Here is a 114,569-nt window from a genome sequence, read left to right as displayed (position 1 = left end):
CTCCTGTGCACCGGTGATCTGTCCCAGGATGGCAGCGTCGCGTCCTATGAAGCCTTCCGCCAACTGACCGCGGTGCTGGGTGCGCCCAGCCGCTGGCTGCCGGGCAATCACGATGAGGCCCGGGTCATGGCCCAGGTCGCGCAGGGTAGCGATCTGGTGCGGGCGGTCACCGATCTCGGGGCCTGGCGTATCGTCATGCTCAACTCGAACGTGCCTGATGCCACCCATGGCTGGCTTGGCGACGATCAACTGGCCATCCTGGACCAGGCCTTGGCGGGCGCGGGTGAGCGTCACTGTCTGGTTTGCCTGCACCATCAGCCGGTGGATGTCGGCTGCGCCTGGATTGCACCGATCGGTTTACGTAATGCCGATGAGCTATGGGAGCGTCTGCGCAGTTATCCACAGATGAAGGCAGTGCTCTGGGGGCATATCCATCAGCCGTGGGATGAACTGCGTGAAGGCATTCGTCTGCTGGCAACGCCCTCGACCTGCATTCAGTTCGCGCCGTGCAGCGAAGACTTCCAGGTCAGTGAGGAGCAGCCGGGATACCGTTGGTTGCGCTTGCATGCCGATGGGCGAGTCGAGAGCGGGGTCGAGCGGGCCCGGGATTTTGCGGTGAAGCTGGACTTCAACAGTCCGGGGTACTGAGGCCTTTGGCGTCTAATGGGGCGGTAAAGTCGCTTCACCCAGGGATTGACGGTGATCCGGGGTTTAACTGCGAACCTGACGCCCCCGCTTATGGCTTGAAGAATTTGTTGCGAAAAGCCCGAAGCTGCGCCAAAACCCAGCGAACAGGCTACACTGCGCGTCCCTGCGCCCGCACGGACGGGCGCGCCGCAACACACCGGGGGCAGCATGTCGGGTTCCATCCTTTATATCCATGGCTTCAACAGCTCGCCGCTGTCGAGGAAGGCGCTCCAGCTCGACGCCGTGCTGCAGCAGTTGGGCCTGGCCGATCAGCTGCGTGTGCCCGCCCTGCACCACCACCCTCGTCAGGCCATCGCCCAACTCGAAGGGGCCATCGCCGAGCTGGGCCAACCGTTGCTGGTGGGCAGTTCGCTCGGCGGCTACTATGCCACCTACCTGGCCGAGCGCCATGGCCTGAAGGCCCTGCTCATCAACCCGGCGGTGGGGCCGCACCGGCTGTTCGATGGGTACCTCGGTCCCCAGCGCAACTTGTACACCGACGAGACCTGGGAGCTGACCCTGGATCACGTGCAAGCCCTGGCCGAGCTGGAGGTGCCGCCACCGCAGGACCCCAACCGCTACCAGGTGTGGTTGCAGACTGCCGACGAAACCCTGGATTATCGCCATGCCGAGCGCTACTACCGGGCCTGTGCGCTGCGCATCCAGGCCGGTGGCGACCACGGTTTTCAAGGTTTCGCCGAGCGCCTGCCGGCATTGCTGGCCTTCGCCGACATTGCGCGTGGGCAGTATGCGGCGCTCGATTTTTCTGTATTTTGATCTTTTTGCATTCACCAGACTGACGACGAGAACCCATGGCCAATCCCAGCGCTAGCGCCTATAACGCAGACGCCATCGAAGTCCTCTCGGGCCTTGACCCGGTCCGCAAGCGGCCGGGCATGTACACCGATACCAGCCGGCCCAATCACCTGGCCCAGGAAGTCATCGACAACAGTGTCGACGAAGCCCTCGCCGGCCACGCCCGTTCGGTACAGGTGATCCTCCATGCCGACCACTCGCTGGAAGTGTGCGACGACGGTCGCGGCATGCCAGTGGACATCCACCCCGAGGAGGGGGTGTCCGGGGTCGAGCTGATCCTCACCAAGCTGCACGCCGGCGGCAAATTCTCCAACAAGAACTACCAGTTCTCCGGCGGCCTGCACGGCGTGGGCATTTCGGTGGTCAATGCCTTGTCCAGCCAGGTCCGCGTGCGCGTCAAGCGCGATGGCACCGAGTACCAGATGACCTTCGCCGATGGCTACAAGGCCAGCGAGCTGGAGGTGGTCGGGACCGTCGGCAAGCGCAACACCGGCACCAGTGTCTACTTCAGCCCCGATCCGAAGTACTTCGATTCGCCGAAGTTTTCCATCAGTCGCCTCAAGCATGTGCTCAAGGCCAAGGCCGTGCTTTGCCCGGGGCTGTTGGTCAGCTTCGAGGACAAGGCCAGCGGCGAGAAGATCGAATGGCATTACGAGGACGGCCTGCGCTCGTACCTGGTCGATTCGGTCAGCGAGTTCGTGCGCCTGCCCGATGAGCCGTTCTGCGGCAGTCTCGCGGGCAACAAGGAGGCTGTCGACTGGGCCTTGCTGTGGCTGCCTGAGGGCGGCGACAGCGTCCAGGAAAGCTACGTCAACTTGATCCCTACCGCCCAGGGTGGCACCCACGTCAATGGCCTGCGCCAGGGCCTGCTGGATGCGATGCGCGAGTTCTGCGAATTCCGCAACCTGCTGCCCCGTGGCGTCAAGCTGGCGCCTGAGGACGTCTGGGAACGCATCACCTTCGTCTTGTCCATGAAGATGCAGGAGCCGCAGTTCTCCGGCCAGACCAAGGAGCGCCTGTCGTCTCGCGAGGCAGCGGCGTTCGTTTCCGGAGTGGTCAAGGATGCGTTCAGCCTGTGGCTCAATGCCCACCCCGAGCTGGGCATGCAGTTGGCGGAGCTGGCCATCAGCAACGCCGGACGCCGTTTGAAGGCAAGCAAGAAGGTCGAGCGCAAGCGCATCACCCAGGGGCCGGCGCTGCCTGGCAAGCTGGCCGACTGCGCAGGCCAGGACCCGATGCGCGCCGAGCTGTTCCTGGTCGAGGGTGACTCGGCCGGTGGTTCAGCCAAGCAGGCGCGCGACAAGGAGTTCCAGGCGATCCTGCCGCTGCGCGGCAAGATCCTCAACACCTGGGAAGTCGACGGTGGCGAAGTCCTGGCCAGCCAGGAGGTACACAACATCGCCGTGGCCATCGGTGTCGATCCGGGCGCTGCAGACTTGTCGCAGTTACGCTACGGCAAGATCTGCATCCTCGCCGACGCCGACTCCGACGGCCTGCACATCGCCACGCTGCTGTGCGCCCTGTTCGTCCAGCACTTCCGCCCGCTGGTGGAGGCCGGTCACGTGTATGTGGCCATGCCGCCGCTGTATCGCATCGACCTGGGCAAGGAGATCTACTACGCCCTCGACGAGGCGGAGCGCGACGGTATCCTGGACCGTCTGGTGGCCGAGAAGAAGCGTGGCAAGCCGCAGGTCACCCGATTCAAGGGCCTGGGCGAAATGAATCCGCCACAGTTGCGCGAAACCACCATGGACCCGAACACCCGGCGTCTGGTCCAGCTGACCCTGGACGATGTGCAGGGCACTACCGAGATCATGGACATGCTGTTGGCCAAGAAGCGCGCCGGCGATCGCAAGAGCTGGCTGGAGACCAAGGGCAACCTCGCCGAGGTACTGGTTTGACCCGCCTGCTTGCAGCGGTTTGCCTGCTGTTGGTCGCCTTGCCGAGCCTGGCGGCCAACTGGCCGGAGCTCAAGATGAGCGAGGAACATCCGGTAGACGGCATGCGCGGCGGCAACCTGTCGGGCCTGGCCTGGTGCCGGGGTGCGTTGTGGACGGTGTCCGATCGGGACGACGACCGCATCTATCGCCTCGATCAGCAAGGCCAAGCCTGGCGTGCCCAGCCACTGACCTTCACCCCTCCGCCGGTGCCGGAGAGCGGCCTGCCCTGGGGGTTGAAGTCGCGCAATTGGGCGGCATCGTATATCCGTGGTGGCGAGCTGGACTTCGAAGGCATCACTTGCGATCAGGCGGGCAACTTCTATCTGATCAGCGAGGCCCATGCGGCGGTGCTGCAGTTGCCTGTCGATGGCGAGCCGCACTGGTTGAAGATCGACCCGGCCATGGTTCGCCAGGCACGTGCCAGTGGCATGCTGCTGCACTTCAATGCGCTGTTCGAAGGGCTGGCGATCCACCCGTCGGGGGAGCGTTTGTGGCTGGCGGCCGAGCGTGAGCGACGCGGGTTGCTGCTGGTCGAGCGTCAGCAGTCGGTCTGGAAATGCGGGCGCAGCTGCGTGCTGCTCAGCGAGGCGGGTGTCGAGATGCAACCCGCGCAGATGCCCAACCCTCAAGCCATGACGCGGGACTTCTCCGACCTGGCCTGGTACGAGGGCAAGCTGTACACCCTCGAACGCAACGCGTATCGCATCTGCCGCCGCGACAGCGACAGCGGGCAGGTCGAGCGCTGTTGGTCGTTTGCCGCCGATGCCCTGGTGGAGTCGCGCCGTTACGACCAGCCATATGGCCTGGCCGAGGCCTTGGTGATCGATGCCAAAGGCGCCTGGGTCGGTGTGGACAACAACAACGGCGACCGTGCCGATGGCGAGGCTCGCCCGATCGTCTGGCGGTTCGCGGCCCCCGAGGGCGGCTGGAACGCCAAGCCATAGGCTTGCCGGCTGATTTGAATTTACCCGGCGCGGCGTCATCTTGTCGCCGCGCCAGAACCTGAAATGACGAGGCCCGCATGAGCGACTCACTGGAACTCAGTCTCGAAGGCGTCGAACGCCGCTCCTTGGCTGACTTCACCGAACAGGCCTACCTCAACTACTCCATGTACGTGATCATGGACCGTGCCTTGCCGCATATCGGCGATGGCCTGAAGCCGGTGCAACGACGCATCGTCTACGCCATGAGCGAGTTGGGGCTCGATGCCGACGCCAAGCACAAGAAGTCGGCGCGCACCGTCGGTGACGTGCTCGGCAAGTTCCACCCCCATGGCGACTCGGCTTGCTACGAGGCCATGGTGTTGATGGCCCAGCCATTCAGCTACCGCTATACCCTGGTCGACGGCCAGGGCAACTGGGGTGCGCCGGACGACCCGAAGTCGTTCGCCGCCATGCGTTACACCGAGGCGCGCCTGTCGCGCTATTCCGAGGTATTGCTCAGCGAACTGGGTCAAGGCACTGTCGACTGGGTGCCGAACTTCGACGGCACCCTCCAGGAACCTGCCGTGCTGCCGGCGCGTCTGCCGAACATCCTGCTCAATGGCACCACCGGCATCGCCGTGGGCATGGCCACCGACGTGCCGCCGCACAACCTGCGTGAAGTCGCCAGCGCCTGCGTGCGCCTGCTCGACGAGCCCAAGGCCACCATCGAGCAACTGTGCGAGCACATCCAGGGGCCGGACTATCCGACCGAAGCCGAGATCGTCACTCCGCGTGCCGAGATCCTCAAAATCTATGAAAGCGGCCGTGGCTCGATCCGCATGCGCGCCGTGTACCGGGTAGAAGATGGCGACATCGTGGTGACGGCCCTGCCGCACCAGGTCTCCGGTGCCAAGGTGCTGGAACAGATCGCCGCGCAGATGCAGGCCAAGAAGCTGCCGATGGTCGCGGACCTGCGCGATGAGTCCGATCACGAGAACCCCTGCCGCATCGTCATCATTCCGCGCTCGAACCGCGTGGATGCCGACGAACTGATGCAACACCTGTTCGCCACCACTGAGCTCGAGAGCAGCTACCGGGTCAACGTGAACATCATCGGTCTGGACGGCCGGCCGCAACTGAAGAACCTGCGGGCTTTGCTGCTCGAATGGCTGGAGTACCGCATCGGTACCGTCCGCCGCCGCTTGCAACACCGCCTGGAGAAGGTCGAGAAACGCCTGCACCTGTTGGAGGGCTTGCTCACGGCGTTCCTCAACCTGGATGAAGTCATCCATATCATCCGCACGGAAGACCAGCCCAAGCAGGCCCTGATCGCCCGCTTCGACCTCACCGAGGTCCAGGCCGACTACATCCTTGAGACCCGCCTGCGTCAGTTGGCGCGCCTCGAAGAGATGAAAATCCGCGGCGAGCAGGACGAGCTGCTCAAGGAACAGGCCAAACTGCTGGCCCTGCTGGGCAGCGATGCCAAGCTGCGCAAGCTGGTGCGCAGCGAGCTGATCAAGGATGCCGAGACCTACGGAGACGACCGCCGCTCACCGATCGTCGAACGTGCCGAGGCCAAGGCGCTCTCGGAAAACGAGCTGATGCCGACCGAGCCTGTCACCGTCGTGCTCTCCGAGAAGGGCTGGGTACGCTGTGCCAAGGGGCATGACATCGATGCCACAGGCCTGTCCTACAAGGCCGGGGATGGTTTCAAGGGGGCTGCTGCTGGTCGCTCTAATCAGTACGCCGTGTTTATCGATTCCACCGGTCGCAGCTATTCGCTGGCAGCCCACAGCCTGCCATCGGCCCGCGGGCAAGGCGAACCACTGACCGGTCGCCTGACGCCGCCACCGGGAGCCAGCTTCGACTGCGTGCTGCTGCCCGATGACGATGCGCTGTATGTCGTAGCCTCCGATGCCGGCTACGGCTTCGTGGTCAAGGGTGAAGACCTGCAGGCCAAGAACAAGGCCGGCAAAGGCCTGCTCAGCCTGCCCAACGGCGCCAAGGTGATGACGCCGCGGCCCGTGGCGGACCGTGAGCAGGATTGGCTGGCGGCGGTGACCACCGAAGGCCGTTTGCTGATCTTCAAGGTCAGCGACCTACCGCAGTTGGGTAAAGGCAAGGGCAACAAGATCATCGGTGTGCCCGGTGATCGGGTCGCCAGCCGTGAAGAATTTGTCACTGACCTTGCGGTAGTGGGCGAGGGCGCGACCCTTGTATTGCAAGCGGGCAAGCGTACGCTATCTCTCAAGCCTGACGATCTTGAGCATTACAAAGGCGAGCGGGGACGGCGTGGCAGCAAGCTCCCACGTGGCTTCCAGCGCGTGGATGGCATGGCGGTTGAACGTCCCGAGTGAACCGGCTGTCTGTCTGGAACGGCAATTTCAGCGTCATTTCAGGCAGAAATGCTGGAGTCGGGCGGTTATTTCGCGGATGATAGTGCCCTTGCGGTGCCGGCGTGGCCGTGCGCCCGTAAGAATCTACATGAGTATCACTGCGGTTTGCCCCTGGGCGACCGCTTGGATGGGATGAATGAAATTTCTGCGCCTTCCATTTGCGCTGTTGATGACAGGTCTGCTGGGACTGAGCGGATGCAGCATGCATCAGCCGGTGGCCTTGTATCAGCTGGACAGCGGTGATCCAGGCCAGCCCTCGCAGAGTGCCGGCCTGGCGGTTGTGCTCGGCCCGGTATCGGTCGCCGATTACCTGCAACGCGAAACTTTCCTGCAGCGTCAGCCTGATGGCAGCCTGACTTCGGCGACTGACGGTCGTTGGGCGGGCAGCCTCTCTTCGGATATCGATCAGTTGCTGGTTCGTCAACTGGCCTGGCGTCTGGACAGCCAGCGCGTGGTCCTGGCACCGGCAACCGCCGGTTTCAACCCGGACGTGCAAGTGCTGTTGTCGATTACCCGCCTGGATTCGGGCAAGAACCAACCGGCCATCCTCGACGCCCAGTGGCGTCTGCTCGATCGCCGCGGCAAGGTACGGGATAACCGTATCGTCCACTTGGAGCAGCCGCACGAAGGCTCCGAGTCGTCCCAGGTTCAGGCTCAGGGGCAATTGTTGCAGAAGCTGGCCGAGCAGCTCAGTGTGGCGGTCAAGCCGCTGGCCAACCAGCCGGCGATTGCCGAAGAGTCCACACCTCAACGTAAGTCAGCGCCGGTCCAGGTCAAGAAAGGGCCTGAGAAGCCAAAGATTCCGATGGCTTCGCCCATTCGCACCGATATGGAGGTCTACCGGTTCTAAACCGATGGACACAAAAAAGCCCGCAGCGATGCGGGCTTTTTTATTGCTTTCGTGAAGTGGTGCTGTAGGAACGGTTGCGAATTTGAGGGCCGCTGTACGGCCCATCGCAGGCTTCGCCAGCTTGTAGGGGGCGCTGGCCCAGCCCCGATCGTTCCCGAACTCAGGCCCGGCGTTCGTGCATACGCGCCAACTGGCGCTCGAGCATCGAAGGGTAGGGTTCCATCAGTCGCTCAACGCAGCAAGCGCCTTCGGGGCTGGCTATCGGGCGGATGCGAGCACGTTGGCGAATCAGCGCATCGTCGCTGATCTTGCGCTCCACCAGCAGCAGGTTACGGCTGTGTTGCGAGAGCGCCAGGGCATCCTGAGCTTTTTCGGTCATCAGCAGGTCGATCTGCTCCAGCCCCTGCAGGTCGTCCGCCAGGACCAGGCCCAATTGCAGTTGCAGGGTGATGCCGCTGTCGGCTACCTCGATCTGCAAGGCGTGGCCCAGTGCCCGCAGCAGCTCGCCGCAGCAGATGGCATTGGTCAGATAGTCCTCGCCACAGTCGCGGCTGTGGAACAGCAACAGCGTGCTGCCGTCGTTGAGGGTATGGGTTTGGCCGTCATACAGCGACGCGGCCTGCTCCAGGCAGTCACGATAACGCTCCAGCAGCTCGGTCAGGCGTGTACGGGGCAGGCGGCGCAGTTGCTCCTGGGAGCCCAGTTGCACGGCGAGCACGGCGCTGTACTGCGGTTCGTCGGACACCGCCGCGACTGGCTTGGCGTGGCTGTCCTCGGCATCGATCAGGCCGGCGAAGGCTTCGTCGTCCTCATCGTCTTCGGTCGCGACCTTGGATTTTGCCGTGGCCTTTGGCGCGACGGCGACTTCTTCCAGGTCCTCGAAGTCTTCTTCGACTTCCTCAGGCTCTGGCGGTGGCGGCGGTGCCAGGCGGGTGTGCAGCTGGCGCGCCAGGTCGCCGATCTCGTCCTGGCGATCGGTTGCAGGGGTATAGGGGTGCGGGTCGCGCAACCACACGCGCAACTGCAGGAGCGGCGTGGTGATGTGGCGACCCAGGCGCAGGCTCAGGGCCAACGCCAAGGCCAGCAGGATGGCGCCGAGAATGCCCATGCTCTGCATGCTGATGGTCATCGGCTGCTGGAACTGGCTCATGTCCAGGCTGATGCGCAGCTGCCCGGCGGTCACGTCCTGGAAGGTGATCTTGGTCTGGTAGAGGCCTTCGGCCTCGCCCAGCAGGCCGTTTTTCGGCCTCTGGCCGGCTTCGGCCAGCATGCGGTTGTCCACGCTGTAGATGGCCGCATGGGCCACCAGCGGGTTCTTCACCAGATTGCCCAGCAACACGTTGAGACTGAGGATGTCGTTGGACACCAGCAGCTCGGTCGCCGAGTTGGCGGTCTGGATGGTCAGGCTCTGGCCAAGGGCGTCGGCCTGTTCATGCATGGCCTGCCGGAACTGCAGACCCATGACGCAGGCATAGATCACCAACGCCAGGGCCACCAGGAAAATATTGTGGCTGGCGATGCGCAGAGCCAGCGGAACGCGACGCTGGCGTAGGGCTCGGAAGATCATCAGGAAGAAGTTATCAGGTTTGACTGGCGTGGGCCGGTTCACAGAGCGCGGCTCTTTATGGCGAAAAAGGTGTTGCGCAGTATAGCGAGCCGTGTTTTGTCGGCAAAGTATCGGTAGCGCCCGATGGTCACGGAAAATCGGTAGAATGCGCATTTTTCATCGAAGTCGGAGCCCGGTCTTGCGCGAAATCGTCCTGATCAACATCACTGGTGAAGACCGTCCTGGTCTCACTGCGGCCATCACCGGCGTCCTGGTCCAGGGCGGTGTGAACATTCTCGACATCGGCCTGGCGGTGATGCATGGCACCCTGTCCTTCGGCATTCTGGTCGATATTCCGGACAACGAAGTGGCCACCAACCTGCTGCAGAGCGTGCAGGCCAAAGCCCATGCGTTGAACCTGCAGGCCCGCTACACGCCTATTTCCGAAGCCGATTATCAACATTGGGCCGACAGCCAGGGCGAGGCGCGCCATATCGTGACGTTGCTCAGCCGCAAGGTCACCCCCGAGCAATTGCAGCGGGTCAGTGCGGTGATTAGCCAGTACGGCCTGACCATCGAACGCATCGAGCGCCTGTCCGCGCGCGTTTCGCTGGACGCCTCGTGCGACAAGAGCAAGGCCAGCCTGGAAATTTCCGTGCGCGGCGAGCCAAGTGATGCCCAGGCCCTGCGCGCTGACTTCTTCGCCCTGGCCGAGGAATTGAGCGTCGACATCGCCTTCCAGAAGGACGATCTGTTCCGCCGCAACCGGCGCCTGGCCGTGTTCGACATGGACTCGACACTGATCGAGGCCGAGGTGATCGATGAGCTGGCCAAGGCTGCCGGGGTGGGCGAACAAGTGTCGGCGATCACCGAGCGCGCCATGCGCGGTGAGTTGGATTTCCGAGCGAGCTTCAAGGAGCGCATGGCTTTGCTCAAGGGCCTGGACGTTGGCGTGCTGGACCAGATCGGCGCCTCCCTGCGCCTGACGGAGGGCGCCGAGCACCTGTTCGCCGAGCTCAAGCGTCTGGGTTACAAGACTGCGATCCTGTCTGGCGGTTTCTCCTACTTCGCCAAGCAGGTGCAGGCGCGCCTGGGCATCGACTATGTCTTTGCCAACGAACTGGAAGTGGTCGACGGCAAGGTCACTGGCGTAGCGGTTGAGCCGATCGTCGATGCGCAGCGCAAGGCCGACCTGTTGCAGCAGCTGGCGAGCGAAGAGGGCTTGCAGCTGGAGCAGACCATTGCCGTGGGTGATGGTGCCAACGATCTGCCGATGCTGTCGCTGGCCGGCCTGGGTGTGGCTTTCCGTGCCAAGCCGCTGGTGCGTCAGTCGGCCAAACAGGCGATCTCCACCTTGGGGCTCGATGGCGTGCTGTACCTGCTGGGGCTGCGCGATCGCGACGCGCGTAGCTAAGGCTAGCGGCTGCTTTTGTAGCGCCATAAAAAAGGCCCCGCATGTGCGGGGCCTTTTTTATGGCAATGACTCAGGCTTGGGCCGGCAGAGCCAGCAACTCGCCCATGCGCACGGCAGAGCCGGCACCCAGGCTTTCAGCCCACTTCACTTGCTCTGGGCCAAACAGCACGATAGCGGTCGAGCCCAGTTTGAAACGGCCCAGCTCGGCCCCTTTTTCCAGGTGGATGGGTGCGCGGCTGTTTTCATCGTAACGGAAGGTCTTGAGCTCGCGCTTGGGCGGCGTGACCAGGCCTGCCCAGACCGTCTCGATCGAGGCCACGATCATCGCACCGACCAGCACCACGGCCATCGGGCCGCGCTCGGTGTCGAACAGGCAAACGACCCGCTCGTTACGGGCGAACAGCTCAGGCACGTTCTCTGCGGTGGTCTGGTTGACCGAGAACAGGCGGCCTGGCACGTAGACCATCTCACGCAGGGTGCCGGCCAGCGGCATGTGCACGCGGTGGTAGTCCTTGGGCGACAGGTAGATGGTGGCGAACTCACCCCCCATGAAGGGCGCGGCCAGGGCAGGATCGCCCCCGAGCAGCTCCAGTGCGCTGAAGCTGTGCCCCTTGGCCTGGAAAATACGGCCATGTTCGATCGGTCCGAGCTGGCTGACGGCACCGTCGGCCGGGCAGAGGATAGCGCCTGAGGTTTCGTCCAGCGGGCGGGCGCCCGGCTTCAGGGCGCGAGTGAAGAAGGCGTTGAAATGCTCATAGGCGGTCAGGTCTTCGACCAGTGCCTCGGACATGTTCACCTGGTAGCGCTTGGCGAACCAGGCGGTGAAAGCGTTCTTGAACCAGCGGGCACGGCATTCTGCGATGCAGCCGGCCAGCCGCGAGAGCAGGTGATGCGGCAGTAGGTACTGGCTGATGATGAACAAACGGGATTTCATTGGGTTTCCTTGGAATTTCAAACTTCTACAGGCGTGTCCGGATGGTTGCCCCATTCGCCCCAGGAGCCAGCGTAGGCCTTGACCCTTGGATAGCCGAGGGCCTTGGCCACCAGATAGGTGAAGCCGGAACGATGGTGGGTCTGGCAGTGAGTGATCACTTCCTTGTCTGGGGTGATGCCGAGCTGTTGCAGGATGTCGGCCATGTCCGGGCGAATGCGCAGGTGGTCGTTCAGGTCCATGCCGGCGGTCCACTCGAAGTTGACCGCGCCGGGAATGTGCCCGCCTTTGGCGGCCAGCACTTTTTCCCCCCGGTACTCGCCGGGGCTGCGAGCATCCCAGATGGCGAGGTCGGCCGCGCCCAGGCGGCTTTGCAGGTATTCGCGGGTGGCAGTGGGCTCTGGGTGCAGTTGCAGGCTGACCGGGCCTCCAGTGCTGGGAGGGACTTCAATGCTGAGTTTGTCCGCAGGCCAGGCCTGGATGCCACCATTGAGGTAGTGGTAGCGGCTGTGCCCGATGACGTCGAGCAGCCAGATGAAGCGCCCGGCCCAGCCGCCACCTTCATCGTCGTACACCACATAGACAGCATCGTCGCGGTGGTCGAGTTCGCCGAACAGCTTTTCCAGATCGGCCCGCGCCGGCAGCAACCCTGGTGCCGGAGGTTGGCCCAATTGGGTGCGCTTGGGGTCGATGAACCGGGCGCCGGGGATGTGCCCGCTGCCATAGCGGTTGGCGCTGGTCAGGTCGACCAGGATCAGCTGTGGCGACGTCAGGCGTGGCAATAGGTCGGCCGGTTCGATCACCAGGGGCAAGCCGGAAAAGTCAGTCATCCACGATCTCCAGGGTGGAATAGAGGAGGCGATTGTAGCCTAAGGCTCAGACGTTGCGGTTGGCAAAGGCCGACAGTGCGCGCTCGGTGCATTGGGCGGTCTTGCCGAAGGCCTGCACGCAGACATCGACCATGGGTCTGCCGCCCTGGTCGGCGATCATCAGCATCACCACCTGTCCATTGACTGCCAGTGAGCGCAGCAACAGATGTTCACTGGGCAGCAGCGCGCGCAAGGGGGCTGGCAGCAGCGCCGAGAACTGGGTGTGGTTCTCTGGCGTCAGGCGCAGTTGCGCCGCCTGCCCCATCAACCGTTGCAACAGTTTGCTCTGGGCCAGTGGCAGCACGAGCGAGGCCGCTTCCTGGGGCAGGCCGGCGGTCTGTTGCACGCGCAGGCATTCATTGGTTTTGTCGAGCGCCAGCAGCATGATCCGCTGCATCCCACAGGCCAGCAGGGCTTCGCGGGCCTGAGTGCTGAGATGGAGGCTGGTGGTGAACGGGCTGGGTTGGGTCAGCAACTCGGCGCACACCGTGCGCCAATGCTCGAGGTCCTGGCTGGTGGGCGGCTCGGGCGTGAGCATGTCCGGATGCGGACGGCGCTGATGCCAGGGCCAGAGCAGGGCTTCGGCCGGATGGAACAAGGCGTGTCGGGCATGATGCCGGGCGCTGGCCGCCGCTTGCTGGTGAATTTGCTGCTGGACATCATCGAGCGAGGTCTGCAGGTACAACGCCGTCAGCAATTGCCAGCGCAGCAGGTGGGGATTGTCCCAGCCCACCTGCGCCGCCAAGGCCAGGCCGTTGGCCAGCAGCACGGTGTTGGCGGGTTGGTTGAACCAGCGGCGTAGCCCAGGCTCTTCGTCCAGCCGCTGCTGTTGGGTGAGGGCATCCTGCTCGCGTGCGATGCTCAGGACCTGGGCCAATTGTTCGCGCTCATCGAGCAGCAGGCGATAGCCCTGGGTCACCCAGCCGGGCAGACGCCATTGCTCGGCCATGGCTTGGCACAGGGTCACAATGCGCACGCCGAACAGCTCGTGCTCCACCTCGGCTGCATCCTCGCCTTTGTGGATGACCCGCAGTTCCCAGGCATCGAGCAGCTTGGGATAGGCCAAGGCCAGGGGCCAGAGCGGTGACAGGAACAACAGGCTGCCCCAGTGGATTTCCTGCCACAACCGGGCCAGGCGGCTGGCGAACAGGCCGCTGGCCTGTTGGGCGGCGTGCTGGCTGATCAGCAGGAACTGACGCAGCACGGGCGGAATGTCTTCGCCAGGTACGGCTGGCAGACGTGCCAGCAGGCTCGCGCTGCGGGCCAGGCCCAGGCGGTTGAGAGCGACTTCCAGGCTTTCGGCGGGTTCTGCCTGGCTGGCGTTGGCCGGATGGTTCGCCTCGCGCATCACCGAAAGCACCAGAGCAGGGCTGTCCTGCATCAGTTCGGCGATGTCGCGCAGGGAGCGACGGCTATCGTTGATGGCGGCCAGCACCCGGTCGTGACTCTCCTTGGGGACTGGCAGGCGGATGCCATCGAGCAGTTTTACCCAGGCATCGAGCGTAGGTGGAATCTGGCTTGGTACCTTAGCGTCCATTGGCATTTTGACATCAGTCCGAACTGGCTTTTCGCATTTTGTGCCTATAGTCTGGCGCAGTTCTGTCGATAAGTAGAAGAAGAGTTTTAAAGCTCCCGCCCCTGACCCTGTCCACCACAGCAAGTGCTTTGAACCTATGGCTAAAATTATCGGCATCATCGTCGTATTCGCGAGCGTGCTCGGCGGCTACGTGCTTTCCCACGGCAAGATCGCGGCGCTGATCCAGCCGTTCGAAGTGCTGATCATCGGCGGTGCGGCCTTCGGTGCGTTCCTTCAGGCCAACCCTGGTCACATGACCATGCATGTGATCAAGAAGTCGCTGAAGATGTTCGGCACCCGTTTCACCCATACCTTCTATCTGGAGGTGCTGGGCCTGGTCTACGAGATCCTCAACAAGAGCCGCCGCGAAGGCATGATGGCCATCGAAGGCGATATCGAAGACCCGGCAGCCAGCCCCATCTTCGCCAAATACCCTGCTGTGCTGGGCGACGAGCGCATGACCGCGTTCATCTGCGATTACCTGCGCATCATGTCCACCGGCAACATGGCGCCCCATGAACTCGAAGGCCTGTTCGACATGGAACTGCTGAACATGAAGGAAGAGCTCGAGCATCCTTCCCATGCAGTAACAGGCATTGCCGATGGTATGCCTGGCTTCGGTATCGTGGCTGCGGTTCTGGGTATCGTCGTGACCATGGCGTCGCTGGGTGATGGCGACCAGAAATCCATCGGTCTGCACGTGGGCGCGGCACTGGTGGGTACGTTCTTCGGTATTCTCGCGGCCTACGGCTTCTTTGGCCCGTTGGCCAACGCGCTGCGTCATGACGCGAAGGAAGAGCTGAACGTCTACGAGGCCATCAAGGCGTCGCTGGTGGCCTCGGCCTCTGGCATGCCGCCATCGCTGGCGGTGGAGTTCGGGCGCAAGGTGCTTTACCCGGCGCATCGTCCAAGCTTCGCCGAGCTGGAACAAGCGGTTCGCGGTCGCTAAGTCATGGAGAACAATCAGCCCATCATCGTCAAGCGCGTCAAGCGCTTTGGCGACGGTCACCACGGCGGCGCCTGGAAGATCGCCTTCGCCGACTTCGCCACCGCGATGATGGCGTTCTTTCTGGTGCTCTGGCTGCTGTCCACGGCCACGCCTGAGCAGAAGATCGCCATCGCCGGCTATTTCAAGGACCCAATAGGCTTCTCCGAGAGCGGCACGCCCTACGTCATTGACCTGGGCGGTTCGCCACAACTGGCGCCGGAGAAAACCATCAATCCGGAAGAAAAATCCGAGCCGACCCCAGACACCAGCATCCAACTGGACAAGGACAAGGTCGAGACCTTGGCCGAGCAGGTCGAGCAGGAGCGCCTGCAGTTGCTGTTGCAAGAGCTGCAGAACAAGGTCGAGGAAAACCCGCAACTGCAGAAGTTCAAGGACCAGATCCTGTTCGAGATCACCCAGGACGGCCTGCGCATCCAGATCATGGATGCCGAGAACCGGCCGATGTTCGACCTGGGCAGCGCCCGTCTGCAGCCGTACTTCGAGGACATCCTGCTGGCCATGGCTGACACCATCAAGGCCGTGCCGAACAAGATCAGCATCAGTGGCCACACCGATGCCAAGCCCTATGCCGGCACCGGCGAGTTCGGTAACTGGGAGCTGTCGGCCAACCGTGCCAACGCGGCCCGACGTGCGCTGGTGGCCGGAGGCTATCCGGATGAGCAGGTCGCACGCGTGGTGGGTTACGCCTCCTCGTCGCTGTTTGACCGCAAGGACCCGTTCAACCCGGTCAACCGCCGCATCGACATCATCGTCCTGACCAAGAAGGCTCAGCGCAGCATCGAAGGCGAGCAGAGCGCGCCGGATGCCCCGGCGCCTACCGAGCAAACGCCCCCTGTCAACGGCACACCTGGCGCCAGCGCGCCAGCCACGCCGGGCCAGGGCGATACGGCCCAGGCGCCGATGCAGCCGCGTGAACTGCGTCAGAAGCTGAACATCTTTGAAGATGGCGTTTTGAAAATGGACAACACCCAGGAGTGAGGCCTGGGCTGGGCTAGTCGACACAAGGCCGCTCCTGCAATCACTGCAGGAGCGGCCTTTTTGTCATCGAGGGGTGGCTCAGTAGGTGTCTTGCGGCAGGCTGGCGATGATCGAGCGGTAGCTGTTCATCCGCTGTGGCTTGATACGCCCGTCATCCAAGGCCTGGAGCAAGGCACAGCCAGGCTCTCGGTCGTGCTTGCAGTCGCGGAAGCGGCAATGACCGAGCAGCTCGCGGAACTCGATGAAGCCGGCCTCGACATCGTCACGGCTGACATGCCCCAGGCCGAACTCGCGGATACCCGGCGAGTCGATCAGGTCACCCCCGTTGGGGAAGTGGTACAGGCGGGCCGTGGTGGTAGTGTGCGTGCCCTGCCCGGACCATTCGGACAGATCGCCCACACGGGTCCTGACCTCTGGCAGCAGGCTGTTGACCAGCGATGACTTGCCGACCCCGGACTGGCCGACGAACACACTGATGTGCTTGTCCAGCGTCTGTTGCAGGCGCTGCATACCCTCGCCCTGATGAGCCGACACTTCCAGCAGGGGATAACCCAGGTCGCGGTAGACGGCCAGCAGAGCCTCGATGGTCGGGCCGTTCTGCTCGTCGATCAGGTCCGCCTTGTTCAGCAGCAAGAGAGGACGGATACCGGCATGTTCGGCAGCGACCAGATAACGGTCGATCAGGTTGGCCTGGGGCTCGGGGGCAGGCGCGAAGACGATCACGATCAGATCGACATTCGCCGCCACGGGCTTGAGCTGACCATGGTTGTTCGGTCGACACAGTTCGGCGGTGCGGGGCATCTGCGCGACGATGACGCCGTTGCCTTGGTTGCCCGCGCGCCATACCACCCGGTCGCCGGTGACCAGTGCCGGCAGGTTGGCCCGCAGGTGGCAGCGAAACACCTGGCCCATCGCCTCGCCATCCTGCGCCTCGACCTCCACCTGCACGCCGAAGTGAGCGATCACCAGCCCCAACTGTTCAGGGCCCAGATCACCCCCTTCCAATTCCTGCAAGGCATGTTGCTCACGTTTGGCGGCGCGAGCGGCGCGCTCGCCCTGGATTTTTTCGATACGCCAGTTCTGGCGACGGTTGAGCTGGCGTTTGGCCATGAATGATCCGTGTTGGCGGGGCAGAAAGAAAAACGGCTGGCAGTTTAGCATGGACCATCCCGTCCCTTGTGTTGGCGTTTGCGCCACGAAAGCCGCGTCGTGGGCTAAAATGACGGCCTATTCGAGGAGCCCCTTCATGCAAAACGCACAGAACCTGATCTGGATCGATCTTGAAATGACCGGTCTGGATCCGGACAACGATGTCATCATCGAGATGGCGACCATTGTCACCGACAGTGAACTCAACACCTTGGCTGAAGGTCCGGTGATCGCCATTCATCACAGCGACGAAGTGCTGGCACGTATGGACGACTGGAACACTCGTACCCATGGTGCTTCCGGCCTGACCCAGCGTGTGCGCGAGAGCCGTATCGACATGGCCGAGGCCGAGGCGCAGACCCTGGCCTTCCTCGAGCAGTGGGTGCCCAAAGGCAAATCGCCGATCTGCGGCAACAGCATCTGCCAGGACCGCCGCTTCCTTTATCGCCATATGCCCAAGCTCGAAGGGTTCTTCCACTACCGCAACCTGGACGTCTCCACCCTCAAGGAACTGGCCGCACGCTGGGCCCCGCAGGTGCGTGACAGCTTCAAGAAGGGTGGGACCCATCTCGCGTTGGACGACATTCGCGAGTCAATCGCCGAGTTGCGTCACTACCGCGAACACTTCATCAAACTCTAAAATTTCAAGCCTCGAGCCAAGCAAAACGCCACAGCGGCTGAAGGGACAGCCCGCGGTGGCGTTTTGCTTGGCGCTTACCGCTTACTTTCGGACATGCACCATGTTGTTGATGCTCTACCTTGTCGCCATCACCGCTGAAGCCATGACTGGCGCGCTTTCCGCGGGGCGCCGCGGCATGGACTGGTTTGGCGTGGTGCTGATCGCTTGCGTCACTGCGCTGGGTGGTGGATCGGTGCGAGATGTACTGCTTGGGCACTACCCGCTGACCTGGGTGAAGCACCCGGAGTACCTGGTGCTGACCAGTTTCGCAGCCCTGTTGACCATCTTCATCGCGCCGCTGATGCGCCATCTGCGTTCGCTGTTTCTGGTGCTCGATGCCCTTGGGTTGGTGGCTTTCACGTTGATCGGTTGCATGACCGCCCTGGAAATGGGGCAGGGCATGCTGGTGGCGTCGATCAGCGGGGTGATCACCGGCGTGTTCGGTGGCATCCTGCGGGACATTTTCTGCAACGACATTCCCTTGGTGTTCCGCCGGGAGCTGTATGCCAGTGTCTCCTTTGCCGCCGCCTGGTTCTACTTGGGTTGTGTGCATTTCAACGTGCCGGCAGAGCAGGCCATGCTGCTGACCTTGTTCGGTGGTTTCCTGGTGCGCTTGCTGGCGATCCGCTTCCACTGGGAAATGCCCAAGTTCCACTACAACGACCAGCAATGATCGCCCTGCTGCGCGTCTGAGAGGTGCGTCGTTACTGGCCTTCGTGTTGTGCCAGCGCCCACTCTACATGCTCGCGTACCAGCGCCGAGGGGTGTTCGCGCCGCGCCCGCAAGGCTTCGAGTACCGGGACGGTGGTCGGCGCATTCCCCAACCCCACCGCCAGGTTGCGCAACCAACGTTCGTAGCCTGCGCGGCGCAGGGGGGAGCCTTCGGTATTGCTCAGGAAGGTCGCTTCATCCCAAAGGAACAGGGCGGCCAGTTCGGCGTTGTCCAGGCCATGACGGGGCTTGAAGTCGTTTTCCTGGGTCGGGCGGGCGAAGCGGTTCCAGGGGCAGACGATCTGGCAGTCGTCACAGCCAAACACCCGATTGCCGATCAGCGAGCGCAATTCGACCGGGATCGCCTGCTTGAGCTCGATGGTCAGGTAGGAAATGCAGCGCCGGGCATCGAGCACATATGGTCCGACGAAGGCACCGGTAGGGCAGATGTCCAGGCAGGCCTGGCAGCGTCCGCAGTGCTCGCTGGCCTGGGCCGGGTCCACCGGGAGCGGCAGGTCGACGAACAGCTCGGCAAGGAAGAAGTAGCTGCCGGCCTTGCGGTTGAGCAGCAAGGTGTTCTTGCCGATCCAGCCCAGGCCAGCCTGCTCGGCGATGGCCTTTTCCAACACCGGGGCGCTGTCGACGAAGGCGCGAAAACCAAAGGGGCCTATGGCCTGCTGAATGCGCTCAGCCAGATGTTGCACGCGTTTGCGCACCAGCTTGTGGTAGTCACGGCCCAGGGCATAGCGAGAAATGTAGGCTTTCTCTGGGTGCGCCAGCATCTGTGCCATGCGCGTATCGCCGGGCAGGTAGTCCATGCGCAGCGATACCACGCGCAGGGTGCCTGGCACCAGTTCGTCGGGGTGTGAGCGTTTACTGCCATGGGCGGCCATGTAGTCCATCTCGCCCTGGTAGCCGGCGTCCAGCCAGCGCTGCAGGTGTTGTTCATGCTCGCCAAGCGCCACGCCGGCGATGCCGACGTGGGCGAAACCGAGTTCGCGGCCCCAATCCTTGATCGATTGGGCCAGCGTATTGAGGTCAGGAAGGCAAGCGGACATGGATGGACAAGGCAATACAGGCAGAGGTGCGTATAATTCTGCCAGACATCGGAGCCTTTGACCCCATGCCTCAGACCAAACACCTCGGTAATGCCCCGCAACTGCTAAGCAGCCTGACCACTGCGCACCTGCCATCGCGCCCCGCCGACGCCCACAAGGGCGACTTCGGTCATGTGCTGGTGGTTGGAGGTGACCTGGGCACCGGCGGAGCGGTGATGCTCAGTGCCGAGGCGGCCCTGCGCTGCGGTGCGGGCCTTGTGAGCGTGGCTACGCGCCCGGAGCATGTGGCTGCGGGTCTCACGCGCCTGCCCGAAACCATGTGGCTTGGGGTGAGTTCCGCCAATCAGCTGATGGGCGTGCTCGAGCGCGCATCGGTGCTGGTGGTCGGCCCTGGCCTGGGGCAGGCCGCCTGGGGGCGCAGCCTGTTGTCGGCGGCGGCCAACGCGCCTGTGCCGCAGGTATGGGATGCCGATGCCCTGAATCAGCTGGCACACAGGCCCCTGGCTTTGCACAGCGGCAGCATCCTCACTCCGCATCCGGGGGAGGCGGCGCGCATGCTGGGTATTTCCACCGAGGCGGTGCAAGCCGACCGGCCGGGGGCTGCCCGCAAACTGGCGCGCAAGCATGCCAGTGTCTGCGTGCTCAAGGGCGCCGGTACCCTGGTGGCAGGCCCCAGCGGGCAACTGGCGTTGTGTGAGCGTGGCCATCCGGCCATGGCTGGCGCGGGGCTGGGCGATGTGCTGAGCGGTGTGCTGGCCGCGTTGCTGGCCCAAGGCCTGGACGCATGGTCGGCCGCTTGCCTGGGCGTGTGGTTGCATGCCTGTGCGGGGGAGCGCCTGGGTGTGAAAGGAAGAGGCCTGGCGGCCAGTGATCTGGTTCCGGTCATTCGTGAGTTGTTGGAGGAGCATTCAGCGTGTCTGGCATAACCCTGTTTCTGGCCGATGAACCGGCCACTGTCGCATTTGGCGCGCGCCTGGCCGAAGTGACGGGCGGTCATGGCGTGATCTTTCTCGAAGGCGACCTGGGTGCCGGCAAGACCACGCTTTCGCGCGGGCTGATCCGCGGCCTGGGTCATACCGGGGCAGTCAAGAGTCCGACCTTCACCGTGGTCGAGCCTTACGAGATTGGTAATGTGCGCGCTTTCCATTTCGACCTGTACCGCCTGGTCGATCCGGAAGAGTTGGAGTTCATGGGGATCCGCGATTATTTCGAAGGGGACCCGCTGTGCTTGTTCGAATGGCCACAAAAGGGTGCGGGCGTTTTGCCAAAGCCCGACCTGACCATTACCATAAGCCCGCAAGCGGGTGGACGCTCGCTTCTCCTTTCACCGCAGGGGGCTCGCGGTGAGGCCTGGTGCGCCGCCCTGGCCACAGAATTCAAACAGTAAATGGGGTTAGGTATGCGCATACGCGCACTGGTCGCCGTCGTTGGGCTGCTGCTGACAGCGGTGACCGTCGACGCTCTGGCCGTCACACAAGTCAAGAGCATGCGTCTGTGGCGCGCACCGGACAACACGCGGCTGGTCTTCGATCTATCCGGCCCTGTGCAGCACAGCGTCTTCACCCTGACCGCGCCGGACCGCCTGGTCATCGACATCAACGGCGCCACCCTGGGCGGCTCGCTGAATGTCGCCACCTCCAATACCCCCATCAACAGTGTGCGTTCCGCCCAGCGAACGCCCACTGACCTGCGCGTGGTCGTCGACCTGAAAAAGGCCGTCACGCCCAAGAGCTTCACCCTGGCGCCCAACGCCCAGTATGGCAACCGTCTGGTGGTCGACCTGTACGACCAGGAAGCCGACGCCGTTGCTGCCAGCACGCCGACTCCGCCGCCTGCACAGACAACCACGAGCGCTCCCGCCGTGCCGGTGACGCCCGCGCAGCCGGCCATCAAGTTGCCGCCGGTGCCCAGTGGCAAGCGCGACGTCGTCGTCGCCATCGACGCCGGCCATGGCGGTGAGGACCCAGGGGCCTCGGGCTCGCGTGGCCAGCACGAAAAAGACATCGTCCTGCAGATCGCTCGCGAGTTGCAGCGCCAGATCAACACCGAGCGAGGCTATCGCGCCGAACTGACCCGCACGGGCGATTATTTCATCCCGTTGCGCAAGCGCACCGAGATCGCGCGCAAGAAGGGCGCCGACCTGTTCATTTCCATCCATGCCGACGCCGCGCCGTCCAAGGCCGCTTTCGGTGCCTCGGTGTTCGCGTTGTCCGACCGCGGCGCGACCTCCGAGACCGCGCGCTGGCTGGCTGACACGGAAAACCGCTCCGACTTGATCGGTGGCGCCGGTAACGTCAGCCTCGACGACAAGGACCGCATGCTCGCAGGCGTGCTGCTGGACCTGTCGATGACCGCCACGCTTAGCTCCAGTCTCGACGTGGGGCAGAAGGTGTTGGGCAACATGGGGCGCATCACTCCACTGCACAAACGGCGCGTGGAGCAGGCCGGGTTCATGGTGCTGAAGTCCCCGGACATTCCGTCGATCCTGGTGGAAACCGGGTTCATCTCCAATGCCAATGAGGCCGCCAAGCTGGCGACCAAGAGCCACCAGCAGGCCCTGGCCCGCTCGATCCACACCGGTGTGCGCCAGTACTTCCAGCAAAGCCCGCCACCGGGGACATATATCGCCTGGCTGCGCGACAGCGGCAAGATCGCCCAGGGGCCGCGCGAGCATACCGTGCGCCCCGGGGAGACCCTGGCCATGATCGCCGTGCGCTATCAGGTCAGCGTGGCCAGCCTGCGGACGACCAACAGCCTCAAGAGCGATGAGCTGAAGGTCGGCCAGCATCTCGACATTCCTGGCACTACCCTGGCCTCCCAACAATGAATGGTGGTTCTCGCATCCAGTTGCTCAGCCCTCGGCTGGCCAACCAGATCGCCGCCGGCGAGGTGGTCGAACGCCCGGCCTCGGTGGCCAAGGAGCTGCTGGAAAACAGCCTGGACTCCGGAGCCCGGCGTATCGACGTGGAGGTCGAGCAGGGTGGGGTAAAGCTGCTGCGCGTGCGGGACGACGGCGGCGGCATCGCGCCTGACGACCTGCCACTGGCCTTGGCCCGCCATGCCACCAGCAAGATTCGCGAGCTGGAAGATCTCGAAGGTGTGCTCAGTCTGGGCTTTCGTGGCGAGGCGCTGGCCTCGATCAGCTCGGTGGCGCGTCTGACCCTCACCTCGCGCACCGCCAGTGCTGGCGAAGCCTGGCAGGTGGAGACCGAGGGGCGCGACATGACCCCGCGCGTGCAACCCGCCGCGCACCCGGTCGGTACTTCGGTCGAAGTGCGTGACCTGTTCTTCAATACCCCGGCCCGGCGCAAATTCCTCAAGTCGGAAAAAACCGAGTTCGATCATCTGCAGGAGGTCATCCGTCGCCTGGCGTTGGCCCGCTTCGATGTGGGCTTCCACTTGCGCCACAACGGCAAGAGCATCCTCAGTCTGCACGAGGCGCCCGATGAATTGACTCGGGCGCGGCGGGTGGGGACGATCTGCGGCCCGGGCTTTCTCGAGCAGGCCCTGCCGATCGATGTCGAGCGCAACGGCCTGCGATTGTGGGGCTGGGTGGGCCTGCCGACCTTTTCGCGAAGCCAGGCGGACCTGCAGTACTTCTTCGTCAATGGCCGCGCCGTGCGCGACAAGCTGGTGGCTCATGCGGTTCGCCAGGCCTACCGCGATGTGCTGTTCAATGGCCGGCATCCGACATTCGTGTTGTTCCTCGAGCTCGAGCCGAACGGGGTCGACGTCAACGTGCACCCCACCAAGCACGAAGTGCGTTTTCGTGAAGGGCGCATGGTCCATGATTTTCTGTACGGCACCTTGCACCGGGCCCTGGCCGACGTGCGCCCGGAAGATCACCTGGCCGCACCGGCCGCGGCGACCGAGATCGTCCGCCCCAGCGGTTTGCAGGCTGGGGAGTTCGGCCCTCAGGCCGAGATGCGCCTGGCCTCGCCAGTACTAGAGCAGCCCCAGGCCGAGCCTCGCCAACCTTTCTCCGGTGGCAGTGGTTCGGGCTATCAGTACCAATACACCCCGCGTCCTTCACAGCCTGTGCCGGTTGCCGAGGCGCAAGCGGTCTATCGTGAGTTTTTCGCCCCGCTGGAGGGCGGTGCCCCGGCCCCGGTGGCGCTGCCGCAAAGCCAGGGCGACGTCCCGCCGCTGGGCTTTGCCCTTGCCCAGCTCAAAGGCATCTATATCCTGGCCGAAAATGCCGTCGGCCTGGTCCTGGTGGACATGCACGCCGCCCACGAACGCATCATGTACGAGCGCCTCAAGGTAGCCATGGCCAGTGAAGGGCTGAGCGGCCAGCCGCTGCTGGTGCCTGAGTCGTTGGCCCTGAGCCAGCGCGAGGCTGATTGTGCTGAGGAGCACGCCCAATGGTTCCAGCGCCTGGGCTTCGAACTGCAGCGCCTGGGTCCTGAGACCCTGGCGATCCGACAGATTCCCGCCCTGCTCAAGCAGGCTGAGGCCAACCGGCTGGTTCAGGATGTGCTTGCGGATCTGATGGAATACGGCACCAGCGATCGTATTCAGGCACACCTCAACGAGCTGCTTGGCACCATGGCCTGCCACGGCGCGGTGCGTGCCAACCGTCGCCTGGCCATCCCCGAGATGAACGCACTGTTGCGAGACATGGAAAACACCGAGCGCAGCGGCCAGTGCAACCACGGTCGGCCGACCTGGACCCAGCTTGGGCTGGATGATCTGGACAAACTTTTCCTACGCGGTCGATGACATGAGTGGCAAGCCCCCAGCGATATTTCTCATGGGTCCGACGGCGGCCGGCAAGACCGACCTCGCCATCGAGCTGACCAAGGTGCTGCCCTGCGAGTTGATCAGTGTCGATTCGGCGCTGGTCTACCGCGGCATGGACATTGGTACGGCCAAACCGTCCAAGGACGTGCTGGCCGAGCACCCCCATCGACTGATCGACATTCTGGATCCGGCCGAGAGCTATTCGGCGGCGCAGTTCTGTGCCGACGCGTTGGCGGCAATGGCCGAGATCACCGCGCGTGGCAAGATCCCCCTGCTGGTGGGGGGCACGATGCTGTATTACAAGGCACTGGTCGACGGCTTGGCGGACATGCCTGCCGCAGACGCCGCCGTACGCGCCGAGCTCGAAGCCCAGGCCCGAGACCTGGGCCTGGCCGAGTTGCACCGGCAACTGGCCGAGGTGGATCCGGAGTCGGCTGCGCGCATCCACCCCAATGACCCGCAGCGCCTGATCCGCGCCCTGGAGGTCTACCGGGTGAGCGGCGAAAGCATGACGGCGCACCGGCAACGTCAATACGCGGAAAGTCGCGGCTCAGACGCAGGCGCGAGCGGGCATTTGCCCTATACTGTCGCCAGTTTGGCGATCGCTCCTACAGATCGTCACATTTTGCATCAGCGAATTGCGCTACGATTTTCGCAAATGCTGGAACAGGGGTTCGTCGACGAGGTCCGAGCACTGCGCGCCAGAAGTGACTTGCACGCGGGGCTGCCGTCTATACGGGCAGTGGGGTATCGGCAGGTCTGGGACTACCTGGACGGCAAGCTGACAGCCGACGAAATGCGCGAACGCGGTATCATTGCCACTCGCCAATTGGCCAAGCGGCAATTCACCTGGTTACGTGGCTGGTCCGACGTTGAGTGGCTCGATAGCCTGGCCTGCGACAATCTGTCCCGCACCTTGAAATACCTGGGGTCCATCTCCATATTGAGCTGAGTCCCTGCAATTGCCGTCTATTCTTGCGATTAGAGTGGCTTGAATTACCGATTTTTATTTTTTTTTTACTATTGATCCTTACAGGAGTGCGGCATATGTCAAAAGGGCATTCGCTACAAGACCCTTACTTGAACACCTTGAGAAAAGAAAAGGTCCCGGTTTCCATCTACCTGGTAAACGGGATCAAGCTGCAGGGCTCGATCGAATCCTTCGACCAGTTCGTGGTACTGCTGAAGAACACTGTCAGCCAGATGGTCTACAAGCACGCCATTTCGACCGTGGTTCCTGCCCGTCCGGTTCGCCTGCCAAGCCCGTCCGATTCCGAACACGGCGACAGCGAGCCAGGCAACGCCTGATAGGAGCCTGCATTGTTCTTTGAGCGCCACGGTGGTGGTGAGCGAGCGTTGCTCGTTCACTTGGAAGGTCAGAACCCTGAGGCGCGCGAAGACCCGCAGGAGTTTCAGGAGCTGGCGCTGTCGGCCGGAGCGGAGATCGTTTCGCTGGCCACGGTGGCCCGGCACCAGCCGACAGCCAAGTACCTGATTGGCAGTGGCAAGGTCGAGGAACTGCGCGACCTGGTCCATGCCGAACAGGTCGATCTGGTGATATTCAATCACACCCTCACGCCCAGTCAGGAGCGCAACCTCGAACGCGTTTTCGAGTGCCGTGTGCTCGACCGGACCGGGTTGATTCTCGATATTTTCGCCCAGCGGGCGCGTACCCATGAAGGCAAGCTGCAGGTCGAACTGGCCCAGCTCGAGCATATGAGCACGCGTCTGGTCCGTGGCTGGACCCACCTGGAGCGGCAGAAGGGCGGTATCGGCCTGCGCGGCCCGGGCGAGACCCAGCTGGAAACCGACCGCCGCCTGTTGCGGGTCCGCCTGCGGCAGATCAAGGCGCGTCTGGAGAAGGTGCGAAGCCAGCGCGAACAGGCCAGGCGCGGCCGCAAGCGTGCGGACATCCCATCCGTTTCGCTGGTGGGCTATACCAACGCCGGCAAGTCCACGCTGTTCAATGCCTTGACCACCTCCGACGTCTACGCCGCCGACCAGTTGTTCGCGACCCTCGATCCGACCTTGCGCCGACTTGAGCTCGCCGACCTGGGGCCGATCGTGCTGGCCGATACCGTGGGCTTCATCCGACACCTGCCGCACAAGCTCGTCGAGGCATTTCGGGCTACGCTCGAAGAATCGAGCAACTCCGACCTGCTGCTGCACGTCATCGACGCCCATGAGCCTGAGCGCATGGAGCAGATCGAGCAGGTGCTGGCCGTGCTGGGTGAGATCGGAGCCGAAGGCTTGCCGATCCTCGAGGTCTATAACAAACTCGACCTGCTCGAAGATGTCGAGCCGCAGATCCAGCGTGATGCCGACGGCAAACCGCAGCGGGTCTGGGTATCGGCACGTGATGGACGTGGCCTGGAATTAGTTGGCCAGGCGATTGCCGAGTTGCTGGGGGATGATCTGTATGTCGGAACCCTGCGTCTGGAACAGCGACTTGCCCGCTTGCGCGCGCAATTCTTCGCTCTGGGCGCGGTGCAAGGCGAAGAGCACGATGAAGAAGGTCGCAGCCTGCTGAGCGTGCGACTGCCCCGGGTGGAGCTCAATCGCCTGGTCAGTCGCGAAGGCATGGAGCCTGAACTTTTCATCGAGCAACACACTTTGCAATAAATGCCCGTCGAGGTCGCCGGGCGACCGTGACAGGCATTCTGTAGCATTGGACGGCGCGCCGTGGGCGCGTCTTTGCTTTATCAGATGGAGAGCGCTATGGCTTGGAACGAGCCGGGTGGCAACTCGAACAATCAGGATCCCTGGGGCGGCCGTCGTGGCGGCGGCGGTGGTGGTGGCGACAAGAAAGGTCCACCGGATCTGGACGAGGCCTTCCGCAAGCTGCAGGACAGCCTCAACGGCATGTTCGGCAGCGGCAAGAAACGCGGTGGCGGTGGTGACCGCAACGTTGGCAAAGGTGGCGGTCTCGGCCTGCTGGGCATAGGCCTGGCCGTGCTGGCGGCCATCTGGCTGTACAGCGCCGTGTACGTCGTGGACGAACAGGAACAGGCTGTGGTGCTGCGCTTCGGCAAGTACTACGAGACTGTCGGCCCGGGCCTGAATATCTATTTCCCGCCCATCGACCGCAAGTATCTTGAGAACGTGACCCGCGAGCGGGCTTACACCAAGCAGGGCCAGATGCTCACCGAGGACGAGAACATCGTCGAGGTGCCGCTGACCGTGCAGTACAAGATCACCAACCTGCAGGACTTCGTGCTCAACGTCGACCAGCCGGAGGTCAGCCTGCAGCACGCGACCGACAGTGCCTTACGCCATGTGGTGGGCTCCACCTCGATGGACCAGGTGCTGACCGAGGGTCGTGAGCAGATGGCTGTCGATATCCGTGAACGCCTGCAGCGCTTCCTCGACAACTACCGCACCGGTATCACCGTCACCCAGGTCAACGTACAGAGCGCGGCAGCCCCGCGTGAAGTGCAGGAAGCCTTCGACGACGTGATCCGTGCCCGCGAGGACGAACAGCGTGCGCGCAACCAGGCCGAGTCCTATGCCAACGGCGTAGTGCCGGAAGCCCGTGGTCAGGCCCAGCGCATCATCGAGGATGCCAATGGCTACCGCGATGAAGTGATCGCCCGCGCCAAAGGTGAGGCCGACCGCTTCACCAAGCTGGTTGCCGAGTACCGCAAGGCGCCGGACGTTACCCGTCAGCGTCTGTACCTGGAGACCATGCAGGAGGTCTACAGCAATTCGAGCAAGGTCCTGGTGACCAGCAAGGATGGGCAGAACAACCTGCTCTACCTGCCACTGGACAAGATGGTCGAAGGCAGCCGCCATTCGGCCGCACCGGTCAGCAATGTACCGGCGTCGGTCAACGATGCGGCCGCGCGCGCGGCGCAGGAAATGCAACAGCAGCAACAGTCGCTGCGTTCTAGGGAGAGCCGCTGATGAGCAATAAATCGCTGATCGCCCTGATCGCCGCCGTGGTGCTGGCCATCGTGGCCTGGAACAGCTTCTACATCGTGTCCCAGACCGAGCGTGCGGTATTGCTGCAATTCGGCCGCGTGGTCCAGGCGGATGTCCAGCCAGGCCTGCATGTGAAGGTTCCCTACGTCAACCAGGTGCGCAAGTTCGACGCTCGTCTGATGACCCTGGACGCACCGACCCAGCGCTTCCTGACCCTCGAGAAGAAAGCGGTGATGGTCGATGCCTACGCCAAATGGCGGGTCAAGGATGCCGAGCGCTTCTATACCGCGACCTCTGGTCTCAAGCAGATCGCCGACGAGCGTCTGTCCCGTCGTCTGGAAAGCGGCCTGCGTGACCAATTCGGTAAACGTACCCTGCACGAAGTGGTCTCCGGTGAGCGTGACGCGTTGATGGCGGACATCACCGCTTCGCTGAACCGCATGGCCAGCAAGGAGCTGGGTATCGAGGTCGTCGATGTGCGCGTCAAGGCCATCGACCTGCCGAAGGAAGTCAACCGCAGCGTGTTCGACCGCATGAGCACCGAGCGTGAGCGTGAGGCTCGCGAGCACCGCGCCAAGGGTAACGAACTGGCCGAAGGTATCCGCGCCGATGCCGACCGTCAGCGCCGTGTACTGCTGGCCGAGGCCTATCGCGAAGCGGAAGAGACCCGCGGTGACGGCGACGCCCAGGCGGCCGCCATCTATGCCAAGGCCTACAACCAGGACGCGGATTTCTATGCGTTCTACCGTAGCCTGCAGGCTTACCGCGAGAGCTTCTCCAGCAAGAGCGACGTACTGGTCCTGGATCCGAAGAACGAGTTCTTCCGCTTCCTGGACAAGAGCAAGCCTTGAACCTCTCCTGAAGGGCGCACCCCGCCCGGCAGCTAAAATGCCAAGCGGGGTGCATCCTGAAGGAAAAGGGGTGTATGATGAGTCAGCCGGGAAATTCCCGGCTTTTTTGCGTCTGCAAGGTTGATCGGCAACGCGCCGGTTGACGGTTTGGTCAGCTCGCAAGGCTATTCGAGGGTATTGGGTACGGTGGTAGCGCTGGGATCAGTGCTGCCCGCTGCTGTGCGCCAATGCCTGCTTCACTGACGGCTCGCCCGCTCGCGAGCCGCCCGGACCAGAGGGGAAATGGCGTAATGGCAACGGTAGACCGCTGGCTGCTGCCAGATGGCATCGAGGAAGTACTGCCGCCTGAGGCTGCGCGCATCGAGATTGCGCGTCGCCAGGTGTTGGACCTGTTCCAGAGTTGGGGTTACGAGCTGGTCGTCACCCCGCATATCGAGTACCTGGAATCGCTGCTCACCGGTGCCGGTCAGGACCTGGATCAGCGTACCTTCAAGGTGGTCGACCCGCAGTCCGGTCGCCTGATGGGCTTCCGCGCCGACTTCACCCCGCAGGTGGCGCGTATCGACGCCCACACCCTGCGTCGCGAAGGGCCGAGCCGTCTGTGTTATGCCGGTAGCGTTCTGCATGCCCAACCCCGCGCCCTGTCTACCTCGCGCAGCCCGATTCAACTCGGCGCCGAATTGTACGGCGATGCCAGCCCCACCAGCGATGTCGAGGTCATCAGCCTGATGCTCGCCACGCTGCAACTGACCGATGTCGCCGATGTGCACATGGACCTTGGCCATGTAGGCATCTACCGCGGCCTGGCCCGTGCCGCCGGCTTGTCCGGCGCTGTCGAGCAGCAGTTGTTCGACGCCCTGCAACGCAAGGCCGTCGATGAAGTGCAGGCGCTGACCGCCGACCTGCCGAAGGATCTGGGCAACATGCTGCGTGCCCTGACCGAACTGTGCGGTAGCCGCGAAGTGCTGGCCGAGGCTCGCGTTCGGCTTGGACGTGCGCCGGCCAGCGTACTGGCGGCACTGGATGACCTGCTGGCGATCGCCGATCGCCTGGCAGCGCGTTATCCGGACTTGCCGCTGTACTTCGACCTGGGCGAGCTGCGCGGTTATCACTATCACACCGGCGTGGTGTTCGCGGTGTTCGTTCCAGGTGTCGGTCAGTCGATCGCCCAGGGCGGGCGCTACGACGACATCGGTGCCGACTTTGGCCGGGCACGCCCGGCCACCGGTTTCTCCACGGATTTGAAGACCCTGGTCACACTGGGGCGAGCGGAGGTCGTATTGCCTTCTGGCGGGATCTGGATGCCCGACAGTGGCGACACGACCCTCTGGCAGATGGTCTGCCAGTTGCGCAACGAGGGCCAGCGTGTGGTCCAGGCCCTGCCTGGCCAGCCGTTGAGTGCTGCTCTCGAGGCGGATTGTGATCGGCAATTGATTCAGCAAGACGGGCGCTGGCAGGTACTGCCGCTGACCCATTGAGTTTCTTCGTCGGCCGTAGGCCGGCAACCAAGTTTGCGTGAATGAGGACAAGTGTTATGGGTAAGAATGTCGTCGTCCTGGGCACCCAGTGGGGTGATGAGGGCAAAGGCAAGATCGTCGATCTGCTGACCGAACATGCTGCCGCCGTAGTGCGCTACCAAGGTGGCCACAACGCGGGTCACACCCTGGTGATCAACGGTGAGAAGACCGTTCTGCACCTGATTCCTTCCGGCATCCTGCGTGAGGGCGTGCAGTGCCTGATCGGCAACGGCGTGGTCGTTGCTCCGGATGCCTTGATGCGTGAAATCACCAAGCTGGAAGAGAAAGGTGTTCCGGTGCGCGAGCGCCTGCGCATCAGCCCGGCTGCTCCGCTGATCCTGTCCTACCACGTGGCCCTCGACCAGGCCCGTGAAAAGGCTCGCGGCGAAGCCAAGATCGGCACCACTGGCCGTGGTATCGGCCCAGCCTACGAAGACAAGGTCGCTCGTCGCGGTCTGCGCGTTGGCGACCTGTTCCACCGTGAGCGTTTTGCCGCCAAGCTCGGTGAGCTGCTGGATTACCACAACTTCCAGCTGGTGAATTACTACAAAGAGCCGGCCATCGACTTCCAGCAGACCCTGGACGAGTGCATGGCCTACGCCGAGCAGCTCAAGCCGATGATGCTCGACGTCACCGCCGAACTGCACAACCTGCGCCGCGCCGGCAAGGACATCATGTTCGAAGGTGCTCAGGGCTCGCTGCTGGACATCGACCACGGTACCTACCCGTACGTCACCAGCTCCAACACCACCGCTGGCGGCATCTCCACCGGTTCCGGCGTTGGCCCGATGTACCTGGACTACATCCTTGGCATCACCAAGGCCTACACCACCCGTGTAGGTTCCGGCCCGTTCCCGACCGAGCTGTTCGACGAAACTGGCGCCACCCTGGCCAAGCGCGGCCATGAGTTCGGTTCCACTACCGGTCGTGCTCGTCGTTGCGGCTGGTTCGATGCTGTGATCCTGCGTCGCGCCATCGACGTCAACAGCATCTCGGGCATCTGCCTGACCAAGCTGGATGTACTGGACGGCCTGGAAACCATCAACATCTGTGTTGGCTACAAGAACGAGAACGGTGCGGTCATCGACGCGCCTTCCGACGCCGACAGCTACATCGGCCTGGAGCCGGTGTACGAAGAGATGCCAGGCTGGAGCGAGTCGACCGTGGGCGTGAAAACCCTGGAAGAACTGCCGGCCAACGCTCGCGCCTACATCAAGCGTATCGAGGAGCTGATCGGCGCGCCGATCGACATCATCTCGACTGGCCCGGACCGCAACGAGACCATCGTGCTGCGTCATCCGTTCGCCTGATCAGCCGCTTCGGTAGTTGATTGAACGCCGCGCCCCCGCAAGGAGGTGCGGCGTTTTCATTTGGGCGCTATGCAGAAATGCCTTGCCCGGCGCCGGACATTGGCGTTTATCCCTGCTGCGCTGGGCACAACCCTTGCTGTATGAAACTCCTGTCGGTGCCATCAAAGTAATGGCGCCAGAAAACACGGGAGTTACAACGTGTCTGCCATTCTTTCACTGTTACGAAGCCGCCTCTTGCGGCCAGTGTTTGTTGCACTTGGTATCGCTCTTCTGGTGCAGGTGCTGGTTGCCGTTGCACTGACGCGGAGCACGGTCACGGCCCTGGAAGCCGATTTGGGCGCACGCCTGGGCAGCGACAGCCAGAAACTGGCCGGCGAACTGGAGCTGGCGGGGCAGGATGTCCGCGCCGGGCTCGACAGCCTCTCGGCCAGTACCCGCCAGCGCTTGAGCGCCGGTCTTTCCGAGCGGCTGCAGGGCGAGCAGCAGCAACTGCGTGCCACGCTGGAGAAGAACCTCAAGGATTCGGCCAACGACATGGCCGAGCTGCTGGCCTCGGTTGCGCCGCGTGCTATCTGGGACAACGACGTGCCCACGCTCTCGGACTTCGCCCGTCGCGCCCAGCGCAATCCCAACGTGTTGTTCGTCATCTACGACGACGCCCAAGGCCAGCATCTGACCCGCTATCTGAACAGGCAAAACCCAATCAACCAGACGCTGATCGAGCGTGGGCAGGGCGAGCGCGCCTTGGACAAAGTGCTCGATGCTGCGCGCAAAGACCCTTCGGTGTATTACGTCGAAGCCTCCATCAACCCCAATGGCGCCGAGATCGGCAAGGTGCTGATGGGCGTGTCCACCGCTGGTGTGGAACAGGAGCTCAAGGCGCTGGATCAACGCTTTGCCGCCTTGATCGCCAGCGGCGAGCAACTGGTGGGCGATAGCCTCGTGGCAGCCGCCGCCGATAGCGGCAAGGCCCTGCGGGCGCGCCTTGAGACGGCACAGAACAGCGCCACCGCCATGCAGGCCAACACCGCACAAACGGTGCGGGATGCCGCTGCCGAGCTGCGCTGGCGGATCGGCCTAGGCCTGGTGTTGGTGGGGTTGGGTGTGCTGCTGGTCGTCGCCGTGGTGCTGGGGCGGCGTGTGGTCAACAAGCTGCGCCTGTTGATTGGGGCGCTGAATGACCTGGCGGCGGGAGAGGGCGATCTGACCAAGCGAGTGACCCTCGACAGTCGTGACGAGATCGGCGATATGGCCTCTGCGGTCAATCGTTTCGTCGACAAGCTGCAGCCCATCGTCCGTGAGGCTGGCGAAGTGGCTCAGCGTACGGGGGTGGAGATCGACACCATGGCTCAGCGCAACGCGGGCGCCGACGCAGCCGCTGCGCTGCAACGTGACGAAGTTGCCGCCAGCCTGCGTGACCTTTCGAGCATGGCGGATGAGGCCCAGGCCGAAAGTCAGGCCATGCAAGCGGCCTTGCAGCAGGTGGTGGATATTCGCCAGGCCACTGACGAGAACAGTCGCGCCTCCACCCAGCTGGCGCGTTTGATCGAAAACCTGGCCGGGGAGGTGGAAACGGGCTCTCAGGTGATCGAGCGGTTGGCCAAGCAGAGCGAGCAGATCGAAGTGGTGTTGACGGTGATTCACGGCATCGCCGAGCAAACCAACTTGCTGGCGCTCAACGCCGCCATCGAGGCTGCCCGAGCCGGTGAGACAGGACGCGGCTTTGCCGTGGTCGCCGATGAGGTGCGTGCCCTGGCAAGCAAGACCCAGAGCTCCACGGGTGATATCCAGGCGCATATCGCCGCTTTGCAGGCTGGCGCCAAAGAGGCGGTGACCACCATCAGCCAGGCCGGTCGCCAGGCCAGTGAGGGCTTGCTGGTGCTGCGTGACAACGAGCGCCGCCAGCAGTCGGTGCAGGCGGCGGTGGAGCAGGTGCATTCGGCTATTGGCCTGGCGACCCGGGCGGCTGAGCAACAGGCTCACGGAGCGCAGGCTGTGCGCGGACGGGTGGAGAACATTCATGCCCAGGCCGAGCGATCGGCGCAGGTGGTGATGCAGACCACGGCCAGTAGCAAGGTGCTGGATGACCTGGCGGCGCAGCTGCGGGCGAGCTTGGGTCAGTTCAAGGCTTGACCGCATCGCGATGCAAAACCCGCTCCCAGGGCTATGGCGCCGCCCTATAGGAGCGGGCTTTTCCCATGATCAAGGGCGAAGCCCTTGCGCCAGTGTTCACAGATAAGCCGTCTCCGCCCGACCGGCCTCTGACGCTATGCTGTGGGTGGTACATGACAGGAAGTATTTTCACGTCCGCCCAGATAATAATTCTCTATCTCCCCGCGACCCTCAAGTAGAGCGCGAAATATCTATTTACGTGGTTAAGCCGTTTCTAATCCCAAAGCTGTAGGAAAGTTCCCGAGTTGGCTTTGTTCAGTCGTCTACCATTGCAGCTCTATAAATCGAGAGCTAGGCTCTGTATGTAACTTCTAGCGAATCGTTGCCTCCTAACATTTTGTTTTGTCAGCCTGACATCAACGGAAAGGAACGCTTGATGGTAAAACGTATGGAGTTTCGGTCGAGGCTCGCGGTTTAGAGCTCTATCTTTTGTCGCAATTCCTGGCTGGGGATAGTTCCGCTTGAGCGAACAATCTATTTGCGGACGGGACCTAGGAACTGCGCCCTCTCGAAATCTAGTGCAAGTTTCTGTTCTAGGGCTTTCAGCCTTAGTGCATCGCTAACGCCTGCCTATCGCAGGAAGAGACTGAGGTTAATATGCACGAGACGCTCATAAAATTGGCAAGTTCAGATGTTGGTAAGGATGAAATATCTATATTGAATGGGGCTGTTGTAATTCCTAAGCGTTATCTGCGGGACCGAGTATGTCTCGAAGCGGGGAGCATTCTCATCGTTTCTGGAACCCTTATCGAGGGAATTGGTACCGCACACTCTGATATAGACTGCATTGTGTTATGTGAAGAAAGACCTAAAGCCGAAGATGTTAAGTCCAGCGAGCATGCGCTCGTGACGGACATAAACTATCACTTTCTAACAAAAAATGAGGAGGTCCATAATACCACTGATTTTTATGGTGAGAGTGGACTTCATATCGATACTGACTATATTACTTTTTCCGAAGTCGAGGATATTATCTCGAAGGTTGAGGTCGCGTTCGAAGAAGTTCAGTCCGATCAGCGATTTTTGTATTCCCCCGTTTTGCTTGAGCGAGAAAACAACGTTATCCACCGTTCTTTAACGGGGTTCGCATTAGCGGAAGAGAAAAAATTCGAGAGTCTTAAAGGGCGGATACCTCGTGACAAGTATATATATATTGCTCACCGTGAAAAGCTGCCGGTTTTCTACGCATTTCAAGACGTTCAAGGATGCTGGCAATCGGGGAATTTGTGGATGGGGTGCGAAATCACTCGTGACATGATGCTGAAAACCACAATGAGCTTTACATATTTAACAGGTGTTACTAACAAACACCCTAAATGGGTTTATTCAAATGTATTTCGAGTTAAGGGCTATGATGAGATTAAAAGTAGTTTCTTTGATCTCTCTCGACGCGGCGCCGCCACGGAAAACGCGTGCAGGAAATACATTGAGGATGCCTTGGTTTACATGGATAAGGTGTTTTTTGCCATTGAGGGGCTGCTGGCGCAAAACCCAGTGTACCCCTCTTCTGAAAAGTCACTGGCTGCGTTGAATCATGAATTTAATAGCAGAAAACATACGGAACACAAAATTTCCACGTGTGAATATTATTTCAGGAAAAAATTCTTTGCCGCGGAGGATACGCCCTCGCTAAATAGTCTCTTGAAAGATTGGGATTAAAACAAATGGGCGCTGACATGATTGATGGTCGTTGCAAAATGGCAATTAACGTCGGAAGTTCTTCGGTCAAGACGTCAACGTTCTACGGTCGAGGGCGGGTCGATGTAAATATAAATTTTATAGGTCTGGAGCGCCAAGTGGTAAAGGTCAAATATAATCGCCTCAGTGGTTGTGTTGATCGGCTCTATCAAGTATCAATCGGTGATAACCTCGGAAAGGCTGCGTCCGTGATTCTGAACGAAGCAGTTAGGGTGCTGGGAGAGTTAAAATGGCCCATGCCAGAGGTAATTGGTCACCGAGTGAAGTTTGCTGGGTTTGGTAAGAGGGTCGAAAGATTTACCGAAAAAAATGAAATCAGGATGATATTCAATGACTATTTAAGTTCGCGCCACAATAGGCTTTGCTTGGAAGTGTTTCGTGAGGCGAAGCAGGCGTTCCCAGACACAGAGCAACTAATGGTGCGCGATCAGATTAACGACGATCTGTCACTTCACGATGAAAGTAAAATCCCTTTCGATCATCACACGATACGGCGCTATGGGCTTTACACGCATGGCTACCATGGCCTTGCAGTGAAAGCTTGCTTAGCGCAGATGTGTAAAGACTTTGATACTTATGATTTTAGCGGTGTTATATGCCAGGTGGGATCGGGGGTTAGCTTTACTGCTATTTCAAATGGAAAGGTAGTTTTTAACACAATGCAATATGCAGCATGTGATGGGCCAGTTATGCATAACCGTTCAGGCACACAACCTATAGGTATCGCATTACGTTTCTTGAAATATGGATTGAAATCAACCGCTTTACCCAATATGTATAGCCGATTAAGCGGTATTTATGGCTTGGCTGATCTTTCGGCAAACAGTTCGATCACTGTTGAAGATATTCTAAGCCAACCCCAATATACTCAGGCCAAAAACGCTTATCTTAAGGCGAACGGCGTTGAACTTTTTAGAGCGATCTCAGCACTCGAAAGTGCCAACAAGTTTATTTTCTCCGGGGGGTTGGCTACAAAACACCGCTGGCTTGGGCCGGAATTGCTACTTAGTGCTAAAGCAATCACCCCAGAAATAAAAGATTCTTTTGTCGCGGATTTGAATACGCCGGGGGTTCGCTATGCTACGGCAGGAAATACTACCCTCTATCTGATTGATGTTGATGAACAAGCCTGTATCTTGGAAGCGTGCGACGATTTCTCTTCAGTCGCCGATGACTTTGAGATTACAAGCGGTGCTTGCGAGGTTCCAGGGACATCCATCGGAATTGTAGAAGAAGGTAGAAATGGATGGAAACGCGGTAGTATTTGCCTGTGCTTGAGTGATACCGAGCTTCCATTTGATTGTTTGACATTGCCGGAAGGTTTTATCTTTTATGGTAAGTCACGAGGTGATTTTTTTCTGAGAGCAGCGCTTGCTAGAAATAGTGGAGTTCCAGCAGTTTTCATAGAGCGTTCATCGCAAGACCCTTGCACACTCTTGGGTAAAAATATCTACATGGATACGCCCACCCAAAAGGTGGTAATACTATGAACAGCCATTTCGACAACTATATTGCAGAGCTAAATCTGATATTGCCACTTAAAGGCATATTGACCAGCAATGAATGGGTAACCATAACAAAAAACAGAGAAATTGCTTCCGACGCCGAGCTAGGCGTACTTATATCAGAGATCGCCCAATCATTGAGGCGGGGGCTATTTATTGAGGCGAAAGCACGAGCCTTGTTTGGGGTTCTCTACATAACGGAGAGGATTATAGATACCTGTGAGCAAATCAAGATAAGAGACACTACAAACCCGATGGAGATCGATCTGGCAATAGCGCTTAAACTGCCTGGTGAGTGCTCGAACGGCTTAGCCTTTTTGAAACGTAATAACGCTGTCCATCGGCAAGATTTGAGCGGAAATGTCGCTGCGTTACTTTCTGCAATGAATGGCACTTTCGTAAAGTATCCATCTAACCTATCTGGTAGGGGAGATCATGTCTGTGTTTTCCCACTGCTTGTTCTCTCCGAAGCCTACTGTCGCCTCATTGACTTGGCATTCAAAGATTTTTAAGCATTATTGTTGAGACAGGATGTCACATGAGTAATGTAGAAAATATTTTACAAAGTGCGCCAGTTGATAATAGATTGACGTATCTAAATGCGCATAAAATTGCTGGTTTATGTTATGCTCGAATACTGGCTTCGCATAATGCAACAAGCGCTGAGGCTTTAGGGGAGTGCGTTGTTTTTTGTTTTTCGCATCTTTCCTCTACTGTCAATTTGAGTATCTGTAACCACTGGATGGCCATTTTTGAAAATATCTATTTTATACCAAAGAAGTCCTCTTTAAATACTGCATTGCTTCGTCATGTCGCGAATCCGACACGTATATTAAGGGCTAGGGATAGGTCGGATTTCAAGAATACAATAGACGAAATTAAAATTATTTTATCTCAATCAGATCTTCCTGTTATTTTGTTTGATATAGGTGGTTATTTTGCACCATATATAGATGGCTTGTCAGTGTTGTTGGGTGACCGCCTTCGGCTAGTTCTTGAGGATACTGCCAATGGACATATGAAGTATAAAAACACAAATTACTATTTGACGTCCATGGGGTTCAAGTCTGTAGCATACGACTCCTATAAAATGGCGGAAAATGTCATGGTCGCCAACATCATGTTAGGGCATTTGAGTTCATTTATATCTGACTGGTCTGTATACCGATCTATATTAGTTGTCGGGTATGGACGCATCGGACGTTCGCTTTGCTTTGGGTTGCGCTCTAAAGGCGTTAAGAACATTGTCGTGGTTGATACCGATAAAGCCCGATTGTTTATGGCAGCGACAGAAGGGTTTAAGGCATTTACACGCTCGCAACTAGGCGCGACTGTTGATGTGTTTGATTGTTGTTTCTCTATGTCCGGTCAACATGGAGTTACTCCGATGGTTCTCACGGCGCTAAAGGATAATTCATATATATCAGTGGTTACATCATATGATGATGAGTTTGAGTTTTCAATCAAAGAGCTGTTTGAGTCTGAAGCTTGCGAGATAGTGAGGTGGAATAATAAAACAATAAATGTCATTAATAATGGGCGGCCGATCAATTTGTCTAGGTTCGCTGCATTTGACGTTAGGAATTTGTCTTTGCATTTTCTATTTGGACGAATATTTTCCAATATCTTGGGTTCGCTCGGGTTCGATCGAGTATCAGACTGGGAGGAAGAGGTCTATACAGACATACTTTCAGAGATGCAATCATCATGACGGTCGCCAGACTGGCCGGGCCTCTTATAATATCAAGATTGGGAGACATGACGTCCTCATTTTTGTTTTTGTCATTCGTGGGGCAGTTCTTACCTCAATCGTTAAGTCAAGCTTCTTTTGCATGGGCGTTTGTTTCATTCACTACCGTAGTTGGAGTCGGTTTATTCTCAACACTTATGATAGATGCTGCGAGGCTTAAAGGAAATGCCAAAGATCAAGCTAGTATTTTGCTTGCAACGGGGTTAAGGGTGGCTTTGGCAGTAGCCTTTTCTATCTTCGGAGGCGTTCTAGTTTTTTTAATGATGTGGCATGGGTTGGCAGGATTGTTAAAGCCTATAAATTTTGGGCTATTGATAATGTCGCTATCGCTTCCCGCAATCTATTGCCAAATTGTCGCATTTAGCTATTTAAATGCAATCGGTCATCCGGAATATGAGGTCAAATTTGTATGGCTGTCAAATTCCATATTCATGTTGGCCGGATTGGGTTACGTATATGCTGATAGTTCTATATCGTTCGGTTTTTTTGTTTTTGTATATGTTTTAATGCGCTCCGTATTGGTTTTTTTACTGTTGGTATATGTTTCGGGAGCTGCAGAAAAAGGAAGCGAAAAAACAATTTTATCTTGTTTTCGAGAAGCTAAGATCATTCCCTTCATGATTAAGGGAGTACCCCTGGCTTTGTGTTTTGCTGGTGAGAGCTTCTTGTATTTTGCATTGTCATTAATCTCAAGCGGTCTAGGAAGTCATGAACTGTCAGCCTATCAAGCCTCTTTACATTTTTTGAGTTTGATTTATATGATATCAATTGGTGTAGGGAATGCTGTTGCTATACTCGTTGCGGGAGTTGCGCCCGGTACAAATAGTTTACCGGTAAAAGAAAAGTTGATGGAAGGACTTAAGTTTGGTGGGCTCTTGATGATCCCATGCGTAATAGTCTGTTTTTTTCTGTCTGGATATGTGGCTAGACTCTATACGTCAGATCTGGCGGTGGCGAAATTAATTGGTGATAATATAAAAATTTCAGTGCCGTTTCTGGTTTTCGAGTTTGTGTACGTTGTGCTTAGGATGACGTTACGAAGTCTTGGTGACTCTTGGTCCCCTACCATTGCCACAATTGTCTGTCTTAATGGGGTAGGACTGTGTCTAACGTGGTTTCTCCTTCGCTTCTATGAGGAGAGTGTGAGATCAATTTTTATTGCTCTAAATTTTTGTGTTTTTATTTTGATGTTATATCTAGTTTATAGGTTCTTAAAGGTGTATCGAGAGCGCGCGAGGGCAGGGGTTTAAATGGCTCTCGATCGCTTCCGAAGTTTGTTGGTCGTCATCAAGTCGTTATAAGATAGTTGGGTGGAAGCATAGATAAACCGTCATTTGTTTAGATTGTCTTGTCGGGTATGATTGCTCATCGCTTGGAAAGTGTCTTGAGCAATAGAAGTTAGCTGTGATGGTGAAGCCCAGGCCGCATGGCAGCCTGGGTAGGCTTTTAAGCCTTGTTCAAATACATCCGCGTCGTCAGAAGATACACCGGCAACCCCGAAACCACGATCAACAGCGCCGCGTAAGGTGCCGCCGCCGCGAACTCGACGTTGGCGGTATGCGCCCAGACTTCGGTCGCCAGAGTGGTCATGCCGGTCGGGCTGAGCAGCAAGGTGGCGGTCAGCTCCTTCATGGCATCGAGGAACACTAGGGCGAAGGCGGCTGCCAAGGCTGGGAAGATGATCGGCAGGGTCACCCGGCAGAAGGCGCCAAAGCTGCTGGCGCCCAGGGTGCGGGCCGCTTCTTCCAGCGTGGGCGAGGCCTTGTTCAGGGCCGTGCGCACAGGTGCCTGGGCCAGAGGCAGGAACAGCAATGCGTAGGCCAGCAGCAGCAAGGCGGATGTCTGGTAAAGCGCCGGCACATAGTGCAGGGCGAAGAACACCAGCGTCAGTGCAATCACGAGGCCTGGCAGGGCATGCAGCAGGTAGGGCAGGCGCTCGGCCCAGATCGCCAGGCGGCCCTTGTAGCGCACCACCAGGAAGCTGATGGGCAGCGCCAGCAGCACGCAAAAGCCAGCGCCGCCCAGAGAGACCGACAACGACGTCAGCAGCGCTTTGCCAATTTCCGTGACCGGGAACGCTGCCGATGAGCCCACGCTCAACCAATAGCCGAGCATGGCCAAGGGAATGCCGCTGCCCAGTACAGCCAGTGCCAGGCAGAAAAGCTGCCCCAATGGCATCCAGCCCCGCAGGCGAACTGGTTGGCCGCGACGTGCCACGCCTTGGCCGATTCGCACATGGCGCGCTTTGCCGCGCACGCGCAACTCCAGCCAGAGCATCGCCAGGCACAGTGCCAGCAGCACCGCCGAGAGCATGGCCGCGTTGGCGTTGCTGAACTCCAGTTCGAATTGCTGGTAGATCGCTGTCGTGAAGGTCTGCAGGCCGAGGATGGAGAGGGCGCCGAACTCCACCAGCATGTGCAGGGCGATCAGCAGCGCACCGCCGATCATCGAAGGCCACAGCAGGGGGAGGGTGACCTTGAAGAACACGCCCCAGCGGCTGCAGCCCAAGGTGCGCGCCGACTCTTCCAAAGAAGTGTCAAGGTTGCGCAGGGTCGCGGCCACAGGTAGGAAGACCAGCGGATACTTGGACAGTGCCATGACCAGGATCGCCCCGCCTAGGCCTTCGAAGTCCGAGCTCAGTGAGACCCAAGTGAAGCTGCTGACGAACGACGGCACGGCGAACGGCAGACATAGCACCACACCCCACAGGCGACGACCGGGCAGGTCGCTGCGCTCCAGTAGCCAGGCCAATGCCAGTCCGACGATCAGGCAGGCCACTGTGACGCCCACCATCAACATCAAGGTGTTGCGCAGCAGCCCCCAGACGAAGGGTCGCCAGAGCAGGCGAAAGGCTTCATGCCAGCCAGCTTGCCATGCCTTGAGGGCGACATAGAGCAATGGCAGCAAGCTCATCGCCACCAGGAACAGGACAGGCAGCACCACCCAGATCGAGGGGCGCTTGCGGCGTGGCACGAAGCGCGCCAGGGCCGGCTGGGGCATGGCGGCGGTCATCAGAGCAGGCCGACCTCGCGTTCAAGTTCCAAGGCTTCCTCGGCATTGCCAAGGTCGGCCGGCGAGATCTTCGGTGGGCGCAGCTCTTCGAACGGCTTCAGGCCCTGGTCGGAGACCATGCCTTTATGCAGTGGATATTCGGCGGTGGTCTGGGTGATGACACGCTGGCCTTCTTCGCTGGCCATCCAGTTGAGCAGGGCCTGGGCTTCTTTCGGGTGCTTGCTGGCCTTGACTGCGCCAGCGCCGGAGATGGTCACCAGGTTGCCGGCGTCGCCGTCGGCCAGGTAGTAGAGCTTGGAGTCCAGCTGGCCGCGCTCGCGCTTGAGGGCGTACCAGTAGTAGTTGTTCACCAGTACGGTATCGACTTCGCCGCGCTCGACCGCTTTGAGGGCAACCATGTTGTTGGTATAGGCCTTGCCGAAGGCCTTGAGGCCGGTGAGCCATTCCTCGGTCGCTTCGCGGCCATGCAGCTTGAGGATGGCCACGGCTTGTTCCTGGAAGGCGCCGCTGGTGGGCACGTAGCCAACACGGCCATCCCATTCGGGGTTGGCAAAGTCCATCACGCTTTGCGGCAGATCCTTCTCGTCGATTTTCTTGGGGTTGAACACCACGATGCGGGTCCGCGCGGTCACGCCCATCCAGGTGCCGTTGGCGCCGACGTACTCCTTGGGCAGCATGTCCAGGGTTGCGTCATCGATTTTTGCCAATAGGCCCAATTCGCCCAGGTTGTTCAGGGGCGGGGATTCTTCGGTATAGATGACATCGGCGGGCGAGCGATCGCCTTCCTCGATGATCTGGCTGGCCAACTGATTGCTGCTGCCCTTGCGAATATTGATATGGATGCCGGTCTTGGCCTCATAGGCCTTGGCGATGGCTTCGCCGATTTCCTTGTGCTGGCCGTTGTACAGGGTCAGGGTGACCGGTTCGTCAGCCAGGGCGGCCGGTGCGCCGATCACCAGGCCGAAGAGGGCGGCGGCCAGGCTGCGCATCAGCAGTTGCGGGCGGATCGTCATGCGGGTACTTCCTCGCTTACGGCTACATATTTGGAAACAATGGTAAACGAAATCGTTTCTCAAGTGGCCGTGTGGCGAGAAATTCATGAATAGACAAAGGGCTAAACGGTGCGTCCGTTCCCGGTGGGGGTAATGAAGATGCACGGTGCTTGGCACCGACTTTGTGTTCGCGGATGAACCAGCACCGGCAGAGGGTGGGGGTTAAATCGCAGGCAAGAAAAAACCCACTAGCAAGCTAGTGGGTTTTTATATGGTGCCCAGGAGAAGACTCGAACTTCCACGACCGTTAAGTCACTGATACCTGAAACCAGCGCGTCTACCAATTCCGCCACCTGGGCAAAGCTTTTACATCTACAGCATGAAATCGTGTTGCTGAGTGACAGACAATTTGTTATCTATCGCTCGAAATACTTGGTGCCCAGGAGAAGACTCGAACTTCCACGGCCGTTAAGCCACTGATACCTGAAACCAGCGCGTCTACCAATTCCGCCACCTGGGCACACATTTCGTCGAGGCCACATGATGCTTTACATCGCGTTTCATCTCAACTACAACGTCGGCTGTCCGTCGTTGTGGTGCGCACTATACGGACGCTCCTGAGGGCTGTAAAGCCCCGGATCAAAAAAAATTTCAAAAAATTCAACTTGTTGATTCCGCAGGCCTATTGCCTCCACCTCGACGCTCCGCTGGGGCTGTCCAAGGCAGACATTTCCGGTTTCAATACGCCTATGCCAGAATTCCTATCTATATACCCCAAGGTGAACCCCTTCTGATGGCCGATTGGCAATCCCTCGATCCCGAGGCCGCTCGCGAAGCGGAAAAATACGATAATCCCATCCCAAGCCGTGAGCTGATCCTGCAGCGTCTCGCCGACCGTGGCGAGCCGGCCGCCCGCGAAGAGCTGGCCGCCGAGTTCGGCCTGCACGAAGAAGACCAGATCGAAGCCCTGCGCCGCCGTCTGCGTGCCATGGAGCGTGATGGTCAGCTTATCTATACCCGGCGCGGCACCTATGCCCCGGTAGACAAGCTGGACCTGATCTGCGGTCGTGTCTCCGGCCACCGCGATGGTTTCGGCTTCCTGATCCCTGATGACGGCAGTGAAGACCTCTTCCTGAGCCCCGCGCAGATGCGCCTGGTGTTCGACGGCGACCGTGGCCTGGCCCGGGTTTCCGGTGTCGATCGCCGTGGACGCCGTGAAGGCGTGCTGGTCGAAATCATTTCCCGCGCCCATGAAAGCGTGGTCGGCCGCTACTTCGAGGAAGGCGACATCGGCTACGTCACGCCGGACAACCCGAAGATCCAGCAGGAAGTGCTGGTGACCGCGGGGCGTAACGGTGGCGCCAAGATCGGCCAGTTCGTCGAGATCAAGATCACCCATTGGCCTACCCCGCGCTTCCAGCCCCAGGGCGATGTGGTCGAGGTGATCGGCAACTACATGGCGCCAGGCATGGAGATCGATGTCGCGCTGCGCAGCTACGACATTCCTCACGTCTGGCCTAAGGACGTGATCAAGGAAGCGCACAAGTTCCGCTCCGAAGTCGAGGAGAAGGACAAGGAAAAGCGCATCGACCTGCGCCACCTGCCGTTCGTCACCATCGACGGTGAGGACGCACGCGACTTCGACGATGCCGTCTATTGCGAACCTCTGGGCAAGCTGCGTCTGTTCTCGGGCGGCTGGCGCCTGTACGTGGCGATCGCCGACGTCTCCAGCTATGTACGTCTGGGCTCGGCCCTGGATGTCGAGGCCCAGCAGCGCGGCAACTCGGTATACTTCCCCGAGCGCGTGATTCCGATGCTGCCTGAGGAACTGTCCAACGGCCTGTGTTCGCTGAACCCGCATGTCGATCGCCTGGCCATGGTCTGCGAAATGACCATCAACAAAGCCGGCCAGATGGTCGACTACCAGTTCTACGAAGCGGTGATCCACTCCCATGCCCGCCTGACCTACAACAAGGTCAGCAGCATGCTCGAGCATGCCCGTACCCGCGAAGGCAAGGCCCTGCGTGAGGAGTACAGCGCGGTACTGCCGGACCTCAAGCACCTCTATGCGCTATACAAGGCGTTGGTGGCTGCCCGTCACACGCGTGGGGCGATCGACTTCGAGACCCAGGAGACCCGCATCATCTTCGGCGAAGACCGCAAGATCGATGAAATTCGCCCAACTGTACGCAACGATGCCCACAAACTGATCGAGGAATGCATGCTGGCGGCCAACGTGGCCACCGCTGAGTTCCTGCAGAAGCACGGCGTCCCGGCGTTGTACCGTGTGCACGATGGTCCGCCGCCAGAGCGACTGGAAAAACTGCGCGCCTTCCTGGGCGAGCTCGGTCTGTCGCTGCACAAGGGCAAGGAGCCTTCGCCGAAGGACTACCAGGCCCTGCTGGCGAGCATTGCCGGGCGTCCGGACTTCCACTTGATCCAGACCGTCATGCTGCGCTCGCTGAGCCAGGCGGTGTACAGCGTCGAGAACAATGGCCACTTCGGCTTGAACTACGAGGCCTACACCCACTTCACCTCGCCGATCCGCCGCTACCCGGACCTGCTGGTGCACCGGGCCATCCGCAGCGTGATCCGCTCCAAGATCGATACGCCGCATGTCAAGCGGGCTGGCGCCATGAGTATTCCTAAGGCGCGCATCTACCCGTACGACGAGAACACCCTCGACCAGATGGGCGAGCAGTGCTCGATGACCGAGCGGCGCGCCGACGAGGCCACGCGTGACGTGGTCAACTGGCTCAAGTGCGAATACATGCGCGACCGCGTCGGCGAGACCTTCCCGGGCGTGATCACCGCGGTGACCGGCTTTGGCCTGTTCATCGAGCTGACCGACATCTATGTGGAAGGCCTGGTGCACGTCAGCGCCCTGCCGGGTGACTACTACCACTTCGATCCGGTGCACCACCGCTTGTCCGGCGAGCGCAGCGGTCGCAGTTTCCGTCTGGGCGATACTGTCGAAGTCAAGGTCATGCGCGTCGACCTGGAGCAGCGCAAGATCGACTTCGAAATGTCCGAGGCGAGTGTCAAGGCTCCGGTCGGGCGCACGCCTGCTGCCGCTGCTGGCAAAACTGCACCTGTGGCGGAGCCGGCACCCGCATCCGAGGCGAAGATCTCGCCCAAGCCGCGCAGCCGCAAGAGCGAGGCCGCCGAGGCGTATTTCCCCAAGGATGCCGTGCAGCGTAACGCTGAAGTGCGCAAGAGCCGGGAAATGAAAAAGGCGCTGATGAGCGAGGCCCGTCACAGCCACGCCAGCGGCAAGGCGGAGAAGGGCGCCAAGGCGTCCGGCAAGCCGACCAAGCATCGCAAGGGGCCGTCGAAGTCCGGCGCGCCGCGCAAAGGCAAGAACAAGTCATGAGTCAGCTGGAAAAAATCTACGGCGTGCATGCCGTGCAGGGCCTGTTGCAGCACCATCCCAAGCGGGTCAAGCAGATCTGGTTGTCCGAAGGGCGCAGCGAGCCGCGTATCCAGGGTCTTCTGGCTCTGGCCGCGGAAAACCGCGTGCCGGTCGGCCAGGCCGAGCGCCGTGAGCTCGATGCGTGGGTCGAAGGTGTGCATCAGGGCGTCGTCGCCGAGGTCAGTCCGAGCCAGGTGTGGGGCGAGGCCATGCTCGACGAACTGCTCGAGCGTGCCGAACGGCCGCCGCTGATCTTGGTGCTGGACGGTGTCACCGACCCGCATAACCTGGGCGCCTGTCTGCGTACCGCCGATGCTGCCGGTGTCACGGCCGTGGTGATTCCCAAGGACAAGTCGGCAACCCTCACGGCCGTGGTGCGCAAGGTCGCCTGCGGCGCTGCCGAGGTGATCCCGCTGGTGGCAGTGACCAACCTGGCCCGTACCCTGGAGAAACTCCAGCAGCGCGGGCTGTGGGTGGTCGGGACCGCGGGCGAGGCCGAACAGGAGATCTATCAGCAGGACCTGACCGGTCCACTGGTGATGATCATGGGCGCCGAGGGTAAGGGCATGCGTCGGTTGACCCGCGAGCACTGCGACTTCCTGGTCAAGTTGCCGATGGCCGGTAGCGTCAGCAGCCTGAACGTGTCGGTGGCCACCGGGGTGTGCCTGTTCGAGGCGGTGCGCCAGCGTCAGGCCAAGGGCTGATGTCCATTCGCGGGTAAACCTGCTCTACAGGCTGGCGGCGCCGTCCTGTGGAAGCGGGTTTGCCCGCGAATAGGTTTGGACAGCCTGCGAATATGTTTCCGGCTGTTCAAATAATCACCAACCACCTTGCTTGTACTTCCCGCCTTCTCTACAATTGCGCCCCTTGCCGAGCAGGCAGGCGCGCATGTGCCTCTTTCCAAGGCAAGACATACAGTGTCATTCACTCCTTGTCTGACCAGAGTGCTGGCAGACTACTAACCCGTAAGGAGCATTCATGCGTCATTACGAAATCATCTTCCTGGTTCACCCGGACCAGAGCGAGCAAGTCGGCGGCATGGTTGAGCGTTACACCAAGCTGATCGAAGAAGACGACGGCAAGATCCACCGCCTGGAAGACTGGGGCCGTCGTCAGCTGGCCTACGCCATCAACAACGTTCACAAGGCTCACTACGTGATGCTGAACGTTGAGTGCACCGGCAAGGCCCTGGCCGAGCTGGAAGACAACTTCCGCTACAACGATGCCGTGATCCGTAACCTGATCATCCGTCGCGACGAAGCCGTCACTGGCCCGTCCGAGATGCTGAAGGCCGAAGAGAACCGCAGCGAGCGCCGTGAGCGTCGTGAGCGTCCTGAAGCTGCTGATGGCGTCGATGGCGACGACAGCAACGACAGCGACAACAGCGATAACGCTGACGAGTAATCCACGGACCTTTTTGAGGAGCCTATTACATGGCACGTTTCTTCCGTCGTCGTAAATTCTGCCGCTTCACTGCTGAAGACGTGAAAGAGATCGACTACAAAGATCTCAACACCCTGAAAGCTTACGTATCCGAAACCGGCAAGATCGTTCCAAGCCGTATCACCGGTACCAAAGCTCGTTATCAGCGTCAGCTGGCTACCGCTATCAAGCGCGCCCGCTTCCTGGCCCTGCTGCCCTACACCGACAGCCACGGCCGCTGAGACCGGGTCGTCGACAAGTAGCAAGGGATAAGCATGCGAGCGTTGGCTGATTTCATCATGCGCGGTCGTGTGCAGGCCTCCATTGTGGTGGCCGGTTGTGCGGCGTTGCCGCTGTTGTTCTGGTTGAGTGCCGCCGCCGGGAGCCTGGTGTTCCTGCGGCGCGGTTTCAAGGACGCTTCCTCGGTCATCGTCTGGGGCATTCTCCCGGCGTTGGCCTGGTGGATCTTCGGCGAGCCACGCACCTTGATGGTGCTGCTGGGGACGCTGGGGCTGGCTGCGCTTTTGCGCGCCGAGCATTCCTGGAACCGGGTGCTGTTATCCAGCATTGCCCTGGGCCTGTTGTACGGTGTCGTGCTTGGTTCGGTGTTCCGAGAACCGATTGAAGCTCTGGCGCGAGCGCTTGAAAAAGCCCTGCCGCAGATGCTCGACGGCCTCTACCAGCAGTTGTCGGTAGAGGAACAGGCACACCTTGGAAGCCTCATCGTACCGGTGCTCGGCGGCCTGATTGCGGCCCTGTTGCAAGTTGTCAGCGTGCTGGCCCTGATGTTGGGCCGCTACTGGCAAGCAGTGTTGTACAACCCGGGAGGTTTCGGTCGCGAGTTTCACGCGGTGCGGATTCCCCTGGTGCCGATGCTGGTGCTGTTGGCCTGCATGCTGTTCGGTCCGAACCTTGGTTCCGGCCTGGCATTGCTGACGCCGCTGTGCAGTGTGCCGCTCATGTTCGCGGGGATCGCCCTGCTGCATGGGTTGGTGGCCCAGAAGCGCCTGGCCAAGTTCTGGCTGGTGGGGTTGTACGTGACGCTGGTGCTGTTCATGCAGCTGACTTATCCGTTGCTCGTGGTCCTGGCCATTGTCGATAGCCTGATTGATTTTCGCGGTCGCAAGTCCCCTCACCAGGGTGACGATTCCGCGAACGGTGAAGGTTAAAAGTTAAGAGGTTTTACCAAATGGAACTGATCCTGCTGGAAAAAGTCGCCAACCTGGGCAACCTGGGCGACAAAGTAAAAGTAAAAGGTGGTTACGGCCGTAACTTCCTGCTGCCTTTCGGCAAGGCCGTCGTTGCCAACGCCGTCAACCTGGCCGCGTTCGAAGAGCGTCGCGCCGAGCTGGAAAAAGCAGCTGCCGAGCGTAAAGCTTCGGCTGAAAGCCGCGCTGCTCAACTGGCTGAGCTGGAAGTGACCATCACTGCCACCGCTGGTGACGAAGGCAAGCTGTTCGGTTCGATCGGCACCCACGACATCGCTGACGCCCTGACCGCCTCCGGCGTTGAAGTGGCCAAAGCTGAAGTTCGTCTGCCGAACGGCACCATCCGTAACGTCGGCGAATACGACGTTGCCGTGCACCTGCACAGCGACGTTGAAGCCACCGTTCGCGTGGTTGTCGTCGCAGCCTAAGCTGCCGCGAATCGGTTGGCTCCTTGGGGCCAGCCGGTTAACATCGGGCACGGTCCTGCATCATGCAGGTCGTGCCCTTTGTCTTTTTCATCACCCAGATTTTTCGCGTGGACATGAACGAGATCAGCAATCCCGAACAGCTAGACCTACAGACCGCCGCCCTCAAGGTGCCGCCGCATTCCATCGAGGCCGAACAGGCCGTGCTCGGTGGCCTGATGCTGGACAACAACGCGTGGGAGCGGGTGCTGGACCAGGTCTCGGACGGTGATTTCTATCGGCATGACCACCGCCTGATCTTCCGCGCCATCCACAAGCTGGTGGATCAGAACCAGCCGTTCGACGTGGTCACCCTGCACGAACAGCTGGACAAAGAAGGCCTGTCGTCTCAGATCGGCGGTCTGGCGTACCTGGCCGAGCTTGCCAAGAACACGCCGTCGGTGGCCAACATCAAGGCCTATGCCGCGATCATCCGCGAGCGGGCCACGCTGCGCCAACTGATCAGCATCAGTACCGACATCGCCGACAACGCCTTCAACCCCCAGGGGCGCAACGCCGCGGAAATCCTCGATGACGCCGAGCGGCAAATCTTCCAGATCGCCGAGGCGCGGCCCAAGACCGGCGGCCCGGTGGGCGTCAATGAGCTGCTGACCAAGGCCATCGATCGCATCGACACGCTGTTCAACTCCGACAGCGACATCACCGGCCTTTCCACCGGCTACACCGACCTGGACGAGAAGACCAGCGGCCTGCAGCCGGCGGACCTGATCATCGTCGCGGGCCGTCCTTCGATGGGTAAGACCACCTTCGCCATGAACCTTGTGGAGAACGCGGTGTTGCGCAGCGACAAGGCGGTGTTGGTGTTCTCCCTGGAGATGCCCGGTGATGCGTTGATCATGCGTATGCTGTCGTCCCTCGGACGCATCGACCAGACCAAGGTGCGTTCCGGCCAGCTGGATGACGACGACTGGCCGCGCCTGACCTCGGCGGTCAACCTGCTCAACGACCGCAAGCTGTTCATTGACGATACCGCCGGCATCAGCCCTTCGGAAATGCGCGCCCGTACCCGCCGTCTGGTGCGCGAGCATGGCGATATCGCCATGATCATGGTCGACTACCTGCAGCTGATGCAGATCCCCGGCTCCAGCGGCGACAACCGGACCAACGAGATCTCCGAGATCTCCCGCTCGCTCAAGGCCCTGGCCAAGGAGTTCAACTGCCCGGTCATTGCCCTGTCGCAGCTCAACCGCTCCCTCGAACAACGCCCGAACAAGCGCCCGGTGAACTCCGACTTGCGTGAATCCGGAGCGATCGAGCAGGACGCCGACGTGATCATGTTCGTCTACCGTGACGAGGTGTATCACCCTGAGACCGAGCACAAGGGCGTCGCTGAGATCATCATCGGTAAGCAGCGTAACGGCCCCATTGGCTTCATCCGCCTGGCGTTCATCGGCAAGTACACCCGCTTCGAGAACCTCGCTCCGGGCATGTACAACTTCGACGACGACGAATAACCGTTGAGTTCAGGGGCCGTTTCGCGGCCCATCGCAGTGTGAGCGCTTGGCTGTGGGGCTGGCGCCAGCCTGTGATGGAGCGCGAAGCGCTCCCGGGAAGCCTCTCCACGAATCCGACCGTTACCGTCGGATTTGATCAAATTTTGTGCTATATTCCGCGCCCGCGATTTCCCTGCACACCAGAACCGGTCACTGACATGCAAGCAGCCAAACCACTCTACGACTATCCCAAGTACTGGGCCGAATGCTTCGGGCCGGCACCGTTCCTGCCTATGAGCAGGGAGGAGATGGATCAGCTCGGCTGGGACTCCTGCGACATCATCATCGTGACCGGTGACGCCTACGTCGACCATCCGTCGTTCGGCATGGCCATCATTGGCCGCCTGCTGGAAGCCCAGGGCTTTCGCGTAGGCATCATCGCCCAGCCAAACTGGCAGTCGAAGGACGACTTCATGAAGCTTGGCGAGCCGAACCTGTTCTTCGGCGTCGCGGCAGGCAACATGGATTCGATGATCAACCGCTACACCGCGGACAAGAAGATCCGTTCCGACGACGCCTACACCCCGGGTGGCCTGGCCGGCAAGCGCCCTGACCGGGCGAGCCTGGTGTACAGCCAGCGCTGCAAGGAAGCCTACAAGCATGTGCCGATCGTGCTTGGCGGCATCGAAGCCTCCCTGCGCCGTATTGCCCACTACGACTACTGGCAAGACAAAGTCCGTCATTCGATCCTGATCGACGCCAGCGCCGATATCCTTCTGTACGGCAACGCCGAGCGTGCCATCGTCGAAGTCGCCCAGCGTCTGTCCCAGGGCGAAAGCATCGAGAGCATCACCGATGTGCGCGGTACCGCCTTCGTGCGTCGCGACACCCCGCAGGGCTGGTACGAGATCGACTCTACCCGCATCGACCGCCCAGGCCGGGTCGACAAGATCATCAACCCCTACGTCAATACCCAGGATACCCAGGCCTGCGCCATCGAGCAGGCCAAGGGCGAGGTCGAGGACCCGAACGAAGCCAAGGTCGTGCAGATCCTCGACAGCCCGCGCATGACCCGCGAAAAGTCGGTGATCCGCCTGCCGTCGTTCGAGAAGGTGCGTAACGACCCGGTTCTCTACGCCCACGCCAACCGCGTGCTGCACCTGGAAACCAACCCCGGCAATGCTCGCGCCCTGGTGCAGAAGCATGGCGAAGTGGACGTGTGGTTCAACCCGCCACCCATCCCGATGAGCACCGAGGAAATGGACTACGTGTTCGGCATGCCCTACGCGCGCGTCCCGCATCCGGCCTATGGCAAGGAGCGCATCCCGGCCTACGAGATGATCCGCTTCTCGGTGAACATCATGCGTGGCTGCTTCGGCGGCTGCACCTTCTGCTCGATCACCGAGCACGAAGGCCGCATCATCCAGAACCGCTCCCACGACTCGATCATTCGTGAGATCGAGGAAATGCGTGACAAGGTCCCGGGCTTCACCGGCGTGGTTTCCGACCTCGGCGGCCCGACCGCCAACATGTACCGGATCGCCTGCAAGAGCCACGAGATCGAGAAGCACTGCCGCAAGCCGTCCTGCGTGTTCCCTGGCATCTGCGAGAACCTCAACACCGACCACAGCTCGCTGATCGAGCTGTACCGCAAGGCGCGTGCTCTGCCGGGTGTGAAGAAGATCCTGATTGCCTCGGGCCTGCGCTACGACCTGGCCGTGGAGTCCCCGGAGTACGTCAAGGAACTGGTGACCCACCACGTCGGTGGCTACCTGAAGATTGCCCCGGAGCACACTGAGCGTGGCCCGCTGGACAAGATGATGAAGCCTGGGATCGGCACCTATGACCGCTTCAAGCGCATGTTCGAGAAGTTCTCGAAGGAAGCGGGCAAGGAGCAGTACCTGATCCCGTACTTCATCGCCGCGCACCCGGGCACCACAGACGAGGACATGATGAACCTCGCGCTGTGGCTCAAGGGCAATGGCTTCCGCGCCGATCAGGTGCAGGCGTTCTACCCGTCGCCCATGGCCTCGGCCACGGCGATGTACCACTCGGGCAAGAACCCGCTGCGCAAGGTGACCTACAAGAGCGAAGGGGTTGAGATCGTCAAGAGCGAAGAGCAGCGCCGTCTGCACAAGGCGTTCCTGCGCTATCACGATCCGAAGGGTTGGCCGATGCTGCGCGAGGCGCTGCAGCGCATGGGCCGCGCCGACCTGATCGGCCCGGGCAAGCACCAGCTGATCCCGCTGCATCAGCCGCAGACCGACAGCTATCAGAGCGCCCGCCGCAAGAACTCGACCCCATCCGGCAGCCACAAGGTGGGCAAGGACCAGAAGATCCTGACCCAGCACACCGGCCTGCCGCCGCGCGCCAGCGATGGCAGCAAGCCGTGGGACAAGCGTGAGAAGGCCAAGGCCGAGGCGTTCGCCCGCAACCAGCAGGCGGCCAAGGAGCGCAAGGAAGCGGCCAAGGGCGGCAAGGGCAAGAAGAAGCCTCGCCAGCCAGTCATTCCGCGCTGATCGATAGTCTGGGCATTGGACCCTGTGGGGGCGGATGAACCCGCTCCCACAGCGTAAAGCCATCAATCGAGATCAATCAGGCTTCTTGTCGACCCACTTGGGCAGCACGGGCGGCACGAACTCCTCCATCGCATCCAGCAGTTCATCCGGTTGCTTGCCGAGCAACAGCATCGCCCGGTGCTGCGGCCTCACGAAGCCTTCTTCGACGATATGGTCGAGGAACCCGCCAAGCTTTTCATAGAACCCGTTAGCGTCCAGCAAACCCAGCGGCTTGGCGTGATACCCCAGCTGGCCCCAGGTCCAGACTTCGAACAGCTCCTCGAGCGTCCCCAGCCCGCCCGGCAGGGCGATGAAGGCGTCGCTCAGCTCGGCCATGCGCGCCTTGCGGGCATGCATGCCGTCGACCACTTCAAGGCGTGGCAGGCCTTTATGGCCGATTTCCGCATCGATCAGGCTTTGTGGCATGACGCCGATGACCTCCCCGCCAGCGGCCATGGCCGCGTCGGCGACGGCGCCCATCAGGCCCACGGAGCTGCCGCCGTAGACGAGGGTCAGTCCGCGCCGGGCGATGGCCTGGCCCAGAGCCACCGCGGCTTCGCGATACGCGGGGTGGGTGCCGGTGCTGGCACCGCAGAAGACACAAATGGAACGTACAGGCATTGCTCATCTCCCTTCACATGCGTGCACAGGGTAAGACGCATGCCTGCCGCTTCCAAGCGCCGATTCACTCGGGGCGGGAGAATTCGCAGACTGCCGCGCCACAGGCGCCACACGCGTAGGCAGCCAGCAGGCTGCGCATCATGCTGCTCAAGGTCATGGGACTTACTCCTGAATGAGAGGTTGTCCCATCGTCCATTAAGAGGGCATGATGTGCACTTAGATTGGTTGTATACAATCCATTGAACAAATCTACTGGCTGACCTCTTGACCCTCCTTGACTCATATCAGCGAGGAGAGGAAAGGTTTCAGGCAGTCTCGCAATGATAAAACCCTGCCAAGGAGATTCATGATGTTTGCGAAAGCTGTAGCGGTATCCCTGCTGACCCTCGCCAGCGCTTCTGTCTTTGCAGCCGAATGCTCGGTCACTGTGGAATCGACCGATCAAATGTCCTACACCAGCAAAGAATTCACGGTCGACAAGAGCTGCAAAGAGTTCACCGTCAAACTGACCCACTCCGGCAGCCTGCCGAAGAACGTCATGGGCCATAACCTAGTGATCAGCAAGACCGCCGACATGCAAGGCATTGCCACCGAGGGCATGAGCAAGGGTCTGGAAAACGATTACCTCAACGCCGCCAACGCCGCGATCATCGCCCACACCAAGATGATCGGCGCGCCAGAGAAAGAAACCGAAGTGAAGTTCGACACTTCCAAGCTGGAAGCCGGTGGCGACTACAGCTTCTTCTGCACCTTCCCGGGCCACATCTCGATGATGAAGGGCAAGGTCATCGTCAAGTAAGCGAAACCTGAGCGTGTAACCTGTGGGAGCGGGTTCGTCCGCGAATGCCAAGGTGGTTTGCCACTGCATTCGCGGATGAATCCGTTCCCACAGGTGTTTCTACCGCCCGCTCAAGGCGCGAACGGCAGCTCGCGCTTGTGCTGGCTTTTGCGGTAGGTGGCGACGATGATGTCGAAGGCTTCCTGGCTGACGGGCTCGCCGTGCAGGAAGGCGTCGATTTGCTTGTAGGTCACGCCGTGGGAGGCTTCATCTGGCTTGCCTGGCGCCAGGTCCTCCAGGTCCGCGGTCGGCACTTTTTCCACTAACGCTTCCGGTGCGCCAAAGCTGCGAGCGATGTCACGCACCTGGTTCTTCACCAGGCCGCTCAATGGCGCCAGGTCGCAAGCACCGTCACCGAACTTGGTGAAGAAGCCCATCACTGCCTCGGCGGCATGATCGGTACCGATCACCAGGCCCCCTCGGGCGCCAGCAATGGCGTACTGGGCCACCATGCGCATGCGCGCCTTGACGTTACCCACGACGAAATCCACCAGGGTCGGCGAGCCGCCTTCCAGGGCTTTGGTCTCGGTCGCCAGTGCGCGTACGGCCGGGGCGATGTCCACGGTGTGCACTTCATCGGCTTTGATCACATCCAGACACGCTTGGGCATCGTGCTCGTCGTGCTGCACCTGATAGGGCAGGCGCACGGCGATGAAACGATAGCTGTCGTCACCGGTCTCGGCACGCAGCTCATTGACCGCGCGCTGGGCGAGCAGGGCGGCGGTCAGAGAGTCGACCCCGCCGCTGATGCCCAGCACGAGGGTCTTTAGCCGGGCATTGGCCAGGCATCCCTTGATGAAGGCCACGCGCCGGGCGACTTCGGCCTGAAGCGCGGCGGCGTCGGCGAACGGGGGCTGCACCTTGAGCTGCTGCGCAATCTCTCGCTGAACGGCTTGCATGGGTTACTCCTTGCTGGGGACTTTGAATACGTGGCGCAGGTAATGGACGAAATTCTCGTCACGGCATTGGGTCTTGGCGGCCTCGTCGGAGATCTTCGCCACCGGGGAACCGTTACAGTCGGTCATTTTAAGCACGATGCTCATCGGTGCCACCCCAGGGATGTCGCAGGTGAGGTTGGTGCCGATCCCGAAGCTGACATTGATGCGACCGCGCAGGGCGCGGAAGATTTCCAGCGCACGGGTCAGGTTCAGGCCGTCGGAGAACACCAGTGTCTTGGTCATCGGGTCGATGCCCAGTTTGCGGTAGTGAGCGATGGCCTTCTCCGCCCAGGCTACCGGGTCACCGGAGTCATGGCGCAGGCCGTCGAAGAGTTTGGCGAAGTACAGGTCGAAGTCGGTCAGGAATGCATCCATGGTGATGCAGTCGGTCAAGGCGATCCCCAGCAGCCCTCGGTATTCGCGGACCCAGCAGTCCAGCGCGGCGATCTGGCTGTCGATCAGCCGCGGGCCCAGTTGCTGGTGGGCCATGATCCACTCATGGGCCATGGTGCCCAGGGGTCTGACATCCAGCTTCCAGGCCAGGTCCACGTTGCTGGTGCCGACGAAACGCGCCGGGAAGTCATCGCGCAATACCCGCACCACTTCTTCCTGCACGCGACCGGAAAAGCGCCGACGGGTACCGAAATCGGCTACCTGCAGTTCAGCCAGCTCTTCGTCGCTGGCATGGGCGCGCAGCCAGTCGAACTTGCGGTACAGCTGGTCACGCGCCTCGCTCAGGCGCATGCGCGGATGCAGATGGCGGTTGCGCACCTCGCTGATGATGGCCAGTAAGGGCACTTCGAACAGGATCACATGCAGCCACGGGCCGCGCAGACGCAGGAATAACTGGTCGTGCTCGATGCCGATGCGCAGGTAGCGCAGGTTGAAGCGGAACAGCCCGAGAAAGCGCAGAAAGTCTGGCTTGAGAAAGCTGATGCGCTCGAGAAAGGCGAGCTGACCGTCGTCCAGGGAGAGGTCGCTCAGGTGTTCGATCGCTTTACGGATTTCGTCGAGGTAAGGGCGCAAGTCCTCGCCGTTGCGGCAGCGGAACTCCCATTCCACATCGGCATCCGGGTAGTTGTGCAGGACGGCCTGCATCATGGTCAGCTTGTAGAAATCGGTGTCGAGCAGGTTGTGCACGATGCGCTCGGCAAATGCGCTCTCGCTCATTGAGGGGCTCCAGGTGGCGGCGCTCGCGTCACAAAGCAGGCGCGCGGAATCCGCGTCATTGTGCCAGCGTTTGCAGCGTAATGAGCACATAGGCTTCGGTAACGTCCCGTCTGGTACTGCCTGCCCGAGCCCTGCTAGCGCGGGGTTATCCCGTGATTTGGCGCTTTTGTCGTCCGTGGCCGGGCACTTTCCTACACGCCAGCGCGCCTTGTAACGGTGCCGCCTGTAGCAGTTGTGCACTTGCAGTGTGCAGTTCGGTGACGTCGCCCTGTTACAGGGCGGTTGCACGTAAACACTTGCCGGGGTTGCAATGATGGCACTGCGTGGTTGCCCTTGATGGCTTCAAGGGTTGCGACTTGTCTAGGTTAGACGGTTGCACGCTCAATAAAGAAAAGGCCGTCGGTCGCCTTTAGTCCGCTCTCCAATGCGTTTTGCGACGAAGACAAAACGGCTGGCACGGTGCTTGCTCTAACCAGAGTGCTGAAAGTTGTAGTGCCAACCAAAAAAACTCTAAGGAGCACCACCTCATGTCGCAGACGTTTTACAAGAAAGGTTTCCTGGCTCTCGCCGTAGCTTCGGCACTGGGTGTTTCCTCGTTTGTTCAGGCCGATGTGAAGATCGGCGTCGCAGGCCCGATGACCGGTGCCAACGCAGCGTTTGGCGAGCAGTACATGAAAGGTGCCCAGGCGGCAGCCGACAAGATCAACGCCGCAGGTGGGGTCAACGGCGAGAAGATCATCCTGGTCAAGGGCGATGATGCCTGCGAACCGAAGCAAGCCGTGGCCGTGGCCAACCGTCTGGTCGACCAGGACAAAGTCATTGGCGTGGTCGGTCACTTCTGCTCCTCCAACACCATCCCGGCCTCCGAGGTCTATGACGAAGCTGGCGTGATCGCCATCACTCCAGGCTCCACCAACCCGCAGGTCACCGAGCGTGGGCTGTCGGCCATGTTCCGCATGTGCGGTCGTGACGACCAGCAGGGCATCGTGGCTGGCGACTACATCGTCGATGTGCTCAAGGGCAAGAAGGTCGCGGTCCTGCACGACAAGGACACCTACGGCCAAGGCCTGGCCGATGCGACCAAGGCACAGCTTGAAAAACGTGGCGTGAAGCCTGTGCTGTACGAAGGCCTGACCCGTGGCGAGAAGGACTTCAGCGCGGTGGTCACCAAGATCCGCTCCACCGGTGCCGACGTGGTCTACTTCGGTGGCCTGCACCCAGAAGCTGGCCCGCTGGTACGCCAACTGCGCGAGCAAGGTCTGAAGGATGTGAAGTTCATGTCCGACGACGGCATCGTGACCGACGAACTGGTCGCCACTGCTGGCGGTGCCCAGTACGTCAACGGTGTGTACATGACCTTCGGTGCCGACCCGCGCCTGCTGCCGGACAGCAAGGCGGTGGTGGAGGAGTTCCGCAAGGCCGGTACCGAGCCTGAAGGCTACACCCTGTATGCCTACGCCTCCCTCCAGGCCCTGGCTGCCGCGTTCAACGGCGCCAAGTCGAACAAGGGTGAGGACGCCGCCAAGTGGCTCAAGGCCAACCCGGTCCAGACCGTCATGGGCGAGAAGAAGTGGGACAGCAAGGGTGACCTGACTGTCTCCGACTACGTGGTCTACCAGTGGGATGCCAACGGCAAGTACCACCAGCTGGAAAAACAAAAATAACAACGGCGACCGGCCCGGATGCGTACTGCTCCGGGCCGCAGCCCCGCGGTACCTGTCTTTATCCGTAGATCTGCACAGTTCTGCGCTGCGAGGGCCGCTTCAGCGGTGGTCCGCCGTGGTCGGCGCTCGTGCAATCTCAATCAGGTGAGATTGCGTTATGGATGGTATTTTCCTGCAGCAACTGATCAATGGACTGACCCTCGGGTCTGTCTATGGTCTGATCGCCATCGGCTACACAATGGTCTATGGCATCATCGGCATGATCAACTTCGCGCACGGCGAGGTGTATATGATCTCCGCGTACCTCGCGGCGATCAGCCTGGCATTGCTGGCCTATTTCGGTGTCGAGTCGTTTCCGCTGCTGATGTTGGGGACCTTGTTGTTCACCATCGTCGTCACGGGCATCTACGGCTTCACCATCGAGCGCATCGCCTACAAGCCCCTGCGTAACTCCACCCGCCTGGCACCGCTGATCAGTGCCATCGGTATCTCGCTGATCCTGCAAAACTACGCGCAGATCAGCCAGGGCGCCCGCCAGCAAGGCGTGCCCACCCTGCTCGAAGGCGCCTGGCGCGTCGATGTGGGTACCGGCTTCGTACAACTGACCTACACCAAGATCTTCATCCTGGTGGCGGCTTTCGTCGGCATGGGCCTGCTCACCTATGTGATCAAGTACACCAAGCTCGGCCGCATGTGCCGCGCGACCCAGCAAGACCGCAAGATGGCCTCGATCCTGGGGATCAACACCGACCGGGTGATCTCCTATGTGTTCGTCATCGGTGCGGTGATGGCTGCGCTCGCAGGCGTGCTGATCACCATGAACTACGGCACTTTCGATTTCTACGCCGGCTTCATCATTGGCATCAAGGCGTTCACCGCCGCGGTGCTCGGCGGCATTGGCTCGCTCCCTGGCGCCATGCTTGGCGGGATCATCCTGGGGATCTCCGAGTCGTTGTTCTCCGGCCTGATCAACTCCGACTACAAGGACGTGTTCAGTTTCTCACTGCTGGTGATGATCCTGATCTTCCGTCCCCAAGGCCTGTTGGGTCGCCCGCTCGTGGCTAAGGTGTGAACATGTCTGCTGCCAATACTGTTTCTTCCGGTTTCGATATCAAGCGCAGCCTGCTGGAGACGATTGTCGCCGGCTTGCTCGCCCTGATCGTCTTTGGACCTGTCGTCGGCGTGGTGCTCGACGGCTACAGCTTCAACGCAGAACCCAAGCGCGTGGCCTGGCTGGTCGGCGGAGTGATGCTGGGGCGTTTCGTCCTCAGCCTGTTCCTGCAGACCGCCTCGGGGCAGCGCATGCTCCAGGGCTTCGAAAGCGGCGGCTCGGGCGTGCATGTGCTGGCGCCTGACTACAAGTCGCGGCTGCGCTACATCATTCCGGCGCTGATCGTCATCGCCATCGTGTTTCCGGTCTTCGCCAACAAGTACCTGCTCACCGTGGTCATCCTCGGCCTGATCTATGTGCTGCTGGGCTTGGGCCTGAATATCGTGGTGGGCTTGGCGGGCCTGCTCGATCTGGGCTACGTGGCGTTCTACGCCATCGGCGCCTACGGCCTGGCCCTGGGCTACCAGTATCTGGGCCTGGGCTTCTGGAGCGTCCTGCCGCTGGCGGCCATCGCCGCGGCGCTGGCCGGGTGCATCCTGGGCTTTCCGGTGTTGCGCATGCATGGCGACTACCTGGCGATCGTGACCCTGGGCTTTGGTGAGATCATCCGCCTGGTTCTGAACAACTGGCTGTCGTTCACCGGCGGCCCCAACGGCATGCCGGCGCCGTCGCCGACCTTCTTTGGTCTCGAGTTCGGCCGCCGGGCCAAGGACGGAGGGGTGCCCATCCACGAGTTCTTCGGCTTCGATTACAACGCCAACCTCAAGTTCGTGTTCATCTACGCGGTGCTGTTCATCGTCGTGCTGGCCGTGCTGTACATCAAGCACCGCCTGACCCGCATGCCTGTCGGCCGGGCCTGGGAAGCGCTGCGTGAAGATGAGATCGCCTGCCGTTCGATGGGCCTGAACCACGTACTGGTCAAGCTTTCGGCATTTACCCTGGGGGCTTCCACAGCAGGTCTGGCTGGCGTGTTCTTCGCCACCTACCAGGGCTTCGTCAACCCTTCGTCGTTCACCTTCTTCGAGTCGGCGCTGATTCTCGCGATCGTGGTGCTCGGTGGCATGGGCTCGACGGTGGGCGTGGTGATCGCCGCCTTCGTGCTGACCGTGGCGCCGGAGCTGCTGCGCAGCTTCTCCGAATACCGGGTGCTGCTGTTCGGTGTGTTGATGGTGCTGATGATGATCTGGCGACCGCGAGGACTGATCCGCATCAGCCGCGCCGGTGTGACCCCGCGTAAAGGAGTGGCGCCATGAGCGACGATATCATTCTCTCGGTCGACAACCTGATGATGCAGTTCGGCGGCATCAAGGCGCTCAGCGATGTCAGCCTGAAGGTCCGGCGCAACCAGATCTTCGCCCTGATCGGCCCCAACGGCGCTGGCAAGACCACAGTGTTCAACTGCCTGACCGGGTTCTACAAAGCCAGTGGCGGGCGCATCGAACTGAACGTGCGCGGTGGCCGCACCAACGTCATCCAGTTGTTGGGCGAGCGTTTCCAGGCGACGGATTTCGTGTCCCCGGCGCGTTTTGCCAACCGCTTGTACTACAAGATGTTCGGCGGTACCCACCTGGTGAACCGCGCGGGCCTGGCCCGGACGTTCCAGAACATTCGCCTGTTCAAGGAAATGTCGGTGGTGGAGAACCTGCTGGTGGCCCAGCACATGTGGGTCAACCGCAACCTGCTGGCCGGCGTGCTCAACACCAAGGCCTACCGCAAGGCCGAAAGCGATGCCTTGGACCACGCGTTCTACTGGCTGGAGGTGGTCGACCTGGTCGACTGTGCCAACCGCCTGGCCGGCGAGCTGTCCTACGGGCAGCAGCGCCGCCTGGAGATCGCCCGGGCCATGTGCACACGACCGAAGATCATCTGCCTGGACGAACCGGCTGCCGGCCTCAACCCCCAGGAAACCGAAGCCCTGAGCCGCATGATCCGTGTGCTGCGTGATGAGCACGACATCACCGTGGTGCTTATCGAGCACGACATGGGCATGGTCATGAGCATCTCCGACCATATCGTGGTGCTCGACCATGGCAACGTGATCGCCGAAGGCGCTCCGCAGGACATCCGCAACAACCCGACGGTGATCGCCGCCTACCTGGGTGCCGACGAAGAGGAACTGGTATGAGTGCACCCATTCTCGAGCTCAAGGACCTGGACGTGTTCTACGGCCCGATCCAGGCGCTGAAGAAAGTCAGCATGCACATCAACGAAGGCGAGACGGTGAGCCTGATCGGTGCCAACGGTGCCGGCAAGTCGACCCTGCTGATGTCGATCTTCGGCCAGCCCCGGGCCGCGTCCGGGCAGATCGTCTACCGGGGCACCGATATCACCCGCAAGTCGTCGCACTACATCGCCTCCAATGGCATTGCCCAGTCGCCGGAAGGGCGTCGGGTGTTCCCCGACATGACCGTCGAGGAGAACCTGATGATGGGGACCATCCCGATTGGCGACAAGCATGCCGATGAAGACATGCAGCGCATGTACGAGCTGTTCCCGCGGCTCAAGGAGCGCCGTAACCAGCGCGCCATGACCATGTCCGGCGGCGAGCAGCAGATGCTTGCCATTGCCCGGGCCTTGATGAGCCGTCCCAAGCTGCTGCTGCTGGACGAGCCGTCGCTGGGCCTGGCGCCGATCGTGGTCAAGCAGATCTTCTCGACCTTGCGCGAACTGGCCAAGACGGGGATGACCATCTTCCTGGTAGAGCAGAACGCCAACCACGCACTGAAGCTCTCCGACAGGGCCTATGTGATGGTCAACGGCCAGATCCGCATGAGCGGGACCGGCCAAGAGCTGTTGGTCAACGAGGAAGTGCGCAACGCCTACCTCGGCGGACACTGACCAAGCAACCGGGCCGCGGCGCGGCCCGGCTGTTCACGCCAATGTGGACAACTTGTCGCACACCTTGCGCAAGTACCCGCACAATCCCTTCGCAAGTCATTGTTTCCACAGGCTTCGCTTTGTCCACGGATCGTGTGGAGCTGCCTGTGGAAAACATGGTGGCAGGTGTCTCTACGCCTTTGCTGGCGCGCCTTACAGGCTTCTGTATGTTTTTTGATCAGGACGGTCTTGTGGACGGTTTTGTGGTGGTTCCGCAGTCTGCGAAACGCATCTCCATGCCTGTTGAAAGCTGTGGATAACTCTGTGAAAAAGCCTTGGACAGACCGCTGCAAGCGGCACGATTGAAAGCGTTGCGCCATCACTGAAAAAGCTGTCCACAGCACAGGCAGGCAAAAAGCGTTCAGTCAGGGGGACGAGTTTCCCCCAATCCGTGGGGAAAGCCTTGTGGATAAGGTGCGCATAGGTGCGTTTAGCCCTTCTATCTCAAGGGTTTCAGAATGTTGGCTACTTATTGATCAGCCTTGGGCGTGCTTGCTGCCGGCGACGTGGGGGACCATGCTCAATAGCTGTCGACGATAATCCACCGTGAAGGAGATGCGCATGACATCCACCGTATTCATCACTGGCGCGACGTCTGGCTTCGGTGAAGCCACTGCCCGCCGTTTCGCTGAGGCAGGCTGGAAACTGGTACTCACCGGCCGGCGCAAGGAGCGCCTGGAGGCCCTGTGTGCCGAGTTGTCGGCCAAGACCGAAGTGCACGGCCTGGTGGTCGATGTGCGTGATCGCAAGGCCATGGAACAGGCGATTGCCAACCTGCCGCCGGCGTTCGACAAGCTGCAGGGCCTGGTCAACAACGCGGGTCTCGCCCTGGGCGCATCGCCTGCGCAGGACTGTGACCTGGATGATTGGGTAACCATGGTCGACACCAACATCAAGGGCTTGATGTACACCACCCGGTTACTGCTGCCGCGCCTGATTGCCCATGGCCGTGGGGCGAGCATTCTCAATGTCGGTTCGGTGGCGGGTAACTATCCCTACCCGGGCAGTCACGTATATGGCGGCACCAAAGCCTTCGTCGGGCAGTTCTCATTGAGTCTGCGCTGTGACCTTCGCGGCACCGGTGTGCGTGTCAGCAACATCGAGCCGGGGCTGTGCGAGAGCGAGTTCTCGCTGGTGCGCTTTGGGGGTGACCAGGCGCGCTATGACGCCACCTATGCTGGTGCCGAAGCGATCCAGCCTCAGGACATCGCCGAGACGATCTTCTGGATCCTCAACCAGCCGGCGCACATCAACATCAACAGCCTTGAATTGATGCCGGTGAGCCAGGATTGGGCGGGGTTCTCGGTGCACCGCGCGAGCAAGGGCTGAACGCACGTGAACCGGCCTAGGCCGGTTCACGTGTTTATGCGGGTGTTTTTACTTGATCAGTGCCAGGTAGGTTTCGTTTGGCTTGATGATTTCCAAGGCTTGGAGCACATCATTGATCGCATCCTGTCGGCCGAGATCCTCGGCGGTCGCTTTTCTGCTGATGACGCGACGCAAGCTCAGGAGATAGCTCAGTTTTCCGTGGGAATGCTCATCGTAGCGCTGGCTGCGGCTGTCGATGATCTTCTGTGCTGCCTTGTTGATCTGCTCTTCCACGAATGCTGCAAAATCGCTGTCGTTCATGACCATTGGTCCTTCTGGAGGGAAGAACCATGTTGGACTGTATGATCCCGGGTCAGCAGAGGGAAGAGTTGTCTGCACAGGCGGCCTGTAGGCCTTCCAGACAGGTTGCCAGGTGATAGGGCGTGGTGGACGGCATGTCATGCCGGCTGACCTCACCTTGGCCATCGCGGCATTCGTGCCAGCCACCGGCATGCAGGAAGCGCTCCTCCAGCGCACGTAGCTGCGCCAGCAACTTCGCCTCGTTCGTTGGTCGCAACGCCAGTGCCCGCAGGTATTCCGCCTGGGCCCAGATGCGCTGGGTAGGGTCGATCACCTTGCCGTCCACATCCAGCATGGCCAGCACGGCCGAATCCTTCACGCCGCATTGCTCGGCATACACGAATGCGCGATCGATGGATGCATGCAACGGGGTGTCGCGCAGCAGCGGCGAGGTGTCGAGCAGATAGAACCATTCGAACTGATGGCCCGGCTCGAACCAGTTATCCACAGCCCCGCGCGGTTTCTCCAGCATCAAGCCGTGAACGGGGTCGACGAAATGCGTTTGCAGCGCTTCGCACAGGGACAGCAAGGCGTGCTCGACGGCGTCGTCGTCGCGCACTGCGAGGGTCTGCAGGAAGGCTTCGGCCAGGTGCATTTGTGGATTCTGTAACGGCCCGCTGCCCAGGTCCGACCAATCTTCGCCCAGGCTGGCTTCGTACAGCCCGTCATCGCGGGCGAAACGCTCGGCGACGACGTCCAGCGCGGCATTGAGCGCCGACTCCACCAGCCCTTCGCGCACCTTGCCCCAGTAATGGGCGCAGGCGAAGACGATGAAGGCGTGGGTGTAGAGGTCCTTGCGCCGGTCCAGCGGCTGCCCTTGGGCATCGATACTGTAGAACCAGCCACCATGTTCGGCATCGTGGAAATGCCGTTGCAACGAGCGGAACAACGCCGCCGCCCGCTCTGCCGCGCCTGGTTGCTCGATGCAGCGGCTGAACAGGTACAACTGCCGGGCGCAGGCCATGGCACGGTAGCGTTGCACGGGCATGGGCCGGTGTTCGCCGTCGAGGGCCTCGAAGGGCAGGGCGAGCTCGGCGTTCCAGCCTGGGCCTTGCCACAGCGGCACGATGCAGTTGGCGAAGTGCTGGTTGAAGCGAGCCAGTTCGGGCAGGGTGGGGCGGGGGTCGGACATGAAGGCGCTCGTCGCAATCGGGCAGTGCGCCATGGTAGCAGAATGGGGTTATGGGGCGCTCGCGCCGGCACTTTGCCGGGGCAGGCGACGATCAGCCTGGGTTTCCCAGCCCCTGCCAGTGCCGCGCCCCCACGAAGATGAAGCGCAGCTGCTGGGTGATTTTTTCCTGCGGGGTGAGGGCTTGTGGATTACCGGCATCAGGGCTGTCGATCAGCTCTGGAAGGGTGGCGAACACGGTCTTGACCACCAGATCGGCCATCACTGCCAAGGCGGCGCCGTCCAGATGCTGCCACCGTGGCATGCGGGCCAGGTCGGTGGCCAGATCCGCGCTGATGGCTTGACGCAGTTGGGCGATGGCCTGGCGCACGGCCTGGGAGCCCCCGTACTGCTCGCGGGCCAGAAACAGGAACTGCGCGCGGTGGGCAGCTACCACATCCAGGAAGATCCGCACCGAGGCGTCGGTGATGCCGCCCAGTTCGAACTCATTGTGTCGCACGATCCGGATGGTCTGGCGGAACGTCGCATCGACTTCGGCGACAAGGGCCAGGCCCAGAGCGTCCATGTCGGTGAAATGCCGGTAGAAACCGGTGGGGACGATGCCGGCCGCCTTGGCTACCTCGCGCAAGCTGATGCTGCCGAAACCCCGGCCACTCTCCATGAGTTGGCAGGCGGCATCGAGCAGGGCCTGGCGTGTCTGTAGCTTCTGTTCGGCGCGCGGCAGCATGGGAGGTGTTCTGTGGCTGTACGGCTGGGCACTCTAGATAAAAAAACGAAGCCCGGTCAATGGACCGGGCTTGGAGGGGAGCAGGTGTGGCGTGGTGGGTTGTTGTTCTGGGCCATGGTGATCAGCCCATGCGGCCAAGTTCTACCAGGCGATCAGAACCGCCTTCGGCGACGCGGTTGTTACGTTCGATCAAGCGATCGGAGCCGCCTTCGGCAACGCGGTTGTTACGTTCGATCAGGCGATCGGAGCCGCCTTCGGCAACGCGGTTGTTACGTTCGATCAGGCGATCGGAGCCGCCTTCGGCAACGCGGTTGTTACGTTCGATCAAGCGATCGGAGCCGCCTTCGGCAACGCGGTTGTTACGTTCGATCAGGCGATCGGAGCCGCCTTCGGCAACGCGGTTGTTACGTTCGATCAGGCGATCGGAGCCGCCTTCGGCGACGCGGTTGTTACGTTCGATCAGGCGATCGGAGCCGCCTTCTGCCAGGGTGTTCAGTGGCTGGGCGACGGTGGCAGCGCTGGACCGGGATTCAGCCGTCAGGTGTTGTTCGGCAGCCGGCAAGGCGAAGGCGTTGGCGGCAAGGGCTGTCAGGGTCAGGCTCAGCAGCAGATGGCGTTTCATGATCTCGTTGCTCCTCTAGGGGGCTGGGAAAAGTGGGTACGAGGCCAATGCTACGCTCGGTAACGCCAGAGAAAAGTTCATCCGGGTAATGGTAACAATCGATGGCATTGATACACCGATGAAACGGCTCTGGCTCAGTGTTTTCAGGGGATTTCAAGCGGAGTGTCACCTGAGGGGAGGACCGCGCAGCGGCCGGCCGGAGCTGTTTATCATCATGATCGATTAAACCCGGCGCGCTTTCGTCAGTCCGACATAATGAGTGCCATCGCCGTGCCCGTTTTGTGCCATGCAGTCAGGAGAATTACGCAATGACGCGTCCCTTTCGCATCCTTACCTGGATCCTAACCAGCCTGCTGACCCTGTTGGCGATAGTGGTGGTGATCATCGCCACGTTCGACTGGAACCGCGTCAAGCCGCTGCTCAACGAGAAGGTCTCCGAAGCCCTGCACCGCCCCTTCGCGATCAACGGCAACCTGGCCGTGCAATGGCACCGTGAACCTTCAGAGGGCGGTTGGCGCGCCTGGGTGCCTTGGCCGCATTTCGTTGCCGAGGACCTGACCCTCGGCAACCCCGAGTGGCTCGAATCACCGCGCATGGTGGGGCTCGAGCGCGTGACGTTTCGGCTGTCGCCGGTGCCGTTGCTGTTCCAGCAGATCGTCATCCCGCGCATCGACCTCGCCAAGCCCACTGCCAGCCTGACGCGTCTGGCCGATGGGCGGGCCAACTGGACTTTCGATCTGGGGCCCAAGGATAAAACCGCCGAGCCCTCGCCTTGGGTGTTGGACATTGGCGCCATCGGCTTCGACCAGGGCAATGTCAGTTTCGATGACCAAACCCTGAAAACCCGCATGAAGGTACAGATAGACCCGCTGGGCAAGCCGATCCCCTTCAGCGAGATCGTCGGCAAGGCCCGTGCCGACCAGGCCGGTGCGGCCCAGGATTATGCCTTCGGCCTCAAGGCCCAAGGCACCTACAAAGGCCAGCCGGTGTCCGCCACTGGCAAGATCGGCGGGCTGCTGGCTTTGCAGGATGCCCGCCAGCCGTTTCCGCTCCAGGCCGACGCGCGCATCGGTGACACCCGCGTGGCGCTCGCCGGCACCCTGACCGACCCGCGCAACCTGGGTGCCCTCGACTTGCGCCTGCGCTTGTCCGGCAGCAGCCTGGGCAACCTCTACCCCCTCACCGGCGTGACCCTGCCCGACACGCCGGCCTATGCCACCGACGGCCATCTCACCGCCAATCTGCACGATCCCCAGGGCGCGCGGTTTCGCTATGAAGGATTCAACGGCAAGATCGGCGACAGCGATATCCATGGCGACCTGACGTTCGTTGCCAGCCAGCCTCGGCCCAAACTCTCCGGAAACCTCGTCTCCGAGCAGTTGCTGTTCAAGGACCTGGCACCGTTGATCGGCGCCGACTCCAACGCCGAGCAGAAGGCCCGAGGCGGCGCCAGCAAGCAGCCGACGGGCAAGGTGCTGCCGGTGGAGGCGTTTCGTACCGAGCGCTGGCGCGCCATGGACGCGGACGTCACCTTCAGCGGCAAGCGCATCGTGCACAGCGAGCAACTGCCCTTCAAGGACCTCTCGGCCCACGTCGTGCTGGAAGACGGCCTGCTGCGTCTGGAGCCCCTGCGCTTTGGCGTGGCGGGTGGCAATCTGAACGCCAACATACGCCTGGATGGCCGCAGCGTGCCGCTGCAGGGGCGGGCGCGGCTGAGTGCTCGCGGCTTCAAGCTCAAGCAGCTGTTTCCAAGCTTTGCGCCCATGCAGACCAGTTTCGGCGAGCTCAATGGCGATGCCGATCTCAGCGGCCGCGGCAACTCGGTGGCGGCCTTGCTGGGCACCTCCAACGGTGACTTGAGCCTGTTGATCAACGATGGCGCCATCAGCCGCAGCCTGATGGAAATAGCCGGGCTCAACGTGGGTAATTACGTGATCGGCAAGCTGTTCGGCGACGAGGAGGTGAAGATCAATTGCGCGGCGGCCAACGTGGGGATCAAGGATGGGCTGGCGACCACGCGCCTGTTCGTTTTCGACACCGAGAACGCGATCATCTACATCAACGGCACGGCGAATTTTGCCACGGAGCAACTGGACCTGAAGATCACCCCTGAATCCAAAGGCCTGCGCCTGTTCTCTTTGCGCTCGCCGCTGTATGTGCGGGGGCCGTTCGCCAAGCCCAGTGCTGGGGTGCAAGCGGTGCCGCTGGCGCTGCGCGGGGCCGGCATGGTCGCTTTGGGCGTGGCCATGGGGCCGGCGGCCGGGTTGCTTGCGCTGATCGCGCCGGGGGACGATGTGCCGAACCAGTGCACACCGCTGCTCGAACAGATGAAGGCGGGCAAGGCGCCGAGTGCGGTGAAGAGCAAGAAAAAGTGAACGGGGCGTGGGGCGCGTGCGAGCACCGAGTGACATGCTTCGCGGGTAAACCCGCTCCCACAAGGTTCGCCGCTGCTTTCGACAACACCGCTGTATCTGTGGGAGGTTCGCCGCTGCGCTCGACAACACCGCTGTACCTGTGGGAGCGGGTTTACCCGCGAAGGGCTGCAGCGCAGCCCCAATAAGGCTTACAACCCTTTCAACAGGTCCGCCATGTCATCGGCGTGTTCTTCTTCCTGGGCCAGGATGTCCTCGAAGATGCGCCGGGTGGTCGGGTCCTTCTCGCCGATGTACTGGATGATCTCGCGGTAGCTGTCGATGGCGATGCGCTCGGCCACCAGGTCTTCCAGCACCATTTCCTTGAGCGTGCTGCCGGCCACGTACTGGGCGTGGGAGCGTTTGCTCAGGTTGTCGGGGTTGAAGTCCGGCTCCCCGCCCAACTGGACGATCCGCTCGGCGAGCTTGTCGGCATGTTCGGCCTCCTGGGTGGCGTGCTCGAGGAACTCCTCGGCGGCGACGCTGGCCTTGATGCCGCTGGCCATGAAGTAGTGGCGCTTGTAGCGCAGGGTGCAGACCAGTTCCGTGGCCAAGGCTTCGTTGAGCAGGTTCAGGATCTTGTCCCGGTCGGCGCTGTAGCCTTCGGTCACGGCGCCTTGCTCGACATGTTGTCGGGCACGCTCGCGCAGGGTCCGGACATCGGTCAGTTCAATAGCGTTCATGTTCATCTCCGAAAGGATCAGGGGGGGCACGGTGTGTCAGGGAGGGCTCACGCGCCGTGTACAGCCTCGCGGTCCTCTTCTCGTTGCTTGCACGTCTTGAAGCCCTTGGCGTCGACATGACCGGTGGCGTCGAAGCGCACGTAGTAGGGCTGCTGGTGGCCATCGCGATTGAGGATGTAGTCGTTGCAGGTGCCGCCGTGGGGCAGGTCAGTGGCGTTCGACGGGCTGCCGCCAATGGCGATGACCTTCTGCATGGTCATGCCCTTCTCCACCTGCTTGACCAGCGGCTCGTCGCGGTAGGTGACGTAATCCACCGGGTTTTCCGGGTGGCTGCCGCAGGCGGCCAGCGCCGCGCTTGCCAACAGGATGGCCAGGGTCTGTCTGTACATGGTCCGGCTCCTTGCTCAGGGGGTGTTCTGGTTTGAACCGCACGCCGGCCCAGGAGTTCGATTGCGATGCCAGGGCGCGGCCTTGTAGTGTTGGCTCAACGACTCAGACAGAGGGGGCAGGGAATGAGCCAGGAACTGGCCACGCGTTACCCGTTGGTGCTGGTGCCGGGCATGCTCGGCTTCGTGCGGGTGCTGCTCTATCCCTACTGGTTCGGTATCGTTCCGGCCTTGCGCCGGGGTGGCGCGCAGGTTTTTGCGGTTCAGGTCTCGCCGCTGCACTCCAGCGAGCTGCGTGGCGAGCAACTGCTGGAGATCATCGAGGACATCTGCAGGCGCACCGGGGCTGCGCGGGTCAACCTGATCGGCCATAGCCAAGGCGCCCTCAGCGCACGCTATGCCGCCGCGAAGCGGCCGGACCGAGTCGCTTCGGTGACCTCGGTTGCAGGGCCCAATCGAGGTTCGGAGCTGGCCGATTACCTGGAGCGCAAGGCCCCGGGCGACTCACCTCAGGGGCGGATACTCAAGGCGGTGCTGCATGGCCTGGCGCTGCTGCTGGTCTGGCTGGAAACCGGCTGGCGCCGGGACCCGTTGCCGATCGATGTGCATGCCTCGCACCAGTCCTTCACCAGCGCCGGAGTGGCCCGCTTCAACCAGGTTTATCCACAGGGCCTGCCGACCACCTGGGGCGGGCAGGGCGATGTCGAGGTCAATGGCGTGCGCTACTACTCCTGGTCCGGCACCTTGCAGCCGGGCCGCACCGATCAGGGGCGCAATCGCTTCGACGGCAGCAACCGCTTCTGCCGTCTGTTCGCCCGCACGTTCGAGCGCGAGAAGGGTCAATGCGACGGCATGGTCGGGCGATACAGCTCGCACCTGGGCCAGGTGATCGGTGACGACTACCCGCTGGATCACCTAGACATCGTCAATCAGTCTCTCGGCGCGGTGGGCAAGGGCGCCGACCCGGTGCGCCTGTTCACCGAGCACGCCGCCCGCCTCAAGGCTGCGGGGCTGTAGCGATGCGGCGCAGGGGCGTGGTCCAGCGTTCGGCCAACAGTACGCCCAGCAATGTCAGCAGGCCGCCATACAGGTGATAGCTGGCCAGGTGTTCGTCCAGCACCACGGCGGCGATCACCGCCGTCACCACCGGCAGCAGGTTGAAGAACAGCGTGGTGCGGCTTGGCCCCAGTCGATGCACGGCCTGCATCCAGACCCGTGGCGCCACCATCGAGGCCAGCACGCAGGCGTACAGCACCAGGCCGATATTCTGGGCGTTCAGCCCGGTTTTTGGAGACAGCAGGAACAACGGCAGCAGCACGATGATCGCCACCAGCACCTGCAAGTACAGCAACTGCATAGCGGGCAGGCGCAGTTGCCATTTCTTCAGCAGGAAGCTGTATAGCGCGTAGGCGAAGGTGGCCACCAGCATCAGCAGGTCGCCGCTGTTCAGGCCTTGCTGCAGGAGGGCTGCGGGCTGGCCGGCCGAGACCACCTCCAGTACGCCGATGAACGACACCACTGCACCGAACAGCGCGCCGAAGGTCAGGCGCTGCCCGAGCCAGGCGATGGCCAGTGCCAGGGACATCAACGGCATCAACGAGAGGATGATGCCCATGTTGGTGGCGCTGGTGATGCCGGCGGCGAAGTACGCCAGGCTCTGGTACATGGCCATGCCCAGCACGCCGAGGATGAAGATCTTGCCCAGGTGCGGGGCGATCGCAGCGCGATTGCGCAAGACCTGAGGCAGCAGGAACGGTGTGAACAGAAGGCCTGCCAACAACCAGCGGTAGAAGCCGATCTCGGCGGGGAAGATCGCTCCGGCCGAGAGCTTGGTGACCACTGTATTACCAGCCCAGATGAGGATGGCCAGCAGGGGAAATGCATAATTCATGAAGCGCAGAGTCTCTAAGGGTGTTGCAGAAATTCGGGGCTGCCTGGCACGCCTTCGCGGGGAAACCCACTCCCGCAGGGCCGGCGTTGTACCTGTAGGAACGGGTCGACCCGCGAGACGGTGCAAGCCAGTCCCAAGCTGGCATCCATTATCCGCTGTCTGTCTGTAAGCCTATACTCGTATCCAGACAACCCACCCCTCGAAGCTGCCAACATGGTTCGCAAATACCTCGACATCCCTGCTTTCGAGCAACTCCCCGCTCCGGTGTACTTTCGCTACGACGAATTCGGCGCTGACACCCACAGCGCTGCGCATCGCCACACCTGGGGCCAGCTCAACTACGCGTCCCATGGCGTCATGCACCTGGATGTGGATGGCCAGCGTTTCGTCTCGCCACCCCATTACGCCGTGTGGGTGCCGCCGGGAACCGAGCACGGCTGCTACAACCCCCAGGCCATCGTCTATCGCTCGGTGTACCTGGCCAGCGAGCTGTGTCAGGGCCTGCCTCAACAGGCCTGCACCCTGGTGATCAGCGACATCCTCAAGGCCATCCTCGGTGATTTCGCCGCGCGAGACGTCACGGTGGCCCAGGATGAACGCGACCTGCGTCTGGTCCAGGTGTTGCTCGATCAGTTGCACTTGGCGCCGACCCAGGCCTGCTACCTGCCGTTCGCCCGCAGCGAGGGCCTGCGCCAGGTGCTTGAGGCCTTGCACGCCGAGCCTGGCGACAACCGTCCGCTGGCCGACTGGGCTGCCCTGGTGCACGTCAGCGAGCGCACCTTGGCGCGCCAGTTCCTGCGTGAGCTGGGGATCAGCTTCGGTGAATGGCGCTTGCGCCTGCGCTTTCTGCGCGCCATCGAGGCGCTGGAGGCGGGTCTGTCGATCCAGTCCATCGCCTTCGACCTCGGCTACAGCACCGCCTCGGCATTCATCGCCATGTTCCAGCGCCAGGCCCGCTGCACCCCTGAGCAGTACCGCCGGCGGGCGCGCACGCCCTGAGTTGGCCGGGAAAAAACTTGGCTACACTCTGCTCGACGACCACGCATGCAGCGTGGAGACAAGGAGATCGCTTCATGAAAATGCTGCACGTGCCTTTGCTGGTGTTGGGCGTGTTGATCAGTGCCCAGAGCTTCGCAGCCACCGCACAACAGGAGAAAATGACCACCTGCAATGCCCAGGCCTCGGAGAAGGCCCTCAAGGGCGACGAGCGCAAGGCCTTCATGAGTGCCTGTCTCAAAGCCAAGCCCGCCACCCAGCAGGAAAAGATGAAAACCTGCAACGCCGATGCCAGCGCCAAGGCGCTCAAGGGAGACGAACGCAAAGCCTTCATGAGCGATTGCCTGAAGAAGAAATGACCTGCGCCTATGTTTGTCTGGCGAAGGCTGGCAGACTGCGGCTCTTTCCTGTTGTCCGCCGTTGAGGCTGTATGACCTTCACCCCTCGCCAGATCACCCTGGCCAGCTGGATCATCGTGTTTGCCGGCCTGCTGCTGGTGCTGCCCCTGAAGTTGTTGCCCAGCCTGCTGGCAGGCTTGCTGGTGTTCGAGTTGGTCAACATGCTCACGCCGCGCCTGCAGCCGGTGATCGCCGGGCAGCGCGCGCGCTGGCTCGCTGTGGCACTGCTGGGCACGCTGGTGGTCAGCACCTTGACGCTGCTGATCGCCGGTGCCTTCAGCTTCCTGCTGCACGAGGCGGAGAACCCCGGCGCCTCGCTGGACAAGTTCATGGCCTTGGTGGAGCGCGCCCGCAGCCAACTGCCGCCGTTCATCGAAGGTTACCTGCCGGCCAGTGCCGCGGAGTTCAAGGTAGCCATCGGCGACTGGCTCAAGAGTCACCTGGGTGAGCTGCAACTGGTGGGCAAGGGCATGGCGCACATGTTCGTCACCTTGCTGATCGGCATGATCCTGGGCGCCATCGTGGCCTTGCAGCGCATCCCTGACATCTCCCGACGCAAACCCCTGGCCGCAGCGCTGTTCGAGCGCCTGAGCCTGCTGGTGCAGGCGTTTCGCAACATCGTCTTTGCACAGATCAAGATTTCCCTGCTCAACACCGTCTTCACCGGCATCTTCCTGGCCGTGGTGCTGCCGCTGTTCGGGGTGCATCTGCCGTTGACCAAGACCCTGATCGTGCTGACCTTCCTGCTGGGGCTGCTGCCGGTAATCGGCAACCTGATGTCCAACACCCTGATCACCATCGTCGGGTTGTCGTTGTCGATCTGGGTGGCGGTGGCGGCGTTGGGCTACCTGATCGTCATCCACAAGGTCGAGTACTTCCTCAACGCGCGGATCGTGGGCGGGCAGATCAGTGCCAAGTCGTGGGAATTGCTGCTGGCGATGCTGGTGTTCGAGGCAGCGTTCGGCTTGCCAGGCGTCGTAGCGGGGCCGATCTACTACGCGTACCTGAAGAGCGAGCTGAAGCGGGCGGAACTGGTCTGAATATCGCCTCAAGCCTGTGCCCGCCCCTTCGCGGGTAAACCCGCCACAAGGATCACCGCAAGCCCCAAGGGTCAGATTGGTGTCCAACTTCTTGGGGGCAGTCCACCCTGTGGGGGCGGGTTCACCCGCGAAAAGGCCAGTACAGGCAGGAGAGCGCTGTCAGGCTGCGCCGTAGCGCTTGCGCGCCTCGATCGCCAGCCCGCTGCCGATGCTGCCAAAGATGTTGCCTTCCACATGGCGGGCGTTGGGCAGCATGGCCGCCACGCTGTTGCGCAGCGCCGGAATGCCGCTGGAACCACCGGTGAAGAACACCGTGTCCACCTGGCCTTCGCTCACGCCTGCCTTGTTCAGCAGTTCGGTGACGCTCCCGCGCACGCGCCCAAGAAGGCCTTCGATGGCATCCTCGAACAGTGGGCGGGTCAGGTCCACGGCCAGCTCCGGCTCGATGCGGCCCAGGTCGAGGCGACGGCTGTCCTGGTGGGTCAGCTCGATCTTGCTGGCTTCCACTTCCATCGCCAGCCAGTGGCCGGCGCGCTCTTCGATCAGCTTGAACAAGCGGTCGATGCCCAGGGTGTCTTCGATGTCGTAGCGCATGCTGCCCAGAGCCAGCTGGGATTTCTGCGAGTACAGCGCGTTGATGGTGTGCCAGGTGGCCAGGTTCAGGTGATAGCTGGTGGGCATCAAGGCCTGGCTTTTCATTCGGCTGCCATAGCCGAACAGCGGCATCACGCCCTGCAGGCTCAGTTGCTTGTCGAAATCCGTTCCGCCGATGTGCACGCCACCGGTGGCAAGGATGTCGCTCTGGCGTTCAGCCACCAAATGGCGCTCCGGCGACAGGCGGATCAGGGTGAAGTCCGAGGTACCACCGCCGATGTCGACGATCAGCACCAGCTCTTCGCGGCTGATACCGGATTCATAGTCGAAGGCCGCGGCAATCGGCTCGTACTGGAACGACACTTCCTTGAAGCCGATCTTGCGCGCCACCTCGGCCAAGGTGTCCTCGGCCTCTTGGTCGGCGGCCGGGTCTTCGTCGACGAAGAACACCGGGCGGCCCAGCACCACTTCGTCGAAGTTGCGCCCGGCATTGGCCTCGGCGCGCTTTTTCAGCTCGCCGATGAACATGCCCAGCAGGTCCTTGAACGGCAGGGCGGTGCCCAGCACGCTGGTGTCATGTTTGATCAGCTTGGAGCCGAGCAGGCTCTTGAGCGAGCGCATCAGGCGCCCTTCGTAGCCTTCCAGGTATTCGTGCAGGGCCAGGCGGCCGTAGACCGGGCGACGCTCCTCGATGTTGAAGAACACCACCGAAGGCAGGGTGATCTTGCCGTCTTCCAGGGCAATCAGCGATTCCACGCCGGGGCGGTGCCAGCCGACCGTGGAGTTGGAGGTGCCGAAGTCGATGCCGCAGGCACGGGCCGGGGATACGTCAGACATGGGGAGGAGCTTCCGGAGGTAAAACGGCCGCGCAGTTTATGCCAGTGGCCGGCTAAATCAAGACCGGTCGTCTGCTCTGGAACAACCCCAGGCGAACCTTGAAAGGCTATGCTTGACCCCAATCTTCAGAAACATCGTAAAAATTCCCAACGGTGATCCCTTAGATGGACTTCAAAGACTATTACAAGATACTCGGCGTCGAGCCCACGGCGGACGAAAAGGCGATCAAGACCGCCTACCGCAAGCTCGCCCGCAAGTATCACCCCGATGTCAGCAAAGAGCGTGACGCCGAGGAAAAATTCAAAGAGGCCAACGAGGCCTACGAAGTGCTGGGCGACGCTCAGAAGCGCGCCGAGTTCGACGAGATCCGCAAGTACGGCGGCCAGCATGGGCGCCCGTTCCAGGCGCCTCCAGGCTGGGAAAGCCGGGGCGGTGGCGGCGGTGGCTTCGAGGGCGGGGACTTCTCCGATTTCTTCAGCTCGATCTTCGGGGGCCGGGGCGGCAATCCGTTCGGCCGTGGTCAGCAGCAGCGCAGCGCGGGCAGACGAGGGCAGGACGTGGAGCTGGAACTGGCGATCTTCCTCGAAGAAACCCTGAGCAAGGAATCCAAGCAGATCAGCTTCCAGGTGCCGCAGACCAACGCCATGGGCCAGCGCACCGGGTTCACCACCAAGACCCTCAACGTCAAGATCCCGGCCGGGGTGACGGACGGCGAGCGCATCCGCCTCAAGGGCCAGGGTGCGCCCGGTGTCGGGGGCGGCGCCAATGGCGACCTGTTCCTGACCATCCGCATGGCACCCCACCCGCTGTTCGATGTCGAAGGCCATGACCTGATCATCACCGTGCCCCTCGCACCCTGGGAGGCGGCATTGGGCGCCAAGGTGGCGGTGCCGACCCTGACCGGCAAGATCAACCTGACCATCCGCCCCGACAGCCAGAGCGGCCAGCGCCTGCGGGTCAAGGGCATGGGCCTTGCCAACAAGCAGGGCGAGCGTGGCGATCTCTATGCCCAGCTCAAGGTGGTCATGCCCAGCCAGTCGGATGCGGCCACGCGTGAACTCTGGACCAAGCTTTCCGAGAAAGCCGCGTTCAACCCGAGGACTCAATGGAGTAGTTGATCATGAGCAGCACCCTGATCGTTCAACTGGACATGCGAACCCTCTGCCAGGAAGCCGACATCACGGCTGACTGCGTGATCGAAATCGTCGAGCACGGCATCGTTGAACCGTCGGGACGAACACCCGAGGACTGGTTGTTCGACGATCAGGCGCCCTTGCTGGCCAGACGGGCGGTAAAACTGCACCAGGACCTGGAGCTGGAATGGGAAGGGGTGGCCCTGGCGCTGGAGTTGCTGGAGGAGGTGCAGCAACTGCGTAGCGAGAACAGCATGCTGCGTCAGCGATTGGGCCGATTCATACACCTTTGAGCGCCGAGTAGGTCATTCGCAGGTAAACACGCGCCGCGCAAACCTTGTGGAGCGGGTTTACCCGCGAATCGGCCAGCATCGACAGCACCGATCAGGCGCTTGGCTCAGCCCCCGGGTTGAGCATCAACTGCATGAAGGTCAGGTCCAGCCAGCGCCCGAACTTCACCCCCACCTGCGGCATTTGCCCGGTCACCACGAACCCCAGCCGTTCGTGCAGGCGAACCGACGCTCCATTGCCACTCTCGATGGCGGCGACCATCACATGCTTGTCGCACGCTCGCGCCCGCTCGATTAGGGCGCTCATCAACGCAGGCCCCAAGCCCTTGCCGCGCTGGTCGCCACGGATATAGACCGAGTGCTCGACCGTGTGGCGAAAGCCTTCAAAGGGGCGCCAGTCACCGAATGAGGCGTAGCCCAGCACGCCACTGTCATCCACAGCTACCAGGATCGGGTAGCCCTGCTGAGCACGCGCCTCGAACCAGGCCTGGCGGTTGGCCAGGTCCACAGGCGTCTCGTTCCAGATCGCCGTGGTGTTGCGCACGGCATCGTTGTAGATCTCGAGGATGCCGGGGACGTCGGTCGGCAGGGCGTCGCGGATTTCAGGGGTCATGACAGTGGCTCGCAAGGGTCGGTACTCAGGCCAGGAGAGTTCAGCTGTCCTGGGTGTCTCGCACGGCAGTGCGCGGGTGACGTTTGCTACGCACCAACTGGTAGGTGGCGATGAGGATGAGGAACCACACCGGCGTGACAATCAACGCCTTGCGGGTGTCGTCCTCCAGGCTCAACAGCACCAGGATGAAGGCAAAGAACGTCAGGCATACATAGCACATCAACCGCCCGCCGGGCATCTTGTACTTCGAGGCCTGGTGCAGCGCGGGACGGTGCTTGCGGTAGTTCAGGTACGACAGCAGGATCAGCGTCCAGACGAACATGAACAGCAACGCCGAGACCGTGGTGACCAGGGTGAATGCCTCGACCAGATCGGGGATCACGTAGATCAGCGCGGCGCCCAGCAGCAGGCAGGCGCAGGAGAAATACAGGCCGTTGGCCGGCACGGCGCGGCGCGACAGCCTCTCGAACGCCTTGGGCGCATCGCCTTCCTGGGACAGGCCATAGAGCATGCGGCTGGTGGAGAACACACCGCTGTTGGCCGAGGAGGCGGCAGAGGTCAGCACCACGAAGTTGATGATGCTCGCCGCCGCAGGCAAACCGGCCAGGACGAACAGCTCGACGAACGGGCTCTTGCCCGGCACCACGTCGCGCCACGGCGTGACGGCCATGATGGCGATCAGCGCCAACACGTAGAACACGATGATCCGCACCGGAATCGAGTTGATCGCCCGCGGCAGGGTGCGCTCGGGGTTCTTCGCCTCGGCCGCGGTGGTCCCCACCAGTTCGATGCCGACGAACGCGAACACGGCGATCTGGAAACCGGCGAAAAAGCCCATCAGGCCATGGGGGAACATGCCGCCGTCGTTCCACAGGTTGGCCAGTTGCGCGGTACGCCCGGCCGGCGATTCGAAGCCGGTGATGACCATGTACAGGCCGGTGGCGACCAGCCCGAGGATGGCGACGATCTTGATCATCGCGAACCAGAACTCGACCTCGCCGAACATCTTCACCGTGATCAGGTTCAGCGACAGCAGCACGCCGACGCAGACCAGCGCCGGTATCCACTGAGGCAGGTCGGGGAACCAGAACTGCGAATAGGCAGCGATGGCGATCACATCGGCGATGCCGGTGATCACCCAGCAGAACCAGTAGGTCCAGCCGGTGAAGTAGCCGGCCCAAGGGCCGAGCAGGTCGGCGGAGAAATCGATGAACGACTTGTAGTTGAGGTTCGACAGCAGCAGTTCGCCCATGGCGCGCATGACGAAAAACAGCATGAAACCGATGATCATGTAGACGAAGATGATCGACGGCCCCGCGAGGCTGATGGTCTTGCCCGAACCCATGAACAGGCCCGTGCCGATGGCGCCACCGATGGCGATCAACTGGATGTGGCGGTTGGTCAGGTTGCGTTGCAGATGCGAGTCGTCTGCGGGCGTGGAGGAGGTCCGGGTCATGGGCTGCATTCCATTGAGGGGTCAGTCTTCTTGTGGGGAAGCCAAGTAGGCTAACACGCGCGTTCCAGTCCAGGGGCGTGGCAGATCGCCTCGATTTTTGTGTAGCAGTGTGCCGCCTGTACCGCCCCTGTTCGCGGGTAAACCCGCGCCCATAGAGGATCACTGAAATTCTGTGGGAGATTCTATGGTGCTGGACAATCTCGAATCGCCTTCGGTTGGTATTTCTTGACACGGCTCAGCCGTGCAAATACCCGCCCAGGCTTCGTCGGCTTCCACCGGAATTGCACTGCTCTCAAGACTTGCGCAATCCCTGTGGGAGCGGGTTTACCCGCGAAGAAGGCACCACAGAACAAGGCCAAGCGTCGACCTGACAATCGGCGCAAACACGTGTAGGCGCTGGCGAAGCCTGCGATGGGCTGCGCAGCAGCCCCGTGGGATTTCAGGTCGGCAGCACGCCTCGGGCGCGGGAGAGGGTCAGGGCGAGGTCTTCGATCATGTCTTCCTGGCCGCCTACGGTGCCTCGGCGGCCTAGCTCGACCAACAGCTCGCGGGCAGAGATGCCGTACTTGAGCTCCGCACGTTTGGCGAACAACAGGAACGGCTTGCGCAGCGGGGGTGAGTTGGGCTTGAGCTTTCAGGTTGTGTGAATATCCGGTTTGGTGGTGGCGCCACTGGCGCTTTTCGCCTTTACGGCGACCTACTTTTGCTCTTGGGCAAAAGTAGGCAAAAGCCGCTGGCTCCCACATCCGGCCCCTGCGCTGCGCGCCGGGATTCCCTCGTTGCGGTGTCTTGCGGGGCTTCGCGGCCTCCGGCTGGCTGCGCCAGCCTCCATCTCGCGACTTCGGCTCTCGCCGAAAGGCGCTATGCGCCTGCCCCTCCAGACACCTCCACTCGGCCTCCTGAGGTCGCGATTGGTGGTGCCTGTTCCATCGCGCATCAACGGCAACGGCAAATAAGCTAATTATTTGTTGACAGTTCCGGCCTATTCGCGGGTAAACCCGCAGGTCAGCGCCGGGGCTCAGCCGTGCAAATACCAGCCCTGGCGCAGTTCCCACAGACACAGCGGTGTTGTTGAGAACACCGGAGAACCTGGGGGCGGGTCTACCCGCGAAAGAGGCGGCACAGACAACGCAGTCTTCAAGCCCCGGCCAGGACCCGTCGGCGCACGACCAGGCTGTCGACCAGCCACATCACGACCATCGAGGCACCCACCAGCGGGAAGGCCACGCCCAGCACCAGCATCACCACGGTGGCGGTTTTCCAGCGGGGCAGGTCGTGGCGCAGTGGCGGCACACCCAGGCCACCGGTCGGGCGGCGCTTCCACCACATCACCAGCCCGCTCACCGAACCCAGCAGGATCATCAGGCACACCACCAGGATGATCGCCTGGTTCAGCGGTCCGAACATCTTGCCTTCATGCAGCATCACGCCCAGCTCGGTGGCGCGGGCGACCGGGCTGTAGTCCTGCCAGCGCACGTCGGCCAGTACCTGACCGGTGTATTGGTCCACATGCAGGGTGGCGTCGTTGCGCGGGTCATCGGCGAACACCGCGATGGTGAACACACCGCTTGCCGTGGTCGGCAGGGTGATGCTGTAGCCCGGTTCGACCTGGCGCGTGGTGGCCAGGTCCTCGACCTGCTGCAGGCTCACCTGCGGCGCAGCCGGTGCGCTGGACAGGTCGTGGTGGGCGCCATGTTCGGCATGGGCGCCGGAGACCGGCATCGGCGTGTTCTCCAGCGCCCAGGGTACGGTCTGGCGGTGGGCGTTGTTCAGCGCGCCGGCCTGCTGGTCGGACGTGGGCACGTCGTTCCACATGGCCGCCGGGAAGCGGTTCCACAGATCGGCGTACTGCTTGCCCCATAGGCCTGTCCAGGTCATGCCGCTGAGCAGCATCAGCAACAACAGCAGCGAGCCCCAGAAGCCGCTGACCGCATGCAGGTCACGCCAGAACACCCTGCCTCGGGCCGACAGGCGCGGCCACAGCACGCCCGCGCTGCTGCGCCCACGCGGCCACCACAGGTACAGGCCGGACACCACCAGCACGATGCCCCAACCGGCGGCCAGCTCCACCAGGCGATCGCCCACGGTGCCGACCATCAGCTCACCGTGCAGGGCCCGGGCCACGGCCTGCAGGTTGTCCTTGGCGTCCTGCTCGCCCAGTACCTTGGCGCTGTACGGGTCGATGAACACGTTCAGTTCGCGCCCGCCGTCGTGTACCACGAACTGGGCGCTGCGCTCGGCATTGACCGGCGGCAGGTACTGGCCCACGTGACCCTGTGGATAAGCCTGGCGCACCTGGGCCAGGAGGGTGTCGGCGTCCTGCCGGTGATGGCCGGCCTCGACCACCATCAGGTCGCGGTACAGCAACGGGTCGAGCTGTGGCTTGAACAGGTAGATGATCCCGGTGATCGCCAGCAGGATCATGAAAGGCGCGACGAACAGCCCGGCATAGAAATGCCAGCGCCACGCCAGGTTGTAGAAGGAGATGCGTTGTCCGCTCATGGGGAGCCTCCAGGTGACCAGGTTGGGCGCGGTGACCGCCGCGCCCTGTTTGTTGTTGTCAGAAGCTGATGTCGACCTTGGTCCAGAAGGTCCTGCCTGGCTCGTTCACCGGCTGTGGGTCCGTGGCCGGATAGCCAAACCCGGCATTCCCGGCCAGGTTCAAGTGCTCGGCGTAGGTCTTGTCGAACAGGTTGTCGACGCCTGCGCTGAGCTTGAGGTTGCGGCTGACCTTGTAGGCGCCGTTGAGCGAGAACACACCGAAACCTGCGCTCTTCTCGTAATCCTTGCCGACCACGTTGCCCTGGTTCTCGGCGATGCGATTTTGCTCTGCCACCAGGCGCCACAAGGCCCCGACGCTCCACAGATCACGGCTGTAGGTCAGCCCCAGACGGCTTTCCAACGGCGGCATCTGCGGCAGGGCCTTGCCGTCGCTGCTGTTCTTGCCCCAGGCATAGGCCAGGGTGGCGTCGGCCTTCCAGTTCTCGGTCAGCCTGTAGGCTGCGCCGAGCTCGCCGCCCATGATGCGGGCATCGATGTTCTGGGCCTGAGAGCTCATGCCTCGGTAGTCGAACAGGATGTAGTCGCGGATCTGCCCGACATAGCCGGACGCCCAGGCTTCCAGACGTTCGTCTTGGTACTGGATGCCGAAATCCACCTGGGTGGTTTTTTCCGGCTTGATGCCATCGAAGGCGTTGGCTGCACCGGCTGGCGCCAGCTTGGGCGAGAACAGCTCCCAGTAGTCGGGGAAGCGCTGGGCATGACCCAGGCCGACGTAGGTGGTCGCCGGAATCATCGCCAGGTCGTGCTCGTAGCGCACGAAGCCGCTGGGCAGGGTATCGGCGCGGGTATCGCCCTCGGTGGGGCTGCCTTGGCGAAAATCACGGGCCGAGGCGCGGTCGAGGCGGGCGCCGGTGACCAGGCGATCGTTCCCGGTGGCGTACCAGGTCAGTTCGCTGAACACGCCATAGTTGTGGAAATCGGCGTCCTTGGTCCACGGTTGGCCTTTGTGCGCATCGATGCCCATGCCACCGCGTTTGCGGTGTTCGTTGGTCTGCGCGTCGAGGCCACTGATCAATTGCACATCGGCCCAGCGCCAGGTGGCTTTGATCCGGGCACCCAGGGTGCGGCGGTCGACATTGCTGACCATGGGCATGCCCATCATGCCGCTGCCTGAAGGCGTGCGCAGGCTGTAGTTGTCCATCACGTGGTCGGCGTAGTTGTAGTAGACCTGCGCCTCGACCTTGTCGAGCACCTCGCCGAGGTTGGATTTCTCGAAGCGCAGGCCCAGGCTCTCGCGCTTGAACTGCGAGCCGTCCATGCCACGTCCGGCATAGCGGGCCTCGCCGTCGCCCTTGCCGGCGGTCAGCTCCAGCAGTGTGTCGGCGTCCGGGGTCCAGCCCAGGGCCACATCGCCGTTCCACTTGTCCCAGCGTGACGGCACGGTGTCGCCGTTGCCGTCGTCGTAGTCATCCGAGCGCGACTGGTTGCCGACGAAGCGGGCATAGCCTTGGCTGTTGCCAGCGGCGGCGTCGAGCACTTTGTCGAAACGGCCATTGGAGCCGCCCAGCAGGCTGGCGTTGACCCGGCTGCCGAGCGCGCCGAAGGATTCGGGGTCGCGGTCGAAGAGGATGGTCCCGGCTGAGCCGCCGGGGCCCCAGATCACGCTTTGCGGGCCCTTGATCACGGTGAGGCGGTCGTAGGTTTCCGGTGAGATGTACGAAGTGGGTGCATCCATGCGGTTGGGGCAGGCGCCGAGCATCACGCCACCGTTGGTGAGGATGTTCAGGCGCGAGCCGAACATGCCGCGCAGCACCGGGTCGCCGTTGGTGCCACCGGAGCGGATCGCCGAGAAGCCGGGGATGGTCTTGAGGTAATCGGCGCCATCGCTGGCCGGCACCGGCTGACGTGGATCCTTGGGGTTGGTGACCACGGTAAGCGGTGAGCTTGGAGCAATGGCGGTGATGACCGTCGGGCTCAGCTCGGCCTGCTCGTGCGCATGACCGTCATGGCCGGTTTCGACGGCCAGGGCCAGTGGCGTGAGCAGCGAGCCGCAGAGCGCGGCGATCGTTCCCCGCAGGGAAAGGGCAAAAACAGGGGTACAGCCAGACATAGTGATTCCAGTCGATCAGTCAGGGGAAAGCGCGAAGCCTCCTGGCTTCGTGCGATAGCGTTGTGTTCAGGCGCTGATCGAGGTGGGTGGCGCGCGGCTGCGCGCGCCAGGGAACACGGCCTGCCGGGCGTGGCCCTGATGGGGCGGGGTGGGGCGCAGAGCAGGAGGAAGGACGACGCTGGCACTGAGCGGGCTGAGGGTTTGGGGCAGCGCCGGGCAATTGAACAGCAGGGTGCAGTAGCCGCACTTTTCCCAGGCCACATGCAACTGGCCGTCGTTGTGGCCGTGATGGCTTGCACCGTGGTCGTGGCCAGCCGCCATGGGCATGTCCATCGGCATGGACATGTTCATGTTGGCGTGATGATCCATCGGCATCGACTGGGAAACCAGTGGGCCGATGAAGATCATCCACATGGCGAACAGGCTCAGCCAGCCGCCACCCAGGCGCCTGAGGTCAGGGCGGGTGGAGCGGGTGAACCGATCGCGCGGCAGGCTCATGGCGAGCGCCTGTCAGCGGTCAGTGCGTATGGGCCTGGCCTTGCTGGTCGGCGGGCGGCTGCTTTTGCACGGCCACCTCGACGGTGATGTCGCCGGCCTTCTCGAAGTGCAGGGTCAGCGGGAAGCGCTTGCCGTCGGTGAGCAGACTGCGGTCCTTGGGCTGCATCAGCATCACATGGTAGGCGCTGGGGGCGAAGGTCAGGTTCTTGCCGGCCGGGACGGCCAAGCTGGGCACCTGTTGCATCTTCATCAGGCCGTCGGCGGTCTTGGCGTGCTCGTGCAACTGGGCGTCGTCGGTGATGGGGCTATCGACCGAGAGCAGGCGGTCGTCCTGCTGGCCGTTGTTGTGAACGACGAAGTAGGCCGCGACGTTGGGTGCATTGGGCGGCAGCTCCAACGACCAGGGATGGGCGATGTGCAGGTCGCCGACGGTGTATTCGTGGGCGTTGGCGAAAGCGCCGGGCAGCAGCAGGGCGGCCAGGACGAGGGCTTGCTTGAGCATGGTGAGTCTCCGATCTGTTCAGGTGCAGGCAGACAGCGTAGCGAACTCAAACGTGCGGAGAGGCTCGGGGATTGAGCGCCGGCCATAGCTGGCGCGGCGTGGGTGTGTAGGCGGCGGGTGGCGCCAGGCGACTGCCGAGCAGCAGCGGAGGGTTGTGCAACTGCGGCGGGTAGCCGGGCAGTGCCAGCAGGGGGGTGGCGCCCGAGCAGCACCAGCAGTTCATCAGGCTGGCGGTGTCGTCGCTCTGTGGCCCCAGGTCGATCTTGGCCAGCGCCTGGACGTCGACCTTGCCTTTGTTCGCCATGCTCGAACAGAAAGCCCCCCACAGCAGCTGCTGCGCCGGGCTCTTGGGCGCGGCGGAGGACAGCGGCATGGCCAGCAGGTTGAACAGCACTGCAAGGCAGGCTATCCAGGCAATGTGCCGACGTGGGGGCATGGGAGAGATCCGGTCAGGAATCAGGTGGCTATTGTACGGGCGAGTATAGGTAAAAATGCCGGGGTGCGGTGAAGTGCCGCAGGTGAGCGGGGGTAGGGCCGTTTCACTCTGTAGTCTTCGCGGGTAAACCCGTTCCTACAAGGCGCGCTGTGGCCCTCTGGGAACGGGTTTACCTGCGAATAGGGCGGTCAGGCTTTGTTGCGGCCCAGCAGTCCGCGCACGGTCTCCTGCAGGTCGGCTGGCAGTACCACCACCTTGGCGTTGTCGCTGCCGGCCAGGGTCTCCATGGCTCCGATGTAGCGCTCGCCCAACAGGTACATCGCCGGGGTGGTCTCGCTGCCCACCGCGTCCTTGACCAGGGCGATGGCACGGGCCGAGGCCTCGGCCAGGTTGATCTGAGCCTCTGCGTCCAGTTTGGCGGCCTGCAGCCGCGCTTCGGCCTCGAGAATCGCCGCCTGCTTGGCACCTTCGGCGCGGGTCACGTCGGCCTTGCGCTCGCGCTCGGCGGCGGCCTGGCGCTCCATGGCGCTCTGCATGTTCTCCGAGGGCTTGATGTCCTGAATCTCGACGGAGCGTACGGTCACGCCCCAGTCCTCGGTCTGCTCGGACATGGCCTCGCGCAGGCGTGCCTTGATCTGCTCGCGGCTGGACAGCGCTTCGTCCAGGTCCATGGCGCCGACGATGGCGCGCAGCGAGGTCATGGTCAGGCTGGTGACGGCGAAGGAGAAGTTCTGTACGCCGTACGCGGCTTTCTGTGGATCGACCACTTTGGCGAAGCACAAGGCATTGGCGACGATCACCGCGTTGTCGCGGGTGATGATTTCCTGCTGCTGGACGTCGAGGATAATGTCCTTGGTCGGCAGGCGATAGGCGACTACGTCCATGTAGGGGATGACGATGTTCAGGCCCGGCTTGAGGGTGCTGTGGTAGCGGCCCAGGCGCTCGACGATCCATTCCTCGCCCTGGGGCACGATGCGCACGCCCTTGAAGAGCGTGACGAGGACGAACAGCGCGAGGGCGGCGACGACGATGAGACTGGTCATGTTGCGAACTTCCTTTTAATGCAGGTCAGGCCCGAACGACGCGGGCGGTGTTGCCTTCGATGGCGGTGAGGCGTACGCGCTCGCCGGATGGGATTTCGCTGTCAGCGATGCAGGTCCACTCTTCATTGCCGAGGATCGGCTTTTGGAAGCGTACGCGGCCTTTCTGGAATTCCGACACGCTGGCCGTCAGCAGGCCGACTTCACCGATCACGCTGTCCGCAGTCCAGCGTACGTCCGGTGTCTTGCGGCGAAACAGCTTGAACCACACGGCGGTGGTGACCGACGAGAGCAGCACCCAGAGCAGCACCTGCATGTCCAGTTGCAGGCTCGGCGCCAGGAAGGCGATGGCCGACACCAGCACGGCGCCGATGCCGAACCAGAGGATGAAGAAGGTGGGCAGGAGCAGTTCCAGCAGGACCAAGGCAACGCCAAAGACGAGCCAGATCCACCATTGCATTTCCATATGGGTAGAGCCTTCCGTTTAAAGGGGAGAGTTTACGGCGCCGTACTGGCATGGACCAGTCAATATCGTGAGCCCCAGTGGCTAGCCGCATTTCAAATCATGGGTGACAACCAATCTTTCACACGCAATCCAGGGACCCGTTGGAACTCTCGTAGATTGTTGCTGATCAGCACCAGCCCAAGTGCGCGGGCATGGCCGGCTTTAGGTTCAGGGGAGTATATGTCAATGGGATATACGCTCCGCCGTTGGGCATCAAAAACCCAGCGCAGCCAATAATTCCCCCACTTGATCGAACACCCGATCCACCGCTGGCAACACCGGCCGCTTGAGGATCAGCACCGGCACGCCGCGTGCCCTGGCCACCTCCAGCTTGGGCTCGGTGGCGCTGCTGCCGCTGTTCTTGCTCACCAGGACATCGATCCGGCGTCGCTCGAACAGGGCGCGTTCGTCCGCCAGGTTGAACGGCCCACGGGCGCCGATCACTTCGCAGCGCGCGTTGCCGGGGCAGGCTTCGAGTGCGCGCAGGGTCCAGAACTGGTGCGCGGGGATTTCATCGAGGTGTTGCAGGGGTTCGCGACCCAGGGTGAACAGCGGGCGTTCGAACGCGCTCAGCGCTTCGATCAGCTCGGCCCAGTCAGCGACTTCGCGCCAGTCATCGCCTGGCTGCGCCTGCCAGGCAGGGCGATGCAGGGCCCAGCAAGAGATGCCGGCGTTGCGCGCGGCCTGGGCGGCGTTGTGGCTGATCTGGGCGGCGTAAGGGTGGGTGGCGTCGATCAGCAGGTCTATGCCGGCCTTGCGCAGGTAGGCCGCCAGGCCTTCGGCGCCTCCGTAGCCGCCAACGCGAACCTGGCAGGCCAGGTCCTGCGGGATGCGGCCGATGCCGGCCAGGCTGTAGACATGCTCGGGGCCCAACCGGCGAGCGATGGCCAGGGCTTCGGTGACGCCACCGAGCAGAAGGATGCGCCGGTTCATTGCACACCTGCCTTGCCGACGATGCCGCCCTGGCGGTCGATGGCGAACACCTCGACCTGTACCTGGGCGGGGACCACGCTGCGGGCGAAGGCCAGGGCGTGGGTGCATACCGCATCGCCGAGCGGGATGCCCGCAGCGTGGGCGAGGGCCAAGGCTTGCTGGCTGGTGTTGGCGCCGACGATCGCCGCCTGCAGGGAGGTGTCGGCGCCAATGTCCGCGGCCCAGGCCGCCAGTTGCGGCAGGTCGATGCTCGAGCTGCGGCTGTGCAGGTCCATGTGCCCGGCTGCCAGCTTGCTGATCTTGCCGAAGCCGCCGCACAGGCTCAGGCGCGGCACGGGGACCTTGCGCAAGTGCTTGAGCACCGCGCCGACGAAGTCGCCCATCTCGATCAGGGCGATCTCTGGCAGGCCGTAGACCTGGCGCATGGTGTCTTCGCTGGCGTTGCCGGTGCAGGCGGCGATGTGGGTGTAGCCGTTGGTATGGGCAACGTCGATACCTTGCTGGATCGAGGCAATGTAGGCCGAGCAGGAGAAGGGTCGGACGATGCCGCTGGTGCCGAGGATCGACAGCCCTCCGAGGATGCCCAGGCGGGGGTTCATGGTCTTGAGGGCGAGCTGTTCGCCGTCGCGCACGTTGACCGTCACTTCGAAGCCACCGCTGTAGCGGCATTCATCGGCCAATTGTTGCAGGTGTTCGCTGATCATCCGCCGCGGCACAGGGTTGATGGCCGGCTCGCCCACCGCCAGCACCAGGCCTGGGCGGGTGACGGTGCCGACACCCTTGCCGGCGACGAAGCGGATGCCGGGTTGTTCGAACAGGCGCACCTGGCTGTAGAGCAGCGCGCCGTGGGTCACGTCCGGATCGTCGCCGGCATCCTTGATGGTGCCGGCTTCGGCGCCATCATCGGTGCGGCGGCAGAACGCCAGGCGCATCGGCACCTGTTTGCCCTTGGGCAACGTGATGCGCACGGCGTCGTCGCATTCGCCTGTCAGCAGCAGCCTTGCCGCTGCCAGGCTGGTGGCGGTGGCGCAACTGCCGGTGGTGAGGCCGCTGCGCAGGGGGGCGGCTTTTTCGCGGGTCTCTTCACGCATCGAGGGGCTTCACCACGTCGAGCAGGGTGATCGGCAGGGCCTGGCGCCAGGTGTCGAAACTGCCCAGCGGCTGGGCATGAGCCACGTGGATACGGGTCAGTTCGCCGCCATGGGCTTCACGGAAGTTGGCCAAGGCCAGCTCGCTTTGCACGGTCACGGCATTGGCCACCAGACGCCCGCCGGGGCGCAGGCGCTCCCAGCACAGGGGCAGCACGCCGTCGCGGGTCACGCCGCCGCCGATGAAGATCGCATCGGGCCGCTCGAGCTCAGCCAGGGCTTCGGGCGCCTTGCCACGGACCAGTTGCAGGCCCGGTACGCCAAGGGCATCGCGGTTATGCTCGATGTGGCCTTGCCGGCCCTCATCGGCCTCGATGGCCAAGGCACGGCAACTGGGGTGGGCGCGCATCCACTCGATGCCGATCGAGCCGCAGCCGGCCCCGACATCCCACAGCAGCTCGCCCGGTTGCGGCGCGAGGCGCGCGAGGGTGATGGCGCGCACGTCGCGCTTGGTCAGTTGGCCGTCATGGCGAAAGGCGCTGTCGGGCAGGCCGCTGACAGGCGACAGGCGAGGGGTATCGACAGCGGCCTGGCAGTCAATGGCGATCAGGTTGAGGTCGGCTGTATGGGGGTGGGGCCAGTCTTCGGCGGTGCCGCCCAGGTGGCGCTCCTCGGCGCCTCCCAGGTGCTCCAGCACACGCATCCGGCTCGGGCCGAAACCCCGCTCGCACAGTTGCCGGGCGATGGCTGCCGGGCTGCCGCCATCATTGCTCAATACCAATAGGCGCACGCCGCTGTAGAGGTGTGCGTTGAGGGCGGCCAGGGGGCGGGCGACGATCGAAACCACCTGCACCTCCTGCAGTGGCCACCCCAGGCGCGCGGCGGCCAATGCGCAGGAGGAGGGCATCGACAACACGTTGAGCTCTTCGGCGGGAACCTGGCGGGCGAGGCTTGCGCCCACGCCATAGAACATCGGATCACCGCTGGCCAGCACGCACACAGGCTCGCCGCGTAGGGCCAGGACCGGCACCAGTGAGAAGGGGCTTGGCCAGTTCAGGCGTTCGCCGACCACGCAGCGTGGCAGCAGGGCCAGCTGGCGCGGGCTGCCGAAGATCCGCGAAGCGCTCAGCAGGGCACGCCGGGCCTGTTTGCCCAGGCCGCTGAAGCCGTCTTCGCCGATGCCCACTACTGTCAGCCAGGGAGTCATGTGTCTCGTTCCGCCATCATTGAGGCCGCTTTGCGCCCGTCGCCGCTGTGCCCGCTTCCGCAGAAACCGCACAGCCCTCAAGGGACGGGTGATCCTGTGGGAGCGGGTTTACCCGCGAAGAGGGCGACGCGTTCCGGAGTTTCTGCTCAATCGCAGTCGATGCTCGACCGTCGGCTTTTCATGCCGCCGGACAAAGCAGGCATAATACCGCGCCTTCTACACTCAAGCGCATTTTCAAGATTGCCGGATGCCCCCTTGAATCAGCCTCTCGTCCCAGCCATGTCACCCCGCCCCTCGGCTTGCCCGGGGTTGTGGCGCATCGTCGCGGCCCGTGACGGGGGGATCTGCCGGATCAAGCTTCCCGGTGGCCTGCTGCTGGCCGACCAGGCAGAAGCCGTGGCGGCGGCAGCGGAGCGGTTCGCTGGCGGGGTGATCGAAGCGACCAATCGCGGCAACCTGCAGATCCGCGGCATCGGCGCGGAGCACGCCGGCCTGATCGAGCACCTGCTGGCCGCCGGCCTGGGCCCGCGCGAAGCCGCAGGTGACGATGTGCGCAATGTGATGCAAAGCCCGCTGGCTGGCCTCGACCCCGCGATGCTCATCGATACACGCCCGCTGGCTGAGCAATTGCTGCAGTTGCTGGAGACCACCCCTCGCTTGCACGCGCTGTCGGCCAAGTTCGCCGTACAGCTCGATGGCGGCGAACGCCTGGCGATGCTCGAACACCCCCACGATCTGTGGCTCTCGGCAATGATGCTCGAGGGGCACGCCTGGTACGCATTTGGCCTGGCCGGCTGCCCGGCCCGTGGGCCGGCCCTCGGTGCGGTGCCGGTCGAGCAGGGGCTGGCGTTGGTTCGCGCGGTGCTGGAGCGCTTCCTGGACCTGGCCCGACCAGAGCAGTCGCGGATGCGCCAATTGCTCGAAGACTACCCGGCTGACGTGTTCGTTTCGGGGCTTGGTCTGGATGTTCGACGCGATGCCGCGATACAGCGCTGGCGACGTGAGCCTGCCGTGGGGACCTGGCTGGGGCCGCTGCCTCAGCGTCAGGGAACCGCGTGGGGCATCGCGCCGCCGTTGGGCCGGCTGACCCCGGCCATGCTGCGCAGCCTCGCCGCCCTGGCCCGCGAGGCCGGTGACGGCAGCCTGCGCGTGAGCCCCTGGCAGAGCCTCGTGCTGCCCAATATCGACCTTGCGATGATCGATCGGGCTGGCTTGAACAGCCTCGGGCTGGTCTGCCAGGGCGACGAGCCCCTGGCTCGCCTGACGGCCTGCACCGGCTCTGCCGGTTGTGCCAAGGCCCAGGCCGATACCAAGGCCGATGCCCTGATCATCGCCTCATTACTGAAAAAAGGTGGCCCCGGCAGCGTGCATCTGTCCGGCTGCCTGCGTTCCTGTGCCGTGGCCCATGTCGCCCCGGTCACCTTGCTGGCCCGCTCGCCGGGCCGCTATGACCTGTACTTGCGCGATACGCACCAGCCGGGCTTCGGCAGGCTGCGTGCGTGCGACCTTTCCCCAGAAGAAGCAGGCGCCATGCTCGACCTGCCGACGGAGCACCTTGATGATTGACTACATCCGCGATGGTCAGGAGATCTATCGCAATTCCTTCCGGATCATCCGCGAGGAAGCCCGGCTCGAGCGGATCCCCGCCGACCTGGAAAAACTCGCCGTGCGGGTGATCCATGCCTGCGGCATGGTCGACGCCATCGAGGGGCTGCAGTTTTCCGAAGGTGCCGGCACCGCCGGCCGTGAGGCCCTGGCCAACGGCGCACCGATCCTGTGCGACGCGCACATGGTCGCCGAAGGCGTGACCCGCGCACGCCTGCCGGCCAACAACGAAGTGATCTGCACCCTGCGCGACCCCAGCGTGCCGGACCTGGCCAAGGAACTGGGCAACACCCGTTCGGCGGTGGCCCTGGAGCTGTGGCGCCCCTACCTGGAAGGCAGCGTGGTGGTGATCGGCAATGCGCCGACCGCCTTGTTTTACCTGCTGGAAATGCTCGATGCCGGCGCACCCAAGCCTGCACTGATCCTCGGATTCCCAGTCGGCTTCGTTGGCGCGGCGGAGTCCAAGGCGATGCTCGCCGCCGACAGCCGTGGCGTGCCGTTCGTGATCATGCAGGGCCGCCTGGGCGGCAGCGCGATGGCCGCCGCCGCGGTCAACGCCCTGGCCACGGAGGTGGAATGATGCAGCCACGCGGACGTCTGTTCGGCCTGGGCGTGGGCCCCGGCGACCCCGAACTGATCACGGTCAAGGCCCTGCGCCTGCTGCGCGAGTCGCCCGTGGTCGCCTACTTCGTGGCCAAGGGCAAGCGCGGCAATGCCTTCGGCATCATCGAAGCGCATCTGCAGCCTGAGCAGACCTTGATGCCACTGGTGTACCCGGTGACCACCGAGGTGCTGCCCGAGCCGTTGTCCTACGAGCAGGTCATCAGCGACTTCTACGACGAAGCCAGCGTGCAGGTTGCCGAGCACCTGGACGCCGGCCGCGATGTGGCGGTGATCTGCGAGGGCGACCCGTTCTTCTACGGCTCCTACATGTACTTGCACGACCGCTTGGCCCAGCGCTACGAGACGCAGGTGATTCCGGGCGTCTGCTCGATGCTGGGCGGCGCCTCGGTACTGGGCGCGCCCCTGGTGTATCGCAACCAGAGCCTGTCGGTGCTCTCCGGGGTGCTGCCCCATGAGGAGCTCAAGCGGCGTTTGGCCGATGCCGATGCTGCGGTGATCATGAAGCTCGGGCGCAACTTCCCCAAGGTGCGCCAGGTGCTCGGCGAGCTGGGCCTGGCCGAGCGCGCGCTGTATGTCGAGCGCGCGACCATGGCCAACCAGAAGATCGTCCCGCTCGATGACGTGGACCCGCAGTCCTCGCCGTACTTCTCCTTGATCGTCGTACCGGGTGAAAAATGGCAGGGATGAACAGCCACAAGGCACCGGCGATCGTCATCCTCGGCCCCGGCAGCTTGGCGACGGCGAAGCGCATTGCGCAGGGGTATCCCCAGGCGAAGATCCTCGGCCTGGCCGGTCGGGTCGAGGGAGTGGATGCATCCTACGAGAACTTCGGCGATACCCTGCGTCAGCTCTACCAGCAAGACACACCGATCATCGCCCTGTGCGCCGCCGGCATCGTGATCCGCACCCTGGCCAGCCTGCTCACCGAAAAGGGCGCTGAGCCAGCGGTGCTGGCAGTGGCCGAGGATGGTAGCGCCGTAGTGCCACTGCTCGGTGGTCTGTCAGGGGTCAATGTCATGGCCCGGGAGATTGGCCAGAGGCTCGGCGTGGCGGCAGCCATCACCACCAGCGGTGAGTTGCGCTTCGGCACCTGCCTGCTCAATCCCCCCGAGGGCTATGCCCTGGCGGACCTGGAGCAGGGCAAGCGTTTCGTCTCCGATCTGCTGGCGGGCGAGGCGGTGCGGGTCGAAGGTGATGCGCCCTGGCTCGACCAGGTGCAATTGCCGCAGGACCACGCGGCCCGGCGCATCATCCGCGTGGGGTGCGAGGCGCATCCGGTCAGCCGTGACGAGTTGCTCATCCATGCCCGTTCGGTATTGGTGGCCGTCGACGGCTCGGCATCGGATCTGGCCGAGCGCGTGCCGCAGGCATTGGCCGAGGCGGGTATCGCGCAAGCCGCGTTGGCCTGCCTGTTGGCCGATGAACACTACATGGCTGAGCCGGCCTTGCACGAGGCGGCGCAGGCGCTGGGCGTCACCCTGCGTTTCGCATCGGTAGCTGGCCGTCCGGCCGAGCAGGTCGTCCAGGCTTTGCCTGGCGCGCGATTGATTGAGCAGGACGGGCTGGTCATCGCCGTGGCGTCAGCGCCTATCGAGCTGGCTAAGGTCGGTCGCGGCCGTGGCCGCCTGGCGGTGATCGGTCTTGGTCCTGGCGCGGCGGACTTGATGGTGCCTGCGGTCAAGGCAGAGCTGGCGCGTGCCCAGGATGTGCTCGGCTACGAGACCTACGTGCGCATGGCCGGCCCGTTCCGCGCCGACCAGGTGCTGCATTGCACCGACAACCGCGAAGAGATGCAGCGTGCCCGCCATGCCTTCGAGCTGGCAGCCGAAGGGCGCTCGGTGGTTGTGGTGTCCTCGGGTGATCCGGGCGTGTTCGCCATGGCGGCCGCCGTGCTCGAGGCCTTGCACGAGTCCGACGACCCCGCCTGGCATCGGGTGGACCTGCAAATACTGCCCGGCGTTTCGGCATCCTTGGCGACCGCCGCCCAGGCCGGAGCGCCGCTGGGCCATGACTTCTGTGTCATGTCTCTGTCGGACAACCTCAAGCCTTGGTCGATCATCGAAAAGCGTCTGGACCTGGCCGCCCAGGCCGATCTGGTCCTGGCTTTCTACAACCCCATCTCCAAGGCTCGCCCCCACCAACTGGGGCAGGCGCTGAGCGTTGTGCGCAAGCATCGCGAGGAAGGCACGCCGGTCGTGCTGGGGCGTGACATCGGGCGCCCAGGGCAGACGCTGCGGGTGGTGACGTTGGGCGAGTTGGTGCCGGAGATGGTCGACATGCGCACCATGGTGTTGGTCGGCTCCTCGACGACCTGCACCTTCGCGCGCGCCGACGGTAGCGTGTGGGCCTACACCCCGCGCTGGTACCCCGCCAAGGCCTGAGCCAAGCCGGGGTCAGGGCACCAGGTAGCCCTTGATCCCGGTGAAGATGATCTGCGCCGCCAGGGCACAGACGAACAGCCCCATCAGACGGCTGACGATCTGCAGGCCCTGGTCGCCCAGGATCCGCTCGATGCGGTTCGACAAGTACAACACCAGGCCTACGGTGAAGCTCGCCAGCGCGATACTGACGATGGCCAGCAGCTTGTCGTCCCAATGCGGTTGGCCCACACCCATTACCAGCAATGCACCGATGGTGCCGGGGCCGACCGTGAGCGGGATGGTCAGCGGGACGATGGTCACGTCCTGCTGCACGTTGTCGGCCTGGACCGCCGCCTTGCCCTGGGCCATGCCCAGCGCCGAGATGAACAGCACGCTGCCGGCGCCAATGCGGAAGGCGTCGGGGGTGATGCCGAACACCCCGAAGATCGCGCGTCCGAACAGGTAGAGCACCACGCTGGCCACCAGCGCCGCGATGGCCACGCGCCAGGCAAGTTGCTTGCGCTCCTTGCTGGAGTAGCCGCGGGTCAGGCTGATGAAACAGGACAGCACGAAGAACGGGCTGTAGAGCACGAGCATTTTCAGGTAGACGCTGAACAACTCATGGAGCATGGCGCGAATCCATGGCGGGAAGGGTGTGGGCAAGTGTATCAGGCGCAATAGCGGTGCGGCTGGTGCGACGCTGGCCTCGAACACCGCAGACCCTACATCCGCTCATGGGCTTGCAGGCAAGCGGTATTTTGAGAGCAATACAGAACCTGTAGGCTGCGAAAAGGCCAGTGCCAATAACACAGTGCAGTTGGTCTTACAGAGGCCTCACGGGGTATGCAAACGGTCCGACGCCGCAGCCCGCTTGCTGGCCCAGAACTGGATCAGTTCGCGCAACTGCGACAGCTCCACGGGCTTGGCCATGTGCCCGTCCATGCCGGCCTGGCGCGCGCGGTCCTTGTGTTCGCTGAGAATGTGCGCGGTCAACGCGACCACTGGCGTGCGCTCGCGTTGGTTGGCGGTCTCCCAGGCACGAAGCTGCTCGGTGGCGGAGAAACCATCGAGCACCGGCATCTCGCAGTCCATCAGCACCAGGTCATAACGCTGCGCTTTCATCGCCCGCAGGGCTTCCTCGCCGTTGCTGGCGGTGTCCGGCTCGAGATTGAGCTTGCCGAGCATGCCGCGGATGACCTTGGTGGAAATACTGTTGTCCTCGGCGACCAGCACGCGGAAGTCGCCGGGCAGATCCAACGGCGATGGTGGGCCAGGCTGTGCGGGGGCGGGCGCCTGCTCGCGACCGCGCAAGGCGAGCTCTTCGGCCAGCGTGGTCTTGAGGGTGTAGCCGGCCACCGGCTTGGCCAGGATGCGCTTGACCCCGGCATTGCGGGCGATGATCTTGCTCGGCGCGTTGCTGATGCCGGTGAGCATCACCACCAGGATGTCGTGGTTCAGGCTGGGGTCTTCCTTGATCTTGGCCGCCAGCTGCATGCCGGTCATGCCGGGCATGTTCTGGTCCAGCAGCACGGCATCGAAGTAGTCGCGCAGGTGGGCTTTGGTGCGCAGCAGGGCCAAGGCTTCCTTGCCCGAAGGCACGGCACTGACGTTCATACCCCAGGCGCTGCACTGCTGCACCAGGACCTTGCGGCAGGTGTCGTTGTCGTCCACCACCAGCACGCGGGCATCGCGCAGCGGGCCGTCGAGGTCGGCCGGCGGTTGCTCCAGGCGCGAGGGGTCTAGCGGCAGGGTGAGCCAAAGGGTGTTGCCCATGCTGGTGCTGCTCTTGATGCCGAACTCGCCCTGCATCAGGCCGATTAGCTGTTTGGCGATGACCAGACCCAGGTGGCCGCCGAGCTTGTTGCTGGAAAGGAACTGATGACTGTGCAACTGGGCTTGCAGCAACGCTTCACGTTCGGCGGCGGGCATCGACTCGCCGCTGTCCTGCACAGCAATGCGCAGGCGCGGCACGTCGCCACGCTGGTCCAGGGCCACCACCAGCAGGATCTCGCCTTGCTCGGTGTTCTTCAGGGCGTTTTCCAGCAGGCTCGACAGCGCCTGGCGAAGACGCGTCGGGTCGCCGCTGATGACCCGCGGCACCTGGGGTTGGGTGAAGCTGATCAGCTCGATGTTCTGCTGCTCGGCCTTGGCGCGGAAGATGTTCAGGCAATCCTCGATCAGCGCGTTGAGGTCGAACTGCACGTCATCGAGCTCGATCTGCCGGGATTCGAGCTTGGAGATGTCGAGGATCTCGTTGATCAGCGTGAGCAGTTCGTTGCCGGCGCTGTGGATGGTTTGCACGTAGTCGCGCTGCTTGACCGACAGTGGCGTGCCCAACAGCAATTCGGTCATGCCCAGCACGCCGTTCATGGGCGTGCGGATCTCGTGGCTGATCTTGGCCAGGAACTCGGCCTTGGCGTTGATCTCGGCATCGCTGGCGGCCAGTGCGCGGCTGGCGCGGAAGCGTTCTTCGCTGATGCGACGCAGCCGCTCGCTGACCGCCAGGTTCAGCAGCAAGCCACTGGCCACGGTCAGCCCCATGAGGATGCACAGCAGCCAGGGAGTCGAGGTGCGGGTCAGGCCCAGCAAGGCCGGCAGCAGGACCAGGCCGCCCAGGTTGAACACCAGCATGGCCACGGCGAACAGTCGCGCTGGGCCATAGCCCTTGTACCAGTGATAGGCACTGACCAGCAGCATGGTCACGCTGCCGAGCGCGAGCAGGGCGTAGGTCATCAGGTTGAGCGGCAGGGTGTCGACGAACAGCAGGATCAGGCCGCTGACCGCGACGATGAGCATCTCTGCATGCAGCAATCGGTTGCAGCGCAGCGAGCTGCAGGGGCTGAAGAAATGCTGGGTGAAATACAGCCCTGCCAGCCCTGCCAGGACCAGGGTCAGGTAGGCGGCGGGGGTCTGGGCGCTGTGCCACAGCTGCCACCAGGGGCCGCTGAGGTTGAGCAGGATCAAGGCGCTGAGCAGCATCAGGCCGTGATAGAGGGCCAGGATCAGCGTGGTGCTGGAGCGGGTGTAGAGAAAGCGGATCAGGTTGTGCAGGATCAGCATCACCAAGCCGCCGAACAGCAGGCCGAACAGCAGCGGGCGCGTCTGGTCGGCAGCGGCCCAGGCCGCAGGCTCCAGGCTGATGGCCGGACGCAGCTGATGCTCGGAGACCAGGCGTAGGTAGATATCCAGGGTGCGTGGGCTGTTGGGCAGCGGCAACAGGTGGTCGCTGCTGCGCAAGGTCGGGCTGGTGTTGTCGCCCTGACGACCATGGTGCAACTGGCGAACGAGCTTGTCGCCGTCCAGCGCGTAGAGGTCCAGGCGTGACAGGTCGGGCGCGAAGACACGCAGCAGTTGTTCCTGCTCACCTGGTTCGAGCCGATAGTGCAGCCACAGCGCCTGGTCGGCGGGGGCGGCATCGAGTTCGAACAGTTGCAGGGGGCTGAACTGATTGCGGTAGCGGTCCGAGCGGATGTCGCTCAGTTGCAGGTTGGCCTGTTCATCGAGCAGAACGGCCCAGCCTCCACCTTGCTCGGCCGAGGCCGGGGGAAGGCAGAGCAGCGTCAGCAGGCTGACGATCAGGGCAATGGCAATCCGAAGCCGACGCAAGACGAGATCCCTTCCTAGCCGATGTGCAGGATAACAACTATGCGCGGGGCGCCAAGACGAAGGCAAGGCCCCGGCGGGGCCCTGTCGACGAGCCGGAGGCCGTGCGCCAGGGGCGTCACGGCGATCCGTTGCAGCTTACTGGTGCTCGCCACGCTCGCGGGCGATCGCACGGTAGCCAATGTCGGTGCGGTAGAAGCTACCGTCCCAGTTGACTTGCTCGGCCAGGCGATAGGCCTGTTGCTGGGCGGCCTCGACGGTGGCACCCATGGCAGTGGCGCAGAGCACACGGCCACCGGCGGTCACGACTTGGCCATCCTTGAGCGCGGTGCCCGCGTGGAAGACCTTGCCCTCGAGCTTGGCGGCAGCGTCCAGGCCGTTGATCACGGCGCCCTTGGCGTAGTCGCCGGGGTAGCCGCCAGCGGCCAGGACCACGCCCAGGCTCGGCTGCGGGTTCCACTGGGCCTCGACCTTGTCCAGGGCCTTGGCGAAGGCCGCCTCGACCAGCAGCACCAGGCTCGATTCCAGGCGCAGCATGACGGGTTGGGTTTCCGGGTCGCCGAAGCGGCAGTTGAACTCGATGACCTTGGGGTTGCCCGCCTTGTCGATCATCAGGCCTGCGTAGAGGAAGCCGGTGTAGACGTTGCCTTCCTCGGCCATACCGCGCACGGTCGGCCAGATCACCTGGTCCATCACGCGCTGGTGCACTTCGGCGGTGACGACCGGGGCTGGGGAGTAGGCGCCCATGCCGCCGGTGTTCGGACCGGTGTCCTTGTCGCCGACGCGCTTGTGGTCCTGGCTGGTGGCCATCGGCAGCACGTTGTGGCCGTCGACCATGACGATGAAGCTGGCTTCCTCGCCGTCGAGGAATTCCTCGATGACCACACGCGAACCTGCGTCGCCAAAGGCATTGCCGGCGAGCATGTCACGTACGGCGGCCTCGGCTTCCTCGAGGGTCATGGCGACGATCACGCCTTTGCCTGCGGCCAGGCCGTCGGCCTTGATGACGATCGGTGCGCCTTTTTCCTTGAGGTAGGCCAGGGCTGGCTCAATCTCGGTGAAGTTCTGGTAGTCGGCGGTCGGAATCTTGTGGCGGGCCAGGAAGTCCTTGGTGAAGGCCTTGGAGCCTTCCAGCTGGGCTGCGCCCTTGGTCGGGCCGAAGCAGTCCAGGCCACGGCTGCGGAACAGATCGACCACGCCGGCGACCAGCGGGGCCTCAGGGCCGACGATGGTCATCTGCACGTTCTGCTCGGCGAAGTCGGCCAGTTGCTCCAGGGCGGTGACGTCGATGGCGACGTTCTCGCACTTGGCTTCGATGGCGGTGCCGGCGTTGCCCGGGGCAACGTAGACCTTCTCGACGCGTGGGTCCTGGGCGACTTTCCAGGCCAGGGCGTGCTCACGGCCGCCGCTGCCGATGATCAAAACTTTCATGTCAAAACCTCGAATTCTTTCGGACGGGAGGCAAAGCCTCACGCTGTACGAGGTCGCAATGAAGCAGGTGGATGCAAGGCTGTGCCGGTTCCGATGAGCGGAGTTGCCTTCTGGCAATGAGCATCAGCGGAACCGGCCCCAACGCAGCAAATGCCTGCTTCAGTGCGGCCGATTGCCGTAAATCAGTGGCGGAAGTGGCGCATGCCGGTGAATACCATCGCAATGCCAGCTTCATCGGCGGCAGCGATAACCTCGGCATCACGCATCGAACCACCCGGCTGGATCACGGCGGTGATACCCACTTTAGCCGCATTGTCGATGCCGTCACGGAACGGGAAGAAGGCGTCCGAGGCCATGACCGCGCCCTGGACCTGCAGGCCGGCGTGCTCGGCCTTGATGGCGGCGATACGGGCGGAGTTGACGCGGCTCATCTGGCCGGCGCCCACGCCGATGGTCTGGCGCTGCTTGGCGTAGACGATGGCGTTGGACTTGACGAACTTGGCCACTTTCCAGGCGAAGACCAGGTCGTGGATTTCCTGCTCGGTCGGGGCGCGCTTGGTCACGACCTTGAGGTCGTCGGCACCGATCATGCCGATGTCACGGCTCTGCACCAGCAGGCCACCGTTGACGCGCTTGAAGTCCCAACCGGAGGCGCGCTCGGCTGGCCATTCACCGCACTCGAGCAGGCGCACGTTCTGCTTGGCGGCCACGACTTCACGGGCGGCCTGGGAGATTTTCGGCGCGATGATCACTTCGACGAACTGGCGATCGACGATGGCCTTGGCGGTTTCGCCATCCAGTTCGCGGTTGAAGGCGATGATGCCGCCGAAGGCCGACTCGGTGTCGGTGGCATAGGCCAGGTCATAGGCCTTGCGGATGCCGCCTTCGTTTTCCGGCACCACGGCCACGCCGCATGGGTTGGCATGCTTGACGATGACGCAGGCTGGCTTGACGAAGCTCTTCACGCACTCGAGCGCTGCATCGGTGTCGGCCACGTTGTTGAACGACAGCTCCTTGCCTTGCAGCTGGATGGCGGTGGAGACGCTGGCTTCGCCTTTCTTGGCCTCGACATAGAACGCCGCGCTCTGGTGCGGGTTCTCGCCGTAGCGCATTTCCTGGGCCTTGACGAACTGGCTGTTGAAGGTGCGCGGGAACTCGCTGCGGCCTTCGGTGGACAGGGTGTCCTTGGCCTGGTCGATGGTGCCCATGTAGTTGGCGATCATGCCGTCATAGGCGGCGGTGTGCTCGAAGGCCTTGAGCATCAGGTCGAAACGCTGGGCGTAGGTCAGGCCGCCGGCCTTGAGGTTTTCCAGGACGCTGGCGTAGTCGCTGGCGTTGACCACGATGGCGACGTCTTTGTGGTTCTTCGCCGCGGAACGGACCATGGTCGGGCCGCCGATGTCGATGTTCTCGATGGCGGTCGGCAGGTCGCAGCCCGGCTTGGCGATGGTCGCCTCGAACGGGTACAGGTTGACGGCGACCAGATCGATCGGCTTGATGCCGTGCTCGTTCATGATGGCGTCGTCGATGCCGCGGCGGCCCAGGATGCCACCATGGATCTTCGGATGCAGGGTCTTGACCCGGCCATCCATCATTTCAGCGAAGCCGGTGTAGTCGGCCACTTCCACCGCGTTCACGCCGTTGTCCTTGAGCAGCTTGTAGGTGCCGCCGGTGGACAGGATCTCGACGCCCAGCTGTTGCAGCTCACGGGCGAATTCGAGAATCCCGGTCTTGTCGGAGACGCTGATCAGGGCGCGGCGGATCGGCAGGCGGGTAGTCTGGTCGGTCATTTCGGATTCCATAACGCGGTGGTTTCAGCAAAAAAGGCGCCTCTTGGGAGAGCCGCCTTTTCTGATTGGGATTCGGATTACAACAGATCGTACTGCTTGAGTTTCTTGCGCAAGGTGCCGCGGTTGAGCCCGAGCATCTCACTGGCCTTGGTCTGGTTGCCCTTGACGTAGTTCATCACGCTTTCGAGCAGCGGTGCCTCGACTTCCGACAGCACCAGGTTGTAGACGTCCGTGACGGTCGCGCCTTCCAGGTGGGCGAAGTAGTTGTGCAGCGCCTTCTCCACGCTGTCGCGAAGGGTCTGGCCCTCTTCGCTCGGCGTATTGAGGTGCTGTTTCAAATTGGCGTTGTCGCTCACGGGCGTTGTTCCACTCACTAATGTCTCGGTCATCATCGTCATGCGGCCACCCCTTGTCCGTCCTCTGTCTCAAGGCTCTCTCGACGTTCGCAAAAGAACGCGCGAACGTTGGCGCACTGCGCTGTTGTGTCTTCCAGCGCGTTGAACCGGGCGCGAAACTCCTTGGCGCCAGGTCGTGTTGCCAGGTACCAGCCCACATGCTTGCGGGCGATACGCACGCCCATCACATCGCCATAGAAGGCATGCAGTGCAGCCAGGTGCTCCAGCAGAATGTGTTCCACTTCATCCAGCGCGGGGGCAGGCAGGTGCTCGCCCGTGCGCAGGTAATGCTCGATCTCGCGGAAAATCCACGGCCGCCCTTGAGCGGCACGGCCGATCAGCAGGCCGTCGACACCGGTGGCGTCCAGCACCGCCCGGGCCTTTTCCGGCGAGGTGATATCGCCGTTGGCAAAAACCGGGATCGACACCGCCTGCTTGATCGCCGCGATGGTGTCGTACTCGGCTTCGCCGGTATACAGGTCGGCGCGTGTGCGGCCATGCACCGCAAGCGCCTGGATGCCAGCCTGTTCGGCGATCTTCGCCACGGTCAGGCCGTTCTTGTTCGCCCGGTCCCAGCCGGTGCGGATCTTCAGGGTCACCGGTACGTCCACCGCGCCGACCACGGCGTGGAGGATTTCGCTGACCAAGGCTTCATCTCTCAATAAAGCAGAGCCCGCTGCCTTGTTGCAGACTTTTTTTGCCGGACAGCCCATGTTGATATCGATGATCTGGGCACCAGCCTCGACATTGGCCTGGGCCGCCGCCGCCAGCATCTGCGCATCGCCACCGGCGATCTGCACCGAGCGAGGCTCGGGATCGCCTTCATGGATGCGGCGCAGGCGCGACTTGCGGCTGTTCCACAGGCTCATGTCACTGGTCACCATCTCCGACACCACCATGCCGGCGCCCAGGCGCTGGCAAAGTGTACGGAAAGGCTGGTCCGTCACCCCGGCCATGGGGGCGAGGATCAGGTTGTTTCGCAGTGTGTAAGGGCCGATGCGTACCGCCGACATAGGTGTTCCCTGTTGTGGGGCCGAATCATGGGAGTCCGAAAAAGGGTTGGCATGATACCCGCTCTCGATGACTGGATAAAGATGAATCTGGATAAAATCTGAACAACTGCGGGCTTATAACGGGAAGCTTCAAGCGGCAAGCTTCAAGCCGCACGCTTCAAGCCAACCGGTGCTCGGCCTGCTCGTTCTTGGGGAGGGAAGCGTGCGGCTGAGCGCTGGTTTTCATTCCGGCGAGCGGAAGCTCAGGCTGTAGTTCACGGCCTTCGGGCCCGGATCGAGGATGTCCAGGGCGATGTGGATAGGGGTCTGGCTGGGCATCTCGCCGCGCCCGGCCAGCTCGCCTGACAGATACTCGCTGGGCTTGAAGCGACGGCTGGCGATCAACTGGCCGTTGAGGTCGGCAAAGCGCAGCTCCAGCAGCGGGAACGGTTGGGCGAACGGCGCGCGGTTGTAGATGATCGCGTCGACGATCAGGGCGCCTTTGAAGTCCGGGTGGCTGCGCACCACCAGGTTGCTGCTCTTGATGCGGGAGATGTCGACCCGGGTCGGCACCGTGCAGCCGACCATCGGGCATAGCTGCTGGAACCAAGGCCGGTACTGGTCCTGGCGGGCCATTTCATCGAAGTGGTAGGCGATGTACTGGAAGGCCAGCAGGCCAGCGGCCAGCAGAGTCAACACGCCCCACAGCAAGCGCTTGAACCAGTTGGGCTTGGCCTTTTGCCAGTCGAGCTGCAATGGGTCGTCCACCACATGCACCAGCGGCTCCTTGCGGGGCGGGCGCTCGGGTTTGGCGGCCAGTATCGGCTCTGGCCGCTCGTCGCGCAGGTCATCCGGCTCGTCGTCATCGCGCGCCGACAGGCGAAGGCCGGCGGGTTCGTCGTCGTCCCGGGCCGAGAGGCCTTTCTCGGGGACGTCGTCGTGGATCGAGAGCGGTGCAACCGGCTCATCGACCAAGGCATCGTGGGGCTCGTCCTGGGGCGGCGGGCGAGGTTCGTCATCATCCAGGTCCAGGCCGCCGAGGGTCGGCTCGGTGCGCTCTCCGGGCGCCGGTTCGAGGTCCAGGTCGAGGGGCTCCTGCTCGACCAGCACGGGCGCGGGCTCCTCGACGGGAGGCAGGTCCAGCCGATGATCGGCGGCGGTACCGAAGGGTTCGTCCGCGTGCTCATCGTGGCGATGGTCATCGCGGCGGGCCTGCAAGGCCTCTTCACGCGACGGGGCCTGGCGCTCCTGGTGTGGCTCGCGACGCTCGAGGCGGGCGAGTTCCTGGTCCAGGTCCAGATCATCCAGGGCTTTTGCGGTGAGCGCCCAGTCTTCCTGCGGTGGGCTCGGTGCCGGCTCCGGGTGTTCGTCCTGGGGCGGCTGCGCCGATTCCTGCGCCAGTTCTTGCGTCGGTGCCGGTGCCGGCGCCGGGCTCGGGACTTCAGGCGTGTCGGCGGCCCGGTTCTGCTCCAGCAACTGTTTGGCAGCGTTGAACACCTGCAAGCAATGGCCGCAGCGCACCACGCCACGCGCCATGCTCAATTGCTGGTAGGTGACGCGAAAGCTGGTCTGGCAATGCGGGCACTGGGTGACGAAACTGTCGGTCATGCGGCGATCCGGGCTGTGCAGGTGGTTAAGTCTAGGTGGGCCTAGCGGCGGCGACCGCTGATGCGTACCCAGCCGTCGCGCACGACGATCGGGTCCAGGTCGAAGTCGGCGGCATAGGCGGCGGCCACTTCATCGCCCTGCTCGGCGAGGATGCCCGACAAGGCCAGCAGGCCACCGGGACGAACCAGGCCGGACAATTGCGGCGCCAGCGAGACCAGCGGGCCTGCCAGGATGTTGGCGACCAGCACGTCGGCTTGCATGGCGGGCATCTGCTCGGGCAGGTACAGGGCCAGTCGCTCGTCGGCGATGCCGTTGCGCCCGGCATTGTCGCGCGAGGCTTCCAGGGCCTGGACGTCGATGTCGGTGCCGACCGCTTCACGGGCGCCGAGCAGCAGCGCGGCAATGGCCAGGATGCCCGAGCCGCAGCCAAAGTCCAGCACTTGGGTGTCTTCGAGCTGCTGGCCGTCGAGCCACTCCAGGCACAGCGCGGTGGTCGGGTGGGTGCCGGTGCCGAAGGCCAGGCCCGGGTCCAGCAGCAGGTTGACCGCGTCCTTTTCAGGTGCCTCGTGCCAGCTCGGCACGATCCACAGCCGCTGGCCGAAGCGCATGGGCTGGAAATTGTCCATCCAGCTGCGTTCCCAATCCTGGTCTTCGATCACTTCGGCGTGGTGCTCGGGCAGCTCGGCGCCGGTCAGCAGGCGCAGGTGGGCGAACACGGCCTCGGGTTCGGCGTCGGCCTCGAACAGCGCCAGCAGGTGGGTGTGCGACCAGAGCGGGGTGGTGTTGAGGTCCGGTTCGAAGATGGGCTGGTCTTCGGCGTCCATGAAGGTCACCGAGACGGCGCCGACTTCGAGCAGGGCGTCTTCGTAGGTTTCGGCTTGGTCTGGGCTGATGGCCAGGCGTACTTGCAGCCAGGGCATGGCGGGCACCTTTGGTAAATCGACAGGGGCAGCCCAGGGCTGCGCGTAGCCTGGCAGTTTACTTGAGTGCGTGGGGTTTGTGCATTCCGTGCATTGGCGGATTCCGGCGCGGGTAGTTGCTTGCTACCGCATGTCGGTCAGTGCCCAGACCAATCCTTGGTGGTTTCTCAATCAGGATTGATCGTCATGAGTGCTTCAGTTTCGCCACCTGTATCCAATACCCGTTCGACTGCCCTTGAGCGCATTACCGTCTGGGCCGAGCATTTCCAGCGACGGCTTAACGATCAGTCGACATTCTTCGAGGTCGCCGAGAACAACCTTCTGGTGGAGTTGAAAACCCACTACAGCGACGATATCGATCCGCGTTTGCCGCACGATCTGCTCGATGCAGCCCTGCAATATCGGATCGACCAGAGGCCACTGGTGTTTGATGAGCAGTTGCACGCGCCTTACCGACCGGATGGGTATGTCGTTCAGGAGATTCCCGAGGCGCGCCGGGATGTCATGGTCCAGCTCGTGGAAAGCGCAAGTACGCGGCTGCTCGATAATTATCAGGACTACCTTAGGCGCTACTGGCAAGTAGCGCCCGACGGGCTTGTCGAGCGGCAGGCATACCTCGCCCGTGTTGCTGAGCAGGTTGAGGCGCATTGCCAGAGCATCAAGGTGACTTTGGCGTCGGCAGCACTTCTCGACATGACTGCAGAAATGTTGCGCGCGCGCCTTGGCGAGCACGAGCATCAGTGGCATGGGCAGTTGGCGTTATCCAGTTTGGCCACCGCAGACGAGCGCGAAGCGGTCGATGCCGTGACGAAAGCCCGCTCGCCGCACTGGTACAAATTGCTGGATGAAAGCCAGCGCTCTGGTCTGGAAGGGGCCTGGCAGGACTGGCAGGATGCTGAGGATCAAGCGAGTCGCGCACTGGGCGATGTGCGCTCGCTGCAGCGCCACGCCAGTCGCTGCGCGCAGGACTACCTGGACGAGCACCTTGACGCACCGCTGCTCGCCGACCGGATTACAGTCAAGCGGCGCAGGCGAGGCGCCTCACCGCAGGACAGGGAATCGCTGACCTTGACCGAGCTGGTGGCGGAAGGGGCACTGGATATCGACCAGCTATATGAGCTCAGTGATATCACCAACACCTCGCTTTTGTGCCGGCCACCGAGCGCTGCGCAGATTCGCGAGTTGGCGGCCAGCGTCGATGCCAAGGCAACCTACCTGCCAGCGCTGACCAAGCGCCACGAAGCAGCCGAGGTCAAGCAGGCGCTGTTCGATGCCTATGATTTCGGCTTGAAGTACAGCGCGCAACGCGCCGTGTATGCAGGGCATCTGCAAGACGCTCATCATGTCCAGTTGTCAGCCCTGTGGCAGGGCAAGCAGACCGAGTTGACGGTCAGTGCCATCGAGTTGTTCGACGGCATGATTTGCAGTGACCTGTTGGTGTTCTTTCGTAGCGAAGAAGGCGTCTTGGACAGCCTGTTCTTGTACGCGCCGGCAAAGCCGGACGGACAGGAGTGGGTCGAGTTCAACTCCCTTCGCATGCTCAGCGCCGAGATCGGAGGCTGGATGAAAGAGGCGGCTGGCCAAGACTACCTGCTGTCGCAATTGTCCATGGCGCAGCGCGACAGTGCTGCCGTGGAAATGGAAAACATTCAGTCGCTGCCCGCTACGTGGGATCTGACCCGCGATCTTCGCAGTGCGAGTCGGGGTTATCAGGCTTGTATCGAAGAAGGCGTCCAGGCACGCATGAAAATTCGTGAGCATGAGGTGCAGGCAAGCGAGTCACCTCGTTGGTACAGTGCACTGGGCATCGAAGAACGTAAGGTGATCAACCTGCTTTGCAACGAGGCCCGTGGCGCCGAGCAGGCGTTCATCGAAGCGCTGAAAGGCTATGAAAGTTTTCAGGACTTTGCCCGACGTACGGTGGGCGAAGCCATCAAGCCGTATCTGGCGAAGCAGGGCATCGCCGATCCGGTGGCACCGGAATCGATCGTCTTCGATTTGAGCACGACATTGGCCGATGGGACGACACGCTCTGTCAATCTGCTCGATGTGGCGTGTTATGGCTATGACGACAATTCGGGTATCGACCACCCGAAGCGAGGCGTTCGCTCACTGGTCGGTCAGGATCTCTCTGCGCTGCGAAGCGCCGAGCTCGCCCAATACGCACGGAGTGCCTATGTAGGAGAAAAGTACATTGCCCATGTGCGCAAGCGCTTCCTGCTGGCCGGTTCGGTGGACTATGCGAACTACCAGCAGCTGTTCGGCAGCGCGCTGCTGAGCGGCATGGATCGTGATTTGCGAGTTGCACATGGTCGCGGGCAGATCGATCTTGAGACGTACGAGGCGCTGACGCGTCTGGTTACTGAGCTCGGACGCACGCTGAGAAAAGAGAAGGCAAGCGGGTCATCCGAGCAAGTGGCCGATCATGATGGGATTTTTCGGCTGACCATCGAGGGGTACGTCATCCTGGGGTGCTATGTGTTCCGCCACATCCAGGAGGGGAAAGCCCAGGACTGGCTGTATGCGCCCGCAGAGCCGAACGGTCGTCTGTTCAGCCGATACAGCGCGTTGGGTCTGGAAGCGTTGGGGGTGGCCAACGATTACTTGCTTGCGCGGGCGCCTCTGGCGGGCAGGCGCAAGGTCGAGAAACGCCTGCTCGCCCTGGCCTCGGGCAGTGCCTCCCGGGATTCACTGCGCGGTCTTCAGCACGTCATCACCATCGCTGTCGAATACGATGCCTATATCGAACATGCTATAGCGGATGTCGATGAGGTGACGAGCAGCCACTTCGAGGTGATTCGCACGCAAGTCGCCAAAGGGCTGTTGTACGCGGTGGTACCGCTTTCTCTTGTCTCGCCGCCGTTCGCAGCATTGCTGGGCGCCTATTTTGTCGCGGCGCCGCTGCGCTCGGCGATTATCGCCCACACACGCAAGGACACCGCGCATGCCCTGCAGCAGTGGTTGCTCGCCTCCTGGGGCTTGCTGGGGCTGATGATCGCGCTGCCAGGCTTTTCGCTCAGGGCGGTCAGGTCGTTGCTGGACGAAACACGGCACATGCTGGCGATCAGGCAAGTTTCCTCTGCCAGTTGCAGACGCGCTCCTTCGATGCGTTTGGACAAGCGTTGGGCGGTCAAAGGTAAGCCGGCGAACCTTCAGGAAGTCACCGAGGCGGGTATTTGGCGAGGGACCTATCGCAGCGGCGCTTCAAGCGAGGCGCCTGGCGTCAGGCACTTCGTCCGCCATCAAGGGCGGTACTTCCAGGTCGAGAGGGACGTGGAGCACGGCACGTTGCGAGTGATCAAGGCCAATCGGCCCGACAGTCTTCACCGGGAGGCTATCGTCCGTAGTGCGGATGGTCGCTGGGTAGCCAATAGCACAGGCCTGCGCGGAGGCAACCCTGTGCAGGACCTGGGGCGGATCACCGATGTGCGGCAAGTCGCCCAGGGTACGAGCCCTGATCCGCTTCGCGGTGCGCTACAGGGCGAAGCGGTGATCGCGCAGCTGTCGGCCAGCAGCGCGGACAACTACCTGTTCACGCTCAATGTGCAGAGCTGCGTGGCCGTTTCGCTGTACAACCCGGCAACCAAATGGGGCGCGGTCATCCACTTCGACCATAACATCCGGGGGCTCATCGAGCGCGCGATCCGGGACGTCCTGTCTCGTATCCGGAGTGCCGGAACAGGAGAAGTGCGTGCCGTCATGGCGGGTGGGGATTGGCTGGGAGGGGCGAGCATCGGCGAGCCGATCCGGTCGGTGCTCAGGCGCCAGGGGATTTCCGCGCAGTGGGACCATTGGTCGTACTCTTCATGCTTTGGCAAGACCTATGGCATGACATTGGACTTGCGCACCGGCGTTACCCAGGTCTACACCACCTCAGGCGGGTTGGTGGCAGATCTGTACACCCCGATTCTGCGTGGGGCTCGCGCGGGTACCTCGGGTATCAGCGGCAGGGCTAGCCGGGTGCTTGCGCGCGTCAGGGCCGAACCGTTGTACCAGTTGCGCAGCGGGCAGGTCGCCGATGGCGCGGGTCGTGTATACAGGGCCAGCGAGTACGAGAGCAACGCTATCGCGATTCATCTGATGTCCTGACAGCCCAATAAAAAACCCCGGCACTCGGCCGGGGTTTTTGCATCACGCTAACGCGATCACTCCTGGTTGGCCAGTTTGTGCTCGAGGTAGTGGATGTTGACGCCGCCTTTGCAGAAACCTTCATCACGCACCAGGTCGCGGTGCAGTGGGATGTTGGTCTTGATGCCGTCGACGACGATCTCGTCCAGGGCGTTGCGCATGCGGGCCATGGCTTCGTCACGGTCCTTGCCGTAGGTGATCAGCTTGCCGATCAGCGAGTCGTAGTTCGGCGGAACCGAGTAACCGCTGTACAGGTGCGAATCGACACGAACGCCGTTGCCGCCCGGGGCGTGGAAGTGCTTGACCTTGCCTGGGCTCGGAATGAACTTCTTCGGGTCCTCGGCGTTGATACGGCATTCGAGCGAATGACCACGGATGACCACGTCTTCCTGGCGGATCGACAGCTTGTTGCCAGCGGCGATGCTGAGCATCTCCTTGACGATGTCGATGCCGGTGACCATCTCGGACACGGGGTGCTCGACCTGGACGCGGGTGTTCATCTCGATGAAGTAGAAACGACCGTTCTCGTACAGGAACTCGAAGGTGCCTGCACCGCGGTAGCCGATCTCGATGCACGCGTCGACGCAACGCTTGAAGACTTCCTGACGGGCCTTCTCGTCGATGCCTGGTGCTGGCGCTTCTTCCAGGACCTTCTGGTGACGGCGTTGCAGCGAGCAGTCGCGGTCGCCCAGGTGGATGGCGTTGCCTTGGCCGTCGGAGAGGACCTGGACTTCCACGTGACGTGGGTTGGTCAGGAACTTCTCCAGGTAGACCATCGGGTTGCCGAAGGCTGCACCGGCTTCGGTACGGGTCAGTTTGGCCGAGGCGATCAGGTCCTCTTCCTTGTGCACCACGCGCATGCCGCGACCACCACCGCCACCGGCGGCCTTGATGATCACCGGGTAGCCGACGTCACGGGCGATCGCCAGGGCGACCTCTTCGTCTTCCGGCAGCGGGCCGTCAGAGCCCGGCACGGTCGGTACGCCCGACTTGATCATCGCGTCCTTGGCCGAAACCTTGTCGCCCATCAGGCGAATGGTGTCGGCTTTCGGGCCGATGAAGGCGAAACCGGACTTCTCCACCTGCTCGGCGAAGTCGGCGTTCTCCGCCAGGAAGCCGTAACCCGGGTGGATTGCGGTGGCGCCTGTCACTTCGGCAGCGGCGATGATCGCCGGGATGTGCAGGTAGGAATCCTTGGACGATGCAGGACCGATGCAGACCGACTCGTCTGCCAGGCCCAGGTGCATCAGTTCGCGGTCGGCCGTGGAGTGAACAGCGACGGTCTTGATACCCAGCTCTTTGCAGGCACGCAGGATCCGCAGGGCGATTTCCCCGCGGTTGGCGATCAGGACTTTTTCGAGCTTCCCAGACATCGTTGGCTCTCCGCGGTTCAAACGATGGTGAACAGCGGCTGGTCGAACTCAACCGGCTGACCGTCTTCCACCAGGATGGCGTCGATGACACCGCCGATCTCGGCTTCGATGTGGTTCATCATCTTCATGGCTTCGACGATGCACAGGGTATCGCCTTTCTTCACGGTCTGACCGACTTCAGCGAAGTTGGCCGAGGTCGGCGAAGGCTTGCGGTAGAAGGTGCCGACCATTGGCGAGCGGATCACGGTGCCTTTGAGGGCTGGAGCGGCGACGCCAGCTTCGGCGGCCGGAGCGGCGGCGACTGGCGCGGCAGCGGCGACCGGGGCAGCGACTGGAGCCGGGGCTGCGAAGTACTGGGCGCCGGCCGGGGTCTTGCTGTGACGGCTGATGCGAACGGACTCTTCGCCTTCCTTGATCTCCAGTTCGTCGATGCCAGACTCTTCCAGCAGTTCGATCAGCTTCTTGACTTTACGGATATCCATTAATCATCAACTCCCAAGGTTCGGTCGGGGACTTAATTTTAAAAACGTGTCTAAAACGTTTCTCTAGAGCCCTGGCCCCGAGGGGCCAAAGCTTTGTGTCATCAGGGCTGTGCGTTGGCAGCCAGGTATTCCAGCGCGGATTCCAGGGCCAACCGGTAACCGGTGGCGCCCAGGCCGCAGATCACCCCTACGGCGACATCGGAAAAGTAGGAGTGATGACGGAACGGTTCACGCTTGTGCACGTTGGAGAGGTGCACTTCGATGAATGGGATGCTCACAGCCAGCAATGCGTCACGTAATGCGACGCTGGTGTGGGTGAAAGCAGCCGGATTGATCAGGATGAAGTCCACGCCTTCGTTGCGGGCGGCATGGATACGGTCGATCAATTCGTACTCGGCATTGCTCTGCAGGTATTGCAGGTGGTGGCCAGCGGCGCGGGCGCGCTGCTCCAGGTCCTGGTTGATCTGGGCCAGGGTCACGGCGCCGTAATGGCCTGGTTCGCGGGTGCCGAGCAGGTTCAGGTTGGGGCCGTGCAGCACCAGTAGGGTTGCCATCTGCGATTCCTTGGATTTTGTAGGGCAATACGACATGAGCGCGGCGACTATGCCGCAAGAGGGCGTCGGGTGTCCAGTTCCCTGCAATAGCCAGCACGTTGTCCGAGGTTCGCGCAAAGTATGTGACCGGATTATTAACTCTGGTCACTCCTTTGGCGAATTTTCCCGGCCCGGGGGAAGTTATAGACCGAGTTTGCCGCGCACGCGCGACAGAATATTCGCAAATTCGCCGGCGTTTATCTCGCCAATGACCCGATCAGCGGACATTTCGCTGCCGTTCGCCGCAAAGAATAGCAGCGCTGGTGGGCCGAACAGCTGATAGCGGTCCAGCAGGGTGCGTTGCTCGGCGTTGCTTTCAGTGATGTCGAACCGCAGCAGCTTGAAGGCGGCCAGTTGTGGCTGGACCTGCGGCGCGTTCAGCACTTCATGCTCGATCACCTTGCAACTGATGCACCAGTCGGCGTACCAGTCCAGCAGTACCGGTTGACCGGCGGCTTTGGCTTCGGCGAGCGCTGCATCCAGTGCGGCGGGGGTGGTGAGGGTCTGCCAGGCATCGCTCTTGCTGGCCGGGCTGGCGCCGAGGGTAGCCACGGTCGGGGGCGGTAGTGGGCGCAGTGGGTCGCCCTGACCGCTCAGGGCGCCATACCAGCAGGCCACGGCGTAGACCAGCAGGGCCAAGCCGAGCAACTGGCCCAGGCGTTGGCGCGGTGTTTTGACCACGAACTCCAGGGCGCCGAGGAACAGCGCCACGCCTGCGGCCAGCAACCCGACCAGCAGCAACGTCACAGGCCCCGGCAGCACGCGGCTCAGCAGGCCGATGGCCAGGCCCAACAGGAGTACCCCGATGGCGTTCTTGACCGTGTTCAGCCACGGGCCGCTCTTGGGCAGCCAGGCCGCGCCGCCGGTGGCTATGACCAGCAACGGGGCTCCCATCCCCAGGCCCAGGGCGAACAGCTTGAGTGCCCCGCCCAACGCATCGCCGCTGACGCTGATATACAGCAAGGCGCCCGCCAGCGGCGCTGACACGCAGGGCGATACCAGCAGGCTGGACAGCACGCCCAGCACGGCCGCGCCCAGCAGCGAGCCGCCCTTGGTGCGGTGGGCGAGGCTGTCCAGGCGACCGCTCAGGGCCTGGGGCAGCTTGATGTCGAACAGCCCGAACATGGCCAGGGCGAACAGGACGAAGAACAACGCGAACGGCACCAGGACCCAGGCCGATTGCAGACGTGCCTGCAGGTTCAGGCCTGCGCCGAACATGCCCATCAGCGCGCCGAGCACAGCAAAAGACGCGGCCATCGGCAGCACGTAGGCCAGCGACAGGCTCAGCCCACGCCAGCCACCGACCTGCCCGCGCAGGACCACACCGGACAGGATCGGCAGCATCGGCAGTACGCAGGGGGTGAAGGTCAGGCCGACGCCGGCAAGGAAGAACAGCAATAGTGATTGCCAGCTCCAGCCGTGCTCGGCAGTGGCCGGGCCGGCATCGGGCTTGGCGCCTGCGCCGTCGATGCTCAGCCGTTCGGTTTCCGGCGGGTAGCACAGGCCTTTATCGGCGCAGCCCTGGTAGCCCACCAGCAGGGTGAAGGCACGTGCATCGGTGCGCGGCAGTTCGATGTCGACTACGCCGTGGTAGACCTCCACATCGCCGAAGAACTCGTCGTGTTTGGCTTCGCCTTTGGGGATGTTGGCCGGTCCCAGGGTGATGTCGGCGGGCTCTGTGCGGAACTGGAAGCGGTGGCGGTAGAGGTAGTAGCCATCGGTGGCGACGAAGCGCAGCTTGATGCGTTGGGCATCGGCTTGGACCAAGCTGAGCTTGAAGGCCTCATGGACAGGCAGGAAGTCGGCGCTGTTGCTCAGGGATGCAGCGCCGAGGGTGGCGCTTGGGCGGTTGTCGAGCAGGCCCGTGGCGAATGCAGGGCTGGCCAGCAGCAGGAACAGCAGGAAAAACAGGCGGCGCATGGCGGTCTCGCTAGGTGAAACGTGGGCGCATCATAGCGGACTTGCCGTCGATTGGGGCCAGACTGGCCGGCAGCGCGACACATGGCCGCCGGATTTCATGTTGTCAGTACCGACGCTTTCGCGGGTAAACCCGCTCCCACAAGGATCGTGGTGAGCCGTGTGGATAGAGCTGTGTCCACAAGGATTGCGGTGAGCCGTATGGATAGAGCTGTGTCCACAAGGATTGCGGTGAGCCGTATGGATAGAGCTGTGTCCACAAGGATTGCGGTGAGCCGTATGGATAGAGCTGTGTCCACAAGGATTGCGGTGA

At 62.4% G+C, this 114,569-nt stretch carries 98 protein-coding genes, 2 tRNA genes and 4 pseudogenes (1 of these 104 running past the window's edge); 57 read left to right on the top strand and 47 right to left on the bottom strand.

The features are described 5' to 3' along the window. From cpdA to ACNFCH_RS02415, 6 genes are all read left to right on the top strand, one after another. On the top strand, positions 1-648 hold the 3' portion of the coding sequence (cpdA, locus tag ACNFCH_RS02440; RefSeq protein WP_416742181.1) for a 3',5'-cyclic-AMP phosphodiesterase. It extends 168 nt beyond the left edge of the window; 648 of the gene's 816 nt are visible here — the last part of the coding sequence; the start codon falls outside the window, past its left edge; it ends in the stop codon at positions 646-648. A gap of 207 nt (positions 649-855) precedes the next feature. Then, the gene (locus ACNFCH_RS02435; protein WP_416742180.1) at positions 856-1,464 is read left to right on the top strand and encodes a YqiA/YcfP family alpha/beta fold hydrolase; all 609 of its coding nucleotides are present in this window, start codon (positions 856-858) and stop codon (positions 1,462-1,464) included. 35 nt (positions 1,465-1,499) lie between these two features. Next, complete coding sequence (gene parE, locus ACNFCH_RS02430) at positions 1,500-3,404, top strand: DNA topoisomerase IV subunit B (RefSeq protein ID WP_196162550.1); 1,905 nt, start codon at positions 1,500-1,502, stop codon at positions 3,402-3,404. Next, positions 3,401-4,387: an esterase-like activity of phytase family protein gene (locus tag ACNFCH_RS02425; protein WP_337160154.1), complete on the top strand. Its 987-nt coding sequence runs from the start codon at positions 3,401-3,403 to the stop codon at positions 4,385-4,387. The genes parE and ACNFCH_RS02425 overlap by 4 nt, the downstream gene beginning before the upstream one ends. 77 nt (positions 4,388-4,464) lie before the next feature. Next, complete coding sequence (parC, locus tag ACNFCH_RS02420) at positions 4,465-6,723, top strand: DNA topoisomerase IV subunit A (RefSeq protein WP_337160153.1); 2,259 nt, start codon at positions 4,465-4,467, stop codon at positions 6,721-6,723. A gap of 175 nt (positions 6,724-6,898) precedes the next feature. Continuing rightward, positions 6,899-7,612: a PqiC family protein gene (locus ACNFCH_RS02415; RefSeq protein ID WP_337160152.1), complete on the top strand. Its 714-nt coding sequence runs from the start codon at positions 6,899-6,901 to the stop codon at positions 7,610-7,612. Between the two features lie 160 nt (positions 7,613-7,772). Here the strand turns inward: ACNFCH_RS02415 and ACNFCH_RS02410 are convergent, their stop codons facing one another. Then, positions 7,773-9,221 (bottom strand): histidine kinase, encoded by a 1,449-nt coding sequence (locus ACNFCH_RS02410; RefSeq protein WP_416742179.1) that lies wholly within the window; start codon positions 9,219-9,221, stop codon positions 7,773-7,775. A 136-nt stretch (positions 9,222-9,357) separates the two neighbouring features. Here ACNFCH_RS02410 and serB point away from each other — a divergent pair, with 136 nt between their 5' ends. Beyond that, positions 9,358-10,572, top strand: a complete 1,215-nt coding sequence (gene serB, locus ACNFCH_RS02405) for a phosphoserine phosphatase SerB (protein ID WP_337160150.1) — start codon at positions 9,358-9,360, stop codon at positions 10,570-10,572. 70 nt (positions 10,573-10,642) lie between these two features. On the opposite strand, the gene asd is transcribed toward serB, so the two are convergent. From asd to ACNFCH_RS02390, 3 genes are read right to left on the bottom strand one after another with little or no spacing between them, the layout of a single operon-like run. Further along, entirely contained in the window at positions 10,643-11,506 is an 864-nt protein-coding gene (gene asd / locus ACNFCH_RS02400) for an archaetidylserine decarboxylase (protein WP_337160149.1), read from the bottom strand. A 17-nt stretch (positions 11,507-11,523) separates the two neighbouring features. Further along, positions 11,524-12,333, bottom strand: coding sequence for a rhodanese-like domain-containing protein (locus ACNFCH_RS02395; protein WP_337160148.1), 810 nt, complete (start codon positions 12,331-12,333; stop codon positions 11,524-11,526). A gap of 46 nt (positions 12,334-12,379) precedes the next feature. Next, complete coding sequence (locus tag ACNFCH_RS02390) at positions 12,380-13,915, bottom strand: HDOD domain-containing protein (protein ID WP_337160147.1); 1,536 nt, start codon at positions 13,913-13,915, stop codon at positions 12,380-12,382. A gap of 130 nt (positions 13,916-14,045) precedes the next feature. Here ACNFCH_RS02390 and motA point away from each other — a divergent pair, with 130 nt between their 5' ends. Then, positions 14,046-14,897: a flagellar motor stator protein MotA gene (gene motA / locus ACNFCH_RS02385; RefSeq protein ID WP_043211996.1), complete on the top strand. Its 852-nt coding sequence runs from the start codon at positions 14,046-14,048 to the stop codon at positions 14,895-14,897. Between the two features lie 3 nt (positions 14,898-14,900). Next, positions 14,901-15,935, top strand: coding sequence for a flagellar motor protein MotB (gene motB, locus ACNFCH_RS02380; protein WP_337160146.1), 1,035 nt, complete (start codon positions 14,901-14,903; stop codon positions 15,933-15,935). Positions 15,936-16,013: 78 nt separating this feature from the next. On the opposite strand, the gene rsgA is transcribed toward motB, so the two are convergent. Beyond that, a complete protein-coding gene (rsgA, locus tag ACNFCH_RS02375) occupies positions 16,014-17,045 on the bottom strand; it encodes a small ribosomal subunit biogenesis GTPase RsgA (RefSeq protein WP_196162560.1) in 1,032 nt (343 codons plus the stop codon). Positions 17,046-17,181: 136 nt separating this feature from the next. Between rsgA and orn the strand changes: the two genes are divergently transcribed. Both orn and ACNFCH_RS02365 read left to right on the top strand, forming a co-directional pair. Next, entirely contained in the window at positions 17,182-17,724 is a 543-nt protein-coding gene (orn, locus tag ACNFCH_RS02370) for an oligoribonuclease (RefSeq protein WP_196162562.1), read from the top strand. 100 nt (positions 17,725-17,824) lie between these two features. Next, entirely contained in the window at positions 17,825-18,436 is a 612-nt protein-coding gene (locus ACNFCH_RS02365) for a trimeric intracellular cation channel family protein (RefSeq protein WP_196162563.1), read from the top strand. Positions 18,437-18,467: 31 nt separating this feature from the next. On the opposite strand, the gene queG is transcribed toward ACNFCH_RS02365, so the two are convergent. Further along, entirely contained in the window at positions 18,468-19,532 is a 1,065-nt protein-coding gene (gene queG / locus ACNFCH_RS02360) for a tRNA epoxyqueuosine(34) reductase QueG (protein WP_337160144.1), read from the bottom strand. A 65-nt stretch (positions 19,533-19,597) separates the two neighbouring features. Between queG and ACNFCH_RS02355 the strand changes: the two genes are divergently transcribed. The 18 genes and pseudogenes from ACNFCH_RS02355 (at position 19,598) to ACNFCH_RS02270 (ending at position 40,249) form a co-directional block, all read left to right on the top strand. Then, complete coding sequence (locus ACNFCH_RS02355) at positions 19,598-20,458, top strand: NAD(P)H-hydrate dehydratase (protein ID WP_337160143.1); 861 nt, start codon at positions 19,598-19,600, stop codon at positions 20,456-20,458. Beyond that, positions 20,446-20,919 (top strand): tRNA (adenosine(37)-N6)-threonylcarbamoyltransferase complex ATPase subunit type 1 TsaE, encoded by a 474-nt coding sequence (tsaE, locus tag ACNFCH_RS02350; protein WP_337160142.1) that lies wholly within the window; start codon positions 20,446-20,448, stop codon positions 20,917-20,919. Before ACNFCH_RS02355 ends, tsaE begins: the two co-directional genes overlap by 13 nt. Further along, positions 20,920-22,359, top strand: coding sequence for an N-acetylmuramoyl-L-alanine amidase (locus ACNFCH_RS02345; RefSeq protein ID WP_337160141.1), 1,440 nt, complete (start codon positions 20,920-20,922; stop codon positions 22,357-22,359). It abuts the gene before it with no gap. Beyond that, on the top strand, positions 22,356-24,254 hold the full coding sequence (gene mutL / locus ACNFCH_RS02340; RefSeq protein WP_416742178.1) for a DNA mismatch repair endonuclease MutL: 1,899 nt from the start codon (positions 22,356-22,358) through the stop codon (positions 24,252-24,254). Before ACNFCH_RS02345 ends, mutL begins: the two co-directional genes overlap by 4 nt. Before the next feature lies 1 nt (position 24,255). Further along, positions 24,256-25,227, top strand: a complete 972-nt coding sequence (miaA, locus tag ACNFCH_RS02335) for a tRNA (adenosine(37)-N6)-dimethylallyltransferase MiaA (protein WP_337160139.1) — start codon at positions 24,256-24,258, stop codon at positions 25,225-25,227. 95 nt (positions 25,228-25,322) lie between these two features. Next, positions 25,323-25,583, top strand: coding sequence for an RNA chaperone Hfq (gene hfq / locus ACNFCH_RS02330; protein WP_003258160.1), 261 nt, complete (start codon positions 25,323-25,325; stop codon positions 25,581-25,583). Positions 25,584-25,595: 12 nt separating this feature from the next. Further along, positions 25,596-26,897 (top strand): ribosome rescue GTPase HflX, encoded by a 1,302-nt coding sequence (gene hflX, locus ACNFCH_RS02325; RefSeq protein ID WP_043211980.1) that lies wholly within the window; start codon positions 25,596-25,598, stop codon positions 26,895-26,897. Between the two features lie 96 nt (positions 26,898-26,993). Further along, entirely contained in the window at positions 26,994-28,178 is a 1,185-nt protein-coding gene (gene hflK / locus ACNFCH_RS02320; protein ID WP_337160138.1) for an FtsH protease activity modulator HflK, read from the top strand. Continuing rightward, positions 28,178-29,047, top strand: a complete 870-nt coding sequence (gene hflC / locus ACNFCH_RS02315) for a protease modulator HflC (protein WP_043211977.1) — start codon at positions 28,178-28,180, stop codon at positions 29,045-29,047. The genes hflK and hflC overlap by 1 nt, the downstream gene beginning before the upstream one ends. Positions 29,048-29,337: 290 nt before the next feature. After that, entirely contained in the window at positions 29,338-30,525 is a 1,188-nt protein-coding gene (locus tag ACNFCH_RS02310) for an ATP phosphoribosyltransferase regulatory subunit (RefSeq protein WP_337160137.1), read from the top strand. Positions 30,526-30,581: 56 nt separating this feature from the next. Next, positions 30,582-31,874, top strand: a complete 1,293-nt coding sequence (locus ACNFCH_RS02305) for an adenylosuccinate synthase (protein ID WP_196162571.1) — start codon at positions 30,582-30,584, stop codon at positions 31,872-31,874. A 534-nt stretch (positions 31,875-32,408) separates the two neighbouring features. After that, positions 32,409-33,101: pseudogene (locus ACNFCH_RS02300) on the top strand (methyl-accepting chemotaxis protein); the annotation flags it as partial. A 390-nt stretch (positions 33,102-33,491) separates the two neighbouring features. Next, positions 33,492-34,007 (top strand): annotated as a pseudogene (locus ACNFCH_RS02295) (methyl-accepting chemotaxis protein); the annotation flags it as partial. Positions 34,008-34,643: 636 nt separating this feature from the next. Further along, positions 34,644-35,705 (top strand): hypothetical protein, encoded by a 1,062-nt coding sequence (locus tag ACNFCH_RS02290; RefSeq protein WP_416742177.1) that lies wholly within the window; start codon positions 34,644-34,646, stop codon positions 35,703-35,705. 17 nt (positions 35,706-35,722) lie between these two features. Beyond that, positions 35,723-37,234 (top strand): hypothetical protein, encoded by a 1,512-nt coding sequence (locus ACNFCH_RS02285; protein WP_416742176.1) that lies wholly within the window; start codon positions 35,723-35,725, stop codon positions 37,232-37,234. Then, positions 37,231-37,761 carry a hypothetical protein gene (locus ACNFCH_RS02280; protein ID WP_337159944.1) on the top strand — a complete coding sequence of 177 codons (531 nt, stop codon included), beginning with the start codon at positions 37,231-37,233 and terminating at the stop codon, positions 37,759-37,761. Before ACNFCH_RS02285 ends, ACNFCH_RS02280 begins: the two co-directional genes overlap by 4 nt. 26 nt (positions 37,762-37,787) lie before the next feature. Then, positions 37,788-38,960, top strand: coding sequence for an NAD-binding protein (locus ACNFCH_RS02275; RefSeq protein WP_416742175.1), 1,173 nt, complete (start codon positions 37,788-37,790; stop codon positions 38,958-38,960). A 47-nt stretch (positions 38,961-39,007) separates the two neighbouring features. Continuing rightward, a complete protein-coding gene (locus ACNFCH_RS02270) occupies positions 39,008-40,249 on the top strand; it encodes an MATE family efflux transporter (protein ID WP_416742174.1) in 1,242 nt (413 codons plus the stop codon). A 196-nt stretch (positions 40,250-40,445) separates the two neighbouring features. Here the strand turns inward: ACNFCH_RS02270 and ACNFCH_RS02265 are convergent, their stop codons facing one another. The 4 genes from ACNFCH_RS02265 to ACNFCH_RS02250 all read right to left on the bottom strand — a co-directional run bounded on the left by ACNFCH_RS02265 (position 40,446) and on the right by ACNFCH_RS02250 (position 43,523). Beyond that, positions 40,446-42,011, bottom strand: a complete 1,566-nt coding sequence (locus ACNFCH_RS02265) for an ABC transporter permease (protein ID WP_416742173.1) — start codon at positions 42,009-42,011, stop codon at positions 40,446-40,448. Then, positions 42,011-43,024, bottom strand: coding sequence for an extracellular solute-binding protein (locus tag ACNFCH_RS02260; RefSeq protein WP_416742172.1), 1,014 nt, complete (start codon positions 43,022-43,024; stop codon positions 42,011-42,013). Before ACNFCH_RS02260 ends, ACNFCH_RS02265 begins: the two co-directional genes overlap by 1 nt. Before the next feature lie 251 nt (positions 43,025-43,275). Beyond that, a tRNA-Leu gene (locus ACNFCH_RS02255) sits at positions 43,276-43,362 on the bottom strand. A 74-nt stretch (positions 43,363-43,436) separates the two neighbouring features. Further along, positions 43,437-43,523 (bottom strand) — tRNA-Leu (locus tag ACNFCH_RS02250). 273 nt (positions 43,524-43,796) lie between these two features. On the opposite strand from ACNFCH_RS02250, the gene rnr reads away from it, so the two are divergent. The 8 genes from rnr to ACNFCH_RS02210 all read left to right on the top strand — a co-directional run bounded on the left by rnr (position 43,797) and on the right by ACNFCH_RS02210 (position 53,482). Continuing rightward, on the top strand, positions 43,797-46,376 hold the full coding sequence (rnr, locus tag ACNFCH_RS02245; RefSeq protein ID WP_416742171.1) for a ribonuclease R: 2,580 nt from the start codon (positions 43,797-43,799) through the stop codon (positions 46,374-46,376). Next, positions 46,373-47,119, top strand: coding sequence for a 23S rRNA (guanosine(2251)-2'-O)-methyltransferase RlmB (gene rlmB, locus ACNFCH_RS02240; RefSeq protein WP_070090470.1), 747 nt, complete (start codon positions 46,373-46,375; stop codon positions 47,117-47,119). The genes rnr and rlmB overlap by 4 nt, the downstream gene beginning before the upstream one ends. A 274-nt stretch (positions 47,120-47,393) precedes the next feature. Next, positions 47,394-47,819, top strand: a complete 426-nt coding sequence (rpsF, locus tag ACNFCH_RS02235; RefSeq protein WP_416742170.1) for a 30S ribosomal protein S6 — start codon at positions 47,394-47,396, stop codon at positions 47,817-47,819. Positions 47,820-47,848: 29 nt separating this feature from the next. After that, positions 47,849-48,079, top strand: a complete 231-nt coding sequence (gene rpsR, locus ACNFCH_RS02230) for a 30S ribosomal protein S18 (RefSeq protein WP_009403887.1) — start codon at positions 47,849-47,851, stop codon at positions 48,077-48,079. A gap of 33 nt (positions 48,080-48,112) precedes the next feature. Beyond that, positions 48,113-49,006, top strand: coding sequence for a hypothetical protein (locus ACNFCH_RS02225; protein ID WP_337159950.1), 894 nt, complete (start codon positions 48,113-48,115; stop codon positions 49,004-49,006). A gap of 20 nt (positions 49,007-49,026) precedes the next feature. Continuing rightward, the gene (gene rplI, locus ACNFCH_RS02220; protein ID WP_043211954.1) at positions 49,027-49,473 is read left to right on the top strand and encodes a 50S ribosomal protein L9; all 447 of its coding nucleotides are present in this window, start codon (positions 49,027-49,029) and stop codon (positions 49,471-49,473) included. A 113-nt stretch (positions 49,474-49,586) separates the two neighbouring features. Continuing rightward, entirely contained in the window at positions 49,587-50,984 is a 1,398-nt protein-coding gene (gene dnaB / locus ACNFCH_RS02215) for a replicative DNA helicase (protein ID WP_070090513.1), read from the top strand. A gap of 197 nt (positions 50,985-51,181) precedes the next feature. After that, positions 51,182-53,482 (top strand): YgiQ family radical SAM protein, encoded by a 2,301-nt coding sequence (locus ACNFCH_RS02210; RefSeq protein ID WP_337159951.1) that lies wholly within the window; start codon positions 51,182-51,184, stop codon positions 53,480-53,482. A 72-nt stretch (positions 53,483-53,554) separates the two neighbouring features. On the opposite strand, the gene ACNFCH_RS02205 is transcribed toward ACNFCH_RS02210, so the two are convergent. Further along, a complete protein-coding gene (locus ACNFCH_RS02205; protein WP_337159952.1) occupies positions 53,555-54,142 on the bottom strand; it encodes a TIGR00730 family Rossman fold protein in 588 nt (195 codons plus the stop codon). 349 nt (positions 54,143-54,491) lie between these two features. Between ACNFCH_RS02205 and azu the strand changes: the two genes are divergently transcribed. Continuing rightward, positions 54,492-54,941, top strand: coding sequence for an azurin (azu, locus tag ACNFCH_RS02200; protein WP_070090466.1), 450 nt, complete (start codon positions 54,492-54,494; stop codon positions 54,939-54,941). Between the two features lie 110 nt (positions 54,942-55,051). Here the strand turns inward: azu and nadE are convergent, their stop codons facing one another. Beyond that, positions 55,052-55,879 carry an ammonia-dependent NAD(+) synthetase gene (gene nadE / locus ACNFCH_RS02195; RefSeq protein WP_337159953.1) on the bottom strand — a complete coding sequence of 276 codons (828 nt, stop codon included), beginning with the start codon at positions 55,877-55,879 and terminating at the stop codon, positions 55,052-55,054. A 3-nt stretch (positions 55,880-55,882) separates the two neighbouring features. Further along, the gene (pncB, locus tag ACNFCH_RS02190) at positions 55,883-57,088 is read right to left on the bottom strand and encodes a nicotinate phosphoribosyltransferase (protein WP_337159954.1); all 1,206 of its coding nucleotides are present in this window, start codon (positions 57,086-57,088) and stop codon (positions 55,883-55,885) included. A gap of 527 nt (positions 57,089-57,615) precedes the next feature. Between pncB and ACNFCH_RS02185 the strand changes: the two genes are divergently transcribed. The 7 genes from ACNFCH_RS02185 to ACNFCH_RS02155 all read left to right on the top strand — a co-directional run bounded on the left by ACNFCH_RS02185 (position 57,616) and on the right by ACNFCH_RS02155 (position 64,069). Beyond that, a complete protein-coding gene (locus ACNFCH_RS02185) occupies positions 57,616-58,752 on the top strand; it encodes a branched-chain amino acid ABC transporter substrate-binding protein (protein WP_070090463.1) in 1,137 nt (378 codons plus the stop codon). A gap of 157 nt (positions 58,753-58,909) precedes the next feature. Then, positions 58,910-59,824 carry an ABC transporter permease subunit gene (locus ACNFCH_RS02180; protein ID WP_337159955.1) on the top strand — a complete coding sequence of 305 codons (915 nt, stop codon included), beginning with the start codon at positions 58,910-58,912 and terminating at the stop codon, positions 59,822-59,824. Between the two features lie 2 nt (positions 59,825-59,826). Then, positions 59,827-61,116 carry a high-affinity branched-chain amino acid ABC transporter permease LivM gene (gene livM, locus ACNFCH_RS02175; protein WP_196162581.1) on the top strand — a complete coding sequence of 430 codons (1,290 nt, stop codon included), beginning with the start codon at positions 59,827-59,829 and terminating at the stop codon, positions 61,114-61,116. Continuing rightward, entirely contained in the window at positions 61,113-61,988 is an 876-nt protein-coding gene (locus ACNFCH_RS02170; protein WP_070090460.1) for an ABC transporter ATP-binding protein, read from the top strand. The genes livM and ACNFCH_RS02170 overlap by 4 nt, the downstream gene beginning before the upstream one ends. Beyond that, positions 61,985-62,701 (top strand): ABC transporter ATP-binding protein, encoded by a 717-nt coding sequence (locus tag ACNFCH_RS02165; RefSeq protein ID WP_043211932.1) that lies wholly within the window; start codon positions 61,985-61,987, stop codon positions 62,699-62,701. Before ACNFCH_RS02170 ends, ACNFCH_RS02165 begins: the two co-directional genes overlap by 4 nt. Before the next feature lie 146 nt (positions 62,702-62,847). Next, positions 62,848-63,000, top strand: coding sequence for a hypothetical protein (locus ACNFCH_RS02160; protein WP_416742169.1), 153 nt, complete (start codon positions 62,848-62,850; stop codon positions 62,998-63,000). Positions 63,001-63,301: 301 nt separating this feature from the next. Beyond that, positions 63,302-64,069 carry an SDR family oxidoreductase gene (locus tag ACNFCH_RS02155; RefSeq protein WP_337159958.1) on the top strand — a complete coding sequence of 256 codons (768 nt, stop codon included), beginning with the start codon at positions 63,302-63,304 and terminating at the stop codon, positions 64,067-64,069. A gap of 48 nt (positions 64,070-64,117) precedes the next feature. Here ACNFCH_RS02155 and ACNFCH_RS02150 read toward each other — a convergent pair whose 3' ends face one another. The 4 genes from ACNFCH_RS02150 to ACNFCH_RS02135 all read right to left on the bottom strand — a co-directional run bounded on the left by ACNFCH_RS02150 (position 64,118) and on the right by ACNFCH_RS02135 (position 66,886). Next, the gene (locus tag ACNFCH_RS02150) at positions 64,118-64,369 is read right to left on the bottom strand and encodes a hypothetical protein (protein WP_337159959.1); all 252 of its coding nucleotides are present in this window, start codon (positions 64,367-64,369) and stop codon (positions 64,118-64,120) included. A gap of 52 nt (positions 64,370-64,421) precedes the next feature. Beyond that, positions 64,422-65,540 carry an AGE family epimerase/isomerase gene (locus ACNFCH_RS02145; protein WP_416742168.1) on the bottom strand — a complete coding sequence of 373 codons (1,119 nt, stop codon included), beginning with the start codon at positions 65,538-65,540 and terminating at the stop codon, positions 64,422-64,424. Between the two features lie 91 nt (positions 65,541-65,631). Next, entirely contained in the window at positions 65,632-66,264 is a 633-nt protein-coding gene (locus ACNFCH_RS02140) for a TetR family transcriptional regulator (RefSeq protein ID WP_196162584.1), read from the bottom strand. A 121-nt stretch (positions 66,265-66,385) separates the two neighbouring features. Further along, positions 66,386-66,886, bottom strand: a complete 501-nt coding sequence (locus ACNFCH_RS02135; RefSeq protein WP_337159961.1) for a phage infection protein — start codon at positions 66,884-66,886, stop codon at positions 66,386-66,388. A 308-nt stretch (positions 66,887-67,194) separates the two neighbouring features. On the opposite strand from ACNFCH_RS02135, the gene ACNFCH_RS02130 reads away from it, so the two are divergent. Then, the gene (locus tag ACNFCH_RS02130) at positions 67,195-69,261 is read left to right on the top strand and encodes an AsmA family protein (RefSeq protein ID WP_337159962.1); all 2,067 of its coding nucleotides are present in this window, start codon (positions 67,195-67,197) and stop codon (positions 69,259-69,261) included. A 188-nt stretch (positions 69,262-69,449) separates the two neighbouring features. Here the strand turns inward: ACNFCH_RS02130 and ACNFCH_RS02125 are convergent, their stop codons facing one another. Beyond that, positions 69,450-69,980, bottom strand: a complete 531-nt coding sequence (locus ACNFCH_RS02125; protein ID WP_196162587.1) for a ferritin-like domain-containing protein — start codon at positions 69,978-69,980, stop codon at positions 69,450-69,452. 47 nt (positions 69,981-70,027) lie between these two features. Continuing rightward, positions 70,028-70,369 (bottom strand): osmotically-inducible lipoprotein OsmE, encoded by a 342-nt coding sequence (gene osmE / locus ACNFCH_RS02120; protein ID WP_196162588.1) that lies wholly within the window; start codon positions 70,367-70,369, stop codon positions 70,028-70,030. Between the two features lie 123 nt (positions 70,370-70,492). Here osmE and ACNFCH_RS02115 point away from each other — a divergent pair, with 123 nt between their 5' ends. Next, positions 70,493-71,383 carry a triacylglycerol lipase gene (locus tag ACNFCH_RS02115; protein ID WP_337159964.1) on the top strand — a complete coding sequence of 297 codons (891 nt, stop codon included), beginning with the start codon at positions 70,493-70,495 and terminating at the stop codon, positions 71,381-71,383. Here the strand turns inward: ACNFCH_RS02115 and ACNFCH_RS02110 are convergent. Next, positions 71,364-72,257: a DMT family transporter gene (locus ACNFCH_RS02110; protein ID WP_337159965.1), complete on the bottom strand. Its 894-nt coding sequence runs from the start codon at positions 72,255-72,257 to the stop codon at positions 71,364-71,366. The two genes, ACNFCH_RS02115 and ACNFCH_RS02110, sit on opposite strands and share 20 nt — an antisense overlap. A 213-nt stretch (positions 72,258-72,470) precedes the next feature. Between ACNFCH_RS02110 and ACNFCH_RS02105 the strand changes: the two genes are divergently transcribed. The 3 genes from ACNFCH_RS02105 (at position 72,471) to ACNFCH_RS02095 (ending at position 74,691) form a co-directional block, all read left to right on the top strand. Beyond that, entirely contained in the window at positions 72,471-73,256 is a 786-nt protein-coding gene (locus ACNFCH_RS02105) for a helix-turn-helix transcriptional regulator (protein ID WP_337159966.1), read from the top strand. 74 nt (positions 73,257-73,330) lie between these two features. Further along, positions 73,331-73,612, top strand: a complete 282-nt coding sequence (locus ACNFCH_RS02100) for a PsiF family protein (RefSeq protein WP_337159967.1) — start codon at positions 73,331-73,333, stop codon at positions 73,610-73,612. A gap of 71 nt (positions 73,613-73,683) precedes the next feature. Next, positions 73,684-74,691: a hypothetical protein gene (locus ACNFCH_RS02095; RefSeq protein WP_337159968.1), complete on the top strand. Its 1,008-nt coding sequence runs from the start codon at positions 73,684-73,686 to the stop codon at positions 74,689-74,691. A gap of 159 nt (positions 74,692-74,850) precedes the next feature. Here the strand turns inward: ACNFCH_RS02095 and ACNFCH_RS02090 are convergent, their stop codons facing one another. Next, positions 74,851-76,122 (bottom strand): Hsp70 family protein, encoded by a 1,272-nt coding sequence (locus tag ACNFCH_RS02090; protein ID WP_416742165.1) that lies wholly within the window; start codon positions 76,120-76,122, stop codon positions 74,851-74,853. A 164-nt stretch (positions 76,123-76,286) separates the two neighbouring features. Between ACNFCH_RS02090 and cbpA the strand changes: the two genes are divergently transcribed. Both cbpA and ACNFCH_RS02080 read left to right on the top strand, forming a co-directional pair. Then, positions 76,287-77,240, top strand: coding sequence for a curved DNA-binding protein (cbpA, locus tag ACNFCH_RS02085; RefSeq protein WP_337159970.1), 954 nt, complete (start codon positions 76,287-76,289; stop codon positions 77,238-77,240). Positions 77,241-77,242: 2 nt separating this feature from the next. Further along, complete coding sequence (locus tag ACNFCH_RS02080) at positions 77,243-77,548, top strand: chaperone modulator CbpM (protein WP_337159971.1); 306 nt, start codon at positions 77,243-77,245, stop codon at positions 77,546-77,548. Positions 77,549-77,639: 91 nt separating this feature from the next. Here ACNFCH_RS02080 and ACNFCH_RS02075 read toward each other — a convergent pair whose 3' ends face one another. The 14 genes and pseudogenes from ACNFCH_RS02075 to cbiE form a co-directional block, all read right to left on the bottom strand. Next, complete coding sequence (locus tag ACNFCH_RS02075; protein WP_416742164.1) at positions 77,640-78,158, bottom strand: GNAT family N-acetyltransferase; 519 nt, start codon at positions 78,156-78,158, stop codon at positions 77,640-77,642. Positions 78,159-78,198: 40 nt separating this feature from the next. After that, the gene (gene cycA, locus ACNFCH_RS02070; RefSeq protein WP_337159973.1) at positions 78,199-79,614 is read right to left on the bottom strand and encodes a D-serine/D-alanine/glycine transporter; all 1,416 of its coding nucleotides are present in this window, start codon (positions 79,612-79,614) and stop codon (positions 78,199-78,201) included. 439 nt (positions 79,615-80,053) lie between these two features. Further along, a pseudogene (locus ACNFCH_RS02065) lies at positions 80,054-80,212 on the bottom strand (4-hydroxy-2-oxovalerate aldolase); the annotation flags it as partial. 539 nt (positions 80,213-80,751) lie between these two features. Continuing rightward, on the bottom strand, positions 80,752-82,116 hold the full coding sequence (locus ACNFCH_RS02060; RefSeq protein ID WP_337159974.1) for a PepSY domain-containing protein: 1,365 nt from the start codon (positions 82,114-82,116) through the stop codon (positions 80,752-80,754). Between the two features lie 58 nt (positions 82,117-82,174). Then, positions 82,175-84,226 carry a TonB-dependent copper receptor gene (locus tag ACNFCH_RS02055; RefSeq protein ID WP_416742163.1) on the bottom strand — a complete coding sequence of 684 codons (2,052 nt, stop codon included), beginning with the start codon at positions 84,224-84,226 and terminating at the stop codon, positions 82,175-82,177. 66 nt (positions 84,227-84,292) lie between these two features. After that, a complete protein-coding gene (locus ACNFCH_RS02050) occupies positions 84,293-84,724 on the bottom strand; it encodes a DUF2946 domain-containing protein (RefSeq protein WP_337159976.1) in 432 nt (143 codons plus the stop codon). Positions 84,725-84,743: 19 nt separating this feature from the next. After that, complete coding sequence (locus ACNFCH_RS02045) at positions 84,744-85,226, bottom strand: copper chaperone PCu(A)C (RefSeq protein WP_337159977.1); 483 nt, start codon at positions 85,224-85,226, stop codon at positions 84,744-84,746. A gap of 46 nt (positions 85,227-85,272) precedes the next feature. Continuing rightward, positions 85,273-85,662 carry a DUF2946 domain-containing protein gene (locus ACNFCH_RS02040; protein ID WP_416742162.1) on the bottom strand — a complete coding sequence of 130 codons (390 nt, stop codon included), beginning with the start codon at positions 85,660-85,662 and terminating at the stop codon, positions 85,273-85,275. Between the two features lie 188 nt (positions 85,663-85,850). Continuing rightward, a complete protein-coding gene (locus ACNFCH_RS02035) occupies positions 85,851-86,705 on the bottom strand; it encodes an SPFH domain-containing protein (protein WP_070090439.1) in 855 nt (284 codons plus the stop codon). A gap of 25 nt (positions 86,706-86,730) precedes the next feature. Then, positions 86,731-87,168, bottom strand: coding sequence for an NfeD family protein (locus tag ACNFCH_RS02030; protein WP_337159979.1), 438 nt, complete (start codon positions 87,166-87,168; stop codon positions 86,731-86,733). A 92-nt stretch (positions 87,169-87,260) separates the two neighbouring features. Beyond that, positions 87,261-87,368, bottom strand: a pseudogene (locus tag ACNFCH_RS02025) (VapC toxin family PIN domain ribonuclease); the annotation flags it as partial. A gap of 52 nt (positions 87,369-87,420) precedes the next feature. Further along, positions 87,421-88,140, bottom strand: coding sequence for a cobalt-precorrin-6A reductase (locus ACNFCH_RS02020; RefSeq protein WP_416742161.1), 720 nt, complete (start codon positions 88,138-88,140; stop codon positions 87,421-87,423). Further along, positions 88,137-89,231 carry a cobalt-precorrin-5B (C(1))-methyltransferase gene (locus ACNFCH_RS02015; protein WP_416742160.1) on the bottom strand — a complete coding sequence of 365 codons (1,095 nt, stop codon included), beginning with the start codon at positions 89,229-89,231 and terminating at the stop codon, positions 88,137-88,139. The genes ACNFCH_RS02020 and ACNFCH_RS02015 overlap by 4 nt, the downstream gene beginning before the upstream one ends. Continuing rightward, a complete protein-coding gene (cbiE, locus tag ACNFCH_RS02010) occupies positions 89,224-90,435 on the bottom strand; it encodes a precorrin-6y C5,15-methyltransferase (decarboxylating) subunit CbiE (protein WP_416742159.1) in 1,212 nt (403 codons plus the stop codon). Before cbiE ends, ACNFCH_RS02015 begins: the two co-directional genes overlap by 8 nt. A gap of 240 nt (positions 90,436-90,675) precedes the next feature. On the opposite strand from cbiE, the gene cobG reads away from it, so the two are divergent. Genes cobG through cobJ form a run of 4 tightly spaced genes read left to right on the top strand, consistent with a single transcriptional unit; the run spans position 90,676 to position 95,045 of the window. Further along, complete coding sequence (gene cobG, locus ACNFCH_RS02005; protein ID WP_337159983.1) at positions 90,676-92,001, top strand: precorrin-3B synthase; 1,326 nt, start codon at positions 90,676-90,678, stop codon at positions 91,999-92,001. Next, positions 91,994-92,620 (top strand): precorrin-8X methylmutase, encoded by a 627-nt coding sequence (locus ACNFCH_RS02000; RefSeq protein WP_337159984.1) that lies wholly within the window; start codon positions 91,994-91,996, stop codon positions 92,618-92,620. The genes cobG and ACNFCH_RS02000 overlap by 8 nt, the downstream gene beginning before the upstream one ends. Further along, positions 92,620-93,351: a precorrin-2 C(20)-methyltransferase gene (locus ACNFCH_RS01995; protein ID WP_337159994.1), complete on the top strand. Its 732-nt coding sequence runs from the start codon at positions 92,620-92,622 to the stop codon at positions 93,349-93,351. The genes ACNFCH_RS02000 and ACNFCH_RS01995 overlap by 1 nt, the downstream gene beginning before the upstream one ends. Next, the gene (gene cobJ, locus ACNFCH_RS01990; protein ID WP_337159985.1) at positions 93,339-95,045 is read left to right on the top strand and encodes a precorrin-3B C(17)-methyltransferase; all 1,707 of its coding nucleotides are present in this window, start codon (positions 93,339-93,341) and stop codon (positions 95,043-95,045) included. Before ACNFCH_RS01995 ends, cobJ begins: the two co-directional genes overlap by 13 nt. 12 nt (positions 95,046-95,057) lie before the next feature. On the opposite strand, the gene ACNFCH_RS01985 is transcribed toward cobJ, so the two are convergent. The 8 genes from ACNFCH_RS01985 to prmA all read right to left on the bottom strand — a co-directional run bounded on the left by ACNFCH_RS01985 (position 95,058) and on the right by prmA (position 105,763). Continuing rightward, on the bottom strand, positions 95,058-95,654 hold the full coding sequence (locus ACNFCH_RS01985) for a MarC family protein (protein WP_043207917.1): 597 nt from the start codon (positions 95,652-95,654) through the stop codon (positions 95,058-95,060). A gap of 204 nt (positions 95,655-95,858) precedes the next feature. Further along, positions 95,859-98,630 (bottom strand): response regulator, encoded by a 2,772-nt coding sequence (locus ACNFCH_RS01980; RefSeq protein ID WP_416742158.1) that lies wholly within the window; start codon positions 98,628-98,630, stop codon positions 95,859-95,861. A gap of 135 nt (positions 98,631-98,765) precedes the next feature. Next, positions 98,766-100,058, bottom strand: a complete 1,293-nt coding sequence (purD, locus tag ACNFCH_RS01975) for a phosphoribosylamine--glycine ligase (protein WP_337159987.1) — start codon at positions 100,056-100,058, stop codon at positions 98,766-98,768. Positions 100,059-100,240: 182 nt separating this feature from the next. Beyond that, positions 100,241-101,848 carry a bifunctional phosphoribosylaminoimidazolecarboxamide formyltransferase/IMP cyclohydrolase gene (gene purH / locus ACNFCH_RS01970; protein ID WP_337159988.1) on the bottom strand — a complete coding sequence of 536 codons (1,608 nt, stop codon included), beginning with the start codon at positions 101,846-101,848 and terminating at the stop codon, positions 100,241-100,243. Between the two features lie 77 nt (positions 101,849-101,925). After that, complete coding sequence (fis, locus tag ACNFCH_RS01965; RefSeq protein WP_008093076.1) at positions 101,926-102,246, bottom strand: DNA-binding transcriptional regulator Fis; 321 nt, start codon at positions 102,244-102,246, stop codon at positions 101,926-101,928. Next, positions 102,243-103,256 (bottom strand): tRNA dihydrouridine synthase DusB, encoded by a 1,014-nt coding sequence (gene dusB / locus ACNFCH_RS01960; RefSeq protein WP_196162612.1) that lies wholly within the window; start codon positions 103,254-103,256, stop codon positions 102,243-102,245. Before dusB ends, fis begins: the two co-directional genes overlap by 4 nt. Positions 103,257-103,478: 222 nt before the next feature. Further along, positions 103,479-104,843 (bottom strand): DUF3426 domain-containing protein, encoded by a 1,365-nt coding sequence (locus ACNFCH_RS01955; RefSeq protein ID WP_337159989.1) that lies wholly within the window; start codon positions 104,841-104,843, stop codon positions 103,479-103,481. A 41-nt stretch (positions 104,844-104,884) separates the two neighbouring features. Next, positions 104,885-105,763, bottom strand: coding sequence for a 50S ribosomal protein L11 methyltransferase (prmA, locus tag ACNFCH_RS01950; protein ID WP_416742157.1), 879 nt, complete (start codon positions 105,761-105,763; stop codon positions 104,885-104,887). Between the two features lie 186 nt (positions 105,764-105,949). On the opposite strand from prmA, the gene ACNFCH_RS01945 reads away from it, so the two are divergent. Beyond that, positions 105,950-109,852, top strand: a complete 3,903-nt coding sequence (locus ACNFCH_RS01945) for a type III effector 1 (protein WP_416742156.1) — start codon at positions 105,950-105,952, stop codon at positions 109,850-109,852. Positions 109,853-109,908: 56 nt separating this feature from the next. On the opposite strand, the gene accC is transcribed toward ACNFCH_RS01945, so the two are convergent. The 4 genes from accC to ACNFCH_RS01925 form a co-directional block, all read right to left on the bottom strand. Then, positions 109,909-111,264: an acetyl-CoA carboxylase biotin carboxylase subunit gene (gene accC, locus ACNFCH_RS01940; protein WP_070090425.1), complete on the bottom strand. Its 1,356-nt coding sequence runs from the start codon at positions 111,262-111,264 to the stop codon at positions 109,909-109,911. 17 nt (positions 111,265-111,281) lie between these two features. Further along, positions 111,282-111,746: an acetyl-CoA carboxylase biotin carboxyl carrier protein gene (accB, locus tag ACNFCH_RS01935; RefSeq protein ID WP_337159992.1), complete on the bottom strand. Its 465-nt coding sequence runs from the start codon at positions 111,744-111,746 to the stop codon at positions 111,282-111,284. A gap of 101 nt (positions 111,747-111,847) precedes the next feature. Next, on the bottom strand, positions 111,848-112,300 hold the full coding sequence (aroQ, locus tag ACNFCH_RS01930) for a type II 3-dehydroquinate dehydratase (RefSeq protein ID WP_070090423.1): 453 nt from the start codon (positions 112,298-112,300) through the stop codon (positions 111,848-111,850). Positions 112,301-112,480: 180 nt separating this feature from the next. Then, positions 112,481-114,259 carry a protein-disulfide reductase DsbD gene (locus tag ACNFCH_RS01925; protein WP_337159993.1) on the bottom strand — a complete coding sequence of 593 codons (1,779 nt, stop codon included), beginning with the start codon at positions 114,257-114,259 and terminating at the stop codon, positions 112,481-112,483. Positions 114,260-114,569: the final 310 nt, after the last annotated feature.

It is taken from the genome of Pseudomonas sp. NY15354, assembly GCF_048068075.1.
GTDB classification, from domain to species: Bacteria; Pseudomonadota; Gammaproteobacteria; order Pseudomonadales; family Pseudomonadaceae; genus Aquipseudomonas; species Aquipseudomonas guariconensis_C.
This window is presented reverse-complemented; position numbering and strand designations above follow the sequence as displayed.

Bases quoted from the DNA above. Each gene is read 5' to 3' on its own strand.
- ACNFCH_RS02435 (WP_416742180.1), top strand. From the start codon at position 856: ATGTCGGGTTCCATCCTTTATATCCATGGCTTCAACAGCTCGCCGCTG.
- parE (WP_196162550.1), top strand. From the start codon at position 1,500: ATGGCCAATCCCAGCGCTAGCGCCTATAACGCAGACGCCATCGAAGTC.
- parC (WP_337160153.1), top strand. From the start codon at position 4,465: ATGAGCGACTCACTGGAACTCAGTCTCGAAGGCGTCGAACGCCGCTCC.
- ACNFCH_RS02415 (WP_337160152.1), top strand. From the start codon at position 6,899: ATGAAATTTCTGCGCCTTCCATTTGCGCTGTTGATGACAGGTCTGCTG.
- asd (WP_337160149.1), bottom strand. From the start codon at position 11,506: ATGAAATCCCGTTTGTTCATCATCAGCCAGTACCTACTGCCGCATCAC.
- ACNFCH_RS02395 (WP_337160148.1), bottom strand. From the start codon at position 12,333: ATGACTGACTTTTCCGGCTTGCCCCTGGTGATCGAACCGGCCGACCTA.
- ACNFCH_RS02390 (WP_337160147.1), bottom strand. From the start codon at position 13,915: ATGCCAATGGACGCTAAGGTACCAAGCCAGATTCCACCTACGCTCGAT.
- motA (WP_043211996.1), top strand. From the start codon at position 14,046: ATGGCTAAAATTATCGGCATCATCGTCGTATTCGCGAGCGTGCTCGGC.
- motB (WP_337160146.1), top strand. From the start codon at position 14,901: ATGGAGAACAATCAGCCCATCATCGTCAAGCGCGTCAAGCGCTTTGGC.
- rsgA (WP_196162560.1), bottom strand. From the start codon at position 17,045: ATGGCCAAACGCCAGCTCAACCGTCGCCAGAACTGGCGTATCGAAAAA.
- orn (WP_196162562.1), top strand. From the start codon at position 17,182: ATGCAAAACGCACAGAACCTGATCTGGATCGATCTTGAAATGACCGGT.
- ACNFCH_RS02365 (WP_196162563.1), top strand. From the start codon at position 17,825: ATGTTGTTGATGCTCTACCTTGTCGCCATCACCGCTGAAGCCATGACT.
- queG (WP_337160144.1), bottom strand. From the start codon at position 19,532: ATGTCCGCTTGCCTTCCTGACCTCAATACGCTGGCCCAATCGATCAAG.
- ACNFCH_RS02355 (WP_337160143.1), top strand. From the start codon at position 19,598: ATGCCTCAGACCAAACACCTCGGTAATGCCCCGCAACTGCTAAGCAGC.
- ACNFCH_RS02345 (WP_337160141.1), top strand. From the start codon at position 20,920: ATGGGGTTAGGTATGCGCATACGCGCACTGGTCGCCGTCGTTGGGCTG.
- mutL (WP_416742178.1), top strand. From the start codon at position 22,356: ATGAATGGTGGTTCTCGCATCCAGTTGCTCAGCCCTCGGCTGGCCAAC.
- miaA (WP_337160139.1), top strand. From the start codon at position 24,256: ATGAGTGGCAAGCCCCCAGCGATATTTCTCATGGGTCCGACGGCGGCC.
- hfq (WP_003258160.1), top strand. From the start codon at position 25,323: ATGTCAAAAGGGCATTCGCTACAAGACCCTTACTTGAACACCTTGAGA.
- hflK (WP_337160138.1), top strand. From the start codon at position 26,994: ATGGCTTGGAACGAGCCGGGTGGCAACTCGAACAATCAGGATCCCTGG.
- hflC (WP_043211977.1), top strand. From the start codon at position 28,178: ATGAGCAATAAATCGCTGATCGCCCTGATCGCCGCCGTGGTGCTGGCC.
- ACNFCH_RS02310 (WP_337160137.1), top strand. From the start codon at position 29,338: ATGGCAACGGTAGACCGCTGGCTGCTGCCAGATGGCATCGAGGAAGTA.
- ACNFCH_RS02305 (WP_196162571.1), top strand. From the start codon at position 30,582: ATGGGTAAGAATGTCGTCGTCCTGGGCACCCAGTGGGGTGATGAGGGC.
- ACNFCH_RS02290 (WP_416742177.1), top strand. From the start codon at position 34,644: ATGCACGAGACGCTCATAAAATTGGCAAGTTCAGATGTTGGTAAGGAT.
- ACNFCH_RS02285 (WP_416742176.1), top strand. From the start codon at position 35,723: ATGATTGATGGTCGTTGCAAAATGGCAATTAACGTCGGAAGTTCTTCG.
- ACNFCH_RS02280 (WP_337159944.1), top strand. From the start codon at position 37,231: ATGAACAGCCATTTCGACAACTATATTGCAGAGCTAAATCTGATATTG.
- ACNFCH_RS02275 (WP_416742175.1), top strand. From the start codon at position 37,788: ATGAGTAATGTAGAAAATATTTTACAAAGTGCGCCAGTTGATAATAGA.
- ACNFCH_RS02270 (WP_416742174.1), top strand. From the start codon at position 39,008: ATGACGTCCTCATTTTTGTTTTTGTCATTCGTGGGGCAGTTCTTACCT.
- ACNFCH_RS02265 (WP_416742173.1), bottom strand. From the start codon at position 42,011: ATGACCGCCGCCATGCCCCAGCCGGCCCTGGCGCGCTTCGTGCCACGC.
- ACNFCH_RS02260 (WP_416742172.1), bottom strand. From the start codon at position 43,024: ATGACGATCCGCCCGCAACTGCTGATGCGCAGCCTGGCCGCCGCCCTC.
- rnr (WP_416742171.1), top strand. From the start codon at position 43,797: ATGGCCGATTGGCAATCCCTCGATCCCGAGGCCGCTCGCGAAGCGGAA.
- rlmB (WP_070090470.1), top strand. From the start codon at position 46,373: ATGAGTCAGCTGGAAAAAATCTACGGCGTGCATGCCGTGCAGGGCCTG.
- rpsF (WP_416742170.1), top strand. From the start codon at position 47,394: ATGCGTCATTACGAAATCATCTTCCTGGTTCACCCGGACCAGAGCGAG.
- rpsR (WP_009403887.1), top strand. From the start codon at position 47,849: ATGGCACGTTTCTTCCGTCGTCGTAAATTCTGCCGCTTCACTGCTGAA.
- ACNFCH_RS02225 (WP_337159950.1), top strand. From the start codon at position 48,113: ATGCGAGCGTTGGCTGATTTCATCATGCGCGGTCGTGTGCAGGCCTCC.
- rplI (WP_043211954.1), top strand. From the start codon at position 49,027: ATGGAACTGATCCTGCTGGAAAAAGTCGCCAACCTGGGCAACCTGGGC.
- dnaB (WP_070090513.1), top strand. From the start codon at position 49,587: ATGAACGAGATCAGCAATCCCGAACAGCTAGACCTACAGACCGCCGCC.
- ACNFCH_RS02210 (WP_337159951.1), top strand. From the start codon at position 51,182: ATGCAAGCAGCCAAACCACTCTACGACTATCCCAAGTACTGGGCCGAA.
- ACNFCH_RS02205 (WP_337159952.1), bottom strand. From the start codon at position 54,142: ATGCCTGTACGTTCCATTTGTGTCTTCTGCGGTGCCAGCACCGGCACC.
- azu (WP_070090466.1), top strand. From the start codon at position 54,492: ATGTTTGCGAAAGCTGTAGCGGTATCCCTGCTGACCCTCGCCAGCGCT.
- nadE (WP_337159953.1), bottom strand. From the start codon at position 55,879: ATGCAAGCCGTTCAGCGAGAGATTGCGCAGCAGCTCAAGGTGCAGCCC.
- pncB (WP_337159954.1), bottom strand. From the start codon at position 57,088: ATGAGCGAGAGCGCATTTGCCGAGCGCATCGTGCACAACCTGCTCGAC.
- ACNFCH_RS02185 (WP_070090463.1), top strand. From the start codon at position 57,616: ATGTCGCAGACGTTTTACAAGAAAGGTTTCCTGGCTCTCGCCGTAGCT.
- ACNFCH_RS02180 (WP_337159955.1), top strand. From the start codon at position 58,910: ATGGATGGTATTTTCCTGCAGCAACTGATCAATGGACTGACCCTCGGG.
- livM (WP_196162581.1), top strand. From the start codon at position 59,827: ATGTCTGCTGCCAATACTGTTTCTTCCGGTTTCGATATCAAGCGCAGC.
- ACNFCH_RS02170 (WP_070090460.1), top strand. From the start codon at position 61,113: ATGAGCGACGATATCATTCTCTCGGTCGACAACCTGATGATGCAGTTC.
- ACNFCH_RS02165 (WP_043211932.1), top strand. From the start codon at position 61,985: ATGAGTGCACCCATTCTCGAGCTCAAGGACCTGGACGTGTTCTACGGC.
- ACNFCH_RS02155 (WP_337159958.1), top strand. From the start codon at position 63,302: ATGACATCCACCGTATTCATCACTGGCGCGACGTCTGGCTTCGGTGAA.
- ACNFCH_RS02150 (WP_337159959.1), bottom strand. From the start codon at position 64,369: ATGAACGACAGCGATTTTGCAGCATTCGTGGAAGAGCAGATCAACAAG.
- ACNFCH_RS02145 (WP_416742168.1), bottom strand. From the start codon at position 65,540: ATGTCCGACCCCCGCCCCACCCTGCCCGAACTGGCTCGCTTCAACCAG.
- ACNFCH_RS02140 (WP_196162584.1), bottom strand. From the start codon at position 66,264: ATGCTGCCGCGCGCCGAACAGAAGCTACAGACACGCCAGGCCCTGCTC.
- ACNFCH_RS02135 (WP_337159961.1), bottom strand. From the start codon at position 66,886: ATGAAACGCCATCTGCTGCTGAGCCTGACCCTGACAGCCCTTGCCGCC.
- ACNFCH_RS02130 (WP_337159962.1), top strand. From the start codon at position 67,195: ATGACGCGTCCCTTTCGCATCCTTACCTGGATCCTAACCAGCCTGCTG.
- ACNFCH_RS02125 (WP_196162587.1), bottom strand. From the start codon at position 69,980: ATGAACGCTATTGAACTGACCGATGTCCGGACCCTGCGCGAGCGTGCC.
- osmE (WP_196162588.1), bottom strand. From the start codon at position 70,369: ATGTACAGACAGACCCTGGCCATCCTGTTGGCAAGCGCGGCGCTGGCC.
- ACNFCH_RS02115 (WP_337159964.1), top strand. From the start codon at position 70,493: ATGAGCCAGGAACTGGCCACGCGTTACCCGTTGGTGCTGGTGCCGGGC.
- ACNFCH_RS02110 (WP_337159965.1), bottom strand. From the start codon at position 72,257: ATGAATTATGCATTTCCCCTGCTGGCCATCCTCATCTGGGCTGGTAAT.
- ACNFCH_RS02105 (WP_337159966.1), top strand. From the start codon at position 72,471: ATGGTTCGCAAATACCTCGACATCCCTGCTTTCGAGCAACTCCCCGCT.
- ACNFCH_RS02100 (WP_337159967.1), top strand. From the start codon at position 73,331: ATGAAAATGCTGCACGTGCCTTTGCTGGTGTTGGGCGTGTTGATCAGT.
- ACNFCH_RS02095 (WP_337159968.1), top strand. From the start codon at position 73,684: ATGACCTTCACCCCTCGCCAGATCACCCTGGCCAGCTGGATCATCGTG.
- ACNFCH_RS02090 (WP_416742165.1), bottom strand. From the start codon at position 76,122: ATGTCTGACGTATCCCCGGCCCGTGCCTGCGGCATCGACTTCGGCACC.
- cbpA (WP_337159970.1), top strand. From the start codon at position 76,287: ATGGACTTCAAAGACTATTACAAGATACTCGGCGTCGAGCCCACGGCG.
- ACNFCH_RS02080 (WP_337159971.1), top strand. From the start codon at position 77,243: ATGAGCAGCACCCTGATCGTTCAACTGGACATGCGAACCCTCTGCCAG.
- ACNFCH_RS02075 (WP_416742164.1), bottom strand. From the start codon at position 78,158: ATGACCCCTGAAATCCGCGACGCCCTGCCGACCGACGTCCCCGGCATC.
- cycA (WP_337159973.1), bottom strand. From the start codon at position 79,614: ATGACCCGGACCTCCTCCACGCCCGCAGACGACTCGCATCTGCAACGC.
- ACNFCH_RS02060 (WP_337159974.1), bottom strand. From the start codon at position 82,116: ATGAGCGGACAACGCATCTCCTTCTACAACCTGGCGTGGCGCTGGCAT.
- ACNFCH_RS02055 (WP_416742163.1), bottom strand. From the start codon at position 84,226: ATGTCTGGCTGTACCCCTGTTTTTGCCCTTTCCCTGCGGGGAACGATC.
- ACNFCH_RS02050 (WP_337159976.1), bottom strand. From the start codon at position 84,724: ATGAGCCTGCCGCGCGATCGGTTCACCCGCTCCACCCGCCCTGACCTC.
- ACNFCH_RS02045 (WP_337159977.1), bottom strand. From the start codon at position 85,226: ATGCTCAAGCAAGCCCTCGTCCTGGCCGCCCTGCTGCTGCCCGGCGCT.
- ACNFCH_RS02040 (WP_416742162.1), bottom strand. From the start codon at position 85,662: ATGCCCCCACGTCGGCACATTGCCTGGATAGCCTGCCTTGCAGTGCTG.
- ACNFCH_RS02035 (WP_070090439.1), bottom strand. From the start codon at position 86,705: ATGACCAGTCTCATCGTCGTCGCCGCCCTCGCGCTGTTCGTCCTCGTC.
- ACNFCH_RS02030 (WP_337159979.1), bottom strand. From the start codon at position 87,168: ATGGAAATGCAATGGTGGATCTGGCTCGTCTTTGGCGTTGCCTTGGTC.
- ACNFCH_RS02020 (WP_416742161.1), bottom strand. From the start codon at position 88,140: ATGAACCGGCGCATCCTTCTGCTCGGTGGCGTCACCGAAGCCCTGGCC.
- ACNFCH_RS02015 (WP_416742160.1), bottom strand. From the start codon at position 89,231: ATGCGTGAAGAGACCCGCGAAAAAGCCGCCCCCCTGCGCAGCGGCCTC.
- cbiE (WP_416742159.1), bottom strand. From the start codon at position 90,435: ATGACTCCCTGGCTGACAGTAGTGGGCATCGGCGAAGACGGCTTCAGC.
- ACNFCH_RS02000 (WP_337159984.1), top strand. From the start codon at position 91,994: ATGATTGACTACATCCGCGATGGTCAGGAGATCTATCGCAATTCCTTC.
- ACNFCH_RS01995 (WP_337159994.1), top strand. From the start codon at position 92,620: ATGCAGCCACGCGGACGTCTGTTCGGCCTGGGCGTGGGCCCCGGCGAC.
- cobJ (WP_337159985.1), top strand. From the start codon at position 93,339: ATGGCAGGGATGAACAGCCACAAGGCACCGGCGATCGTCATCCTCGGC.
- ACNFCH_RS01985 (WP_043207917.1), bottom strand. From the start codon at position 95,654: ATGCTCCATGAGTTGTTCAGCGTCTACCTGAAAATGCTCGTGCTCTAC.
- purD (WP_337159987.1), bottom strand. From the start codon at position 100,058: ATGAAAGTTTTGATCATCGGCAGCGGCGGCCGTGAGCACGCCCTGGCC.
- purH (WP_337159988.1), bottom strand. From the start codon at position 101,848: ATGACCGACCAGACTACCCGCCTGCCGATCCGCCGCGCCCTGATCAGC.
- fis (WP_008093076.1), bottom strand. From the start codon at position 102,246: ATGACGATGATGACCGAGACATTAGTGAGTGGAACAACGCCCGTGAGC.
- dusB (WP_196162612.1), bottom strand. From the start codon at position 103,256: ATGTCGGCGGTACGCATCGGCCCTTACACACTGCGAAACAACCTGATC.
- ACNFCH_RS01955 (WP_337159989.1), bottom strand. From the start codon at position 104,843: ATGACCGACAGTTTCGTCACCCAGTGCCCGCATTGCCAGACCAGCTTT.
- prmA (WP_416742157.1), bottom strand. From the start codon at position 105,763: ATGCCCTGGCTGCAAGTACGCCTGGCCATCAGCCCAGACCAAGCCGAA.
- ACNFCH_RS01945 (WP_416742156.1), top strand. From the start codon at position 105,950: ATGAGTGCTTCAGTTTCGCCACCTGTATCCAATACCCGTTCGACTGCC.
- accC (WP_070090425.1), bottom strand. From the start codon at position 111,264: ATGTCTGGGAAGCTCGAAAAAGTCCTGATCGCCAACCGCGGGGAAATC.
- accB (WP_337159992.1), bottom strand. From the start codon at position 111,746: ATGGATATCCGTAAAGTCAAGAAGCTGATCGAACTGCTGGAAGAGTCT.
- aroQ (WP_070090423.1), bottom strand. From the start codon at position 112,300: ATGGCAACCCTACTGGTGCTGCACGGCCCCAACCTGAACCTGCTCGGC.
- ACNFCH_RS01925 (WP_337159993.1), bottom strand. From the start codon at position 114,259: ATGCGCCGCCTGTTTTTCCTGCTGTTCCTGCTGCTGGCCAGCCCTGCA.